General features: G+C 69.2%; 102 protein-coding genes and 2 pseudogenes (1 of these 104 cut by a window edge). 71 read left to right on the forward strand and 33 right to left on the reverse strand.

Annotated features, from left to right (window positions below; all coding sequences use genetic code 11):
- The 8 genes and pseudogenes from ACHAAJ_RS02190 to ACHAAJ_RS02225 all read right to left on the reverse strand — a co-directional run.
- A pseudogene (locus ACHAAJ_RS02190) lies at window positions 1-374 on the reverse strand (exo-alpha-sialidase); the annotation flags it as partial.
- Window positions 375-376: 2 nt separating this feature from the next.
- Complete coding sequence (locus ACHAAJ_RS02195; protein ID WP_435726228.1) at window positions 377-1,063, reverse strand: N-acetylmannosamine-6-phosphate 2-epimerase; 687 nt, start codon at window positions 1,061-1,063, stop codon at window positions 377-379.
- A complete protein-coding gene (locus ACHAAJ_RS02200; protein WP_435726229.1) occupies window positions 1,047-2,099 on the reverse strand; it encodes an ROK family protein in 1,053 nt (350 codons plus the stop codon). The genes ACHAAJ_RS02195 and ACHAAJ_RS02200 overlap by 17 nt, the downstream gene beginning before the upstream one ends.
- Window positions 2,100-2,102: 3 nt before the next feature.
- A complete protein-coding gene (locus ACHAAJ_RS02205) occupies window positions 2,103-3,032 on the reverse strand; it encodes a dihydrodipicolinate synthase family protein (RefSeq protein WP_435726230.1) in 930 nt (309 codons plus the stop codon).
- Window positions 3,029-3,961 carry an ABC transporter ATP-binding protein gene (locus ACHAAJ_RS02210; protein WP_435726231.1) on the reverse strand — a complete coding sequence of 311 codons (933 nt, stop codon included), beginning with the start codon at window positions 3,959-3,961 and terminating at the stop codon, window positions 3,029-3,031. Before ACHAAJ_RS02210 ends, ACHAAJ_RS02205 begins: the two co-directional genes overlap by 4 nt.
- Window positions 3,958-6,018, reverse strand: coding sequence for a dipeptide/oligopeptide/nickel ABC transporter permease/ATP-binding protein (locus ACHAAJ_RS02215; RefSeq protein ID WP_435726232.1), 2,061 nt, complete (start codon window positions 6,016-6,018; stop codon window positions 3,958-3,960). Before ACHAAJ_RS02215 ends, ACHAAJ_RS02210 begins: the two co-directional genes overlap by 4 nt.
- 2 nt (window positions 6,019-6,020) lie before the next feature.
- Complete coding sequence (locus tag ACHAAJ_RS02220) at window positions 6,021-6,974, reverse strand: ABC transporter permease (RefSeq protein WP_435726233.1); 954 nt, start codon at window positions 6,972-6,974, stop codon at window positions 6,021-6,023.
- 93 nt (window positions 6,975-7,067) lie between these two features.
- Entirely contained in the window at window positions 7,068-8,678 is a 1,611-nt protein-coding gene (locus tag ACHAAJ_RS02225; RefSeq protein ID WP_435726234.1) for an ABC transporter substrate-binding protein, read from the reverse strand.
- 136 nt (window positions 8,679-8,814) lie between these two features.
- Here ACHAAJ_RS02225 and ACHAAJ_RS02230 point away from each other — a divergent pair, with 136 nt between their 5' ends.
- The 6 genes from ACHAAJ_RS02230 to ACHAAJ_RS02255 all read left to right on the forward strand — a co-directional run bounded on the left by ACHAAJ_RS02230 (window position 8,815) and on the right by ACHAAJ_RS02255 (window position 14,131).
- A complete protein-coding gene (locus tag ACHAAJ_RS02230; protein WP_435726235.1) occupies window positions 8,815-9,546 on the forward strand; it encodes a FadR/GntR family transcriptional regulator in 732 nt (243 codons plus the stop codon).
- 2 nt (window positions 9,547-9,548) lie between these two features.
- A complete protein-coding gene (locus ACHAAJ_RS02235; protein WP_435726236.1) occupies window positions 9,549-10,328 on the forward strand; it encodes a glucosamine-6-phosphate deaminase in 780 nt (259 codons plus the stop codon).
- Between the two features lie 89 nt (window positions 10,329-10,417).
- Entirely contained in the window at window positions 10,418-10,540 is a 123-nt protein-coding gene (locus ACHAAJ_RS02240; protein ID WP_435726237.1) for a hypothetical protein, read from the forward strand.
- A gap of 45 nt (window positions 10,541-10,585) precedes the next feature.
- The gene (glmM, locus tag ACHAAJ_RS02245; RefSeq protein WP_435726238.1) at window positions 10,586-11,935 is read left to right on the forward strand and encodes a phosphoglucosamine mutase; all 1,350 of its coding nucleotides are present in this window, start codon (window positions 10,586-10,588) and stop codon (window positions 11,933-11,935) included.
- Between the two features lie 57 nt (window positions 11,936-11,992).
- A complete protein-coding gene (locus ACHAAJ_RS02250; protein WP_435726239.1) occupies window positions 11,993-13,651 on the forward strand; it encodes a sensor histidine kinase in 1,659 nt (552 codons plus the stop codon).
- A gap of 195 nt (window positions 13,652-13,846) precedes the next feature.
- Window positions 13,847-14,131 (forward strand): hypothetical protein, encoded by a 285-nt coding sequence (locus ACHAAJ_RS02255; protein ID WP_435726240.1) that lies wholly within the window; start codon window positions 13,847-13,849, stop codon window positions 14,129-14,131.
- Window positions 14,132-14,241: 110 nt separating this feature from the next.
- On the opposite strand, the gene mscL is transcribed toward ACHAAJ_RS02255, so the two are convergent.
- Entirely contained in the window at window positions 14,242-14,637 is a 396-nt protein-coding gene (gene mscL, locus ACHAAJ_RS02260; protein ID WP_435726241.1) for a large conductance mechanosensitive channel protein MscL, read from the reverse strand.
- Between the two features lie 19 nt (window positions 14,638-14,656).
- Window positions 14,657-15,616, reverse strand: coding sequence for a type I pantothenate kinase (coaA, locus tag ACHAAJ_RS02265; protein ID WP_435726242.1), 960 nt, complete (start codon window positions 15,614-15,616; stop codon window positions 14,657-14,659).
- 57 nt (window positions 15,617-15,673) lie between these two features.
- Between coaA and glmS the strand changes: the two genes are divergently transcribed.
- A complete protein-coding gene (glmS, locus tag ACHAAJ_RS02270) occupies window positions 15,674-17,548 on the forward strand; it encodes a glutamine--fructose-6-phosphate transaminase (isomerizing) (protein WP_435726243.1) in 1,875 nt (624 codons plus the stop codon).
- Here glmS and ACHAAJ_RS02275 read toward each other — a convergent pair whose 3' ends face one another.
- Entirely contained in the window at window positions 17,549-18,130 is a 582-nt protein-coding gene (locus ACHAAJ_RS02275) for a mycothiol transferase (RefSeq protein ID WP_435726244.1), read from the reverse strand.
- Between the two features lie 50 nt (window positions 18,131-18,180).
- The gene (locus tag ACHAAJ_RS02280; RefSeq protein ID WP_435726245.1) at window positions 18,181-18,930 is read right to left on the reverse strand and encodes a FadR/GntR family transcriptional regulator; all 750 of its coding nucleotides are present in this window, start codon (window positions 18,928-18,930) and stop codon (window positions 18,181-18,183) included.
- Between the two features lie 217 nt (window positions 18,931-19,147).
- On the opposite strand from ACHAAJ_RS02280, the gene ACHAAJ_RS02285 reads away from it, so the two are divergent.
- The 5 genes from ACHAAJ_RS02285 to ACHAAJ_RS02305 all read left to right on the forward strand — a co-directional run bounded on the left by ACHAAJ_RS02285 (window position 19,148) and on the right by ACHAAJ_RS02305 (window position 25,765).
- Complete coding sequence (locus ACHAAJ_RS02285) at window positions 19,148-20,677, forward strand: ABC transporter substrate-binding protein (protein ID WP_435726246.1); 1,530 nt, start codon at window positions 19,148-19,150, stop codon at window positions 20,675-20,677.
- 21 nt (window positions 20,678-20,698) lie between these two features.
- Window positions 20,699-21,646 (forward strand): ABC transporter permease, encoded by a 948-nt coding sequence (locus ACHAAJ_RS02290; RefSeq protein ID WP_435726247.1) that lies wholly within the window; start codon window positions 20,699-20,701, stop codon window positions 21,644-21,646.
- A 68-nt stretch (window positions 21,647-21,714) separates the two neighbouring features.
- Window positions 21,715-22,515, forward strand: coding sequence for an ABC transporter permease (locus ACHAAJ_RS02295; RefSeq protein ID WP_435726583.1), 801 nt, complete (start codon window positions 21,715-21,717; stop codon window positions 22,513-22,515).
- Window positions 22,512-24,284 carry a dipeptide ABC transporter ATP-binding protein gene (locus tag ACHAAJ_RS02300; RefSeq protein ID WP_435726248.1) on the forward strand — a complete coding sequence of 591 codons (1,773 nt, stop codon included), beginning with the start codon at window positions 22,512-22,514 and terminating at the stop codon, window positions 24,282-24,284. Before ACHAAJ_RS02295 ends, ACHAAJ_RS02300 begins: the two co-directional genes overlap by 4 nt.
- Window positions 24,285-24,319: 35 nt before the next feature.
- Window positions 24,320-25,765 carry an amidase gene (locus tag ACHAAJ_RS02305; RefSeq protein ID WP_435726249.1) on the forward strand — a complete coding sequence of 482 codons (1,446 nt, stop codon included), beginning with the start codon at window positions 24,320-24,322 and terminating at the stop codon, window positions 25,763-25,765.
- A 19-nt stretch (window positions 25,766-25,784) separates the two neighbouring features.
- Here ACHAAJ_RS02305 and ACHAAJ_RS02310 read toward each other — a convergent pair whose 3' ends face one another.
- Entirely contained in the window at window positions 25,785-26,513 is a 729-nt protein-coding gene (locus tag ACHAAJ_RS02310) for an SDR family NAD(P)-dependent oxidoreductase (protein WP_435726584.1), read from the reverse strand.
- 89 nt (window positions 26,514-26,602) lie between these two features.
- Complete coding sequence (locus tag ACHAAJ_RS02315) at window positions 26,603-28,093, reverse strand: aldehyde dehydrogenase family protein (RefSeq protein ID WP_435726250.1); 1,491 nt, start codon at window positions 28,091-28,093, stop codon at window positions 26,603-26,605.
- A 103-nt stretch (window positions 28,094-28,196) separates the two neighbouring features.
- Between ACHAAJ_RS02315 and ACHAAJ_RS02320 the strand changes: the two genes are divergently transcribed.
- Complete coding sequence (locus tag ACHAAJ_RS02320) at window positions 28,197-29,369, forward strand: 3-isopropylmalate dehydrogenase (RefSeq protein ID WP_435726251.1); 1,173 nt, start codon at window positions 28,197-28,199, stop codon at window positions 29,367-29,369.
- A 13-nt stretch (window positions 29,370-29,382) separates the two neighbouring features.
- Here the strand turns inward: ACHAAJ_RS02320 and ACHAAJ_RS02325 are convergent, their stop codons facing one another.
- Window positions 29,383-30,771, reverse strand: a complete 1,389-nt coding sequence (locus ACHAAJ_RS02325; protein ID WP_435726252.1) for an aspartate aminotransferase family protein — start codon at window positions 30,769-30,771, stop codon at window positions 29,383-29,385.
- Between the two features lie 28 nt (window positions 30,772-30,799).
- Window positions 30,800-32,365 carry a CoA-acylating methylmalonate-semialdehyde dehydrogenase gene (locus tag ACHAAJ_RS02330; RefSeq protein WP_435726253.1) on the reverse strand — a complete coding sequence of 522 codons (1,566 nt, stop codon included), beginning with the start codon at window positions 32,363-32,365 and terminating at the stop codon, window positions 30,800-30,802.
- A 122-nt stretch (window positions 32,366-32,487) separates the two neighbouring features.
- On the opposite strand from ACHAAJ_RS02330, the gene ACHAAJ_RS02335 reads away from it, so the two are divergent.
- The 21 genes and pseudogenes from ACHAAJ_RS02335 (at window position 32,488) to ACHAAJ_RS02435 (ending at window position 58,105) form a co-directional block, all read left to right on the forward strand.
- Window positions 32,488-34,104, forward strand: coding sequence for a PucR family transcriptional regulator (locus ACHAAJ_RS02335; RefSeq protein WP_435726254.1), 1,617 nt, complete (start codon window positions 32,488-32,490; stop codon window positions 34,102-34,104).
- 86 nt (window positions 34,105-34,190) lie between these two features.
- Entirely contained in the window at window positions 34,191-36,344 is a 2,154-nt protein-coding gene (locus ACHAAJ_RS02340; RefSeq protein WP_435726255.1) for an acyltransferase family protein, read from the forward strand.
- A gap of 26 nt (window positions 36,345-36,370) precedes the next feature.
- Window positions 36,371-37,285 (forward strand): LysR family transcriptional regulator, encoded by a 915-nt coding sequence (locus tag ACHAAJ_RS02345; RefSeq protein ID WP_435726256.1) that lies wholly within the window; start codon window positions 36,371-36,373, stop codon window positions 37,283-37,285.
- A gap of 101 nt (window positions 37,286-37,386) precedes the next feature.
- On the forward strand, window positions 37,387-38,745 hold the full coding sequence (locus ACHAAJ_RS02350; protein WP_435726257.1) for an MFS transporter: 1,359 nt from the start codon (window positions 37,387-37,389) through the stop codon (window positions 38,743-38,745).
- 66 nt (window positions 38,746-38,811) lie between these two features.
- A complete protein-coding gene (locus ACHAAJ_RS02355; protein ID WP_435726258.1) occupies window positions 38,812-40,086 on the forward strand; it encodes a M20 family metallo-hydrolase in 1,275 nt (424 codons plus the stop codon).
- 1 nt (window position 40,087) lies between these two features.
- Window positions 40,088-41,515: an amidase gene (locus tag ACHAAJ_RS02360; protein ID WP_435726259.1), complete on the forward strand. Its 1,428-nt coding sequence runs from the start codon at window positions 40,088-40,090 to the stop codon at window positions 41,513-41,515.
- 64 nt (window positions 41,516-41,579) lie between these two features.
- Entirely contained in the window at window positions 41,580-41,930 is a 351-nt protein-coding gene (locus ACHAAJ_RS02365) for a holo-ACP synthase (protein ID WP_435726260.1), read from the forward strand.
- A gap of 2 nt (window positions 41,931-41,932) precedes the next feature.
- Window positions 41,933-43,399, forward strand: a complete 1,467-nt coding sequence (locus ACHAAJ_RS02370) for an NAD(P)H-hydrate dehydratase (RefSeq protein WP_435726261.1) — start codon at window positions 41,933-41,935, stop codon at window positions 43,397-43,399.
- 120 nt (window positions 43,400-43,519) lie between these two features.
- Window positions 43,520-45,394, forward strand: coding sequence for a polysaccharide biosynthesis protein (locus ACHAAJ_RS02375; RefSeq protein ID WP_435726262.1), 1,875 nt, complete (start codon window positions 43,520-43,522; stop codon window positions 45,392-45,394).
- Entirely contained in the window at window positions 45,387-46,517 is a 1,131-nt protein-coding gene (locus ACHAAJ_RS02380; RefSeq protein ID WP_435726263.1) for a DegT/DnrJ/EryC1/StrS family aminotransferase, read from the forward strand. The genes ACHAAJ_RS02375 and ACHAAJ_RS02380 overlap by 8 nt, the downstream gene beginning before the upstream one ends.
- Window positions 46,514-47,161 (forward strand): sugar transferase, encoded by a 648-nt coding sequence (locus ACHAAJ_RS02385; RefSeq protein WP_435726264.1) that lies wholly within the window; start codon window positions 46,514-46,516, stop codon window positions 47,159-47,161. Before ACHAAJ_RS02380 ends, ACHAAJ_RS02385 begins: the two co-directional genes overlap by 4 nt.
- A complete protein-coding gene (locus tag ACHAAJ_RS02390; protein WP_435726265.1) occupies window positions 47,154-47,798 on the forward strand; it encodes an acetyltransferase in 645 nt (214 codons plus the stop codon). Before ACHAAJ_RS02385 ends, ACHAAJ_RS02390 begins: the two co-directional genes overlap by 8 nt.
- Before the next feature lie 59 nt (window positions 47,799-47,857).
- Window positions 47,858-48,796 (forward strand): NAD-dependent epimerase/dehydratase family protein, encoded by a 939-nt coding sequence (locus ACHAAJ_RS02395; RefSeq protein ID WP_435726266.1) that lies wholly within the window; start codon window positions 47,858-47,860, stop codon window positions 48,794-48,796.
- Window positions 48,783-49,295 (forward strand): annotated as a pseudogene (locus tag ACHAAJ_RS02400) (glycosyltransferase); the annotation flags it as partial. The gene ACHAAJ_RS02395 and the pseudogene ACHAAJ_RS02400, both read left to right, overlap by 14 nt.
- A gap of 60 nt (window positions 49,296-49,355) precedes the next feature.
- Window positions 49,356-49,937, forward strand: a complete 582-nt coding sequence (locus tag ACHAAJ_RS02405; protein ID WP_435726585.1) for a glycosyltransferase — start codon at window positions 49,356-49,358, stop codon at window positions 49,935-49,937.
- Window positions 49,938-50,087: 150 nt separating this feature from the next.
- A complete protein-coding gene (locus tag ACHAAJ_RS02410) occupies window positions 50,088-51,344 on the forward strand; it encodes a nucleotide sugar dehydrogenase (protein ID WP_435726267.1) in 1,257 nt (418 codons plus the stop codon).
- 804 nt (window positions 51,345-52,148) lie between these two features.
- The gene (locus tag ACHAAJ_RS02415) at window positions 52,149-52,694 is read left to right on the forward strand and encodes a hypothetical protein (RefSeq protein WP_435726268.1); all 546 of its coding nucleotides are present in this window, start codon (window positions 52,149-52,151) and stop codon (window positions 52,692-52,694) included.
- 100 nt (window positions 52,695-52,794) lie between these two features.
- Window positions 52,795-54,075, forward strand: coding sequence for a hypothetical protein (locus ACHAAJ_RS02420; RefSeq protein WP_435726269.1), 1,281 nt, complete (start codon window positions 52,795-52,797; stop codon window positions 54,073-54,075).
- A gap of 262 nt (window positions 54,076-54,337) precedes the next feature.
- Window positions 54,338-54,646: an acyltransferase gene (locus ACHAAJ_RS02425; RefSeq protein WP_435726586.1), complete on the forward strand. Its 309-nt coding sequence runs from the start codon at window positions 54,338-54,340 to the stop codon at window positions 54,644-54,646.
- 386 nt (window positions 54,647-55,032) lie between these two features.
- Window positions 55,033-56,028, forward strand: a complete 996-nt coding sequence (locus tag ACHAAJ_RS02430) for an LCP family protein (protein WP_435726270.1) — start codon at window positions 55,033-55,035, stop codon at window positions 56,026-56,028.
- Between the two features lie 31 nt (window positions 56,029-56,059).
- Window positions 56,060-58,105 (forward strand): sensor histidine kinase, encoded by a 2,046-nt coding sequence (locus tag ACHAAJ_RS02435; protein ID WP_435726271.1) that lies wholly within the window; start codon window positions 56,060-56,062, stop codon window positions 58,103-58,105.
- 6 nt (window positions 58,106-58,111) lie between these two features.
- Here ACHAAJ_RS02435 and ACHAAJ_RS02440 read toward each other — a convergent pair whose 3' ends face one another.
- The 5 genes from ACHAAJ_RS02440 to ACHAAJ_RS02460 all read right to left on the reverse strand — a co-directional run bounded on the left by ACHAAJ_RS02440 (window position 58,112) and on the right by ACHAAJ_RS02460 (window position 63,898).
- Window positions 58,112-59,656 (reverse strand): putative bifunctional diguanylate cyclase/phosphodiesterase, encoded by a 1,545-nt coding sequence (locus tag ACHAAJ_RS02440; RefSeq protein ID WP_435726272.1) that lies wholly within the window; start codon window positions 59,654-59,656, stop codon window positions 58,112-58,114.
- Window positions 59,649-60,080, reverse strand: coding sequence for a hypothetical protein (locus tag ACHAAJ_RS02445; RefSeq protein WP_435726273.1), 432 nt, complete (start codon window positions 60,078-60,080; stop codon window positions 59,649-59,651). Before ACHAAJ_RS02445 ends, ACHAAJ_RS02440 begins: the two co-directional genes overlap by 8 nt.
- A gap of 224 nt (window positions 60,081-60,304) precedes the next feature.
- A complete protein-coding gene (locus ACHAAJ_RS02450; RefSeq protein ID WP_435726274.1) occupies window positions 60,305-61,456 on the reverse strand; it encodes a DUF998 domain-containing protein in 1,152 nt (383 codons plus the stop codon).
- Between the two features lie 89 nt (window positions 61,457-61,545).
- Window positions 61,546-62,853 carry a DUF2254 domain-containing protein gene (locus tag ACHAAJ_RS02455; protein ID WP_435726275.1) on the reverse strand — a complete coding sequence of 436 codons (1,308 nt, stop codon included), beginning with the start codon at window positions 62,851-62,853 and terminating at the stop codon, window positions 61,546-61,548.
- A gap of 70 nt (window positions 62,854-62,923) precedes the next feature.
- Window positions 62,924-63,898 carry a hypothetical protein gene (locus tag ACHAAJ_RS02460; protein WP_435726276.1) on the reverse strand — a complete coding sequence of 325 codons (975 nt, stop codon included), beginning with the start codon at window positions 63,896-63,898 and terminating at the stop codon, window positions 62,924-62,926.
- Window positions 63,899-64,087: 189 nt separating this feature from the next.
- On the opposite strand from ACHAAJ_RS02460, the gene ACHAAJ_RS02465 reads away from it, so the two are divergent.
- From ACHAAJ_RS02465 to ACHAAJ_RS02485, 5 genes are all read left to right on the forward strand, one after another.
- The gene (locus ACHAAJ_RS02465; protein WP_435726277.1) at window positions 64,088-64,243 is read left to right on the forward strand and encodes a hypothetical protein; all 156 of its coding nucleotides are present in this window, start codon (window positions 64,088-64,090) and stop codon (window positions 64,241-64,243) included.
- Window positions 64,244-64,334: 91 nt separating this feature from the next.
- Window positions 64,335-65,534 (forward strand): alanine racemase, encoded by a 1,200-nt coding sequence (alr, locus tag ACHAAJ_RS02470; RefSeq protein WP_435726278.1) that lies wholly within the window; start codon window positions 64,335-64,337, stop codon window positions 65,532-65,534.
- Complete coding sequence (gene tsaE / locus ACHAAJ_RS02475; protein ID WP_435726279.1) at window positions 65,527-66,120, forward strand: tRNA (adenosine(37)-N6)-threonylcarbamoyltransferase complex ATPase subunit type 1 TsaE; 594 nt, start codon at window positions 65,527-65,529, stop codon at window positions 66,118-66,120. Before alr ends, tsaE begins: the two co-directional genes overlap by 8 nt.
- Before the next feature lie 153 nt (window positions 66,121-66,273).
- Complete coding sequence (locus ACHAAJ_RS02480; protein ID WP_435726280.1) at window positions 66,274-66,792, forward strand: cell wall-binding repeat-containing protein; 519 nt, start codon at window positions 66,274-66,276, stop codon at window positions 66,790-66,792.
- Between the two features lie 58 nt (window positions 66,793-66,850).
- Complete coding sequence (locus ACHAAJ_RS02485) at window positions 66,851-67,513, forward strand: SGNH/GDSL hydrolase family protein (RefSeq protein ID WP_435726281.1); 663 nt, start codon at window positions 66,851-66,853, stop codon at window positions 67,511-67,513.
- Window positions 67,514-67,534: 21 nt separating this feature from the next.
- Here the strand turns inward: ACHAAJ_RS02485 and ACHAAJ_RS02490 are convergent, their stop codons facing one another.
- Complete coding sequence (locus tag ACHAAJ_RS02490) at window positions 67,535-68,857, reverse strand: UDP-glucose dehydrogenase family protein (protein WP_435726282.1); 1,323 nt, start codon at window positions 68,855-68,857, stop codon at window positions 67,535-67,537.
- Window positions 68,858-69,071: 214 nt separating this feature from the next.
- Window positions 69,072-69,284, reverse strand: coding sequence for an IclR family transcriptional regulator domain-containing protein (locus ACHAAJ_RS02495; RefSeq protein ID WP_435726587.1), 213 nt, complete (start codon window positions 69,282-69,284; stop codon window positions 69,072-69,074).
- An 89-nt stretch (window positions 69,285-69,373) separates the two neighbouring features.
- On the opposite strand from ACHAAJ_RS02495, the gene ACHAAJ_RS02500 reads away from it, so the two are divergent.
- From ACHAAJ_RS02500 to ACHAAJ_RS02510, 3 genes are read left to right on the forward strand one after another with little or no spacing between them, the layout of a single operon-like run.
- Window positions 69,374-69,574, forward strand: a complete 201-nt coding sequence (locus ACHAAJ_RS02500) for a ribbon-helix-helix protein, CopG family (RefSeq protein WP_435726283.1) — start codon at window positions 69,374-69,376, stop codon at window positions 69,572-69,574.
- Window positions 69,571-69,939, forward strand: a complete 369-nt coding sequence (locus ACHAAJ_RS02505; protein ID WP_435726284.1) for a type II toxin-antitoxin system death-on-curing family toxin — start codon at window positions 69,571-69,573, stop codon at window positions 69,937-69,939. The genes ACHAAJ_RS02500 and ACHAAJ_RS02505 overlap by 4 nt, the downstream gene beginning before the upstream one ends.
- A 32-nt stretch (window positions 69,940-69,971) precedes the next feature.
- Window positions 69,972-71,231: an MFS transporter gene (locus ACHAAJ_RS02510; RefSeq protein WP_435726285.1), complete on the forward strand. Its 1,260-nt coding sequence runs from the start codon at window positions 69,972-69,974 to the stop codon at window positions 71,229-71,231.
- 16 nt (window positions 71,232-71,247) lie between these two features.
- On the opposite strand, the gene ACHAAJ_RS02515 is transcribed toward ACHAAJ_RS02510, so the two are convergent.
- From ACHAAJ_RS02515 to ACHAAJ_RS02530, 4 genes are all read right to left on the reverse strand, one after another.
- The gene (locus tag ACHAAJ_RS02515; protein ID WP_435726286.1) at window positions 71,248-72,144 is read right to left on the reverse strand and encodes an NAD(P)-dependent oxidoreductase; all 897 of its coding nucleotides are present in this window, start codon (window positions 72,142-72,144) and stop codon (window positions 71,248-71,250) included.
- A 12-nt stretch (window positions 72,145-72,156) separates the two neighbouring features.
- Window positions 72,157-73,590, reverse strand: coding sequence for a four-carbon acid sugar kinase family protein (locus tag ACHAAJ_RS02520; RefSeq protein ID WP_435726287.1), 1,434 nt, complete (start codon window positions 73,588-73,590; stop codon window positions 72,157-72,159).
- 65 nt (window positions 73,591-73,655) lie between these two features.
- Complete coding sequence (locus ACHAAJ_RS02525; protein ID WP_435726288.1) at window positions 73,656-74,357, reverse strand: FadR/GntR family transcriptional regulator; 702 nt, start codon at window positions 74,355-74,357, stop codon at window positions 73,656-73,658.
- A gap of 97 nt (window positions 74,358-74,454) precedes the next feature.
- The gene (locus ACHAAJ_RS02530; protein WP_435726289.1) at window positions 74,455-74,586 is read right to left on the reverse strand and encodes a hypothetical protein; all 132 of its coding nucleotides are present in this window, start codon (window positions 74,584-74,586) and stop codon (window positions 74,455-74,457) included.
- A 336-nt stretch (window positions 74,587-74,922) separates the two neighbouring features.
- Between ACHAAJ_RS02530 and ACHAAJ_RS02535 the strand changes: the two genes are divergently transcribed.
- From ACHAAJ_RS02535 to ACHAAJ_RS02555, 5 genes are all read left to right on the forward strand, one after another.
- On the forward strand, window positions 74,923-75,447 hold the full coding sequence (locus ACHAAJ_RS02535) for an alternate-type signal peptide domain-containing protein (RefSeq protein WP_435726290.1): 525 nt from the start codon (window positions 74,923-74,925) through the stop codon (window positions 75,445-75,447).
- Between the two features lie 31 nt (window positions 75,448-75,478).
- On the forward strand, window positions 75,479-76,030 hold the full coding sequence (locus ACHAAJ_RS02540; protein ID WP_435726291.1) for a hypothetical protein: 552 nt from the start codon (window positions 75,479-75,481) through the stop codon (window positions 76,028-76,030).
- Window positions 76,031-76,075: 45 nt separating this feature from the next.
- Window positions 76,076-76,651 (forward strand): signal peptidase I, encoded by a 576-nt coding sequence (locus ACHAAJ_RS02545; RefSeq protein WP_435726292.1) that lies wholly within the window; start codon window positions 76,076-76,078, stop codon window positions 76,649-76,651.
- A 2-nt stretch (window positions 76,652-76,653) separates the two neighbouring features.
- Window positions 76,654-77,127: a hypothetical protein gene (locus tag ACHAAJ_RS02550; protein WP_435726293.1), complete on the forward strand. Its 474-nt coding sequence runs from the start codon at window positions 76,654-76,656 to the stop codon at window positions 77,125-77,127.
- A 62-nt stretch (window positions 77,128-77,189) separates the two neighbouring features.
- Window positions 77,190-78,008, forward strand: a complete 819-nt coding sequence (locus tag ACHAAJ_RS02555; protein WP_435726294.1) for a response regulator transcription factor — start codon at window positions 77,190-77,192, stop codon at window positions 78,006-78,008.
- A 286-nt stretch (window positions 78,009-78,294) separates the two neighbouring features.
- Here ACHAAJ_RS02555 and ACHAAJ_RS02560 read toward each other — a convergent pair whose 3' ends face one another.
- Window positions 78,295-78,708 (reverse strand): Hpt domain-containing protein, encoded by a 414-nt coding sequence (locus tag ACHAAJ_RS02560; protein ID WP_435726295.1) that lies wholly within the window; start codon window positions 78,706-78,708, stop codon window positions 78,295-78,297.
- A 75-nt stretch (window positions 78,709-78,783) separates the two neighbouring features.
- Between ACHAAJ_RS02560 and tsaB the strand changes: the two genes are divergently transcribed.
- From tsaB to ACHAAJ_RS02575, 3 genes are read left to right on the forward strand one after another with little or no spacing between them, the layout of a single operon-like run.
- Entirely contained in the window at window positions 78,784-79,491 is a 708-nt protein-coding gene (gene tsaB, locus ACHAAJ_RS02565; protein ID WP_435726296.1) for a tRNA (adenosine(37)-N6)-threonylcarbamoyltransferase complex dimerization subunit type 1 TsaB, read from the forward strand.
- A 35-nt stretch (window positions 79,492-79,526) separates the two neighbouring features.
- Complete coding sequence (gene rimI, locus ACHAAJ_RS02570; RefSeq protein WP_435726588.1) at window positions 79,527-79,964, forward strand: ribosomal protein S18-alanine N-acetyltransferase; 438 nt, start codon at window positions 79,527-79,529, stop codon at window positions 79,962-79,964.
- A gap of 40 nt (window positions 79,965-80,004) precedes the next feature.
- Complete coding sequence (locus ACHAAJ_RS02575; protein WP_435726297.1) at window positions 80,005-80,892, forward strand: D-alanyl-D-alanine carboxypeptidase family protein; 888 nt, start codon at window positions 80,005-80,007, stop codon at window positions 80,890-80,892.
- On the opposite strand, the gene ACHAAJ_RS02580 is transcribed toward ACHAAJ_RS02575, so the two are convergent.
- Window positions 80,885-82,114 (reverse strand): PucR family transcriptional regulator, encoded by a 1,230-nt coding sequence (locus ACHAAJ_RS02580; RefSeq protein ID WP_435726299.1) that lies wholly within the window; start codon window positions 82,112-82,114, stop codon window positions 80,885-80,887. The genes ACHAAJ_RS02575 and ACHAAJ_RS02580 overlap by 8 nt on opposite strands.
- Before the next feature lie 99 nt (window positions 82,115-82,213).
- On the opposite strand from ACHAAJ_RS02580, the gene ACHAAJ_RS02585 reads away from it, so the two are divergent.
- The 4 genes from ACHAAJ_RS02585 to ACHAAJ_RS02600 all read left to right on the forward strand — a co-directional run bounded on the left by ACHAAJ_RS02585 (window position 82,214) and on the right by ACHAAJ_RS02600 (window position 86,104).
- Entirely contained in the window at window positions 82,214-83,281 is a 1,068-nt protein-coding gene (locus tag ACHAAJ_RS02585) for a ferredoxin reductase (protein WP_435726300.1), read from the forward strand.
- 28 nt (window positions 83,282-83,309) lie between these two features.
- The gene (locus ACHAAJ_RS02590) at window positions 83,310-84,491 is read left to right on the forward strand and encodes a fatty acid desaturase family protein (protein ID WP_435726302.1); all 1,182 of its coding nucleotides are present in this window, start codon (window positions 83,310-83,312) and stop codon (window positions 84,489-84,491) included.
- A 185-nt stretch (window positions 84,492-84,676) separates the two neighbouring features.
- Complete coding sequence (tsaD, locus tag ACHAAJ_RS02595; RefSeq protein WP_435726304.1) at window positions 84,677-85,747, forward strand: tRNA (adenosine(37)-N6)-threonylcarbamoyltransferase complex transferase subunit TsaD; 1,071 nt, start codon at window positions 84,677-84,679, stop codon at window positions 85,745-85,747.
- Between the two features lie 6 nt (window positions 85,748-85,753).
- A complete protein-coding gene (locus ACHAAJ_RS02600) occupies window positions 85,754-86,104 on the forward strand; it encodes a hypothetical protein (RefSeq protein ID WP_435726305.1) in 351 nt (116 codons plus the stop codon).
- Window positions 86,105-86,246: 142 nt separating this feature from the next.
- Here the strand turns inward: ACHAAJ_RS02600 and ACHAAJ_RS02605 are convergent, their stop codons facing one another.
- Window positions 86,247-87,389, reverse strand: a complete 1,143-nt coding sequence (locus ACHAAJ_RS02605; protein ID WP_435726306.1) for a glutamate--cysteine ligase — start codon at window positions 87,387-87,389, stop codon at window positions 86,247-86,249.
- 78 nt (window positions 87,390-87,467) lie between these two features.
- Here ACHAAJ_RS02605 and ACHAAJ_RS02610 point away from each other — a divergent pair, with 78 nt between their 5' ends.
- The 4 genes from ACHAAJ_RS02610 to ACHAAJ_RS02625 all read left to right on the forward strand — a co-directional run bounded on the left by ACHAAJ_RS02610 (window position 87,468) and on the right by ACHAAJ_RS02625 (window position 92,009).
- Window positions 87,468-89,192, forward strand: coding sequence for a glycoside hydrolase family 3 protein (locus ACHAAJ_RS02610; protein ID WP_435726308.1), 1,725 nt, complete (start codon window positions 87,468-87,470; stop codon window positions 89,190-89,192).
- Window positions 89,193-89,427: 235 nt separating this feature from the next.
- Window positions 89,428-90,378 (forward strand): putative endonuclease domain-containing protein, encoded by a 951-nt coding sequence (locus ACHAAJ_RS02615; RefSeq protein ID WP_435726310.1) that lies wholly within the window; start codon window positions 89,428-89,430, stop codon window positions 90,376-90,378.
- 146 nt (window positions 90,379-90,524) lie between these two features.
- On the forward strand, window positions 90,525-91,340 hold the full coding sequence (locus ACHAAJ_RS02620) for a shikimate 5-dehydrogenase (RefSeq protein WP_435726312.1): 816 nt from the start codon (window positions 90,525-90,527) through the stop codon (window positions 91,338-91,340).
- Between the two features lie 27 nt (window positions 91,341-91,367).
- The gene (locus ACHAAJ_RS02625) at window positions 91,368-92,009 is read left to right on the forward strand and encodes a dihydrofolate reductase family protein (RefSeq protein WP_435726313.1); all 642 of its coding nucleotides are present in this window, start codon (window positions 91,368-91,370) and stop codon (window positions 92,007-92,009) included.
- A 188-nt stretch (window positions 92,010-92,197) separates the two neighbouring features.
- Here the strand turns inward: ACHAAJ_RS02625 and ACHAAJ_RS02630 are convergent, their stop codons facing one another.
- Window positions 92,198-93,445 (reverse strand): class I SAM-dependent methyltransferase, encoded by a 1,248-nt coding sequence (locus ACHAAJ_RS02630; RefSeq protein WP_435726315.1) that lies wholly within the window; start codon window positions 93,443-93,445, stop codon window positions 92,198-92,200.
- Between the two features lie 56 nt (window positions 93,446-93,501).
- On the opposite strand from ACHAAJ_RS02630, the gene ACHAAJ_RS02635 reads away from it, so the two are divergent.
- The 5 genes from ACHAAJ_RS02635 (at window position 93,502) to guaB (ending at window position 100,150) form a co-directional block, all read left to right on the forward strand.
- Window positions 93,502-93,939, forward strand: a complete 438-nt coding sequence (locus tag ACHAAJ_RS02635; protein ID WP_435726316.1) for a hypothetical protein — start codon at window positions 93,502-93,504, stop codon at window positions 93,937-93,939.
- A 190-nt stretch (window positions 93,940-94,129) separates the two neighbouring features.
- Window positions 94,130-94,426 carry a co-chaperone GroES gene (groES, locus tag ACHAAJ_RS02640; RefSeq protein WP_435726318.1) on the forward strand — a complete coding sequence of 99 codons (297 nt, stop codon included), beginning with the start codon at window positions 94,130-94,132 and terminating at the stop codon, window positions 94,424-94,426.
- A gap of 60 nt (window positions 94,427-94,486) precedes the next feature.
- On the forward strand, window positions 94,487-96,097 hold the full coding sequence (gene groL / locus ACHAAJ_RS02645; RefSeq protein ID WP_435726319.1) for a chaperonin GroEL: 1,611 nt from the start codon (window positions 94,487-94,489) through the stop codon (window positions 96,095-96,097).
- A 289-nt stretch (window positions 96,098-96,386) separates the two neighbouring features.
- Window positions 96,387-98,534, forward strand: a complete 2,148-nt coding sequence (locus tag ACHAAJ_RS02650) for an acyltransferase family protein (RefSeq protein WP_435726321.1) — start codon at window positions 96,387-96,389, stop codon at window positions 98,532-98,534.
- A 110-nt stretch (window positions 98,535-98,644) separates the two neighbouring features.
- Window positions 98,645-100,150: an IMP dehydrogenase gene (gene guaB, locus ACHAAJ_RS02655; protein ID WP_435726323.1), complete on the forward strand. Its 1,506-nt coding sequence runs from the start codon at window positions 98,645-98,647 to the stop codon at window positions 100,148-100,150.
- A gap of 82 nt (window positions 100,151-100,232) precedes the next feature.
- Here guaB and ACHAAJ_RS02660 read toward each other — a convergent pair whose 3' ends face one another.
- Window positions 100,233-100,457: a helix-turn-helix domain-containing protein gene (locus tag ACHAAJ_RS02660; protein WP_435726324.1), complete on the reverse strand. Its 225-nt coding sequence runs from the start codon at window positions 100,455-100,457 to the stop codon at window positions 100,233-100,235.
- A 330-nt stretch (window positions 100,458-100,787) separates the two neighbouring features.
- Between ACHAAJ_RS02660 and ACHAAJ_RS02665 the strand changes: the two genes are divergently transcribed.
- From ACHAAJ_RS02665 to ACHAAJ_RS02700, 8 genes are all read left to right on the forward strand, one after another.
- On the forward strand, window positions 100,788-102,059 hold the full coding sequence (locus tag ACHAAJ_RS02665) for a BtrH N-terminal domain-containing protein (RefSeq protein WP_435726326.1): 1,272 nt from the start codon (window positions 100,788-100,790) through the stop codon (window positions 102,057-102,059).
- Window positions 102,060-102,175: 116 nt separating this feature from the next.
- Window positions 102,176-103,327 carry a GuaB3 family IMP dehydrogenase-related protein gene (locus ACHAAJ_RS02670; protein WP_435726328.1) on the forward strand — a complete coding sequence of 384 codons (1,152 nt, stop codon included), beginning with the start codon at window positions 102,176-102,178 and terminating at the stop codon, window positions 103,325-103,327.
- 2 nt (window positions 103,328-103,329) lie between these two features.
- Entirely contained in the window at window positions 103,330-105,102 is a 1,773-nt protein-coding gene (locus ACHAAJ_RS02675) for a glycerol-3-phosphate dehydrogenase/oxidase (RefSeq protein ID WP_435726329.1), read from the forward strand.
- Complete coding sequence (locus ACHAAJ_RS02680) at window positions 105,083-105,571, forward strand: PTS sugar transporter subunit IIA (protein ID WP_435726331.1); 489 nt, start codon at window positions 105,083-105,085, stop codon at window positions 105,569-105,571. Before ACHAAJ_RS02675 ends, ACHAAJ_RS02680 begins: the two co-directional genes overlap by 20 nt.
- 106 nt (window positions 105,572-105,677) lie before the next feature.
- Complete coding sequence (locus ACHAAJ_RS02685; protein ID WP_435726333.1) at window positions 105,678-106,583, forward strand: SURF1 family protein; 906 nt, start codon at window positions 105,678-105,680, stop codon at window positions 106,581-106,583.
- Window positions 106,580-107,050 (forward strand): DUF3817 domain-containing protein, encoded by a 471-nt coding sequence (locus tag ACHAAJ_RS02690; protein WP_435726334.1) that lies wholly within the window; start codon window positions 106,580-106,582, stop codon window positions 107,048-107,050. Before ACHAAJ_RS02685 ends, ACHAAJ_RS02690 begins: the two co-directional genes overlap by 4 nt.
- 41 nt (window positions 107,051-107,091) lie before the next feature.
- Window positions 107,092-108,681 (forward strand): glutamine-hydrolyzing GMP synthase, encoded by a 1,590-nt coding sequence (guaA, locus tag ACHAAJ_RS02695; RefSeq protein ID WP_435726336.1) that lies wholly within the window; start codon window positions 107,092-107,094, stop codon window positions 108,679-108,681.
- Window positions 108,682-108,938: 257 nt separating this feature from the next.
- Window positions 108,939-112,841: a DNA helicase gene (locus tag ACHAAJ_RS02700; protein WP_435726338.1), complete on the forward strand. Its 3,903-nt coding sequence runs from the start codon at window positions 108,939-108,941 to the stop codon at window positions 112,839-112,841.
- Between the two features lie 14 nt (window positions 112,842-112,855).
- Here the strand turns inward: ACHAAJ_RS02700 and cpaB are convergent, their stop codons facing one another.
- Window positions 112,856-113,308: the 3' portion of a Flp pilus assembly protein CpaB gene (cpaB, locus tag ACHAAJ_RS02705; protein WP_435726340.1), read on the reverse strand. Its footprint extends 252 nt past the window's final position; the window shows 453 of its 705 coding nt (coding positions 253-705); the start codon falls outside the window, past its right edge; its stop codon occupies window positions 112,856-112,858.

The raw sequence follows: 113,308 nt of genomic DNA on the forward strand, positions 1-113,308 counted from the left end.
TCGGACTCGAAGAAACCCCAACGCGTCGTCGCCGCGTGGAAGCAGAATACCCGGCCTGTGGTCCGGTCCACCAGCAGGGACGGGTCGCCGTAGCCCTGCATCCCGGTTCCTGTCCGGAACACGCGCTGCGTGTCCCACGTCCGGCCGCCGTCCACGCTGCGCCGGAGCACCAGATCCACGGGGGAGGGGAGATCGTCGAGGGTGGGGCGGGCGTCGTAGGCGGCCAGGAGCGCCCCGGCGGGGGTGACGGCCAGCGCGGGGATCCGGTACTGCTGGTAGCCGCCCTCCCCGCGCCGGGCCAGCACGGTGGACACGACGGAGGCGCCGGCGGACGTCGCCCGCCCTGGACGCGCGGGACGCGCTGGACCACCCACCGCTAACGCTCCAGGGCGTCCACGAACCACCCGGTCAGCGTCGCCGGATGCGTGATCGCCGTCCCCACCACCACCGCGAACGCGCCGGCGTCCAGAGCGGCCCGGGCCTGGGCGGGGGAGTGGATGCGCCCCTCGGCGACGATCGGGCGTCCGAGGTCCGCGGCGGCCAGCTCGGCGATCAGCTCCAGGTCCGGACCGTCGGTCTTGGGCCGCTCGCCCGTGTACCCGGCGAGTGTGGTGCCGATCAGGTCGGCACCGGCCTCGGCGGCCGCCAGCGCGTCGGCCAACGAACCGCAGTCGGCCATCACCCGGGCGGAGGACCCGCCACGGACGGCGGCGATCGTCGCGGCGAGCATTTCGCCGTCGGGCCGGGGGCGCCGCGTGCCGTCCAACGCCACCACGTGGGCGCCGGACTGGGCGACGGCGAGGGCGTGCCGGATGGTCGGGGTGATGAAGACGCCGTCGTGCCCATCCTTGAACAGGCCGATCACCGGCACCTCCACGGCGGACCGCGCGGACTGGATGTCCGCCAACCCCTGCACCCGCACGGCCGAGGCCCCGCCGATCACGGCGGACGCGGCGACCTGCGCCATGGTACGGGGATCGCGCATCGGCTCGCCGGGGTAGGCCTGCGCGGAGACGATCAGTTTTCCGCGCAGGGCCTCGAGTGCCTCATCGGTCAGCAACACGGGACGCTCCTTGGAATTGGACGGAGGGGGAGGGCTGGACGGGCGTGGCGGGTTGGGCGGATTGGCCCGCCGGCACGGACGCCGCGGGCGGCCGCAGCACCAGCGACGCCGCGCCGATCGTGGCCGCGTCGCCGCCCAGCAGCGCCGGAACGGGTTCCACGTGGCGCAGCGCGGGCACCAGTTCCTCGGCGAACGACTCGCGCACGGCGTCCCACCACAGCGGACCCGCGTCGGCGAGCCCGCCGGAGAGCACCAGCGCCTCCGGATCCAGGCTGTTCGCGAACCCGCCCAGCGCGCTGCCGGCCGCGCGGGCCGCACGCCGGATCGCTCCGACGGCGGGGGCCTCGCCGGCGCGGGCTCGTTCGAACACGGCGCGCGTGTCCGCCGCCCGCGGATCACCGCCGAGCCGCTGGTAGAACCGGTGCAGCGCGGGACCGGAAGCGATGGCCTCCAGATGGCCCATGGCTCCGCACGTGCACACCAGCCCGCCGGCCGCGGCCGAGGGCACGTGGCCGAAGTGCCCGGCCACGCTGCGCGCCCCGGACACCGGCCGTCCGTCCACCAGGAAGGAACCGCCGATCCCGGTCCCGAACGCCACCAGCAGCGCGGTCGACGTCCCGCGGGCGGCACCGAGCCACGCTTCGCCGAGGGCGTGCGCGTGGACGTCGTTCACGGCTTCCACGCGGCCGACGGCGCCGCCCGCGCCTCCCAGCCGCTCCAGCAGCCCGGCGCGCAGGTCCGTCCCCGCCCACCCGGTCAGGACGTCGGTCGCGGACACCACCTGGCACGTCGCCGGATCGATCACGCCGGCCGATCCCAGCCCCAACCCGGCCAGGGGCAAGTGGCGGCTCCGGGCCTCGGCGGCCAGCCGTTCGGCGAGGAACGCCACGGCGTCCAGGATGGCGGCGGGACCCTGCCGCGCGGGCGTCGACGTGGACAGCCGCCAAAGCACCGCGCCGTCCGCCCCGACCAGCGCGGCGGCGGTCTTCGTGCCGCCGAGGTCGACGCCGATCGCCGCGTCGTGGGTTGGAACCATGGCCTAGAGCAGCCCCGCGGTGTCGAGGATCCCGCGGATGGCGGACGCCTCGGCGTCGTTCAGCGACTCCATCGGCTCGCTCATGCGGTTGGAGGGGAAGACGCCGAGCTGCACCAGCGCGGTCTTGAACGCGCCGAGCCCGCCGGCGCCGCCGGAGACCCGTGCGGAGTCCGGGACATCGACGATCCGGAACAGCTCCGCGAGCCGGTCCTGTTCCTTGCGCGCGGTTTCCCAGTTGCCGGCGACGGCCGCGTCGTAGAGCCGCCGGTAGCCGGCCGGGTCCACGTTCGCCAGGCCCGGCACCAGGCCGGTGGCGCCGGACAGCATCGCCGCGTCGCACACCACCTCGTGCCCGCTGAACAGCGCGAACCCCTCGATGTCCTGCGTCAGCAGGCGCAGCTGCCGGAACGCGATGTCGTTCCCGGAGGAGTCCTTCACCCCGGCGATGGTGCCCTCGGCGGCCAGCTCGGCCAGCAGCGCCGGATCCAGCTTGAAGTGCGTGCGCACGGGGATGTCGTAGGCGAAGACCGGAAGGTCCACGGCGGCGCGAACGGCGCGGAAGTGCCGCACCACCTCGGCGCGGTCGAAGATCGCGTAGTACGGGGTGGTGATGACCACGGCGTCGGCGCCCCGCTCGGCCACCAGCTTCGCCTCCTCCACGGTGCGGGCGGTGGTCTGGTCGTTGGCGCCGACCAGCAGCGGCACGCGCCCGGCATTGGCGGACACGACGGCGGCCAGCACCTCGCGGCGCTCGCGGTTGGTCAGGTACGGCGTCTCGCCGGAGGAGCCCAGCGGGAACAGCCCGTGGACGCCGCCGGAGACGAGGTGTTCGACGACGGCCTCCACGCCGGGCAGATCGAGCGCCCCGTCCGCGTTGCGCGGCGTGACGACGGGCGGGATGACCCCGTGGAAGGGTGCGGTGGCGATGGTCATGAGTCCTCCGGTGTGGTGGTGTCGGTGGCCGGGTCGGCGGGCGCGGCCAGCAGGCTCGGCGCCGCGCCCAGCAGGGTGCGGGTGTAGTCGTTGGTGGGGTTGTCGAAGACCTGCGCGGCGTCGCCCTGTTCGACAATCTCGCCGTCGTTCATGACGCAGATCCGGTCCGAGACGTAGCGGACGGTCTGGATGTCGTGGGAGATGAAGACCATCCCCAGGTTCAGGCGGGCCTTCAGGTCGGTGAGCAGGTTCAGCACCTGCGCGCGGACGGAGACGTCGAGGGCCGACGTCGGCTCGTCCGCCACGATGATGTCCGGGTCCAGCGCCAGGGCCCGGGCGATCGCCACGCGCTGGCGCTGCCCGCCGGAGATCTGCGTGGGGGAGACCTCCGCCGCGGAGCGCGGCAGGCCCACGAGCTCGAGCAGCTCGTACACCTTCTTCGTGCGCGAGGCCGCGTTGCCGATCCCGTGGACCAGCAGCGGGTCCGTCAGGATGTCGTGCACCGTCATGCGCGGGTTCAGGGCCGTCGCCGGATCCTGGAACACGATCGAGACCGCGCGGCCGAACTCCTTGCGCTCCGCGGCCCGGCCGGTGAGCTTGCGCCCATTGAACAGCCGGGTGCCGTGGGTCGGTTCCTGCAGCCCCACCAGCACGGAGGCCAGCGTGGACTTCCCGCAGCCGGACTCACCGACGATCCCGACCGTCTCCCCGCGGCTGACCGCGAAGTCGATCCCATTGACCGCCCGGATGATGGTGGGGCGGAAGATGGTTCCGCTGCGCGCGCGGTGGTGCACGTGCAGCCCGCGCAGCTCAATGACCGGGACGTCCCCGGGAACCGGCGCGCCGGGGGTTCCGCGCTCGCCGGGCTCGCCGGTGGGACGCACCGCGCCGGTCGCGCCGGCGTCGTCGTGCCTGGTCGTGTCGATCATGCCTTGCCTCCTTCGGCGGTGGTGGCCCAGTGGTGGTCGGTGTCCCCGACGCGGACCAGCTCCAGCTCGCGGTCCGGATCCGCGGCCGGGTTCAGGGACCGCACGGCGAACCGGTCGCCGGCGGAGAAGTCGCGCGGGCTGGGCACGGTGCCTGGGATCTGGTGCAGGCGCTCGGCGCCGGATTCGATGGAGAGCACCGCCCCCAGCAGGCCGCGGGTGTATTCGTGGCGGGGATCGGCCAGCAGGGCGCTGGTGGAACCGGATTCCACCACCTGCCCGGCGTACATGACCGTGACGCGGTGGGCCAGCGAGGCCACCAGGGCCAGGTCGTGGCTGACGAACACCATCGCGAAACCCAGCTTGTGCCGGAGCTCGTTGAGGAGGTCCACCACCTGCTTCTGCACCGTCACGTCCAGGGCGGTGGTCGGCTCGTCCGCCACCACCAGCTTGGGCGAGCGGGAGAGCGCCATGGCGATCAGCACGCGCTGGCGCTGCCCGCCGGAGAGCTCGTGCGGGTAGGACTTGAGCGTCCGCTTCGGGTCCAGCTTCACCAGGCGCAGCAGCTCGTCCGGGGCCATCCGGCCGCCGCGGCGGGTCAGCTGCTCCATCTGGTCCTTGATCAGCATGGACGGGTTCAGCGAGCTGAGCGCGTCCTGGTAGACCATCGCGATCTGGTGGCCGCGCAGCCCCGCGTAGAGCTTCTCGCGGGTCGCGGGCCGGTTGTCGGCCGGGACCAGCTCGCGGCCGCCGAAGCGGATGGAGCCGGAGACCACGGCGTTGGGCGCCAGCAGGCCCATGATGGCCAGCGAGGTGATGGACTTGCCGCAGCCGGACTCGCCGACCAGGCCCATCGTCTCGCCCTCGCCGACGGAGAAGGAGACCCGGTCCACGATCGGCATGTCGCCGTAGCGGTCCGGGAAGCGGATGGACAGGTCGCGGACCTCGAGGATCGGTTCGGCTCCGGAGGAGCTGGAGAGCCGGTCCGTCCGCGTGGACTCCACGGCGCGCAGGCGCCGGAGCTGGGCGGCGAGCAGCGGCGGGGTCGTGGGGTCGGCGGGGTCGGCGCCGTCTTCGTCCACGGCGGAGGCGTCCGCGGGGGCGGCGTCGGACTCGGGGACGACGGCGGTGCCGACGCCGCCGATCGACGTGCGCTCGGAGGCCAGCACGGCCTCGGCCGTGTTGTCCTTCTCGACCAGGTTCACCTTGCGCAGGCGGGGGTTGACCATGGCGTCGGTGAGGCCCTCGGCCAGCACGTTCAGCGCCAGGACGGTGGCCAGGATGCAGATGCCGGCGAACGTGGTGGCCCACCAGGCGCCGTTCAGGACCAGCGTGCGGCCGTAGGAGATCACGTTGCCCCAGCTGGGCTCCGGGTCCTGGACGCCCGCGCCCAGGAAGGAGAGCGAGGCCTCGAAGATGATGGCGTCGGCCACCATGACGGTCGCGAAGACCAGCACCGGGGCGGCGGTGTTGCGCACGATGTGCCGTCCGAGGATGTGGAAACGGCCGGCCCCGAGCACGCGCTCGGCGCGGACGTAGTCCTCGCCCCATTGGGACAGCACGTTGGCGCGGACCACGCGGGCCAGCTGCGGGATGTAGATGATGGCGATCGCCACGATGATGACCGGGACGGTGTTGCCCAGCGTCGCCAGCAGCACGGCGGCCAGCGCGATGCCGGGGAAGGCCATGATGACGTCCATGACGCGCATGGTGCCCTCGTCCACCCACTTGCGGCTGGTGGCGGCGATGGCGCCGAGCAGCGCCCCGACGGCGATGGCCAGCGCCACGGCGCCGAGCCCGATCACCAGGGAGGTGCGTGCGCCGAAGAGCACGCGGGAGAGGATGTCCCGGCCCAGCCGGTCGGTGCCGAACGGGTGCTCGGCCCCCGGCGGCTGGGCGGGGATACCCGTGGCCAGGGGGTTGTGCGGGGCCAGCACCGGCGCGAAGAGCGCGGCGAGGGCCACCAGCGCCAGGAACGCGAGGGCGAGCTTGGATCCGAGGGGAAGCGACTTGAGGGCGAGCCCCGGGCGGCTGAGGCGGTCTGCGAGTCCGTACCGCATGGTCACACCGTCCTGATTCGTGGGTTGATGAGCAGGTAGAGGAGGTCTACGGCGATGTTCACCAGCACGAACGTGATGGCGATGGTCAGGGTGACGCCCTGGACCAGGTTGACGTCGTTGTTGGTGATGCCGTTGAGGATCAGTTGGCCCATGCCGGGCAGCGAGAAGATCATTTCGATCACGACGGCGCCGCCGAGCAGGTAGCCGATGCGCAGGCCCAGCACGGTCACCGGGGTGATCAGGGCGTTGCGCAGCACGTTGCGGCGGATGGCCTCGGCGCGCGGGACGCCGTTGCCGATCGCGGTGCGGACGTAGTCCTTGTCCATCTCCTCCACCATCGAGGTGCGCACCACGCGGATCAGCGAGGCGCAGACAGGGATGGCCAGGGCCAGGGCGGGCAGGGCGAGCGAACGGAAGTACCCGGCGGGGTCCTCGGAGAACGGGACGAACCCGCCGGAGGGGAACAGCGGGACGCCCAGGGCCAGCCACTGGATGAGCAGGATGCCCAGCCAGAACGACGGCGTCGCGACGGCGGCGATGGAGAAGACCCGGATCAGCTGGTCCGGCCAGCGGTCGCGGTAGAGGGCTCCGGCCACGCCGAGGACCAGCGACAGCGCGACGGCGATGAACACGCCCCAGAACGTGAGCTGCAGCGTCAGCGGGAAGGCGCCCGCGACGATGCCGGTGATCGGCTGCGCCGGAGGGGTGGTGGATCCGAGGTCCAGGACCAGCAGGCGGGCCAGGAAGGACAGGTATTGGATGGGCAGCGGGTCGTTGAGACCGCGCTCCTCGCGGTAGTTCTCCTTGGCGGTCTCGCTGGCGCCCTCGCCGAGGGCGGTGGTGGCCTGGTCGCCGGGGGAGAACTGGAGGACCAGGAAGACCAGGAGGGTGATCCCCAGGATCATGAACGGGAGGGCGGCCAGGCGTCGGCCCAGCAGCCTTAGGATGTTGGCCACGTCAGCGGTGCTCCCTTGCGGCGTCGTGGTGGATGGGTTGGAGGGGGCCGCCGGCCGCGCCCGGGGGCGGCCGGCGGCCGGCGGCGGGAGGCGCTACTTGCGCCCGGCGTCCAGGAAGGAGATGCCGGTGGTCGGCAGCGGCTGGAAGTTGTTCAGCTCGTCCGGGTTCCAGGCGGTCGGCAGCTGGCGGTGGAAGATCGGGTACAGCGCGGCCTCCTCGGCCACGATGTCCAGGATCTGGTTCCAGGCCGCGGTGGCGACCTTCGGGTCCGAGGCGCGGACGGCCTCGTCCAGCTTCGTCTGGACCGTCTTGTACTCGGGCGTCTCGTTCCAGCGGAAGCGGTCCTTCGGCCAGACGTCGCCGCGGTACCACCAGGACAGCAGCAGGTCCAGGTCGTTGCCGAACACGGACGGATCTCCGGGGGCCGCGACCACCTTGAACGTGCCGGTGTCCACGTTGTCCGCGTACAGCGCGCCGGACTGCAGGTTCTGCAGGGTGACCTTGACGCCCGGGAGCTTGTTCCAGGACTCCACCATGACCGGGGCGACGTCCTTGACCCACGAGGTGTCCGTGGTGAGCAGCTCGAAGCTCAGGGAGTCGACGCCGGCCTCCTTCAGGAGCGCCTCGGCCTTCTCCAGGTCCAGGCTGTAGACCGTGGAGGCCTCCTGGTAGTTCGGGTGCTCCTTGTGGACGAAGGACGTGGCGGCCGTGGCGTTGCCCAGCAGCGCGCGGTCGATCACGGCCTGGGTGTCCAGGGCGTAGTGCAGGGCCTGGCGGACGCGCTTGTCGTCGAACGGCGCCTCCTGGCAGTTGAACATCAGGAAGAGCAGCCCGAAGGACTGCACCGACTCCACCTCGACCGAGCCGGCGAGGCGGTCGACGTCGAGGTACGGAACGTCCTCGATCGCCTGGACGCGGCCGGACTCGACCGCGCTGACGCGGGCGGCGGCGTCGGAGAGCAGGAACCAGGTCATGCCCGGGGCCAGCGCCGGCATCGGGCCGTTGTATTCCTCGAACTTCTCGAAGACGATCTTGTCGTCCTTGACCGCGGAGACCAGCTTGTACGGGCCGGAGCCCACCGGTGCGGCGTCGAACGCGGCCTGGTCGGCGGCGAGCTTCTTCGGGACGATCTTCACGATGCTCAGGCGGTCCGCGAACAGCGCGAACGGGTACTTGAGCTTGAACGTGACGGTCTTCTCGTCCTTGGCCTCCACCGAGTCGATGAACGGGATGAACTGCGCGAACAGTGACGCGTTCTCCGTGTCCATGACGCGCTCGAAGGAGAACACCACGTCCTCCGCGGTGACCGGGTCGCCGTTGTGGAAGGTGGCGCCGTCGCGCAGCGTGATCTCGTAGGTGGTGTCGTCGACCTGCGTCGGCTCCGCCGCCGCCAGGGCCAGGTAGCGTTCCCGGGTGGCCGGGTGGAGCTCGGTGAGCCCCTCGAAGGTGTGGATGTTGGCGGCCATCGGCGTGGCGCCGGTGGACGTCATCGGGTCGAAACCGGTGGAGAGGGCGTAGGACATGCCCGCCTCGATGGTCTTGGTCCCGGCCGTGGCGCTTCCGGACGCGCCGCCGGTGGCGGCGCCCGTGGAGCCGCAGGCGGAAAGCGTGGCGGCGAAAGCGCCGGCGGCGCCCATGGCGCCGGCGATCCGCAGGAAGTTGCGGCGCGAGCTGGTGTGGTTCATGATCGCGGGAGATTTCATTGGTGTCACCTCAGGGTTGTCGATGCGGGCATTGTCGGATGTAGGATGTCCTATGCCTCGGGTTAGAATGTAGGCGACATCACACGGTGACGTCAACCACAGCCCCGAATACGGTCGACGGAGGGAATGGACGAACATGGAGACACAGGTGCCGCCGGCGCGCAGGGTGCGGGCGAACGCGTCCGCGCGGATGCATGCGCTGCAACACGACATCATGGAGCTCATCCTCGAGCGCGGCCTGGCCCCGGGGGATCCGCTCCCCACGGAACACGAACTCGTGGAGGTCCTCGGAGTCGGCCGGAACACCGTGCGGGAGGCGCTGAAGGTCCTCCAGGCCATGGGGATCGTCGACGTGCGGCACGGCTACGGCATGTTCGTGGCCATCAAGAACATGGACGCGCTCGCCGCGGCACTGGAGTTCCACGCCCGGCTTTCCCTCAGGAGCAGCGGGCACGAGGCCGTGGAACTCGTCGACGTGCGCCAGGCGCTGGAGTCCGGCCTGATCGGCTCCGCCATGGACGCGATGACGGAGGATGCGCTGGCCGCCGTCCGCACCGCCGTGGAGGACATGGAGCGCCTCGCCGAGGCCGGGCAGATGCTCACCGAGGCGGACGAGCGCTTCCACCGCAGCCTGTTCGAGCCCCTCGAGAACGGCATGCTCACCAACCTGCTCTCCGTGTTCTGGTCCGCCTACAGCCGGATGCACGAGCAGATGGACGGCAGCGGCGCGGAGCTGGCCGAGACCGCCCGCCTGCACCGCGAGATCTACGAGGCCGTCGCCGCCGGGGACAAGGCCGCCGCGACCGTGCTGGTCGGCGGGCACTTCGACGGCATCCGCCGGCTCATCGCGGACACCGTGGGGTCCTGAGCGTGGAGATCATCGTCCTGCCGGACGCCGCCGCCGTCGGCCGCCGCGCCGCCGCGATCCTCGCCTCCGCCATCGCGGGCAGCGGCGCCCCGGTCATCGGCGTGGCCACCGGTTCCAGCCCGTTGGCGACGTACGGCGAGCTCGCGGTCCTCGTGGCGGACGGCCTGGACGTCTCCGGGGCGACCTTGTTCGCCCTCGACGAGTACGTGGGCCTGGACCCGGCGCACCCGCAGAGCTACCGCAGCGTGATCGACCGCGAGGTGACCCGGCGGATCGGGCTGGACCCGGACCGCGTGCACGTCCCTGACGGTGCCGCGGAGGACCCGTCCGCGGCGGGCGAGGCGTACGAGGCCGCGATCGCCGACGCCGGGGGAGTGGACGTCCAGTTGCTGGGCATCGGCGCCAACGGTCACATCGGCTTCAACGAACCCGGGTCCTCCCTGGGCAGCTCCACGCGCGTGAAGACGCTGGCACCGCAGACGCGCCGGGACAACGCGCGCTTCTTCGGCGGCGACGCCGACGCCGTCCCGATCCACTGCCTGACCCAGGGCATCGGCACCATCCTGCGCGCGCGCAGGCTCCTGCTGGTGGCCACCGGCGCGGGCAAGGCGGACGCGGTCGCGGCCATGGCGGAGGGCCCGCTCGGCGCGCATTGCCCGGCGTCGGCGCTGCAACTCCACCCGGACGCCACCGTGCTGCTGGACGAGTCCGCGGCCGCGAAGCTGCGCCTGCGCGAGTACTACGACTTCGCCCGGGACAACGCCGCGCAACTGCCCGGCTGAAAAGCTGTCCAAAACGCCGCCCGGGGCTTATCTTTTGTGTATCCATTGGGGACGTGTTGGGGAACACGTGGAGCATCGAGGGGGATGCCATGCGCAAGGAAGAAGAGGGTAAGACTCCGGCCGCCGAAACGACCACGGTCTGCCTGTGCATTTGGGACGGCGGGCGCGAGCCCGTGGTCGTCGATCCGGAGTGCCGGCGCCACCCCGACTAGGGGGAACGCCGCAATCCGGCGACCTAGCCATATGATGGAGCGATTATGGCTAGGTTATTTGGCACGGACGGGGTCCGTGGAAAAGCGAATGTTCTGATCACACCGCAACTGGCCATGCGCCTGGCGGAGGCCGCAGCCGTCGTGCTGGGCTTCAACCAGGTGCCCGCCGGCAAGCGGCCCGTCGCCGTCGTGGCACGGGATCCGCGGATCAGCGGGGACTTCATTTCCGCGGCCATCGAGGCGGGGCTCGCCGCGTCCGGCGTCGACGTGTTCGACGCCGGCGTGCTCCCGACCCCGGCCGCCGCCTACCTGGTCGCGGACCTGGACGCCGACTTCGGCGTGATGATCTCCGCCTCGCACAACGCGGCCCCGGACAACGGCATCAAGTTCCTGGCCCGCGGCGGGCATAAGCTTGACGACGCGCTCGAGGACGCCATCGAGGCGGCCATGGAGACCGAGCCGCTGCGTCCGGTCGCCGGGGACGTCGGCCGCGTGCAGCGCTTCGCCGACGCCGAGGACCGCTACGTGGTCCACCTGCTGGGCACGCTGCCCAACCGCCTGGACGGACTCAAGGTGGTCCTGGACTGCGCCCACGGCGCCGCCAGCGGCTGCTCGCCCCAGGTCTTTTCCGACGCCGGCGCGGAGATCGTGGTCATCGGCGCGGACCCGGACGGCATCAACATCAACGACGGCTACGGCTCCACGCACCTGGGGAACCTGCAGGCCGCGGTCCTGGCGCACGGGGCGGACCTGGGGATCGCGCACGACGGCGACGCGGACCGCTGCCTCGCGGTGGACCACGAGGGCACGGTTGTCGACGGCGACCAGATCATGGCCGTCATGGCCACCGCGCTGAAGGACCAGGGCAAGCTGACGGACAACACGCTCGTGGCCACCGTGATGAGCAACCTGGGCCTGAAGATCGCCATGGGCGAGGCCGGCATCGAGATCCGCGAGACCGGGGTGGGGGACCGCTACGTCCTGGAGGCCATGCGCTCCGGCGGCCTGAACCTCGGCGGCGAGCAGTCCGGCCACGTGATCTTCGCCGACCACGCCACCACCGGCGACGGCGTCCTGACCGGCCTGCAGCTGGCGGCCCGGGTCGCGGCCACCGGCAAGACGCTCAAGGAACTCGCGTCCATGATGACCGTCCTGCCGCAGGTGCTGATCAACGTCAAGGGCGTGGACCGCGCCGCGGTCAAGCTGAACCCCGCCATCGCCGACGCCGTCCGCGACGCGGAGACCGAACTCGGCGACGCCGGCCGCGTCCTGCTCCGCCCCTCCGGAACGGAGCCGGTGGTCCGCGTCATGGTGGAGGCCACGGATCAGGCCACGGCCCAATCCGTCGCGCGGCGCCTCGCCGCCGTCGTGCAGGAAGCCGTCGCGCTGGTCTGAGGCGCGCGGCGCACAGCTTTCGGAACCACCCCTGCGACGCCCGGGAGGGACGCCCACGTGACATTCCTGTCCGACGCACGCCGGATCCTGGATCTCATCAACCTGCGCGGGGAGCCCGGGAACCTCCATCCGCGCACCGCGCTGGTGTTCAACCAGACACCGGCGGCCGTCGCCACGCTCGTGGTCCTGGCGCTGATCGCGCTGGTCCACCCGAACCCCACGCTGGGCAACCCGTTGCTGTGGGTCGGGGTCGCCGTGGTCGCCGCGGCGACGGCCGCCGCGTTCCTGCTGCCCGTGCGGGACACGGAGGACAGGCTCCAGCTCGCGGTCCCGCTGGCGGACATCGTGGGGCTCAGCCTGCTGGCGATCGCCGGGCATGACTCCCTGTCCGGCCTGTCCATCCTGTTGGGCCTGCCGTTCTTCTGGCTGGCGTGGACGCGTCTCCGGCCCGGCTGGGTGCGGCTGGCCTCCTTCGCGGTCCCCGCGGCCGTCGTCGTGTTCCGGGATTTGGGCGCGGGGGACAGCGCCGACCGCCTGTTGCGTGCACTGCTGATTCCCCTCATGATCCTGGCGTTCACCGTGTCCGTGTCCGTGGTTTCCGCGATCGTCGCGGACACGGAACGCCAGCTGGCCAGAGCGCTCCGGGAGTCGGAACGGCGTAGCCTGCTGCTGGACGAGGTGTTGAACGCCGCACACGTGGGCCTCGTCGTCGTGGACGAGGATGGACACGACGTCCTCAGGAACGCCCGCCAGGAGGACATCCACCGGATCGCTATGCCCGCGGACAACCCGGACCCCGACGAGGGCCAACTGCTGGTCTTCGGGGCGGACCGCGCTACGCCGCTCGCGCGCGACGATCGACCTGTCCGCCGCGCCGTATTCGGCGAGGAGTTCTCCGGGCAGCTGGTGTGGATCGGACAGGGCCCGCGCCAAGGCGCCTTCGCGGTGTCCTCCCGGAGGATGGTGGACGACGCCGGCGCGCACCGGGGAGCGGTGGTGGTGTTCCACGAGGTCACGGACCTGATGGACGCGCTGGCCGCCAAGGACCAGTTCCTCGCGCACGTGAACCACGAATTGCGCACCCCGTTGACCTCGATCATCGGCTACCTGGAACTGGCGCAGGACACCCCGGGCCTCCCCCCGGAAGTCGCAGGCTACGTGGGCGTCGCCCGCCGCAACGCCGAGCGGCTGCTGGGACTGGTGGCGGACCTGCTGGACGCGGCCACGGGGCAGTTGACCGTCGACGCGATGCCGATGGACCTGGCCGGGATCGTCGGCGCGCGGGTGCGGGCGCAGGCCGAACGCGCCCGGCGGGCCGGGATCGAGCTGGTCAGCGACATCCGGGGCCCGCTGTGGGTCGACGGGGACCGGTGCCGGATCGGGCAGATCGTCGACAACCTCCTCTCCAACGCGCTGAAGTACACGAAGGCCGGCGGCACGGTCACGGTCTCCGCCGTCCGGCGCGACGCCGAGGCGGTGCTCGAGGTCGCGGACACGGGCATCGGGATGGAGGCCGCGGAGGTAGACGGGCTCTTCACGCGTTTCTACCGGACCGCGGCCGTGCGCCAGTCGGCGGTCGCCGGCGCCGGACTCGGGCTCGCGATCAGCAAGGAACTGGTCGACGCCCACGGCGGGACGATCGAGGTGGACAGCGTCCCGGGCGGGGGCAGCACGTTCCGCGTGCGGTTGCCCGCCATACCGGAACCGGGAAGTTAGTCAGGCCGGATCCGGAATGGAGCCGCGAACCGCCTTCACCGCTTATGACAAATAATCGGGCATATATGTACATGCCCGTCAATCTTGTTTACCTTTGCAGTGCGATCCGGGTTTTCGCGTAGCTGCGGCCGGACCGCTCGAAAGCACCCCCACGGGACGCCTTATGGTGCTCCCCAGCAGAAAGGAACCGAAATCATGGGCAAATTCCTCGCAACGATCGCGATGACCGGACTACTGCTCGTCGGCTCGGCGGCTTCGGCCGGCGCGGCGCCCCTGCCGGACGACTGCACCAAGACGCAGGGCACCGTCACCTGCACAACCTTCGAAGGACCGGGCAACAACCAGGGTGGCGTGGGATCCACCACCACGGAAGAGACCCAGGGCAACACCTCGAACAAGAACCCGCGGCCCCAGGATCTCCAGGAGGATTGCGAGACCAACCCGGAGAACAGCCAGGGGGCACCGAACACCTGCGACTGACCCGATCACAGGCCTCCGGCCCGGAAAGCGCGCCGGAGGAATGCGAAGAGGGGCCCCGCCGATGGCGGGGCCCCTCTTCGCAATCGGCGGTGCGGTGGGGTGCTGCGTGGTTAGGCGCGGTTCCGGAGGGAGTCGCGGATTTCGGTGAGCAGGAGAACCTGCGCGTCGACTTCCTCTTCCGCCGGGACCCCGCCGGCGGCGAGGCGGGCGTTGCGGCGTTCGATCATCTTGTTCATCGGCATGACGACGACGAAGTAGATGGCGGCGGCCACGAGGAGGAAGTTCACGATCGCGGTAAGCAGCACGCCGATCTTGATGGCACCCTCCGGGCCGACGGCCAGGAAGTTGTCGAAGTTCGGGGTGCCGACCAGCACGGAGATCAGCGGCATGAGTACGCTTTCAACCAGTGCGGTGACGACCGCGCCGAAGGCGCCGGCCATGACAACTGCGACGGCAAGGTCGACGACGTTGCCCTTCATGATGAAGTCTTTGAATCCCTGGATCATGATCGGAAGCGTACAGCGGTCAGATCTTGCGGAGCAGCATCCGCCGGATCGAATGGTCCGCGTCCTTGCTCAGCACCAGTTGGGCGCGCCCGCGGGTGGGCAGGACGTTCTCGCGCAGGTTGGGTTCGTTGATGCTCCGCCAGATGCCCAGTGCGGTCTCGCGGGCCTCGATGTCGCTGAGCGCGGCGTACCGGTGGAAGTAGGAGGCGGGGTCCGCGAACGCCCCACCACGCAGGCGCATGAAGCGGTTGACGTACCACTCCTCGATGTCGCTGGTCCGGGCGTCGACGTAGATGGAGAAGTCGAAGAAGTCGCTCAGGGCCAGGCCGGCGGTCCCGTCCGAGCGCACGCGGGCCGGCGCCAGCACGTTCAGCCCCTCGACAATCAGGACGTCGGGGCTGCTCACCACCACCTCCTTTTCGGGCACGATGTCGTAGGTCAGGTGGGAGTACCAAGGGGCGCGGACCTCATCGGCTCCGGACTTCACCTCGGAGACGAACCGCAGGAGCCGGCGGCGGTCGTAGGACTCCGGGAATCCCTTGCGCTGCATCAGCCCGCGGCGGTGCAGGGACTCGTTCGGGTAGAGGAAACCGTCGGTGGTGATCAACTGCACGTTGGGGGTGTCCGGCCAGCGGCGCAGGAGCTCCTGCAGCACGCGGGCGGTGGTCGACTTGCCGACGGCCACGGAGCCGGCGACGCCGATGACGAACGGCGTGCGCTGCGTGGCCTCGCCCAGGAACGTGGTGGTGGCCTGGTGGATCTGCCAGGCGCCCTGCACGTAGAGGTTCAGCAGCCGGGACAGCGGGAGGTAGACCTCGCGGATCTCCTCGAGGTCCAGCTGCTCGCCGAGCCCGCGCAGGCGTTCGAGGTCCGCCTCGTCGAGGGGCTGTTCGATCTCGTCGGCGAGGCGGGCCCACGTCTGCCGTTCCAGTTCGACGTACGGGGAGACTCCGGCGTCGTGCACTCGCTGACCATTCACCCACCGCATTCTGCCAACAGTCCGGGTTGATTCCTAAAACACGGTAATCTGGTGCGCATGTGTGGAATTGTTGGCTACGTAGGCCTCGCAACGAAAACCTCCGGCACCCATGGCGCCCTGGACGTGGTCCTCGAGGGGCTGCGCCGCCTCGAATACCGCGGATACGACTCCGCCGGCGTGGCGGTACTGACGGACGGCGGCGTCGAATCGCGCAAGAAGTCCGGCAAGCTGACCAACCTGGTGGAGCTGCTCGAGACGGACCCGCTGCCGGAGTCCATGACCGGGATCGGCCACACCCGCTGGGCCACGCACGGCGGGCCGACGGACCGCAACGCGCACCCGCACCTGGCCGACGGCGGCAACCTCGCCGTGATCCACAACGGCATCATCGAGAACTTCTCCGAGATCAAGCGGGAGCTGCAGGCCAAGGGCCACACCTTCCTCTCCGAGACGGACACCGAGGTCGCCGCGGTTCTGCTGGGCGAGATCTACCACGGCACCGGCAAGGGCGACCTGACGCTGACCATGCAGGAGGCCTCGCGCCGGCTCGAGGGCGCTTTCACGCTCCTCGCCGTGCACAAGGACCAGCCCGGCGTCGTGGTGGCCGCCCGCCGGAACTCCCCGCTCGTCGTCGGACTCGGCGACGGCGAGAACTTCCTGGGCTCGGACGTCTCAGGCTTCATCGACTTCACGCGCCGCGCCGTGGAGCTGGGACAGGACCAGATCGTCACCATCACCCCCGAGTCCCACACCATCACCGACTTCTTCGGGAACCCGGCCGAGGGCAAGGAGTTCCACGTCGACTGGGACGCCGCCGCCGCGGAGAAGGGCGGATACCCGTCCTTCATGGAGAAGGAGATCCACGACCAGCCGGCCGCGGTCGCGGACACCCTGCTGGGCCGTTCGGATTCGCAGGGCCGGATGACGCTCGACGAGCTGCGCATCGACGCGGCGGACCTGAAGAACATCAGCAAGATCATCGTCCTGGCCTGCGGTACCTCGGCGTACGCCGGCTCCGTGGCGAAGTACGCGATCGAACACTGGTGCCGCATCCCCGTGGAGGTGGAGCTCTCCCACGAGTTCCGCTACCGCGACCCGATCGTGGACGCCAGCACGCTGATCGTGTCCATCTCCCAGTCCGGCGAGACCATGGACACGCTCATGGCCGTGCGCTACGCCAAGGAGCAGGGCGCCAAGACGCTCTCCATCTGCAACACCAACGGGTCCACCATCCCGCGTGAGTCCGACGCCGTGCTCTACACGCACGCCGGACCGGAGATCGCTGTGGCCTCCACCAAGGCGTTCCTGGCCCAGATCACCGCCACCTACCTGCTGGGCCTGTACCTGGCGCAGCTGCGCGGGAACCTGTTCACCGGCCAGATCAAGGACATCCTCGCGGACCTGCAGGCCATCCCGGCGAAGATCCAGGAGATCCTGGACCGGGCGGAGGACGTCAAGGCGCTGGCGCGCTCGATGTCCGACGCCGATTCGGTGCTGTTCCTGGGCCGCCACGTGGGCTTCCCGGTGGCGATGGAGGGCGCGCTGAAGCTCAAGGAGATCGCCTACATCCACGCCGAGGGCTTCGCGGCAGGGGAGCTGAAGCACGGCCCGATCGCGCTGATCGACGAGGGCAAGCCGGTGTTCGTGGTGGTCCCGTCCCCGCGCGGGCGGCACTCGCTGCACTCCAAGGTGGTCTCCAACATCCAGGAGGTCCGCGCCCGCGGCGCCAAGACCCTGGTGATTTCCGAAGAGGGCGACGACACGGTGGGCGAGTACGCGGAGTGGGTGTTCCCGGTCCCGCAGACCCCGACGCTGCTGATGCCGCTGCTGGCCACGGTGCCGCTGCAGCTGTTCGCGTGCGAGCTGGCCTCGGCCAAGGGCTTCGACGTCGACCAGCCGCGCAACCTCGCGAAGTCCGTCACCGTCGAGTAGTCACGGGCGCCCGGCGTTTGCCCGTTCGGCCAGGCCGCGTACGTACGCGGCCTGGCCGATGTGCTGCGTGGCGTCGTCCAGCACGCTCATCAGGCGCACCGCGGCGGTGACCGGAGGGTCCCAGCGCCGGTCGACGACGCTCGTGTACGCGCCGCTGTCCATGCCGCCGAGCAGGTCCAGCGTCCGCCGGTGCGCCTCCGCCTGGTATCCGCCGAGCACGGCGGGATCGGCAACGCCGAACCGCGCCACGTCGTCCGGTTCCTGGCCGTAGCCCGTGGCCTCGGGGCCGTAGGGGAGGGCGAAGCGTTCGGCCCAGCCGCCGTCGTGCCAGGCCTGCCCGCCCGGGGTGTGGCGGGAACCGCGTTCGGGCGGCCGCGCGCCGGCGAGGACCTCGGCGATCCCCGCGACGTGGTCATCCTGGATGCGCGCCAGGTGCCAAACGAGCCAGGCGATGGAGTTGGAGCCGGGGTCCGGGCGGTACAGCAGGTCGTCGCCGTCCAGTCCATCCAAGACCGCGGCGACGTTCCCCCGCACGCGTTCGAATCCGTCTGCGAGCAGTTCACGCGCCAGTTCGGTGTCCATGCGCACCAGTGTGGGCACGCAACGCCGCCCGGACAAGTCCGCGGAGGCGGCTAATCCAGCAGGGCGTCCAAACCCGGCGCATCGTCGGTGGGAAGCATCGAGGCGTAGCGGTCGTAGATGGCCCGCCGCGCGCGGCGCCCCGCTTCGCCGGAATCGCCGGACGCGATCGCGTCGAAGATCCCGCGGTCCAGTGCTGCCGACTCGGCCTCGGTGCGCTCGGGGGCGCCCGAATCCTGCAACTGCTGGGTGATCAACGCGAGGATTGCGCCGGCCACGGCACGTCCGCACATGGCCAGCAGCGCATTGCCGCTTGCCTCCCACACGGCGAGGTGAAAGTCGATGTCCGCACGCGCGAACTCGGCGGCGTCCTTGCCGACCTCCGCCTCCATGCGTTCGATGCAGGAACGCATCTGCTCCAGCTGCTCCGGCGTGTGCAGGGTGGAGGCCAGGCGGCACGCCGACGAGTCCAGCACCAGGCGGAACTGCACCAGTTCCGTCATGGAGAGCGAATCCAGCCGCACCATGGTCGCGAAGGAACGCGTGAGCGACGCGGGGGAGGGCTCCAGCACCACCGGTCCGCCGCGCCCCCCGGGCCGGGACTCCACCAACCCCATGGACTGCAGCACGCGCAGCGCCTCGCGGATGGTGGGGCGGGACACCGAGAACTGGACCATGAGCTCGCGCTCGGACGGCAGGTGCTCGCCCGGCCGGACGGCGCCGGAGGTGATGGCGGACTCTATCTGCTCCACGACCCTCTCGTAGGTGCGGACCGGGACGGCGGGGGTGAACCGGGTCGTCAAGTGGCTCCCTAGGCGTAGGCGGGGTCCGCGCGCGGGCGGCGATAATTCGTCCCAGCATACGCGGCCAGGACCACCGGGAGTGGTCTTACCATCGAACTGGGTAGAAATATGCGTGCAATTTTTTGTCGCATGGATCACAATGGGAGCCAAGGGGCCGGACCCGTCCGGAAACCTCGATCTTTCGTCACCTGGACGTCGCACTAGCAAAGGACCGGACATGCCCCTGGGAAGCCTACGCAAGAAGACCCTGACCGTTCCCGCGGTCGCCGCCGTCGCGGCCCTGGCCTTGACCGGCTGCAACGCCGGCGCCGGCGCGGAAGGCACCGCGGAGGGCGAAAAGCGGACGGACGTGGTGGTCGCGCTGACCGGAGAGCCGGTCAACCTGGACTTCACCACCACCGCGGGCGCGGCCATCCCGCAGGCGCTGATGTCCAACGTCTACGAGGGGCTCGTGGAGGTGGACCAGGACGGCGAGATCCAGCCGCTGCTGGCCGAGTCCTGGGAGCTCTCCGAGGACCGGAAGGACTACACCTTCACGCTCCAGGAGGGCGTCACGTTCTCCAACGGCGAGGCGTTCGACGCCGAGGACGTGAAGTTCTCCATCGAACGCGTGCAGTCGGACGCGTGGGTCTCCGGCATGAAGGCCAAGATGGACATCGTCGAGGAGGTCACGGTCGAATCGCCGACCTCCGTCACGGTCTCGCTCAAGCAGCCCTCCAACGCCTGGCTGTTCAACATGACCACGCTGGTCGGCGCCATGTTCGATCCCACCGGCGTGGAGGACCTCGCCAACGACGCCATCGGCACCGGGCCGTTCGCGCTCGAGGCGTGGAACCGCGGCGACTCGATCGAGCTCGCGGCCCGGGACGACTACTGGGGCACCGCCCCGAACGTCGAGAGGGCCACCCTGCGGTACTTCGGGGACGCGGTCGCCACCACCAACGCCCTGCGCTCCGGCGACGTCGACGTGGTCTACAACATGCAGGCGCCCGAGCTGGTCAACTCCTTCCAGACCGACGACGCGTACCAGGTCATCGAGGGCACCTCCAACGGCGAGATCGTCCTGTCGATGAACAACAAGGCCGAGCCGTTCGACGACGTCCGCGTCCGCCAGGCGGTCATGCACGCGATCGACCGGCAGGCAGTCGTCGACACCGCGTGGAACGGGCTGGGCACCGTCGTCGGCGGGCCGGTCCCGCCGACCGATCCGTACTACGAGGACCTGAACGACGTCTACCCGTACGATCCCGAGAAGGCCAAGGAGCTCCTCAAGGAGGCCGGCGCCGAGAACCTGGACATCGTCTTCACCGTCCCCACACGCCCCTACGCGTCGGCGATCTCCGAGATCGTCGTCTCGCAGCTGAAGGACGCCGGCATCAACGCCACCATCGAGACCGCCGAGTTCCCCGCCGTCTGGCTGGACAAGGTCTTCACCAAGAAGGACTACCAGATGTCCGTGGTGCTGGCCGTGGAGTCCCGCGACGTGCTGACCATGTTCAACAACCCGGACTACTACCTGGGCTACGACAACCAGGAGATCGCGCCGATCGCCGCCGAGGCGGACGCCGGGGACGAGGCCGCGTACGCGGAGGGCATGAAGGAGGTCGTGCGCACCATCGTGGACGACGCCGGCGCCAACACCCTGTTCATCTTCCCCAACGTCGTGGTCGCCAACGCGGACGTGACGGGCATCCCGGGGAACTCCGTCACCGAGGCGCTGGACCTGACCGACATCGGCTGGAAGTAAGCGGCGGGAAGGCCATCGACGATGATCCCCAGAATCCTCACCAACCTGTTGAGGTTCGTGGCGACGTTCGTCGCCGCCACCGTGATGGTCTTCCTGCTGTTGCGGGCCGTTCCCGGCGACCCCGCCGAGATCGCGCTCGGGCAGAATGCGACGCCGGAGCTGCTGGCGCAGATGCAGCGCGAGTTCGGCACCGACCGGCCGATGCTGGTGCAGTACTTCGACTGGGCGCTGGGTCTGCCGTTCGGTGACTTCGGCACGTCCTACGTCACGCGCAGCGACATCTCGCCGCTGATCGCCGACCGGGTCCAGGTGTCGCTGATCCTGGTGGTCCTGGCGATGCTGCTGGCCCTGATCGTCTCCATCCCGTTCGGGACGCTCGCGGCGGTGCGCCACCGCAAGGCCTCCGGCGCCATCATCAGCGCCGTCAGCCAGCTCGGGATCGCCATCCCCGGGTTCCTGGCCGGGATCATGCTGGTGGTCGTGTTCGCGCTGGGGCTCGGCTGGTTCCCGGCCAACGGGTGGACGCCCCCGGGGCGTGACTTCGGCGACTTCCTGTCCCGGGTCGCGCTCCCGGTCGTCGCGCTGGCCTCCGTGCAGGCCGCGATCCTGACGCGCTACATCCGTTCGGCGGTGTTGGAGGTGATGAGCGAGGATTACCTGCGCACCGCCCGCGCCAAGGGGCTTTCCCCCATGAAGGCGCTGGTCAAGCACGGACTGCGCAACGCGGCCATTCCCGTCATCACGGTCACGTCGGTCCAGCTCGCCGCGTTGATCATCGGCGCCGTCGTGATCGAGAAGGTCTTCGCGATCCCGGGCCTCGGCTCCATGCTGCTGGACTCCGTCGCCAACCGGGACATGCTGGCCGTCCAGTCGATCGTCATGGTCCTGGTGGGCATCACCCTGGTCATCAACCTGCTGGTCGACGTGCTGTACACGATCGTCGACCCGCGCATCCGCAAAGCGGCCTAGGAGCGAACGTGACAACCACTACGACGCCGGTGCCGCCGGCAAAGACGCGGCGCCCCTGGGGCTGGAACATGGTCGCGGGCGCGTGCCTGGTCGGGCTGGTGCTGCTCGCCGCCGTCGTCTCCGTGTTCTGGACGCCCTTCGATCCGGTCCAGGCCATGCCCGCGGACCGGCTCCAGGGATCCAGCGCCGAGCACCTGATGGGCACCGACAAGTTCGGCCGCGACACGTTCTCCGCGATCCTCGCCGGATCGCAGATCACGCTGCTCGTCGGGGTGGTCGCCGTGGCGATCGCGCTGCTGGTGGGTACGCCGCTGGGCATCCTCGCCGGCATCAAGCGCGGCGCCACCGAGGAGGCGACCATGCGCTTCGCGGACGTCCTGCTCGCCTTCCCGGCACTGTTGGTCGCCATCGTGTTCTCCGCCGTGTTCGGGGCCAGCACCATGACCGCCATGGTGGCCATCGGCATCGGGTCCATCCCCGGCTTCGCCCGCGTCGCGCGGTCCGGCACCCTCCAGGTGATGAGCACCGAGTACGTGCAGGCGGCCCGCGCCTCGTCGCAGCCCGCGCTGCGGATCGCGATGCGCCACGTGCTGCCCAACATCGTGGGCATGGTGGTGGTCCAGTGCTCGGTGACGTTCGGGTTGGCGGTGCTGGCCGAGGCCGCCCTCTCCTTCCTGGGTCTGGGCACGCCCCCGCCGATCCCCTCCTGGGGACGGATGCTGCAGACCTCGCAGGAGTTCTGGGGCACGCATCCCATGCTGGCCGTCTGGCCCGGCGCGGCCATCGCCGTCGCGGTGATGGGGTTCAACATGCTCGGCGACGGCCTGCGCGACCGCTTCGACCCGAAACTGAATGGAGAACGCCGATGAGCGGCCCGTCCGTCCCCCCGGCCGACGCCTTGCTGCGCGTCGAGGACCTGAGCATCGGCGTCCGCGGCTTCCCGCTGGTCGAGAACGTGAACTTCGCGATGGCCAAGGGCGAGCGGATCGGCCTGATCGGCGAATCGGGATCCGGCAAGTCGCTGACCAGCACGGCGGTGATGGGCCTGCTGCCCGAGGGGCTGGATGCCACCGGGTCCGTGCGCCTGGCCGGACACGACGCCAACTTCATCGGCGCCCCGGACTCGACCATGCGCCGGATCCGCGGCCAGGACATGGCCATGGTGTTCCAGGAGCCGCTGACCGCGCTGAACCCGCTGATGCGCGCCGGCGCCCAGGTCGCCGAGATCATGCTCCAGCACAGGACGGTGTCCTCGCGGCGCGAGGCCAACGCGAAGGCCGTCGCCATGCTCGCCTCGGTGAAGCTCCCGGACCCGGCGGAGGCGGCGCGGGCCTACCCGCACCAGCTCTCCGGCGGGCAGCGGCAGCGCGTCATGCTGGCCATGGCGCTGGCCAACGACCCCGCGCTGCTGTTGTGCGACGAGCCCACCACCGCCCTGGACGTCACGGTCCAACGGCAGGTCCTGGACCTGGTGCTCGAATCCGTGATCCTGCGCGGCACCGGCCTGCTGTTCATCACGCACGACCTCGCCGTCGTGGCGAACATGTGCACGCGGGTGCTCGTCATGAACCGGGGGCGGATCGTGGAGGAGGGGAACACCGAGGACATCTTCTCCCGGCCCGAACACCCCTACACCCGCGGCCTGCTGGCGGCCAGCGACCTGGAGGCGACGGACCGCGAGGGCCGGCTGTTCACGGTCGCGTCCTCCGCCGCCTACATTCCGCCGACGGTCGAGGAGGCCCGCGAACGCGCGGCGGCCGAGGCTTCCCCGGTGGCCGTGGAGCCGACGCCGGAGGAACTGGCCGCGCTCGCCGTCATCCGGGTCGCGAACCTGGACCGCACCTACACCCGCGGCCGTTCCACCCTGTTCGGCAAGCACACCGAGGTGCGCGCGCTGCGGGATGTGAACTTCGAGGTCCGCGCGGGCGAGCGCCTCGGCGTCGTGGGAGAGTCCGGCTCCGGCAAGACCACCCTGCTGCGCATCCTGGCGGGCCTGGACCGGCCGACGTCGGGCTCCGTCGTCGTCGCGGGGAACGAGGTCGCCGGCGCGAGGGAATCGGATCTGGTCCAACTGCGGCAGGAACTGCAGATCGTTTTCCAGGACCCGATGGGTTCGCTGGACCCGCGGATGAGGGTACTGGACATCGTGACGGAGCCGCTGCTGGTGCCCGGCCGGAGGGAGACCGCGGCGCAGCGCCGCCAGATGGCCGCGGAGATGCTGGACGCCGTCGGCCTCGGCGCCGAGACCCTGGAGCGCTATCCGCACCAGTTCTCCGGCGGTCAGCGCCAGCGCATCTCGATCGCCCGGGCCCTGATCTGCCGCCCGCGCGTCCTCGTCGCGGACGAACCGGTCTCCGCGCTGGACGTCTCCGTCCGTGCGCAGGTCCTCAACCTGCTCGCCGACCTGGTGGACCAATACCAGCTGACCCTGGTCTTCGTGTCCCACGACCTCGCGGTGGTGCGGCACCTGTGCGACCGCGTGGTGGTGATGCGCAGCGGCGAGATCGTGGAGGCGGGCGACACCGAGTCCGTCTACACCGACCCGCAGCACCCGTACACGCGGAAGCTCGTCGCCAGTTCGATGAACCTGCGCGCCGAGGTGCTCGCCCGGGAACTCGTCGTCGATCAGCCGGAATGACCCGCCCCACGGCGCACGAAGGAGCCCCACATCCGATGAACAGCCAAACGAGCCCCGCGAGCCAGACCGGCAACACCGGCCGAACCGACGCGTCCAGGCGAACGTATGATCTCTCCGCGGCGGACCTGGCCGCGCGCTACGCCGACGGGCTGGACCCGCGGGAGGCCGTCGAGTCCGTGCTGGCCCGGATCGCCGAGCGCGAACCCGTGCTCAACGCGTTCCACCACCACGATCCGGAGCGGGTAAGGAACGACGCCGAGGCCTCCGCCCGCCGCTGGGCGTCCGGCACGCAGCACTCGCCATTCGACGGCGTGCCGGTCACCATCAAGGAGAACATCCCGCGCGCCGGCGTCGCGGTTCCCTCCGGCACGGCGCTGCCGAACCCGCCCGTCGCGGCGGCCAACGCGCCCATCACGGACCGCCTCGAGGAGGCCGGCCTGGTGATCCTGGGGTCCACGACCATGCCGGACTGGGGGATGCTCTCCTCGGGCGTCTCCTCGCGCCACGGCATCACCCGCAACGCCTGGGATCCCACGCTCACCACGGGTGGTTCGAGCGCCGGCGCGGGCGCGGCGGCGGCGGCCGGATACGGGCCGCTACACGTCGGCACGGACATCGGCGGCTCCATCCGGCTCCCCGGGACGTGGGCCGGCCTGGCCACGCTCAAGCCGAGCGCCGGACTGGTCCCGCTGCACGCCCCGTACCTCGGGCGGGCCGCCGGACCCCTGGCGCGCACGGTCGGGGACGCGGCGCTGCTCATGTCCGTCATCGCCCGGCCGGACACCCGCGACCACGGATCCCGTCCCTACCCGGACATGGACTGGTTCGCCCCGCCGGCGGATCCGTCCGGACTGCGCGTGGGCCTGCAGCTCGACGCCGGATCCGGCGCCGCGGTGGATCCGGAGGTCGCCGCCGCCGTGGAGCGCGCCGCCGGGCTGTTCGCGGCCGCAGGAGCCACCGTCGCGCCCCTGGCCCCGTTCATGACCGCCGAGCAGCTGGCCGGGATCGACGCGTTCTGGCGAACCCGGTCGTGGGCGGACTACAGCGCGCTCAGCGAGGCGGACCGCGCCCGCATCCTGCCGTACATCGCCCGCTGGTGCGAGGGCGGCAAGGGGTACGACGGCGTCGCCACCATCCGCAACTACCACCGGTTCGCGGAGGTCGAGGCCGCGACGCGCGCCGCCACGGAGCCGTTCGACCTGGTGCTTTCCCCGGTCGCCCCCATGGCCGCGTTCCCGGCGGAGGATCCCATGCCGGTCAACGATCCGGACCGGCCGATGGCGCACATCTCCTTCACCGTCCCCTACAACATGTCCGGGCAGCCGGCCGCCACGGTGAACTGCGGTTTCACGGCGGACGGCCGGACCATCGGCCTGCAGCTGGCAGGCCGGGTCGGTGCGGACGACCGCGTCCTGGCGGCCGCCGCCTGGTACGAGTCCGTGCGCGGCGACGCCGCCCCGGACTGGTCCCGCGTCCAATAGCCGCCCGGCGCCCGGTTCGCTAGGCCGGGGGAGTGAACCTGCCGTCGATGGCGGTCCAGCCGCCGTCGACCGTCAGCGTGGAGCCGGTCACGAAACTGGCGGCGTCGGAGCACAGGTAGACGACGGCGCCGGCCAGCTCCTCGGGCCGTGACCAGCGGCCCAGCGCGCTTTTGGACGCGTACGCCTCGTACCACTCGGCGTTCGCCTTGATCTGGGCGGTCAGCGGTGTCTCCACCACGCCGGGCGCGATCGCGTTCACGCGCACTCCCTGTGGGCCGAACTCGGCCGCGGCCGTCTTCAGCAGCTGCACCAGCCCGGCCTTCGTGGCCGCGTAGACACCCTGGCCGGGTTCCACCACCGACGCGCGGATGGACGCGAACCCGGTGATGGAGCCGCCGCCGCGGGCGGCCATGGCCGGCGCGAACGCGCGGATCAGCGCGAAGGACGCGCGCAGATTCAGGTTCACGACGCGGTCGAACTCGTCCATGGAGTAGTCCGCGATCCGCTTGCGCACGTTGGTCGCGGCGGTGAACACCAGCGAGTCCAGATCCGTGTGCGCGGCGGCCGCGGCCGCCACCGCGTCGGTGTCCGTGACGTCGAGTCGGTACACGGCGGCCGCGTCGCCGACCAGCGCGGCCGTTTCCTCCGCGGCCTCCAGGTTGCGGTCGGCGCAGATTACGCGCGCTCCGTGCGCGGCGAGGGCCAGCGCGGACTCGCGGCCGATGCCGCTGCCGGCACCGACAACCATGATCTTGCGTCCGTCCAGGCGGAACAGTGTGCTGTAGTCGGTGCCGGCGTTCACGGCCGTCCTTTCGAGGGGGGTTGGAACCTGCGGGGTCAGGCGGGGCGGATCATGGCCATGCGGGAGACGGTGAATTCCTCGATCGCCCACCGGGGTCCCTCGCGGCCGGACCCGGAGTCCTTGACGCCGCCGTAGGGCATGATGTCGGAGCGGAACCCGGGGATCTCGTTGACGACGACGCCGCCGACGTCGAGCCGGTTGACCGCGGCGAACGCGTTGGCGAGCGACCGCGTGTACACGGCGGCCTGCAGCCCGTAGCGGGAGTCGTTGACCAGGTCGATCGCCGCGTCCATGGTGGCCACCGTTTCCAGGCAGACCACGGGGCCGAAGATCTCCTCGCACCAGAGCGGGGAGTCGTGGGGAACGCCGGCCAGCACGGTGGGGTGCACCAGCGCGTCCGCGCGTCCGCCGGTTTGCGCCGCGGAGCCGGCCGGGGCGCCGCCGGCCACCACGCGGGCGCCGGCCTCCAGCGCCTGCCCCACCCAGGAGTTGATCCGGGCCGCGGACGCGGCGTTGATGACCTGGGCCACGCGCGTCGCGGGATCGCGCGGGTCCCCGACCACCACCTCGGGCAGCCGGGCGGCCAGCCTGTCGGCGAAGTCCTGCGCAATGGACTCGACCAGCACCACGCGCTGCACGGAGATGCACGCCTGTCCGTTGGCGTAGAACCCGCCGCGGACCACGGCGTCGACCGCGGCGTCCAAGTCGGCGTCGTCGTCGACGATGAGGCCCGTGTTGGAGCCGAGTTCCAGCACCACCTTGCGCGGAGCTGCCGCGCGGGCGATGCGGTGCCCGACGGCGGCCGAGCCGGTGAAGGACACCACCGCCGCGCGCGGGTCCCCGACGAGTGCCTCGCCGACGTCGTTCCCGCCGTTGACGAGCTGCACGGCCGCGCGCGGCAGGCCGTGCGCGGCCAGGACGCCGCGGACGACGTCGACCATCCACAGCGTGGCCAGCGGCGTGTCGGGGGAGGGCTTGAGGATGATGGGGCAGCCGGCGGCCATGGCCGGGGCGATCTTGTGCGTGGCCAGCAGCACCGGGTAGTTGAAGCCGGCGATGCCCACCACGACGCCGGCCGGGCGGCGGGTGTAGTAGCCGAGCATTCCGGCGCCGAGCGGCTGCAGGTCCAGGGGGACGGTTTCCCCGGTAAGCCGCGTGACCTCGTCCGCCGCGGCCTGCCAGGTGGTCAGGGTCCGCGCCATCTCCACGGCGCAGTCCACGGACGGCTTCCCCGTTTCCAGGACCAGCAGCGACTGGAGTTCCGCGGAGCGGGCCGCGAGCTCGGTGTGGACGGCCGCCAGGACGGCCCGGCGGGTCCCGCTCGTGGCCGCGGCGACCGCCGGCGCGGCGGCCTCCGCCGCGTCGAGGGCGGCGGCGGCGGTGGCGGCGTCGGCGAGCGGAGCCCGTCCGACCACCGATCCGTCGTAGGGGAAGACGACGTCGGACTGCCCCACGCACGGGACGCCGGATTCGCCGACGGGCAGCGTGGTGGACAGCCGTTCCGGAAGGGTGTGGGCGGGGCCCATGGGCGTCTCCTGTTCCGGGCGCTGCCGTTGGGCCCTGTTGAACGAGTGGTCTTACCAGTAACATAAGCAGACTACTAGCGAACCATCCGTGGAGGCAATGACCATGACGAACCCCGACGGCTTCGCGGCCACGCCGGCCGCCCGCCCCCCGCGCACGCACTCCCTGGGCATCGTGCCCGGAGACGGGATCGGCCCCGAGGTCACCGGCTGCGCGATCGAGGTGCTGGACGCGGCGGAGCGGCTTTTCGGGTTCGCCACGGACCGCGAGACCATCCCGGCCGGCGCCGCGCACTACCTCGCCACCGGGGAACTCTTCGACGGGCCGGTGCGGGAGCGCCTCCAGGGCAAGGACGCGATCCTGTTCGGCTCCATGGGGGACCCCGCGGTGGCCCCCGGCATCCTGGAGCGCGGCTTCATCCTGGCCATGCGCCAGGCGTTCCAGCAGGCCGTGAACCTGCGGCCGGTCAGGCTGTATCCGGGGGTGCGGACGCCCATCGCGGGCCTGGAACCGGAGCGCTGCGACCTGGTGATCGTGCGGGAAAACACGGAGGGCGCGTACGTGGGGCGCGGCTCAACGGTCCACGCCGGCACGCCGAACGCGGTGGCCGTCCAGGAGTCGGTGAACACCCGCGCCGGGGTCGAACGCGTGGTCGACTACGCGTTCCGGCTCGCGTCGGCGCGCCGCAAGAAGCTCACGCTCTGCCACAAGACCAACATCCTGGTGGAGGCCGGAGCCCTGTGGCAGGGCACGGTCGACGACGTCGCGGCGCGCTACCCGGACGTCGAGACCGACTACGTGCACGTGGACGCGATGTGCTTCCACCTGCCGATCTCTCCCGAGCGTTTCGACGTGGTCGTGACGGACAACCTCTTCGGGGACATCATCACGGACCTCGGCGCGGTGATCCAGGGCGGGCTCGGGGTCGCGGCCAGCGCCAACCTGAACCTCGACGGCGCCGCGCCCAGCATGTTCGAGGCCATCCACGGGTCCGCGCCGGACATCGCCGGCAAGGGGCTGGCGAACCCGGCCGGGGCCGTGCTCTCGCTGGCCATGTGCCTGGCCCACCTGGGGGAGGCCGCCGCGGCGCGCGCGGTGGAGACCGCCGTCGTCGCCGTGCTGGGGGAGATGGACGGGCTCAGCGGCGCGGCGATGGGCGGCTCCACCGTCGAGGTGGGCCGCCGCATCGTTGCCGCGCTGGAATCGGCCGCCGGGGGGACGCTGCCGCCGTTGGAGGGGCCCTCGCTCATGGAGGCGATGGCCTCCGTCCAGCGCTGACCCCGCGCGGGGGCTACCGCCCGTCGACGAACCCGTCCGCCACGTCCAGTGCGCGGTCCAGGATCGCGAGGCCCTCGCGCAGGTCGTCCTCGCCGATGTTCAGCGGCGGGACCACGTGGATGCGGTTGAAGTTGGCGAAGGGCAGCAGCCCGTTGGCCTTGCAGAACGCCACGACGGCGTCCATCGTCGGGCTGGAGGAGCCGTACGGGGCCAGCGGTTCGCGCGTCCCGCGGTCCTTGACCAGCTCGATCGCCCAGAAGAGCCCGACGCCGCGCACCTCGCCCACGGACGGGTGCCGTTCCGCGAACCCGCGCAGGGCGGGCCCGACAACGCGCTCGCCGAGTTCGGCGGCGTTCTCCACCATGCCCTCCTCGCGCATCGCGTTGATGGTGGCGACGGCGGCGGCGCACGCGAGCGGGTGGCCCGAGTACGTGAGTCCGCCGGGGTAGGGGCGTTCGCGGAAGGTGTCGAAGATGGCGTCGGACATCGCGACGCCGCCGAGCGGCACGTAGCCGGAGTTGACGCCCTTGGCGAAGGCCAGCAGATCCGGTTCGACGTCCCAGTGGTCGATCGCGAACCAGCGGCCGGTGCGGCCGAACCCGGCCATCACCTCGTCCACTATGAACATGACCCCGTACTTGCGGGTCAGTTCCCGCACCCCGGCCAGGTACCCGGGCGGCGGGACCATGATCCCGGCGGTGCCCGGAACGGACTCCAGGATCAGGGCCGCGATGTTGGCCGCGCCCTCCAACTGGATGACGTCCTCCAGGTGCCGCAGCGCGCGCTGTGTCTCCTCCGCCTCCGTGGCGGCGTGGAAGGAGGAGCGGTAGAGGAACGGGGTGAAGAAGTGGACCGTCCCGGCGTCGCCGTAGTCGTTGGCGATGCGTCGCGGGTCGCCGGTCGCGTTGATCGCCAGCTGGGTGCCGCCGTGGTAGCTGCGGTAGGAGGACAGCACCTTCTTGCGTCCGGTGTGCAGGCGCGCCATGCGGATGGCGTGTTCCACGGCGTCGGCCCCGCCGTTGGTGAAGAACACGTGGTTCAGGTCCCCGGGGGTCAGCTCGGCGATGAGCCGGGCGGCCTCGGAGCGTGCGTCGTTCGCGTGCTGCGGCGCGATGGTGCACAGCTTCCCGGCCTGTTCCTGGATGGCGGCGACCACCTTGGGGTGCTGGTGCCCGATGTTCGTGTTCACCAGCTGGCTGGAGAAGTCCAGCAGCCGGTTGCCGTCCCCGTCCCAGAGGTGGCTTCTCTCGGCCTTGAGAACCGTCATCGGGTTGATCTTGTCCTGCGCGGACCAGGAGTGGAACACGTGGGCGCGGTCCAGCTCGTGGGCGCGGCGCCCGGCCTCCAGCTCCGGCTCGGTGGGTGCGGTGGCGGTCGGCGCCGGGTTCAGTGTCTCGGTCATGGCGTTCCTTCTGCGCTCGTGGTGGGTTCTAGTCGTTCTGCGGGAAGCCGAGGTTAAGGCCGCCGTGGCTCGGATCCTGCCAGCGCGTGGTGACCACCTTGCCGCGGGTGAAGAAGTGCACGCCCTCGGCGCCGTGGGCGTGGGTGTCGCCGAACAGCGAGTTCTTCCAGCCGCCGAACGAGTAGTAGGCCATCGGCACCGGGACGGGCACGTTGATGCCCACCATGCCCACCTGGATCTCGTTCTGGTAGCGGCGGGCGGCGCCGCCGTCGTTCGTGAAGATCGCGGTGCCGTTGCCGTACGGGCTGTCGTTGACCAGCCGCACGGCGTCGTCGTACGCGTCGACGCGGAGCACGGACAGGACCGGGCCGAAGATCTCGTCGGTGTAGATGGGCATGTCCGTGGTGACGTGGTCGAACAGGGTGGGGCCGAGGAAGAAGCCGGACGGGCCCTCGGGCGTGGACTCGGCGTCGAACTGGCCGGAATCGGTTGCGTCGACCCGGCCGTCGAGGACCACGGTGGCGCCGGCGGCCTCGCCGGCGTCGATGTAGCCGGCCACGCGGTCGCGGTGGGCGGCGGTGACCAGCGGTCCCATGTCGCAGCCGCGCAGGCCGTCCCCGGTGCGCAGCGTGCGGCCGCGCTCGGCGATCTTGGCGACCAGCTCGTCAGCGATCTCCCCCACGGCGACGAGCGCCGAGATGGCCATGCAGCGCTCGCCGGCGGAGCCGAAGCCCGCGTTGATGGCCGCGTCGGCGGCGAGGTCCAGGTCCGCGTCGGGCAGGACCACCATGTGGTTCTTCGCCCCGCCGAGGGCCTGGACGCGCTTGCCGTTGGCCGTGCCGCGGGAGTAGACGTACTGGGCGATCGGGGTGGATCCCACGAAGGAGACGGCCTTGATGGACGGGTTGTCCAGCAGCGCGTCGACGGCCTCCTTGTCGCCGTTGACCACGTTGAAGACGCCGTCCGGGAGCCCGGCCTCCTTCCACAGCTCGGCCATCCAGATGGTGGCGGTGGGGACCTTCTCGCTGGGCTTGACCACCACGGTGTTACCGGCGGCGATGGCGAGCGGGAAGAACCACATCGGCACCATGGCAGGGAAGTTGAAGGGGGAGATGATGGCGACCGGACCCAGGGCCTGCCGGATGGAGAGGACGTCCACCTTGGTGGAGGCGCCCTCGGTGAAGCCGCCCTTGAGCAGGTGCGGCATGCCGCAGGCGAACTCGACGACCTCCTGGCCGCGCGTCACCTCGCCGAGCGCGTCGTCGAGGACCTTGCCGTGCTCGGACGTGATGATCGCGGCGAGTTCGTGCTTGCGGGAGTTGAGCAGTTCCCGGAAGGCGAAGAGGACCTGGGTGCGGCGCGCCAGGGACGCGTCGCGCCAGGCGGGGAACGCCGCGGCGGCTGCGGTGACGGCCGTGTCCACGTCCTGCTTGCGGGCCAGGGCCACGTGGCCGGAGACGGCCCCCGTGGCGGGGTTGGTGATCGGCGCGGTGCGCCGGGAGCCCGCAGCGGTGGCGGCGCCGGCAATCCAGTGCAGGACGGTGGGCTCGGCGGAGGCCTCTGACGGGCGGTCGGTCTGCTGGGTGATGGTCATGCGTCGCTCCTGCGGTCAAGTGGGTGGGGCCGTGCGGCTCTGGATCCATCCTGCGGCCGGGCGCGGGATCGCGACAATTGGCACAGTGTCGGTTTTGTCCAACGATTCTTTACACTGTGTCCATGGAACTCACCGTGCGCTCCCTGCTGGCCCTGCCCGAGCTGCGCGCGGCCGATCCGGAGCTCCTCTCCGGCGCCGGCGGGCTGGACGCGCCCGTGCGCTGGGTCCACGTCTCCGAACAGCCCGGGGCCTCGGGTCTGCTGCAGGGTGGCGAGTTCGTGCTCAGCACCGGCCAGATGTTCGACGCCGGACGCCCCCTCGGCGCCAAGGCCATGGCCGCGCACCTCCTGGGTTTCAAGGCGGCGGGGGCCGCCGGCATCGCCTTCGAGATCCTCGGCGAGCGGGAGGCGACGGCGGAGCGCCTCCGCCGGGTGGCGGACTCCGCGGGACTGCCCGTGGTCCTGCTGCGCCGTCGCGTCCGGTTCGTCGCGGTGACGGAGACGGTCCACCGGATGATCGTGGCGGACCAGTTGCGCCAGCTCGAGGCCGCGCACCGGGTCCACGAGGCATTCACGGCGTTGAGTGTGGAGAACGCCGGGGTGGAACCGATCGTCGCGACAGCCGCGCGGCTCGCCGGCGTGCCGGTCGTGTTCGACGCGAGGGACGGTTCGCGGACGCGTTCCGGCCCGGGATCCGAGGCGCTGGCCGCCGCGTGGCGGAACCGGGCGGCGGACGGCGGCGACGCCGGGTTCCTCACGGCCCCGGTGGCGGGCGCCGGCCAGGACTGGGGCAGGCTCGCGGCCCCGGACGCGGCGCGGGACAGCCCGGAGGCGTCGATGGTGCTGGAGCGAGCGGCCCAGGCGCTGGCCATCCACCACATGGCCGAACGCGACCAGCGCGAGCTCGCCCGGAGGGCGGAGGCGGTGCTGGTCGGCGAGCTCCGCCAGCCAGGCGCGCTCACCGAGGAGCAGGCGCTGGACCGCGCCGCCGGGCTCGGCTTCGCGCCGGGGGTGGCCTACGTGCCGGTGGTCCTCAACATCGACGCCGGCCCCGGTGGTCCGGTAGCCACGCAGCGCCGGGGGAGGATCCTGCTCGACGCCGTCGCCCGCGCGCTTGCCGCGTCCCGTGCCTCCGCGCTTGTGGCCGGGATCCGCTCGGACCAGATCGGCCTGCTGCTGGCGCTGCCCGCCCGGCAGCTCGAGGATCCGCTGCTGGCGCGCCTGTGCTCGGGCCTCTCCCGCATCGCGGGCTCCGGCGGAGGCGGCGTCCCCGGAGCGGACGCGGACGGCGCCGGCGCTGACGGCGGCTGGTGGACCGTCGGCGCCGGCCGAACGCAGGGGTCGCTGATCGACGCTGCCCTGGCGCTGGAGGAGGCCGGCCACGTGGCCGAGGGCGCGGCGTCGCTCCCGGCGGCCGAGCGCGGGCGGCGGCCGTACCACCGATCCGCGGACGTGAGGCTGCGCGGACTGCTGTCCGTGCTGCGCGACGACCCGCGCGTGCGCGGATTCGCCGAGACCGAACTGGCCGGGTTGGCCGCGCCGGACCTGGAATTGCTGGGTCGGTTCCTTGGCGTGTCAGGCAACAGGGCGGCACTTGCACGGCAGCAGTTGGTCAGCCGTCCGGCGCTCTACGCCCGGCTCGACCGCCTGGAGCGCCGGCTCGGCGTCCCGCTGGACGAGGCCGAATCCCGCGCCTCCCTGCACGTGGCGCTCCTGATCACCCAGCTTGCGTCGGTCTGATCCGGGCGCACGGCCAGGTCAATCACCCTTTGCGGTACGTGCATTAGAATCAAACTACCTATTTCACGAGTTCTGGCGGGAGCTACATGTCCGTTGTGGTTCCTGGGCCCAGTCAGACGACGGTGAGGCACGGGGAGCCGAAAGCCGGATTTAGATCGGATATCCAAGGCTTGCGGGCAGTGGCCGTCGGTGTCGTCCTGCTCTATCACGCTGGATTTCCCTTGGTGCCCGGTGGCTATGTGGGCGTCGATGTCTTTTTCGTCATCTCGGGATTCCTCATCACCGGCATACTCCTCAAGGAAGTCGACGAGACGAACCGTATTTCCCTCGCGGGCTTCTACGCGAGAAGGGCGCGGCGCATCCTGCCGGCTGCACTCCTCGTCTTGACGGTCGTTGGCGCGCTGTCCTTCTTCCTGCTTCCGCGAATCCGTTGGGAGACCATCGGGCTAGAGATCGTTGGCAGCGCGTTCAACGTCGTGAATTGGATCTTCGCCGATGCCGCCGCGGACTACCTGCGAGCTGGAGTCGCTGCCAGTCCCGTCCAGCACTTCTGGTCACTGTCCGTCGAGGAGCAGTTCTACGTTGTCTGGCCGCTTCTACTGGTTGGCGCGGCATATGCTGCACGTCCGCGAAGCAAACGACACGCAGGCCGACGAAAAACGGAGCCAGTGGGCAGCCGTTTTCGCGTTTTCGTTGTCACCGCCGTCGTCGTCATCTCCGTACCTTCATTGGCCTATTCGATCCACCTCACGGCAACCGATCCCGGTCCGGCCTACTTCGTCACGACGACCCGTGTCTATGAATTCGGCGTGGGGGCCATCGTCGCCGTGTTCGCTCCGCAGCTTGCCGGAATCGGCCGACGGTTCGCTCTGATCCTTGGGTGGGGCGGGTTGGCCGGCATTCTCGTTTCGGCTCTGCTTTTCACGTCGGGTATTCCGTTCCCCGGCTATGCCGCACTGTTGCCCACGGTTGGCGGTGCCGCTGTGATTATCGCCGGGCTTGCCGGACGCGATCGGAGTGGGGCCGGAAGAGTCCTGTCTCTGAAACCGATGACGTGGCTCGGGGGCATCTCCTACTCGCTGTATCTGTGGCACTGGCCCCTTATCGTCATCGCCGCGCACGTGTTGGGCGGGCGGTACGTGGCAGTGAGCCTGCTTGTTGTCGCGTTCTCGCTGGTACCCGCGTATCTCAGCCACAAGTACGTCGAACAACCGATTATGAGATGGCGTTACGTTGAACCCAATACTGTGGCGTTGCAAATGGGTCTCCTGGGCATGCTGACGACGTCTCTTGCTGTTGTCCTGGTACTCGTGGCGACACCGGCACCAGCGGTCGTGGGACCAGTCGGAGGCGCATCGAAACCGACCGACGAAACCGGCGGCCTAGCCAGATTCGAAGTCTTCGGGGCCGAGGCCTTAGCCCTTGATCGCGCTGCTGGCAGCGTTCGCAATGCGCAGGGTGCTTTCAAACCGAATGCAGAGAGTGCAGCAGACGACAACCCCGCTGTGTACGGGGACGGGTGCCATCTAGCAAAACCGGAAACCAAAGCCACGGCCTGCATTTACGGTCATCGATCGGCGGAGTACACGGTTGCCGTCGTCGGCGATTCCCACGCGGCCCATTGGGTTCCCGGACTGACTAGATTGGCGAACGAAGAGGGATTCCGGCTTGTTTCCCACACCAAGTCCGGGTGCCCCCTCAGCAACGAAAGCATTCTCGATCCAAAATCCGGGGGTGCGGACAGGGCATGCTCCGAGTGGGGCAAGGACGTCATCAGAGAGCTCTCAGAGGAGAAACCCGATCTGGTCCTCGTCTCCAGCTTCGACTACCGCGTTGCCCCCGACCACCGGTTGTCAGACGGACTGGCGGGCGCATGGGCGAAACTACAAGATGCAGGCCTGAAGGTGGCCGTACTCATGGACACACCGAGCCCAGGAATCGACATACCGGAGTGCGTGTCTGTGAACGCAGACTCCCTCGAACGATGCGCCGTTGACCGGGTGGAAGCGCTCGCCAACGGAGGCCGTTCCGCCCAGGAACAAGCGCTCCAGGCCTCGAACGGCATTTCGGTTATAGACGTTACGAAGGCGATCTGTCCCGAGGCCAGATGTTCTCCTGTCATTGGAGGCGTGCTCGTTTACCGCGACACCGATCACCTGACCGCCACATATTCGGAGACACTCGCTCCGGCACTTCGGGAGGCTCTCGCGAAGGTGGACGGCTTCGATCCGCCGAAGTAGGTTGGCGAGCCGTGGACAATGGGGGAGTGCCCAAGCCCTTCACGCTGGTCCAGCTGCGCTACTTCGCGGTGGTGGCCGAGACCCAGAACATGACCGAGGCCGCCGTGCGGCTGAACGTCACGCAGTCCACGCTCTCCTCCGCGATCGCCCAGCTCGAATCCGAGGTGGGGGCCGCGCTGTTCCTGCGCGTTCCACGGCGCGGGCTCCAGCTCACGGAGTCGGGCCGCCGGCTCGCCAGGGAGCTCGGGGCTTTCCTGGAGGAGGCGGACCGGATCCAGGGCCTCGTGGCCGGGGAGGCGGAATCGCTGGACGGTGAACTGCGCGTGGGCGTCTTCGCCCCGCTGGCGCCGTTCCGCGCGCCGGTCATCCTCACCGAGTTCGGACGCAGCCACCCGCGGGTGCGCGTGTCCTTCCTCGAGGGCGACCAAGCCTTCATCCAGCGCGCGCTCGCCGAGGGGCGCTGCGATGTGGCGCTGATGTACCACATCGGCCTCGAGGAGGGCTTCACGACGCGGGTTGTCGAACGCATCCCGCCGCACGTGATCGTGCACGCGGGCCATCCCCTGGCAGGCGCGGACCGGGACGTCCGGCTGTCCGAATTCGCGGACGATCCGCTGATCCTGCTGGACCTCCCGCACACCCGCGAGTACTTCCTGAAGCTGTTCAACCTCGCTGGCGTGCGGCCGCGCATCCGGCACCGTGCCACCGGATACGAGACCGTCCGCGCCTTCGTGGGTCAGGGCCACGGCTATTCGGTGCTCAACCAGCGGCTGACCCACAACCAGACCTATGCCGGCGGTTGCGTGGTGCCACTGACGCTGGCGGACGACCTGCCGCCCATCGAGGTGCTGGTCGTGCGGCCCGACGGCGTGCGCCCCACCCGCAAGGCGCTCGCGTTCGAGGACGTCTGCCGCCGCCTCTACGGACCAACAGACGCTTAGCCGAGACCGGCCCGGCCGTCGAGTTGGCATCGAGAGCTTCGATGCCAACGTGCGAAAGAATCAATTAGACGCGTGTGATGCGGATCACCCACACTATTGCCATGACCACCACACCACAGTCGCTCGCAGCCGGGGACGGCGCCGGCACAGCTCCAACCGGGGCCACCGAATACAACAGCGGCCGGAAGACCACCGGCCTCCAGAAACGCGTCCTCGCCGGGGGAAGCGTCGGCCAGTTCATCGAGTTCTACGACTTCTCGCTCTACGGGCTCTCCGCCGTCGTGCTCTCCCAACTCTTCTTCCCGAGCCAAGACTCCGTCATCGGACTGTTGTCCGTGTTCGCCACGTTCGGCGTCGCGTTCTTCATCCGTCCCCTCGGTGGCCTGTTCTTCGGGGCGCTCGGAGACAAGGTGGGACGCCGCAAGGTCCTCTACACCACGCTGCTGACCATCGGCGCCGCCACGGCCGCCATCGGGCTGCTCCCCACGTTCGGCCAGGTCGGCGCGCTCGCCCCGGCCCTGCTGGTCCTCTGCCGCCTGCTGCAGGGGTTCTCGGCCGGTGGCGAGTCCGTCGGCGCCCCCGCCTTCGTGTTCGAGCACGCCCCCATCGAACGGCGCGGATTCTGGCTCAACATCACCCTCGCGGCCACGGCACTGCCCTCCGTGGTCGCCGGGTCGCTGATCCTGGTGCTGAGCCACTCCATGACGGACGAGGCCTTCATGAGCTGGGGATGGCGCGTGCCGTTCCTGCTGGCCTTGCCGCTGGCCGTCTTCGGGCTGTGGATCCGTTCCCGCACCGAGGAGTCGCCGGCCTTCAAGCAGGTCGCCGCCGCCGAGCGGGCCAAGGAGTACAGCCCCGTCCGCGAGGCCTTCCGCGAGAACCGCCTGCGCATGGTGCAGGTCGTCTTCGTGATGGGACTGACCGCCATGGGCTTCTACTTCCTGGTGGGCTACTTCGTCCCGTTCGTCCAGACCAGCGGCAACCTGACCCGCGAGCAGTCGCTGATGGCGAACGCCGCGGCCCTGCTGTTCTACGCGCTCCTGCTGCCGGTCGGCGGCATCATCGGCGACAAGGTCGGCCGGAAGCCGATGCTGATCGCCGGCGCCGCGGCCATCGCGGTCTTCGCGGTGCCGTGCTTCATGCTGGTCACCAGCGGCTCCCTGGTGCTGGCGATCCTCGGCCAGCTGCTGTTCGTGGTGCCGCTGTGCATCTACGGCGGCGGTTGCTACACCTTCTTCGTGGAGATCTTCACGACCCGGACGCGGTTCACCTCCGCCGCCATCAGCTACAACCTGGCCTACGCCATCTTCGGCGGCACCGCGCCGTTCATCGGGACGGCGCTCATCAGCTCCACCGGCAACAGCCTCGCGCCGGGCATCTACCTCACCGTCGCGGCCGTGATCGTCCTGCTGCTGCTGACGCTGACCAAGGTGCCCGAGACCCGCGGCAAGCTGCACTAGCGGTCCGCCCCCCGCAGCCGACCACCACCACCTCCGCACACCCCCTTCCGCATCAGGAGCTCCACCGTGAACGCCCAAGCCTTCCTGTCCGATTTCCACCACGTCGCCACCTTCGGCGCCACCGAGAACGACGGCGTCGACCGCCAGGCCGCGACGGCGAAGGACAAGCTCAGCCGCGACTGGTTCGCCGGGTTCGCCCGGGAACGCGGGTGGGAGGTGCGGGTGGACGGGATCGGCAACATGTTCGCGCTCGTGGAGCTCGCGCCCGGCGCCCCGTTCGTGATGGTCGGATCCCACCTGGACTCGCAGCCGCGGGGCGGCCGGTTCGACGGCGCCTACGGCGTGATCGCCGGCCTCCACGCGGCGGACCGGGTGCAGCGGCGGGTCCGCGAGGAGGGCGTGCGGCCGCGGTTCAACCTCTGCGTGGTGAACTGGTTCAACGAGGAGGGCGGCCGGTTCGCACCGTCGATCATGGGAAGTTCCGTGTTCGCCGGTCTGATGGACCAGGAGCGCATGCTGGCGGTGGAGGACCTCCAGGGCACCACCGTCCGGGAGGCGCTGGAGTCCATCGGCTACCTCGGCACGGACGAGCGCCCGGAGGTCGCCGGGTACGCGGAGATCCACATCGAGCAGGGCCGGATCCTGGAGCGCGAGGGCCACACCATCGGCGCCGTCGACTACTCCTGGCACACCCAGAAGCTGGACATCGAGGTGCTGGGGGAGCAGTCCCACACCGGGGCCACCGCCATGGCGGACCGGCACGACGCGCTCGTCGCGGCGTCCAAGATCGTGTTGATGGTCCACGACGTCACCGGCGACTTCGCGGAGGAGGCCCTGGTCTCCTCCGTGGGGCAGCTGACCTTGGAGCCCAACTCCCCGATCGTGGTCCCGCGCCGCGTCCGCCTGGTCGCGGACCTGCGCTCCGCCAGCCCGGAAACGGTCAACGCCGCGCGGGCCACGCTGATCGGGAAGATGGAGGCGCTCGCTATCGAGCACGACATCAAGATCAACGTCCGCGACTTCGACGTCCGCGGCATCCAACGCTACCCGGAGGAGGGGATCGAGCTGGCGGAGAAGGTCGCCGCGGACCTGGGCCTTGGCGCGCGCCGCATCCGCACCATGGCCGGGCACGATTCCGTGGCCCTGAACCGGATCGTGCCCACGGTCATGATGTTCGTCCCCTCGGTCGACGGCGTCTCCCACTGCGAGCGGGAGTTCACCACGGACCGGGACATGGCCGCCGGCGTCGACGCCCTGACCGGCGTCGCGTGGGAGATGGTGCGCGGAGCGTTGGCGCGGGACGCGGCGTCGCTCTCCGGCGCCGCGCCGGCCGGTGCCTAGCGTGGGCGAACTGCACTACCTGGACGCCGTCGCGGCCCTGCGGCTGTTCCGCAGCCGCGACCTCTCGCCCGTCGAGCTGATGACGGCCGTCATCGAGCGGACGGGGGAGGTCAACCACCACGTCAACGCGCTCACCGAGACCCTGTTCGACGACGCGCTGGCCGCCGCGCGGCTGGCGGAGGCGCGATACGCGCGGTCGGCGGACGACGCCGGGGAGCCCCTGGGGGCGCTGCTGGGGCTTCCGGTGGCGACGAAGGAGAAGCACGCGCTGGCCGGCCGCACGCTGGAGCAGGGACTCGGCGCGCACCGCGGCCGGATCGCCCCCGGCGACCATCCGGTGGTGGAGCGGATCCGCGCCGCGGGCGGGATCGTCCACGCCCGCACTACGTCGCCGGAGTTCAGTTGCGCGACCGTCACGCACAGCCCCCTGTGGGGCGTGACGCGGAACCCGTGGAACCTGGAGTGCTCGCCGGGCGGGTCCTCCGGCGGATCGGGCGCCGCGCTCGCCGCGGGGATGGCGCCGCTGGCGACGGCGAGCGACATCGCCGGTTCCACGCGCATCCCCGCGGGCTTCACCGGGACGGTCGGCTACAAGGCCCCCTACGGGCGGATCCCCGGCGCCGCGCCGCTCTCTGCGGACTGGTACCGCGGGGACGGTCCGATGGCGAGGACCGTGGCGGACGCGGCCCTCCTCGCCAACGTGATGTCCGGGCCGCACGCGGCCGACCACTTCACCATTCCGGCCGGGCCGCCCATCGACCTGGAGCACGCCCCGGTCGCCGGCCTGCGGATCGCGCTCAGCACCACGCTCGGCGACTACCCGGTGGACGCGGCCGTGGAGGCCAACACGCGCGCCGTCGCGGACGCGCTGCGCTCCGCAGGCGCCGAGGTGGTGGAGATCGGCCTCCCGTGGACCACGGAGCGGATCCGCGAGACCATCTTCACGCACTTTGGGCACCTTCTGGGTCCGGCGATGTCGGCCGAAACGGACGCCAGCGGCGAGCCGACCGCTGCCTACACGGCGCGTTTCATCGCCGATGCGGCCGCGGCCGCGTCGCGCAGCACCTTGGCGGAGGGGTTGGCCATGGACGCCCGGCTGCAGGCGGAGCTGGCCGCGGCGATGAACGGGTTCGACGCGTTGCTCTGCCCCACGTCGGCGGTGGCCTCGCTGGACGCGGACGGCGACTACCTGGACGGGATCGACGCCGGCGGCCGCCATCTGGGCCACTACTGGGAGGCGCACCTGACCAGCCCGTTCAACATCGCCAACCGCTGCCCCGTCCTGGCGGTACCCAGCGGCTTGGCCCCGAACGGCGTCCCCACCGGCGCGCAGGTGGTCGGCCACCCCTTCGCCGAGAACACGGTTTTCCGCATCGGTGCGGCCATCGAGGAACTGCTGCCGTGGTCGGACCGGCGTCCGATGCTCTAGCCCGGATGTTGAAGGCCCGCAACGCGGGTCGAACCTGCCTGCGACCTGCGGATAGACTCGCTTCATGATCGTCGGCATTGGTGTGGACGTAGTCCAGGTTTCCCGTTTCAAGGCGCAGCTCGAACGCACGCCTGCCCTCCGCGAACGGTTGTTCGTCCCGGCCGAACGGGAGCTGAACACACGCTCACTGGCCGCCCGCTTCGCCGCCAAGGAAGCCGTCGCCAAGGCCCTCGGCGCCCCCGTGGGAATGAACTGGCAACACTGCCAGGTGGTGGTCGACGCGGCGGGGGACCCGCACGTGATGGTGGACGGCACGGTGGCCAAGGCCGCCACAAACAAGGGCGTGCTCTATTGGCACCTGTCCCTCAGCCACGATGGCGACCTGGCCACGGCCATGGTCGTCGCGGAGAAGTAGACATGATTCCCGTATACACCGGCACGCAGATCCGTGCCGCGGAAGAGCCGCTGATCGAACGCGGCATGGGCCCGGAACTGATGCGCCGGGCGTCTTACGGACTGGCCCAGCACACCATGGAGCTCCTCCGGCGCGAGCGGGGACGGGTCTATGGGGCGCGCGCCGCCGCACTCGTGGGCACGGGGAACAACGGGGGAGACGCGCTCTTCGCCATGGCCATCCTGTTGCGCCGGGGGGTCGCCTGCACGGCGGTGCTTCTGGGCAAGAAGGCGCACGACGCCGGACTCGCCGCTTTCGTGAAGGCCGGCGGACGGGTCGTCGACGGACGGCGTAGGGGTGGCAAGGCATCGCGCGGCGACAGCAGGCGCTGGCGTGCCGCCGCCGAGGCGCTAGACGGGGTGGACCTGGTGATCGACGCCGTGCTGGGCACCGGAGCCAAAGGCGCCGTGGAACTGCCCGAGATTCCCGAGGGTGTGCTCGTCGTGGCCTGTGACCTTCCCTCCGGAGTGGACGCGACTACCGGCGACGGACCCGACTCGGCGATCGAGGCCGACCTCACAGTGACCTTTGGTGCCCTCAAGACCGGGCTCGCAGTCGGCCGGGGGCACCTGCTAGCCGGCCGGATCGAGGTGGTCGACATCGGACTGGGACAACATTTGGGCGACCCCGACCTGTATGTCATCGAGTCTGCGGACGCCGAACGGCTCCGTCCACGCCCACGTCCGGGAGACCACAAGTACACCCGCGGCGTGCTGGGGCTCGTCGCCGGATCGGCCCAATACCCAGGCGCGGCGGTGCTGTCGGCGACGGCAGCCGTGAACGCCGGCCTGGGTATGCTCCGCACCGTGGCGCCCGACGCTGTTCGACCGTTCCTGACGCAGGCCGTGCCCGAGTCCGTGCCGGCGGACGACGCCGGCGCGCACGTCCAGGCGTGGGCCGTCGGTCCGGGCATCGGCACGGACGAGGCCCAGCTCGCTGCGATCCGATCGGCAGTAGCGTCGGGCCTTCCATGCGTAGTGGACGCCAGCGCCCTGGATGCGCTGGAACCGAAGGACGGCCACGGCAAACTGGTGCTCACACCGCACGCGGGTGAGTTGCAGCGCCTCTTGGCTCGAGTAGGAATGCAGGTCGACCGTTCTACCATTGAACGCGACCCCGTCAGGTGGGCCCGCTGGGCTGCCGTCGGCTATTCTTCGGTGGTGGTGCTCAAGGGCCCCTCGACCGTATGCGCTTCCCCCGACGGCTACACGGTGGTGTGCAATTCCGTCGGACCGGAACTCGCGACGGCCGGCTCCGGCGACGTGCTGACCGGGATCCTCGGAGCATTGCTGGCCACCGGTAGCACGGCCGGCGGCGCACGGAACGGCGCATTTATGGGGGCGGTTGCCGCCTCAATCCACGGAGCGGTGGGGCGCGGGCTTGCCGCAAACGGCCCGTTTGCTGCTGGCGAACTGGCGCGATGCCTATGATGCCGCGGTTATCGAAGTTATTAACGGAACGGGAGTGGCGCTTGGTAGGCTGGAATGGCCATTCGTTCGAACGGGCTGACTTCATGGAGTGCGGGCCGTCATTGTCCCGGGGGATAAATAGTGAGTTCAGTTCATGTCGGTGAATCCGCCGACGTAGGTGGCCATCCGGCCAGGCATCGCCGACGGGGTCGGATCAACTTCGCCTGGGACGCGCTTGTGTGGGTGGCCGTCTTTCCCGTAGCGGCGCTGATTAGGTTTGAACTCCGGTTCGAGAGTCTAGCCATCTCGTCGCTGGTCGCGCTAGGCATCGCGACGGCGATCTTGCATCTTTTGGTCGGCTGGGGAGTGGCTCTTTACGGGGGCCGTTTCGCGTACGGGACCTTTGAGGAAATACGGGTTCTCCTCTACGCGGTTGCGCTCGTTGGCGCCAGCATTTCCGCCGTGCTGTTCGCCTTTGGCGACGATTGGGCCATTCCACGCAGCACGGCCCTGATCGCCACACCGATCGCCCTCATCGGCATGTGCGGCGTGCGGTACCTCCACCGGGTGGCGGTGGAGCGCAGGCGGCGCCCCGGCGCGGACGCACGGGCGACGCTCGTCTATGGGGCCGGCTACCTCGGCGAGACGGTCATCCGCCGCATGCTCGTCGACGGAGACTCGGTCTTTCGGCCGGTCGGTCTGATCGATGACGATCCGCACAAGGCTAAGCTTCAAATCCGCGGCGTCCGCGTGCTGGGCGGATTCGATGACCTCGCCACCGCGGCAGAGCAGACGGAAGCCACTGATCTGGTGATCTGTATCGGGCATGCCGACGCCGCCCTGGTGCGCCGCATTTCCGACGCCGCCAAGGACGCTGGCCTGAACGTGATGGTGCTTCCCCTGCTCGGCGAGGTTCTGGCCGGCAAGACCAGGCTGTCCGACCTGCGGGATCTTTCTATCGAGGACCTCATTGGCCGGCACCCGGTGGATACCGAGGTCGAGTCCATCGCGGGCTACTTGGCAGGTAAAAAAGTTCTGGTAACTGGTGCAGGCGGTTCGATCGGGTCAGAACTCTGCCGACAGATCACCAAGTATGCGCCGCTGGAACTCATCATGGTGGACCGCGATGAAACGGGGCTGCAGTCGGCACAGATCGGCACGATCGGTCACGGCCTCCTCCACACCAAGGACGTGGTTCTGGCTGACATCAGGGACACCGAGGCACTCGGGAAGATCTTCGAGGAGCGCCAGCCGGACGTCGTTTTCCATGCCGCCGCACTGAAGCACCTGCCCATGCTCGAGCAGTACCCGGACGAGGCTTGGAAAACCAACGTGCTGGGCACGTTGAACGTCCTCGAAGCCGCGAGGTCCGCCGGCGTGGGGACGTTCGTCAACATCTCCACGGACAAGGCCGCAAATCCGACCAGCGTCTTGGGTCACTCGAAGCGCGTGGCGGAGAAGTTGACGGCTTGGATGGCACAGGAGACGGGGCTGCCCTACATCTCAGTCCGGTTCGGAAACGTCATCGGCAGCCGGGGTTCGATGCTTCCCACGTTCCGGACGCTCATCGAGGCCGGCGGACCATTGACCGTGACCCATCCGGACGTCACGCGCTTCTTCATGACAATCCCCGAGGCGTGCCAACTCGTGGTTCAGGCCGGTGGCATCGGCGGTGCGGGCGAAGTCCTCATACTCGACATGGGAGGGCCGGTGCGCATCCTGGATGTGGCGCAGCGCATGATCGAGATGTCGGGGAAGGAAATCGACATCGTATTCACAGGCCTGCGTGAAGGCGAGAAACTTCACGAGGAATTGATCGGTGTTGGAGAAACCGATTCGCGCCTGTTCCACCCCAAAATCTCACACGCTGAGGTAGACCCCCTATCACCGGAGCGACTGGACAAATCAGGCTGGGAAATACGTATGTCTGACGCTAGATCAGACGGATCCATCGCAGCTCGAGCCAGCGTGTATAGCGATACCGCCGACAGCGTCGAAGAGGGCAGAGATGACTGATCGAATTTTTATGTCGTCCCCGGACGTTGGTGAACTCGAAGAGAACTACATTTTGGAAGCGGTGCGCTCCGGCTGGATTGCGCCGCTGGGACCAGATGTAGACGGGTTCGAGGCGGAGCTCAAAGAGCGCATCGGCGTCGAGCACGCGGTGGCCCTGAGCTCAGGGACTGCGGCCTTGCATTTGGGCCTTCTCGGTCTAGGGGTGGGAGTTGGACACGTGGTCGTCACTTCCACGATGACTTTCGCAGCGACCGCCAATGCGATTACTTATACGGGAGCCCAGCCGTACTTTGTTGATGCGGACGAGTCCGGCAACATGGATCCACTTCTATTGCGGAAGACTCTCGCAACACTTAGGGACGCAGACGAGAAAATTGGGGCCGTAGTTCCGGTCGATCTTCTTGGAAAAACCGCAAATTATACCGAAATTGAAGCAATTGCCGAAGAATTTGGCGTCCCGCTGCTGTGCGACGCTGCGGAGTCCTTGGGTGCTGCGCATGCGGGTCGTCCCGCTGGGTCTTTCGGCCAGGCATCAATTGTGTCGTTCAACGGAAACAAGATCATGACTACGTCGGGCGGCGGGATGCTGCTAACGAACGACGCCGACCTTGCATCGCAAGCGCGCTATCTGGCGACACAAGCTCGGCAACCGGTTGCCCACTACGAACACATCGATATTGGGTACAACTACCGACTGAGTAATCTCTTGGCGGCGTTAGGACGTGCACAGTTATCACGACTCGATGAGATGATCGGCCGTCGGCGAAAGCTGCGCGATCATTACCGTGCATTTTTCGCGCCGGTTAGTGGCGTAGAAATTTTCGGAGGTCTAGACGACGTCGAAGACAACTTTTGGTTGACTTCAATTTTGATTGATGAGCAGGTGGCAGGCTGGAGTATCGCGGAATTTGGTGCGGCAATGGCTGCTTCCAACATAGAAACGCGGCCACTATGGAAGCCCATGCACTTGCAGCCGGTATTCGCCGCCGCGCCGCGGACGGTGAATGGCACATCTGAACGACTATTTGCAAGGGGGCTCACACTCCCGAGCGGCTCTGTGTTGTCCGAAGAGCAAGTTGTTCGGATTACCGCCTCGATGTCGACTTTCTTAGAGTCGCGATGACGCGTCGAGAGGGGAAGAACGCCTACATCGTCTTGAAGCGGATTTTGGATGTTATATGCGCAGGAATGACACTCCTGGTTGCCTCTCCGGTCCTTGGAGCCATAGCCGTCGCCGTGGCCGTGAAGCACGGGAAACCCGTGATTTTCTCTCAGGATCGTCCTGGGAAAGACGGGGAGATCTTCAGGCTGTATAAATTTCGGTCAATGAGACCGGTTGATGCTGGCCGGAATTGGGTGACCGACGCGGAGCGACTTACGGAATTTGGCATATGGCTCAGGGCGACTAGTTTGGACGAACTTCCGTCATTTTATAATGTATTGCGCGGAGATATGAGTCTGGTAGGCCCACGACCGCTACTTGTCCAATATTTGGGCCGATATTCCACGCATCAGGCACGACGGCATCAGGTGCGACCTGGCATCACTGGTCTAGCCCAAATAAGCGGCCGTAACAATCTCGAATGGAACGCGAAGTTCGACTTGGATGTCCAATATGTAGATGGCATTTCGTTTGGAACAGATTTAAGTATTCTTTGGAGAACGCTTGCGGCCGTAGTCCGACGAGATGGGATTTCTGCCAGCACACACGTGACCATGCCAGAATTCCGCGGAAAGCAAACGCCGGAAGAGAGCATCGATGAGTGAACCTCTCGTGATCGTCGGTGTTGGAGGCTTCGGACGCGAAGCTCTGGACGTTGTGCGTTCAATTAATCGAAACGGAGCGAGTCCAGCTTTCAACTTTCTCGGCTTCGTTGACGACAGGCCGTCTGATGCGAATCTGAACCGAGTTCGGCAGATGGGCGAAACATACTTGGGAACCCAATCTGACTGGTTCGCCGGTGGACGCGCAGCCAAGTACGTCATAGGTATAGGGCACCCGGCGACTCGATGCACGGTAGACAAGGCCTTCAATAAACGATCTCTGGAACCTGCTACGTTGATTCATCCTTCTGCAGTAGTGGGGTCGAACAGTGAGATCGGGCTGGGATCGGTTATTTGCGCTGGTGTCCAAATATCGACTAATGCGATCTTAGGTCGGCACGTTCATGTAAACCCAAATGCCACGATTGGGCACGATGTCGTGATTGACGATTTCGTGTCTATCAACCCTGCATCGACAATTTCAGGAAACGTTTGTATCCGGCAGCTTTCACTGATCGGTGCCAACGCCGTAATACTCCAGGGCTTGGAAGTTGGGCCATCGTCCACCGTCGGGGCAGGCGCATGCGTTACCAAGATAGTGGACTCGGACACAGTGGTTAAAGGAATACCGGCACGATAGGTGCAATCTCGGCATTCAAAAGTGTCATCACGAAAAACCACGAAAGGGAACTAGCCCGCATGAAAATTCTAATTACCGGCGGAGCCGGCTTCATTGGTTCCAACTTCATACGATTCACCTTGGAACGTGATCCGAACCATGAGATTCGTGTTCTGGACGACCTCAGCACGGGACGAGGAGCCAACATCGCGAACTTCCCGGTCAAGTTCATCAAGGGGAGTTTGGCTGACTCCGAATTGGTTATGGCGGCAGCAGATGGCGTTGACGCCATAGTTCACTTGGGAGCGCTGGGAAGCGTTCCGCGGTCAGTCGCTGATCCGGTGTCAAGCCACGTGGCAAACTTGACTGGCACACTAAACGTCCTTGAAGCCGCTCGTCGGGCAGGGGCCTACGTTGTGTTCGCTTCCTCCAGCTCCGTTTACGGCGCGAACAGGAGCTTGCCTAAATCTGAGTTCGACTGGACCCGCCCTATGAGTCCATATGCTGTTACCAAGTTGGGGGCCGAAGGCTACGTCATCGCGTATCAATTCGCGTACGGGCTTAAGTCCCTAGCATTTCGGTTTTTCAATGTGTACGGCCCTAATCAGCCAGCAGATCATGACTATGCTGCCGTGATTCCGCGTTTCATGGCTGCGGCTTTAGCTGGTGAACCGTTGTTAGTTCATGGTGACGGTAGGCAATCTCGAGACTTTACTTATGTCGATTCTGTATGCGGAGCCCTTTATTCGGCGATTACTCGACAAGTCTCTTCAACCGATCCTGTAAATCTGGCCTTCGGCACTAACACGACGCTCCTAGAGCTTAAGGCCGCCATCCAGAGCGAGTTGGGACATGAAGTCATGATTGAACATACCAATGAGCGACTGGGTGACGTACGGGCATCTCAGTCGGACGGCCTCCGGATGCGAGAGCTATTTCCGGAAATTCAGCCTGTACCGCTATCCGTTGGCTTAGGACAAACGCTCACTTGGTTCCGGAGTATCAGTGCTTCGGCGTAGTTCCCAAACTCCAACCTTGCTTCTGGGCGTTACAACGCCGACGTCTTTTCTCCTGTTGGACGGTCTTCCCCAGTATCTTGCCGCTCAGGGATGGCAGGTGCATCTGGTTTCTTCTCATGGACAGGCGCCAGTTGAGATGACCGGCGTGCCTGGGGTAGAAAGACACGAGATTCCGATGAGAAGAGAGCCGGCCCCAGCATGGGATGTCCTAGCCTTGCTCCGCTGGGTGGTACTTGTGGCGCAGATTCGACCGAGTGTCTTGAGTTCTGGTACGCCAAAGGCCGGATTGTTGGGCCTTCTAGCTGGGTGGTTCTTGCGCGTGCCGCGTCGCATTTACCATCTTCGGGGGTTGCGTCTTGAAACCGAGACGGGTCTCCGTTTGCAGCTATTCAAGCAACTCGAAAAGCTTACTTGTTTCTGCGCTACTGATGTTCTAGCAGTCAGTCCAAGCCTCAGGGACAGAGTTATTAGTCTCGGGTTAGCACCCAGCGTTAAGGTCTCCGTTCTTGGGGACGGTAGTTCCAATGGCGTGGATACTTTACGATTCAGGCCAAATTCAATGTCAGACGGGCAGAAGATTGCGCTGGCTGCTGGCCTCGGACTTGCGCCAAACACCCCCACGATCGGGTATGTCGGGCGACTCAACGCTGATAAGGGCTTGAATGTTTTGGCCGAGTCAAGCGCGATTTTGCATCGAAGGGGATTTGACCATCAGCTTTTGATCGTTGGGGAGGTCGATGGTGGATTCAGCGATCCATGGGCTGCAACGGACCAGTTGAAAAAAGTTTCTCCAGTTGTAACCGGATTTGTGGGCGACACCGCTCCGTATTACCAACTAATGGATGTCTTCTGTCTTCCGACTTTCCGCGAGGGTTTTCCGAATGTCGTTTTGGAAGCGGGAGCTTCGGGATGTCCAACTGTTACGACTACGGCGACGGGTGCCAAGGACTCCGTCGTTGACGGCGTGACAGGCCGATTGGTGGCTGCGGGCGACGCAGCAGGCCTTGCAGATGCGCTCATGGAAACTCTTCGCGGCACGGGTTCTCTAATGGGATTGCGGGCTCGAGAGCATGTGGTGGCCCGATATGACCGACAGAGAATTTGGAACCTTACTTCGGCGTTCTACAAACGGAATAATTGAGCGCTGCTCGCGTCATCGCCAGTGGTCCTCGGCCGAGGCGACCGCTGTCGAGTACCGAAGAGCATTCGGTCCGCTATCTCAAGGTCCCAGAAATAACAAAAATCGTGCAGTAATTTCTAGAAGAAAACTGGAGGCACTTAAGCCATGTCCATGCCCCGTAAAACCGTCATTGTTGGACAAGGGTACGTTGGCCTTCCGGTGGCAATGCGCGCTGTCGAAGTCGGGCATAACGTAGTGGGAATCGATCTGGATGAGCGGCGAGTCGAGAGCCTGCGCTCCGGCATTTCTTTTGTCGATGATATTTCCAATGACAAATTGAAAAGTGCCATTTCCTCGGGTCGCTATGAAGTGACATCCGACTATGATGCCGCAGCATCATTCGGGTTTGCTGTCATTACGGTTCCAACGCCGTTGAGAGAAAGTATTCCCGACCTTTCGTTCATAGAGAGCGCTGCCCGTACGCTCGGTGAGCGACTGACTCAGGGAGCCACTGTCGTGCTCGAATCGACAACGTATCCGGGAACGACTCAAGAACTACTCGTTCCAATTTTAGAGAACGCTTCCGGCTTAGTTGCTGGGCGCGACTTCCATGTCGGATACAGCCCGGAAAGGATTGATCCAGGAAACAAGACTTGGGGTTTTGTGGAGACTCCGAAAGTGGTTTCAGGCATTGATCAGAACTCGCTTCGCGTGATTTCAACTTTCTACGCAGAGCTCGTAAACGAAGTCGTTCCGGTGAGCTCTCCGAAGGAAGCGGAATTGACGAAGCTGCTCGAAAACACATTCCGGCATGTCAATATCGCCTTGGTTAACGAATTGGCCCTATTCGCCAATCAACTAGGCGTTAACGTCTGGGAAGCAATTGATGCGGCTGCTACCAAGCCGTTCGGATTTATGAAATTCACACCCGGCCCTGGAGTGGGCGGACATTGTCTTCCTGTCGATCCGTCGTATCTTTCGTGGCAGGTACGTCGAAAACTGGGCCAGAATTTTCGTTTTGTCGAGTTGGCGAATGATATTAATGATCACATGCCGGACTATGTCGTCCAGCGACTTTCGAACCTGCTGAACAAGCGAAGGAAACCCCTGAATGGTTCAAACGTGTTGCTCATCGGGCTTGCATACAAAAAGAATACTGGCGACATACGGGAGTCGCCATCACTCCGTCTCATCGACCTGCTCAGGGATGCCGGCGCCAGATTGAGCGCTGTTGACAATCATGTTGAAGGCCACCGGTGGCCTTCGGGCGTGACTCGGATCAGTAGTGATGTAAACAGCGAGGCTTTTGACGTGGCCATTTTGCTGACGGACCACGATGACTTCGATCTAGAAAAGTTCTCTGGATCTACCGTGCCATTGCTGGATACACGCAATCGTCTACAGGGCGAGAATATCGAGCGGTTGTAATCTAATCTTCGTCGTTTTAGAGATACGTGTGAGCGGCAAGGACAATACCGACTCCACCTAAGAAGGGACACCACACACTTTGGTAGGAGAGGCGAGATCCGTCCGGTCGGTGGTATTCGCATTGTATTGGGATGCGGGGGAGCACTGTTCTATTCGCCGGGTAGCGTCAAAATGAGACGAATTACGGACAATATGGGACCACGGATTTCGACCGTTGCGGGCCTCCTGAGCAACATGTTGTTGCACAGCGGGATTCCACTCATAGCTATGCTCTTGCTCGCGCCTGGTGCCTTCGGTGCATTCTCCGTTTTGCTGTTGATGTTCGGCATTGGAAGTGCATTGACACTCTCCGTAGTGTCTGAGCCTTGGGCGCGCGGCGACGCCAGTGAGCGTGAGAAGCGCGAAGTGTCGAGGGCATATTACTCGCTACTTTGGCTTACGGCACTGACAGCAGCAGTCGTGGGCGCCCTATCGACTGTCATCACACCTGGGATGAGCGACCTTGGTGGATGGGCAGCACTTGGCTGTGGAGCCGCTACCTATCGGGTAGGTGCCAGGTACAAACTCGTGATGGAGCGTCACACTGCCAGAGCCCTCGTAGGGGATGTCACGGGAGTCGGCGCAGCAGCGATGGGACTCGTTCTCATGCTCTCCGACGGTGGTCAAGTTGCACTGAGCGACGTTGTCGTTGTTTGGGCTCTCGCGATGCTTGCGTCAACACTTTTGGATGCACGAATCCCGCGACTAACGACTGGATCCATAAGGCTATGGAGAGTCTCTTTTGGGAAGGATGTGCGAATACTGGTGATCGACTCCGCAATTACGGACCTCGGCGGGGTCGGAGCGCAACTGCTGCTCGCGCCCATACTTGGCATATCGGGATTCGGCATTTATCGAGCTATGTCTAACGCAGCGGCCCCGATTCGTCTGCTGATCGCGCCGCTGCGCCCACTTTTCGCGCGACGGGCAGCGGTAGATAGTTTAGTGGGCGTTTATGTTGGACTTGTTGTTGCGGTTTGCGTGGCGGTCGCCAGCCTGGTTTGGCTACTTCTAGGTATCGTCGCAAGTGAAGATTTGCGCGTTGGAACGCTCTCTGAGTTAGCGCAGTTCGCGCCGATCGTCGGCCTATTTGTGGGCGGTACATTGCTATTGCATGTTTATTCGGCGATCGGCCGAATCTCCCTTGAGGGGCATAGGATCCTCCGTGCTCGCGTGCTACAGACCGTCTCTATGGGCTTGTTACCTGTCCTCGCAGCGTTGAGCTTCGGTCTGTTTGCCGCGCTTTTGGCGGGTGCGGTTGCTATATGTGTTGCTGCCGTCATCTGGACGTTTGCTGTTCGAATGCGATGAAGACAACTACATGTGGGTGTGACGAAATTGATTGGAAGCGAGTTTTGAAATGATCCACTCAGAGAGACGTATGTGATGCATAGTGTCTAGCGATGTTCTAATGACACAAGGACTTTGGACGTTTCAGGGCGTTTGCACGGCACTTATCCTTATATTCCTTCAGATTCTGACGTGGTATTTTGCGTCAAATAAATTTGGGTCGAAGGTAGGCATTCCCATTGTCGTAGCGCTCATATCATCATGGGTTTGGATATTGGTAAAGGTCGCTAATGGGTTCCAGCTCGATGATGACGAACTCGTGTGGCACCTCCGCGGCGTTGAGGCTTTGTCATACCTCAATGGATCGTTGACGACTACGCTCGGCGATTTTGGCGGTAAGGACGGATATGTCTGGCTTCTTGGATGCCTCTACTACGTCGCAGGACCGACACCGCTGGTGCCAATACTTCTCAACGTATGGCTGTTCGCGTGGCTGCAAGTTCTTATTATGAAGCTATCGAAGCCAATGATTCCTGCAGTCGCTGTGGGAACCCACGCTCGCAGGGCGACCATAATGACGCTTGCCTTTATCTCTGCTTCACCGGTGGTTGTTTTCTGGGTTCCGACTGTGCTGCGCGAAGTTATTTGTTGGTTCCTGATTCTCGCTGCCGTCCACGGGGCGATGCGCGCCTGCCTCGAACACCGCCTACGACATCTGTGGATGACAGGACTGTCCGTAGCGTTGCTCTATTGGTTCAGGGACACAGTCGGGACTGGGGTAGGACTGGCACTTGTAGCAGGGGTACTTTTTGCTTGGCCGCGCTCGTCTTGGAGAAGGGCGTTCAGGTTTGTGTTTACTCTGGTGGCCGTAGGCGGCCTGATGCCCGTCTGGGCGTATATGAACGAGCGATTCGCCATCTCTGGGGACGAGATAACTGGTCAAAACGAGAGCCTGGCACGTGACGCGTCAACGGCTATAGCCTTGAATTCGACGAGTGGGACAAGTTTATATCTGGAACTACTTGCTAGGGCGATCGGTGGTCCGTTCCCGTGGGAATGGAATGCCAGCGGGGGCATGATTTTGTCCGTTCTTGGACTTGTAGTCTGGCTGGTAGTCCTAGTTCTGACGTTGCGATATCGTATTCCGCGATCGCGTGGGTCGCGCCGTAACGACGCGGTGCAGGTGGTGGCGATTCTTGGATTTGTTGCTTTGGTGCTTGTCATGATGGTCGCCATGACAGCGGGCAACTACGGCATTGTGACTCGCTTTAGGATGATGCCTACTATGGTTCTAGCGCCGCTGGCGATCGCAGGTTTGGCCTCATTGCTAACGGCGCGGAGTAATCGCAAGGGATCAGGCATCAAAGCCCCTAGGAGCAGTCATCAGATCCGAGACACCTAATAGCCGTGGACGTGACACCTTCAGAAAGGCAGAAAAACTAATCGGATTCGCAGAACGGTGCGTGGCGCATCTGCCTCAGCCGCTCGTGCGTCGCCTTCCCCATGTGGTGCGCTATTCGAACGGCCGACTCTCTCGCGTTGTGCGTTATTTGGGTCTACGACAGTGCGCAGTTTCTTGCGGACGCATAGTTGATATAAAAGGCGGCGTCCACCTTCATGGTGTAGAAAATATGAAGGTTGGGCACCGGGTGAGCATCCATCCGATGTGCTATATTGACGCGACTGGCGGCCTCGAGATAGGCAACGACGTTTCAATCGCGCATTCGACTTCGATCCTAACGACTAATCACAATTGGTCCTCAGTCGGCATACCGATTCGGGATCAGGCGGTGAGTTTAGCGCCAGTGTCCGTAGGCAACGATGTCTGGATAGGGGCTGGGGTGAGAATCTTAGCAGGCGTCTCAATCGGAACTGGTGCCATAATCGCTGCGGGCGCCGTGGTAACTAAAGATGTGGCACCGGGAACAATAGTTGCTGGTGTGCCTGCCTCGGTCGTAAAGGCGCGCTATTAGTTGCCAGTATTTGCAATTGGCTTACTTCAGTGGCTCATGGGGAGTCTGATGTGGCACGAAACTCTTGGTTGTTATTATGCGCCAGCCCACGGAGCACGGCTCGGCGAGTAAAGCGGACTGATGAGTATTAAGCCCCTAGTGAACTCGAAATCAGTTCTTCATGCTGGTGTTGTCTGAGCCCTGCTAAGCACAGGCAGACTTTGTGACAGGGTTCGGAGCCAGCGAATTGGACCGCATCCTAGCTACAGGAGAAACCAGCACTTACGAACCACCAAGGTTGACTATCCCGAAGAACAATGTCGAGTCGTTGGCCGAGGCTGCAGTTTTATGATGCGACCAATCCTTGCTGTGGATCGATCAATCTATAGCGGAGATCGGAGTTACAAATGGAGCCGCAAGACAAGCGCACAGTGCGGGCCACAATCCTGACCTTGGTCGTGCTCGTGCTCGTTGCGGGGATGATCGCGGGCACCTATGTGTTTTCACTCACCAGAAACTTCGACGCGAAGTCGGAGAAAATCACCGAGGCATTCCCCGCCGAGTCTGCGCGCCCCGAGGTGAAGAACAAGGCGGAGGACGCGGTCAACATCCTCCTGCTCGGCAGCGATTCGGGCGAGGGCTCCGGGGAGACTGAGAACCTGGCCGGCGTCCCCAACGCGGGGCGCTCGGACACCATGATGCTCGTTCACATCCCCGGTGACCGCGAGGGCGTCTACATTACGTCCATGATGCGGGATACCTGGGTGGACATCCCCGGCCGAGGGGAGCGCAAGCTCAACGCGGCCTATTCGTTCGGCGGGGTCCCGCTCACGGTGCAGACCATCGAAACGATGCTGGACACGCGCATCGACCATGTCGCGTCCGTGGACATGGAGGGCTTCAAGGGTCTGACGAACACGCTTGGCGGCGTCGACATCGACGTCCCCATCGCCTTCGAGCATAAGGGGATCAGTTTCACGGCCGGTCCGATGCACATGGACGGGGAAACGGCCCTGACATTCGTCCGCGAACGCTATGCCTTCGAGGACGGCGACTACCAGCGCGTTAAGAACCAGCAGCTGTTCCTCGACGCGGTCATGGGCAAGCTCCTGGCGCGGGACACCCTCACCAACCCCGGACGCGTCGCCTCCGTGGTCGACGAGCTCTCGCCCTACGTCGGCGTCGACGATTCCTTGAACGCCGTCACCCTGGGCCGGCTCGGGGTCGGCATGTCCAGCCTGCGCCAGGACGACGTGCACTTCTTCGCCCTCCCCACCGAGGGGGTCGGCCGCTCCGCCGACGGGCAGTCGATCGTCCTGCCGGACATCGCCGCGATCAACGACCTCGGGGAGGCGCTCTCTACGGACGAGGTCGCCGGATATGTGGAGTCCAACGGGCCGTAGCCGAGCGCGGGCGGGTAATGTTCACTTAGTGATGAGCACCACGGGGGGAACGGGGGCGGTCTGGCCGCACCTCGGCTTCGCCGTGGCGCTCGCGGCCAGCGTCCTGCTGGGGCGCTCCACCACGCTGGAGGGCACCGGGTTCGCCCTCATCTGGCCCGCAGCCGGGATCGGCGCCCTCTGGTACCTCTGGGCGGCCCGTGGCCGGGCCGGCCGCTACTGGGCCCTCGCCGGCATCGCCGCCGTCTCCGGGAGCCTCAACTACCTGACCGGCCTGCCGCCGCAGCGGGCCGCGCTGTTCGGCCTGGCGCTCGCCGTGCAGGCCGCCGTCGTCCACCTGCTCATGACGCGGGTCCAGGCCGGCCGGGACACCGGCGTCCGCTCGTTCTTCGTCACCCTGTCCGCCTCCGTGGCCGCGGCCGCCGTCGGCGCCGGGATGGTGACGGCCGCCCTCGTGCTGGTCGGCGGGGCCGACCCGCTGGTCGCGTTCTCCGCATGGCTGATCCGCAACGGCATCGGGATGTCCATGCTGGTCAGCTTCGGCCTGCTGCTGGCCCCGGGGAGCTTCCTGCCCGCGACCGAGGGCACGCCCGGGGACGCGCGGCGCGACTTCCTGCAATGGCACGCGCCGGTCCGCTCCCGGTCCTCGCGCGTCCTGGAGGCACTGGCGCTGACCCTTTCCACCGCCGTGGCCTGCCTGGTGGGGTACGTGCTCAACGCTGGGCTCCCGCTGTTCTTCATCACCCTCCCGTTCGGCTTCTGGGCCGCCATGCGCTTCCGGAGCCCGTGGGCGTACGCGCACGCCTTCACGGTCGGCGGCCTGCTCCTGACCGTCACCCTCTTCGGCGGGGGGCCGTTCAGCGGCCTGGCGCCCGCCACCGCCGCCTACGTGGCGCAGCTCTACGCCTTCGCCTCCTTCGTGGTCACCGCGCTGCTGGCGCTCCACCGCGACGAGACCACGCGCCTGCTCGCCGAACTCCAGCGCGCGGGGGAGGAGGCGCAGCAGTCCGCGCAGCTGCGCGACGTGGTCCTCTCAGGGATGAGCGAGGGGATCCTCGTGGCGGACGAATCCGGCGAATACATGCTGCAGAACGACGTGGCCCGGAAGATGCTGGCGGCCCTCGACACCGACCCGGACGACGGATCCGGGTACGCGCAGGTCTACGCCGCCACCGGGGAGCGGCTGACCCGCGAGCAGTTTCCCATGGCGCGCGCCCTGCGCGGGGAGACCGTGCTGGGCTACGAGGTCTCCCTGCACCTGGGGGGACGGGACCTGCGCCGCCTGCGCGTGGATGCGTTCCCCCTGGAGCTGCCCCGCGGGGACCGCCCCGGCGCGGTGGCCGTGGTCCGCGACGTCACCGACGACAACCGGCAGCGCGAACAGCTGAACCGCTTCGCGTCCGTGGTGGCCCACGACCTCAAGACGCCGCTGACCGTCTTCGATGGCTGGCTGGAGCTCCTGGAGGAGGAGGGCGGCAATGAGTCCGCGCGCACGCGGGCCGTGGCCAGCATGCAGAGCGCCAGCACCAAGATGAACCGGCTGATCAAGGACCTGCTCGCCTACAGTTCCGCCAAGGACGGCCAGCAGGACCCCACGGTGATCGACGTCGGGGCGCTGGCCTACGCGGTCGGGGAACCGCTCGTGGCGCTCGCCGAGCGGCGCGGCTCGGGAACCGTGGAGCTGGACATCACCGCGGAGGACCTGGTGTACGCGGACCGGAAGCGGCTGGAGCAGGTGCTCGCGAACCTGCTGGGCAACGCCGTGAAGTACGCCGACGCCGGGCGACCGCTGCGCATCACCGTGTCCTCGCGCCCGGACGACGACGGCGCGTGGGTGGTCGTCGAGGTCGCCGACAACGGCATCGGCATCCCGGAGGCCGAGCTGGGGGACATCTTCACCGAGTTCCGCCGCGCGTCCAACGGCTGGTCCCGCGCCGAGGGCAACGGACTGGGCCTGGCGATCTGCCGGCGGATCGTGGAGGCGCACGGCGGCACGATCTCCGCCCGCCGGGGCGACGGGCACGGGACGGTGTTCGCGTTCACGCTGCCCGCGGAGCCCGACGGCGACGACGCCGCCTGAGGCGCGCTACGCCGTCGGGCGCTGGTGTCCCTTGAGCGCGGGCTCGAGGTCGGTCGCCGGCACGGGGCGGCAGTAGTAGTACCCCTGGGCGCTCGCGAAGCCCATGCGCAGCAGCGCCTCGTGCTGCTCGGCGGTCTCGACGCCCTCCACGATGCACTCCAGCCCGCACGCGGTGATGAGCCCGGACACCGCGTTCACCAGGGCCACCTGACGGGCGTCCGCCGGGATGCCCTCGATGATCGAGCGGTCCAGCTTCACGCCGTCGACCGGGAGCTTGTTCAGGTAGCTGATGGAGGAGTACCCGGTGCCGAAGTCGTCGATGTTGGTGTGCACGCCCATGCGGGAGAGCGCCAGCAGGGAGTAGCGGTCCAGCGAGTCGCCGGAGAGCATGTTGTGTTCGGTGATCTCGATGCCCAGGCACGTGGCGGGCATCCGGTGGCGGCGCAGGGCGGCCCGGATCAGGTCCGGGAAGTCCAGCATGTGCAGCTCGGCCGGGGTGACGTTGATGTGGACCGTGAACGACTCGTCGACGAGCCCGCGCTCGCGCCACGCGGAGAGGTCCCCCAGAGCGGCCTCGAGGATCTGCGTGGTCAGGCGCGGCAGCAGGCGGCCCTCCTCCGCCAACTCCAGGAACTGGCCGGGCATGACCACCCCGCGCTCGGGGTGCCGCCAGCGGACCAGCGCCTCGGCGCCGATCCACGCGCCCGTGGGGATGTCCACGATCGGCTGGTACACCGGGTAGATCTGCTCGGTGCCCAGCGCGCCGCGGAGGTCCGTGAGCAGGACCGCGCGCTGCTGGCGCTCGTAGAGCATGAACGGCTCGAACTCCCGGACCTTGTCCCGGGTGAGCTGCTTGGCCACGTACATGGCCGTGTCCGCCTCCTGCAGCAGCATGTCGGCGTCGTGTGCCGTGGTGGCCTCCGCGATGCCCATGCTGGCGCCGGGGGAGACGGGGACGCCGGAGATGGTGGTCTCCGCGTTGATCAGCGCGATGAGCCGGCGGCCCAGCTCCAGCGGGCGCGGGGCCCCTTGGGGGAGGAGGACGGCGAACTCGTCGCCGCCGAGCCGGGCGATCAGGTCGCCGTCGCGCATGCCGGAGCGGAGGCGGTCCGCGACGAGGCAGAGCACGTCGTCTCCCGTGGAGTGCCCGTGGGTGTCGTTGATGTCCTTGAACGCGTCAAGGTCCAGCAGCATCAGGACCGGGGCGGGCTCGCCGCGGCGGTGCCGGTCCATGGCGTGCTCCAGCTGGCGCAGCAGCGCGGAGCGGTTGGCGAGGCCGGTGAGGGGATCGGAGAACGCGAGGACCTGCATCTTGTCCCGCGCCTCCTCCAGCAGCGTGGTGCGCTCGGCGACGCGCTGGTCCAGGTCCCGGTAGATGCGCGCGATCTCCGCGGCCATGGAGTTGATGCCCACGATGATGGCGTCGATCTCGTCCCGCCGGCCGCTGGGCTCCATGCCCGTCTCGAACTTGCCGTCGGCGATGCCGAGGATGGCCGCGACGATCCGTTCGATCCGGGAGTCGGCCTCCGGGGGCAGGGAAATGTCAGCCATGACCGCCGAGGTACTCGAACGCGGCCGCGCGCTCCTCGACGTACCGCATCTCGGCGGTGGCGCTCTCCGACGTCGCCGTCATGAAGAAACGCGCCAGCACGCGGTCCGCCGGGCCGAAGCCGAGGATCGCCACGCGGCCGAGGGAATCGAAGGTCCGGAAGGCCTCGGCGGCGAGCGGATCGACGCGCGTCAGCGAGGAGATGTCCACCAGGACGTGAACGGGCGCGTGCTCGAACAGGGTCGCCGCGCCGTGGGCCACCTGCTGGAGCAGGGCGGAGTTCAGGGCGCAGCCGGGCACGAAGGCCACCTCGAGGACGTTCTGCGGGTGTTTCCACAGGGTTGCGCATTTCGAGGCCCAGTCCGCGGCACCGCGCGGCGGTGCGGGGACCGCGTTGTGTGGATTGACGGTTTCGTTGTTCGTCACGGTTTCGCTCCCGCGGCCATCTGCTGGCGGGGCCAGTTCAGCAATGCCCATCGAAGTGCCTCCCAGCACGTTTCGTGCCGCCGGCCTGAGCGCCTGCCGACCCCTGGTGATCCATGGAATTCCCCCCGGAAAAGACGACCTCAACGCCTGTGTGGGCAATGAGCCTTAAGTGATTCGAGTCTAGACCAGAATCGTGAAACGCATGTGTTTGGGGTCACTGGAATTCAGGGTTCGGGCAGATCGCCGGGCACGTCGCCGGGCACGGCGTGTTCCATGCCGGCGGCCTCGACGACCGCGGAGGTGTTCCGGATGAAGACCACCAGCCAGGCGAAGACGATGCCGGCCGCGCCGAGCTCGAGCGCGGTGAGGTTGTAGTAGCGCAGCGGGTGCCAGAGCACGGCGGCGCCGGCGAGGGCGGCCACGGCGATGACGCTCAGCAGGTAGAACGCGCCCGGGAAGCCGGGGAGCCAGAGCGGAACCCCGAGCAGGAGGACCACCAGGATGAGCGCCAGCACGCGGACGAAGCCGGTGTGGATCGGCTCGAACGTGTTGACGGGAAAGAGCCCGATCCCGGCCATGCAGGCGCCGCTGGCGACGAGGCAGGCGCGGACCACGTTGGGCCGGGGGCGCAGGAACCGGCGCCGCGGGCGGCCGTTGCGTTCGTCGCGGACGTCCAGCAGCTCGGTCCACCGGCGCAGGTCGCGGGTGATGAAGGAGGACAGCGTCGTGAGGATGACGCCGGAGGTGGTGATGGTGGTGTTGAAGGTCCAGAAGGAGGTCACGCCCGCCTGGCCGGTGCCGAGCTCGCTGAACATGCTGTGCCACCAGAGCGGGTTCTCGGCGAGGAGCATGCTGATCAGCATGCCGGAGGCCATGAACACGGCGAGGAGGACCGACAGGGTGGCCGCGGTGATCCGCGCGCCCGAGGTGTAGGCGAAGTAGCCGGCCACCCCGGCGGAAACGGCCAGCATCGTGGAGCCCGCGACCGTGTCCACCGTGAGGCCGAAGAACGCCTGCTGGAAAAGCCGGAACAGCACAAGCGAGGTCATCACGGCGATCGAGGCGTGGACCACCAGGAGGGCCGCGACGTCCAGCATCTGCCGCGCCACGGGCCGGGCGCCCAGCCACAGGTGCACGGTGCGGACGTTCTGGACGTATCCGGCGACGAAGGAGAGTCCCGCCGCGGCGCCGCAGACCACGGACGCGTGGATGGCGACGGATCCGTCGCCGGCCAGCGGCGGCCGGTAGCCGTTGAAGGCGATCAGTCCCACGACCATGGCGGCCGAGCCCGTCAGGACGGCGGCCCATATGGAGCGCGATTCTATTTCGACGGCGTGGGACTGCGTCTCCGGCCGGTGCTCCGGGGGTCGCTGCACAATGCCTTCCTGTTCCGCGTTGACGTGGGGAGCCGGGCGGCGGCCCCGCCACGATTGTGCCACGGGGCCCCGGGGTGGTCGGTCAGCCTTTACGCGTCGGTGCAGAGGGAGCGGGCCCGTGCGATGCTTTCCAACGCGTTGGCCCGGTCGTGTTCGATGAGCGATGCCGCGTCGACGGAGCCCTCGAGGTTGCGGAGGAACTCCAGGAGCGTGGCGCCGTGCCGGTGGGCGGCGTCGTTGGCTGCGATGCCGCCCACCGCGGCGGCCAGTGCGCGGACGATCTCGGGGTCCTGTTGGCCGTAGGTGCGCACCGGGGTGAAGGTCTTGTCCAGGAGCTCGGCGAAGTCCGGGAGCGGCAGCGTGGCGCCGGTGCCGGACTCGGCGTCGATCCGGGAGACGGGGCCGCAGTCGCGGCGCAGCGCCCTGACCAGGACGGCCGAGGCGTGGCGGATGGCGTGGATCGCCGTGGTGGGATCGTTGGTGCCGGGGGACAGCGCCCGGGCGGCGACGTCCGCCAGCTGGGTGAGCGCGAGGGAGGTGTCCATCAGCTGGGTGCGTTCCGGGCCGAGCTGGACCGAGTCGTTGACCCGTGATGCGAGCCGGGCCGTCTCCTCCTCGGGCAGGTCGGGCCCGTCGGCGACCGCGAGGGTGGTTCCCTCCAGCACGTATTCCCCGGGCTGGGCCACGAAGTGGATGGTGCGGCCTAGTTCGGTTCCCACCGCCGCGACCTCGGCCAACTCGACCGAGGTGAGGAAGCCGCTGCCGTGCGAGCGGATGAGGACCTTGGGTTGGTCCGGCAGCTTCCGCGTGGCGCCGGAGCCGGCCGGCGGGTAGTGCCGTTCGATGGCGGCGATGCCGTTTTTCCGGAGCTGGTCGAGGATGTTTTCGGCGCGGATCTCGCGGGCGAGGTGGGCCAGGAACAGCACCAGGGCGGCGATGCTGCCGAGCCCCAGGACGAAGGCGAAGGTCACGGCGAGGTGTGGGACGAATTCGTCGCCCGTGTCCGGGGACCGCACGGTGCGCAGGACCACGATGGCGTATGTGAACGTGCCGAGGAAAGCGGCCAGCGTCCAGTGGACCACGCGGTCCGAGGAGAACGTCCGGAGCATGCGGGGCGTGTACTGGCTGCTGGCCAGCTGGAGCGTGACCACCGTCAGGGAGAAGGTCAGCGACGTGACGGTCATGATGCTGGTGGCGATCGTGGTCAGGAGGCTACGCGCGGCGTCGGCGCCTCCGCCGACGGTGAGCGTCGCCCATGGTTCCGCGGGGTCGCCCAGCATGCCGTCGAGCCACGGCAGGAGGACGCCCGCAACGATCCCGACGGCCACGGCAAGCAGGGGGAGTGGCCACAGTTCGTGCCGCAGGGCGTCGCGGATCCGCAGCCAGGAGCCCCTCACCGGTCTGCCCGGCCCGGCCGTGGTGCATGCATCTGGATCTCGCTTTCCTCAGGCGGCGGGTTCGTCCAAACTATCCGGTGAGCCGCTGGATACGGTTCGCCGTGGCACGTTTCGCCGGGGCGTCGTCGGGCCTTACGGTGTCGAGGACCTCGGCCCACAGGTGGTAAGCGGGAACCAAGTGCGCGGCGTTCGGGTCCGCCAACCCCGACAGCGCGTCCGCTAGGATCCGGTCCGCCTCCTCGGGGCGCTCCCGGGCGACGTTCCAGCGGGCATTCGTGACCGCCAGCCCCACGCGGTCCACTTCCGTCGCATCCATGACCTCGTGGGCCAGGCTGGCCCTCTCGATGCAGTCGCGCGTCTGTTCGATGGCGATTCCGGCGCGGAGCTGGAGGTCGGCGGACGCCTTGTTGAATCTCGCCCACAGGGGAATGTCGTTGGCAGGGGACAAGAGTTCCGCGGCCTGCGCGTGGTAGCTGAGCCCGTCCTGGACGCTTCCCACCATGAAGGCCACGTTGCCCAGGGTCCAGAAGCCCTTGCCGGCGGACTGGTTGTCCATGGATTCCAGAAGGCAGGCCAAGTCCATGTGGTGCCGCCAGGCCTCGTGTGCCCGGTCCGCCTCCACGAGCCCGGCGATGAGGGTCTGGAGCACCTCGGCGCGGAGCGCGTCGTGGCCCGGCAGCGCGCCGGTCAGCGCCAGCGCCTCGTCGGCCGTGGCGATGGCCGCCGATTCCTGGCCGAGGCACCGTTCGGCGATCGAACGCAATATCAGACTGCGAACCTGGAGCACGGCATCCTGACGGGCGGCGGGGAGGGAAAGCATCCCATCCGCCACCTCACGGAGTTCGGCATAGGCGTCCATCGCCAAATGGGCATCCGCGACCTCGAACGTGAATTGCCACAGCGCGCGCTCGTTGTCAGCCTTGCGAGCGGCCGCGACGCCCCCGCGGGCGAACTGGAGGGTAACCGACCGGTTCCCGGCGGCTTTTGCCCGGCGCACGGCGGATTCGTAGCCGTGGAGGTCGGGTGTGGACGCGTGCGGGAGCATACTGACAAGTATGCGGCACCGGCTTCCTCCACCCCACGAGCCACCCGCGTCAAAGCGCGCAGTATTATTTCCTCGTTCCACTTCCGCATCATTGGCAACAGGTGCCATACTCACATCGGGGCATCCTTCCGGGCCGGACCCCGCACCACATTGGCCCGGACCACCAACACCGTTTGCCCAGGGGGAACCATGAAGAAGTACATGATGAAGGCGGCCGCAGCGCTGGCCATCACCGCAGCAGCGACTCTGGCCATCGGTGGAGCTGTCGTTGCCGACAGCACCGACGCGACCGCCGCCGGAAACTGGCCGTACTCCAGCACGGACGCCGGCAACTGGCCGTACTAGACCACGGACCAGCCGACCATCGGCTAGAGGCGGCCGCCATCCCCACGGGATGGCGGCCGCTTGACTTAGCGCCGGGTGAAAGAATGGTGTGGTGACTTCACAGACCGAGCCAGCGAACGACGTCGGACTCCCCGTCGACCCACAGGCCGCACCGCGGTGGGAAAAGCGCGCGGAGATCGACCTCTCCGCGATCCGCCACAACGTCCGCCAAGTGGCCGAACTCGCCGCACCCGCCCGGGTCATGGCCGTGCTCAAGGCGGACGCCTACGGCCACGGTACGCTGCCCGTTGCCCGCGCCGCCCTCGAAGGCGGGGCCACGTGGCTCGGATTCGCCCACGTGAGCGAGGCGCTCGCCGTCCGCGACGCCGGCATCGAGGCGCCAGCACTCGCCTGGCTGCACACGCCGGACACCGACTTCGCCGCGGCCATCGCCCGCAACATCGATCTCGGCGTCTCCGGGTGGGAACTGGACATCGTCGCGGCGGCCGCCAAAAGCGCCGAGCGCCCCGCGCGCGTCCACCTCAAGATCGACACCGGCCTGGGCCGCAACGGCTGCACGCCGGAGAAGTGGGAGGACCTGCTCGACGCCGCCATGGCCCACCAGGAGGACGGGCTGCTGCGCATCGTCGGCGTGTTCACGCACCTGGCCGTCGCGGACGAGCCCGACCGCCCCGAGACAGACGAGCAGCTCGAGGCGTTCCGCTCCGCCGTCGCGCTGGCCGAAAACGCCGGGTTCGACCTCGAGGTCCGGCACGCCGCGAACACCCCCGCGATCCTGTCCCGACCCGACGCGCACTTCGACCTGGTGCGGCTTGGGCTGGGGATGTACGGGCTGAGCCCGTTCCGCGACCAGACGTCGGAGGACCTGAACCTGCGCCCGGCCATGCGGCTGATGGCCCGGGTGGCCAACGCCAAGCGCGTGCCCGCCGGGCAGGGAGTCTCCTACGGGCTGACGTACCGGACGCCGTCGGCCGGGGTGCTGGCCCTGGTCCCGCTCGGCTACGCGGATGGCGTCCCACGCTCCGCCGTGGACGCCCCCGTGGCGATCTCGGGGCACATCGCGCGGACCAGCGGCCGGGTGGCCATGGACCAGTTCGTCGTGGACCTGGGCCCGGACGCCGACGCCGACACGCTGGTCGGGACCGAGGCCGTGCTGTTCGGCGGCGACGGCCCGTCCGCGACGGACTGGGCCGAGGCCGCGGGGACCATCAACTACGAGATCGTCACCCGCGTCTCCCCGCGCGTGCCGCGGCACTACATCGAGGGCAGCTGGGGCCAGGCCGGTGAGTGAGGTCCCCGCGGCCGAGGCCCCGGTGTGGACGGCGGAACTGGCGGCCGTCGACGCCGAATCCACCCAAGCGCTGGCCGCACGGCTCGGCGCGGCGCTGCGGGCGGGCGACCTGCTGGTGCTCAGCGGCGAGCTCGGGGCCGGGAAGACGACGTTCACGCAGGGGCTGGGGATGGGACTGGGCGTGCGCCCGGGGATCATCTCCCCGACGTTCGTGCTGGTGCGCATCCACCCCTCGCTCGCCGACGGGCCGGAGCTGGTGCACGTGGACGCCTACCGGCTCGCGACCGCCGCCGAACTGGACGACATCGACCTGGAGTCCACGCTGGCCACGTCCGTCACGGTGGTGGAGTGGGGCCGCGGCAAGGTGGAGCACCTGGCCGAATCGCGCCTGGAGGTCTCGCTGGAGCGGGCCGTCGGGGCCGACGCCGGGGAAGAGCTGGTGTTCGACTTCGACGACACGGGCGCCGACGAGCCCCGGACGGTGCGGATCGCCGCGTTCGGACCGCGCTGGGTGGGCGCGGGGGCTTCTAGGACGGGACCGGATGGTTCCGGAAACTCTTCGCGAGGGGCTATTGGCTCCCACTAGGGGTTTCCCGGCGACGGGGCGTGGGGCGGACGGGTGGCCGGGGATTGCGTCCCGTGCGGCGTGTTTACGCGGGGATTTCGGGCCTATCCTTGATCTCAGCAGACACATCGGCACCCCAAGCCACGCTTTCCCCACCCCCAAGCAGGAGATATCATGCGCCGCATCGCCGCCGCCCTCGCACTACTCGCCGTTGCCCCGCTGACGCTGGCCGGAGCCGCGCAAGCCAACACCACCTGCGAGGTGTACTCCGGGGGCGGATGGCTGACCGCGCCTTGCCCCACGAGCACCTCCGCGCCGGCCTCGCCGACGTCCTCCGCCCCGACGTCGTCGGCGCCGACCTCCGCCGCGCCCACGTCGGAAGCGCCGGCCCGGCTCGCGGTGGAGCGCATCGCCGGAATCGACCGCTACGCGACCGCGGCGGCGATCAGCGCGGCGCACTTCGCGCCCGGCGTCGCCGCCGTGTATTTGGCCAACGGCAACGGGATCGACGCGCTGGCCGCGGGCCCCGCGGTGGACGGACCCATCCTGACCGTCCCCGCCAGCGGGACGCTCCCGGCGGCCGTCGCGGCAGAGCTTGCGCGCCTGGACCCGGGCAAGGTCGTTGTCCTCGGCGGCACCATGTCCGTCGGCGACGCCATGGTGGAGCAGGCGGTGGACGCGGCCGCGCGCTGACCCGGATTCCCGCCGTCCGGTAGCATGGCGGCCACGCAGGCGGACGGCTGGAGGCGCGATGGCGGGCAAGCGGGGATGGATGGCGGCCGGCGTCGTTGCCGTGTTGCTGCTCGCCGCCGTCGTCGTGGTGTGGGGCGGAACGCGCGCGGTCGGACCGGCGCCCGCCGGGCAGAACGTCACGTTCGCCGCCGTCGGTGACTCCCTGACCGAGGCCGACAGCCCGGACTTCGCCGCCGGCCGGATCGGCGAGCAGTCGTGGATCCTGCACGCGGAGGCCGCCGGCCTGGACTTCGCCGGCGGCTGGGCGCGCTGGGGAGCACCGACCTCGCTGATGGCCGCGAACGTCCGTCCCGTGGACGCCGACGTGCTGGTGGTGCTGGCCGGGACCAACGACGTGGCCCGCGGGGTGCCGTTCGCGAAGACCGCGGCCAACATCGCCTCGATCGTCGCCGCGGCCGGCCCGGAGCGGGTGGTCGTCTCGGCCGTTCCGCCGGTGGACGGCACCGCGGGACCCGGCGCGCCCGACGCCTACGCGGACTTCAACGCAAGGCTCGAGGACTTCGTGCGCGACCGCGGCTGGGAATGGACCGACGCCGCGGCCGGCCTGCGCGACGGCGGACGGTTCCGTCCCGGCATGTCCTACGACGGCGTCCACCCGACCGAGGCCGGGGCGAAGGTGTTGGGGGAGGCGTTGGCCGAGGCGATCCTGCGGCCCCGGTGAAACGCCCCCGGTGAGGCGCCGCTAGCGGAACTTCCGGCCGAGCGCGGCCACGGTCCAGCCGGCGTCTTCCCACTCGTCGTGGGGCAGCACGTTGCGCCCGTCGATGATTCGCCTTCCGGCCACACCAGCCAGATCGTCCGGCTGCAAGGCGCGGAACTCCTTCCACTCCGTCAGAAGCAGGACCAGCTCGGCACCCTCAGTCGCCGCCTGGGTGGAGCCGACGTAGAGCAGGCGGGGGAAGCGGCGCTTCGCGTTGGCGTTCGCCTCCGGGTCGTACACCACCACGTCCGCGCCCTGGTTGTAGAGCTGGCCGGCGATGTCCAGCGCGGGGGAGTCGCGGACGTCGTCGCTGTCCGGCTTGAAGGCCACGCCCAGCACGGCGATCCGCTTGTTGGCCACCGAGTTGTCCAGGATCTGGTGCGCCAGCGTGACCACGCGGCCGCGGCGGCGGAGGTTGATGTCGTCGATGTCGTCCAGGAAGCCCATGGTGCGGTGCAGGCCCAGCTCGCTGGTCCGCGCCTGCAGCGCCCGGATGTCCTTGGGCAGGCAGCCGCCGCCGAAGCCGACGCCCGCGTTGAGGAACTTGCGGCCGATGCGCTCGTCGTAGCCGATGGCGTCCGCCAGCGTGCGGATGTCGCCGCCGACCGTCTCGGTGATCTCCGAGAAGGCGTTGATGAAAGAGATCTTCGTGGCCAGGAACGCGTTGGCGGCCACCTTGACCAGCTCGGCGGTCTCGAAGTCGGTGACCACCAGCGGGGTGTCCCGCCCCATGGCCGAGGCGTAGACCTCGCGGAGCGTCGCCTCCGCGCGCTCGGATTCGACGCCAATCACGAGGCGGTCCGGGGTCAGCGTGTCCTTGACGGCGAAGCCCTCGCGCAGGAACTCCGGGTTCCACGCGAGTTCCAGGTCCACGCCCGGCTGCGCGTTTTCGGTCAGCAGATCCTTCAGCCGGCGGGCCGTGCCGACCGGAACCGTCGACTTCCCCACGACGAGGGCGTCCCTGGTGATGTGCCGGGCGAGGCTCGTGACGGCCGCGTCCACGTAGCGCAGGTCCGCGCCGCCGTCCTCCGAGCGCTGCGGTGTGCCGACGCCGATGAAGTGGACGTCCGCCCACGCGCCGACCTCCTCGTAGGAGGTGGTGAAGCGCAGTTTGCCGGATGCGACGTGCTTGACCAGAAGCTCCGGCAGGCCGGGTTCGTGGAACGGGAGCTTGCCCTCGGAAAGCCGGGCGATCTTGACGGGATCGACGTCCAGCCCCACGACGTCGAAACCCAATTCGGCCATGCAGGCCGCGTGCGTCGCGCCCAGGTAGCCGGTGCCGATCACTGAAATCTTCGGGGACATGCTGTTTCTGATCCTTTGGTTCTGTGGCTGGGCCGGCGGGGCCCCGGGAAACACTATCTGCGCCCGGTGATGGCCGGACGTGGGATGGGTGAACTCCCGGCGTCGATTCTATGCCGGTAGCACTGCCAGCTCTAAAGTACGGCGGCGGGAAAGGGTCATGATCCTGACACGTGTAGGAACACCCGCGCCCTGGCGCGGGCCGGGCGGCCGGCGCCTAGGCCGACTGCCGGTGCCCCATCGCGCGGCTGATGGCGTCCGCCGTGGCGCGCACGCGCTCGCCGAGGGACCCGATGGCTTCGCGGTCGAAGCGCGACGTCGGCGTGGAGAGGCTGAGGGCGGCGATCACGCGGCCGGTGTGGTCGAACACCGGTGCACCGACGCAGCAGATGCCGGGCTCGTTTTCCTCGAGATATACATCGGATCGAATGACAAGGCTTTTGGAAGCTTCGGGCCGTCACGTACTCAGTAGATACCTCGGCCACGCCTGGTACCAGGTTGGTACCATGGGATGTCGCCATGAATCTGCGTGTTCCCAGAGACCTTGATCGCCGCCTTGACGAGCTTGCCGCCGAGGAGCATGTCTCCAAGTCGGCATTGCTACTCCAAGGTGCCGAGATGGTTCTGCAGCGCCACGCGCGGCGCCGCGAGATCGGCGAGGGAATGGACTTCATCACTGGCCATGACGCCGCGCTACTCAAACGCCTTGAGGACGCGTGACCGCGTACCCGGACATTGCGGACGCCCTGCAGGTGATTGAGCGGTACGGGTTCGACCTCCGCGACGTCGGATTGCTCGTTTCGGCACTGGCCCGGCCGGCAACCAGCGTGCGCGGCGAGGAAGCCTACCCGGAACTGACAGTGAAGGCCGGTGCCCTGCTTGAGTCGATTCCCCGGTTCCATCCGCTCATCGACGGCAACAAGCGGACGGCATGGACGCTCATGGCTTTGATGCTGTGGATCAACGGCTGCCGCCACAACTTCACCACCGAAGAAGGTTTCGCTCTTGTCCTTGGTGTTGCCGCGGGCCACATTGAAGTGAAGGATGCCGCGACTTCGATCTCGCGGCACATGGTCCCACGGTAGGCGACGTCAAACGGGTGCTAGGTTCTGGAGACATGGACGGACGCACGACTGGAGGCAGGCCCGCCGGGCCGGGACTGCTGGCGGTGCTGCTCGGCGCCGTGGGGATCGGCCCGCTGCTGACCTACGGGCTGAGCGCCACCAGCGAACTCGTGATCCGGGACCTGGGCATCAGCGAGGTGGAGTTCGGGTTCCTGGCGACCGCGTGCTTCGCGGCCGGCGCGCTCGGCAACGCCGCGCTGGGCCGGTTCTCCGACGGGAGATCGGACCGCTTTCTGATGGTGGCGGTCTACGCGCTGGCCGCCCTGGCGCTGGCGGCCGCGGCCGTCCCCGGCGGTTACCTCCTGTTGCTGATCGCGGCGTCGTTGGCCGGGCTGGCCCAGTCCTTCCCCAACGGCGTGACCAACCGGATCCTGCTGCGGCGGGTGCCCGCGGCCAAGCGCATCGGCTGGACCGGGATCAAGCAGTCCGGCGTCCAGGCCAGCCAGCTCGCCGCCAGCCTGACGTTCCCCGCGCTGGCCCTGTGGATCGGCTGGCGCGGGGCGTCCGCCGCCGGCGCCGTCCTCGCCCTGGCGCTGCTGGTCGTGACGCTGCGGCAGCTCGCGACGGTGCGGCCGCTGGAACCGTATGCGCCGCCGGAACCGGCCGCCCCGGCGTCGTCCGGGGTTCCGAGCGTTGCGCCGGTCCCGGGGCCGGCGCGCGCCGCCCGCGCGCGGCAGCCGTTCCTGGTGTGGGCGCTGGCCGCGTTCGGGTTCCTGAACGGCCTCGGCGTCCAGGCCACCAACATCTACCTCCCGCTGTTCGCGGTGCGGGAGATGGGCTTCAGCCTGGTCCTCGGTGGGATCGTGGCCGCGACCGCCGGGGCGGTCGGCGTCGTCGCGCGCGTCGGCTGGGCCCGCGCCATGTCCCGCGGCGTCTCCGCCAGGGCGCTGCTCGTGGCGCTCGGCTCGATCGCGCTCGCCGGCGCCGGGGTGTTCCTCGCGGCCGGCGCGACCGGGCACGCCGCCCTGCTCTGGACCGCGGTGGCGCTCCACGGCATCTCCGCGCTGGGGGTCAGCGTGGTCATCATGGCCGCGCTGCTGCGGAACATCCCGGCCGCCTCCATGGGATCCGCGTCCGGCATCGTGACGGCCGGCCTCTTCGCGGGATTCGCGATCGGCCCGCTGCTGATGGGAGCGTCCATCGCCGCGACCGGCGGGTTCGCGGCCGGCTGGATGGTGGTCGCGGGGACCTACGCGTGCTGCGTGCTGCTCGCGGTGTACCTGGTGCGGCGCGCCCGGAAGGCCCGGGGCTAGATACGGCTCGTCGCGGCTAGTTGCGGCGCCGCGGGGCGACCACGCGAATGACGGCGGAATCGTCGGCGGCGCCCAGGCCCAGGGCCTGGCCCTGCAGGTAGAGCTGTTCGGCGGCGGCGGCCACCGGCGTCGGCAGGCCCACCTCGCGGGCGGCCGTGGTGACGATGCCCATGTCCTTGACGAAGATGTCCAGGCGGCTGAGGACCTCGGCGCCGGCGCCGTCGTACGCCTGCAGCGAGCGCGGGCCGCGGTTGCCGAGCATGAACGACGCCGCCGCGCCGGACTGCAGCGCCTCGAGCGTTCCGGCCGGGTCCAGGCCGAGGGCGTCGGCGAGGGCGAGCGCCTCGCCGGCGGCGGCGATGTGGATGCCGCAGAGCAGCTGGTTCACGGTCTTCAGCGCCTGGCCGTCCCCGGGCTTGTCGCCCACCACGGTCAGCGTGGAGGCCAGCAGGTCCAGCGCCGGGGCGGCCTTGGCGCGGGCGGCGGGGGTGGCGCCGACGACGATCAGCAGGTCGCCCTCGCCGGCGCGGACCGGGCCGCCGGAGAGCGGGGCGTCCACGAGTTCGACGCCGGATGCGCGCAGGCGGTCCGCGACGTCCGTGACGGCCGCGACGCCGACGGTGCTGGTCATGATGACCACGGCGCCGTCCTTGAGCGACGGGGCGATCCCGGCGTCGCCGAAGAGGACGTCCTCGAGCTGTTCGCCGTTGCGCACGGCCAGCAGCACGGCGTCGACGCCGTCGACTGCCTCCGCGGCGGACTTGAACGTCTCGATGCCGGCATCCGCGGCCAGCGCGATGCGCTCGGCGGCGATGTCGAAGCCGTGGACGGTCAGGCCGGAGGCCAGGCGCGTGGCCATGGGCAGGCCCATGGCGCCGAGGCCGAGGACGGCGATGCTGTAGTTGGAGCTCACTGTTGGCTCTCCTTAATCGGTTGCCGAGAGTTTGACGGCGACGTCCGTCAGGGAGGAATCCGCGCCCACGTTGCCGGCGAAGACGATGTAGGGGATGCCGCGGGCGGGCCCGTCCTGGGGCTCCCACAGGGAGACGATGCCCGGCAGCATGGGGCCGCGGACCATCGCGTGGCGGATTTCGAGGCCGTGCGCGGCGACATCGGAGGACGTGATGCCGCCCTTGGCGATGACGAAGCGCGGGGGAGTGTGCGCCAGGGTGCGCTGGACGACGTCGACGACGGCGGCGGACACGCGCCGCGAGATGTCCAAGGACTCGTCGCCGTCGTCCGTCTTAACCAGTTCGCGCGAGGTGTGGACCACCACGTTGCCGCGGGTCAGCGCCGCCGTGATGTCCCGGACAAGTTCGGTCAGGTGCGCCTCGGCGCGCGCGGGGTCGATGACGCGGGCGACGTCGATCTCCGCGGTGAGCGCCACCGGGAGGTTGGTGCCGAGGTGGTTGAGCTGGCGGGTGGTGACGCCGACGTGGGATCCGACGACGATCAGCCCGCCGCGCGTGGCCGGCTCGCCGGCGCCGAAGATCTCCGCGGCCTCCAGCGGCGGGTGCGGGTCCTGGCCGATGACGCCGCGGACGAACGGGGGACCGGCGCGGAAGAGGTAGGTTCCCCCGCGCGCCTCCGCCAGGGCCAGGCCGAGGGCAACCTGGCGCAGGTCCTCCTCCACGACGTGGTCGACCGCGATCGGCGCGGCGTCGCTGGCGCCCAGGAGGAGTTCCGCGATGGCCTCCGGGCCGCCGGAGCGGATGGTGTGCAGGTCCAGGACCAGGACGTCCGCGGCGGCGACGGCGCCTCCGGTCTTTTCCTCCACATACCCGGGCAGGTCCGAATGCGTGTAGCCGAAGGTGGCGTCGCGGGCGAACTCCGTGTCCGCGACCGGCACCGCCTCGCCGTCGAGCACGAAGTAGTGCACGCCGCCGATCGTGACGCGGCCGGCCTCGGGGAACGCGAACGCCAGCAGCACGCCGTCCACGGGACGGGAGGTGTGCGCGGTGAATTCGCGGCCCAGCACGTCCGTCTCCAGCGGGAAGTGCCCGCGCAGGGTGGAGTCGCTGCGGGAGACGAAGGAGACGGCGACGCCGACCTCCGCGGCGGCCGCGAGGGCGGCGCGGGCCACCTCGCGGTTGCGCTGTGCCGCCGCAGCGGGGTCCAGGCTGCGCGTGTTCGTCAGCACGTAGACGGCCGGGACGTCCTGTGACAGCCCCCAGGCCAGGTCGGCGGTTTCCCAATGGGTCAGGACCGGGAGGTTGGCGACGGACTGCGTCCCGGTGGGGTCGTCGTCCAGGACCACGAACACCCGGCGGGGGCCGGATGCCATGGCGGCGCGGACGGTCCCGGCGGAGACGTCCGGCGCGGGCGGGTAGATCGCGAGAAGTTCTGCAAGAGATGCCACGTTGAATCCTTGGGTTTAGATCAGATGTCAGACATCTTAAGCGCAAAGTTCGGGTAAGGGAAGGGCTAGTCGGTTGCCAGGACGAACTTGCGCAGGTCGTCCAGCGTCTGGTCCATGTGCTCGAGCATCGCCGTCCGCGCAGCCTCCGGGCTGCCGGACTCCAGCGCGGCGAGCACGTTGCGGTGCATCTGGATCGCGTGTTCCTGGATCGCGGGAACCGCCGAGGTCTCGCGGCGCCCGGCGCCGAGCATCCTGCCCAGCGGTTCGTACAGCGCGGGGACCATGAGGTTTCCCGAGGCGCGCAGGATGACGTCGTGGAAGGCAATGTCCTCCGTGACGAAGCGGTCGACGTCTGATCCTTGGGCCCGGACCATGCCGGCAAGGTGCTTGCGCAGCAGTTCGAGGTCGGCTTCGGTGCGCCGAGCGGCGGCGAGTTCGGCCGCGCCGACCTCGATCATGCGGCGGACCTCCAACAGTTGGACGGAGACCTGCGACGCGCTGCCGGCGGCGGACATCGAACGCAGTACGGCCTCGAGCGACGTCCACGCGGAGACCGAATTGACGTAGGTGCCGCGCCCGCGGACCGCGTTGAGCACGTTCTTGGCGCGCAGTTCCTTCAGGCCCTCGCGGACGGTGAGGCGGCTGACGTCCAGCTGCGCCCCGATCTCCGCCTCCGAGGGGAGGGCGGCACCCTCGGGGAGCTCTCCGTCGATGACCCTGCGGAGGATCTCGTCGGCCACCATGTCCACCAGTGTTGCGCGTGCCATGGTTCCTTCCGGGCGGGGCCAACGTTGTTGCCCTTACAGTAGCGTGCCCCGGGCATCCGCCCGGGGCCACCATGCCGCTGCCCGCGCCCCTCGGCGGCTATGCCGTCAACGTGTAGCCGACGGCCACGACCACCGCGAGGGCCAGCAGGACGACAGCCGCCGTCCCCAGTTTCCGCCGCAGCCGCAGGGCCGCCTCGCGTTGTGCGTATCGAGATTCATAGCGTGCCACGATGGCACCTCCCAGCTTTTTAGGGCACGTCGGGCATTGCTGCCCGACGTGCCATCCCCCAAACGTGCGGCCAAATCCCCGCACCCGAGATTAATAGTCGCATGAACAATCCGACATTTCGAGCGGCTGGGCCAACAGGTTTACAAAATGTCCACCTCGTCGGGCTTGTTACGCGCCGACCTCAATTTTTGCTCAAGATTTGCCCTCGGCTCTTGCGCAAATCTTTCGTTAAAGCTGTGCACGAGTTGCTGCCGTTCTTGATGTTGCCCCTGAACAGTGATTCCCATTGCCGGGACGCGCAACGTCCCGCACCGAAAACTCGTAGGGGACTCAACGATGAACAGTATGACCAAAGGTGCGCTCGCCACGGGACTAGGTGTGGCGATGTTGCTCGGCGGCGGGGGGACCCTGGCCGTCTGGAACGACGCCGCAGGCGCGAACGCCGGGACCATCGTGGCCGGGAACCTCGATCTGAAAGCCGGCACGGGATCCTGGACCAACGGGACGGGCACCGCCGTCACCGCGGACTACCGCGTGGTCCCGGGCGATGTCCTCACCTACACCCAGCCCGTGACCGTGACGCTGTCCGGCGATCTCATGAAAGCCACCCTCACCGTCACCGGCGCCACCGACAGCGGATTCAACGCGAATGACGTGGCCCTGGGCCCTGTGACGCTCACGGATGCCAACGGTGTTGCCGTATCGGACGCCCTCACCGAGTCCGGCACGTACACGGCGTCGACGACGTTCACGTTCAAGGAATCCACCGACGCGCAATCCAGCACCAACGCACAGATCGACTTCGGCGGAATCGGGTACAAGCTGGCGCAGGTCGCACCGCAGCCGCCGGCCGCGCCGTAGCGAGCCCGCAACCACGAAGAAAGCGCAGCACATGCTGGCCACTGCCACCCTGAAGTCCGCCGCGCTGTGCGGCACCGCCGTGGTCCTCGGGCTGCTGACGGTGCAGGGGTCGCTGGCACTCTGGACGCAGACGGCGGCGTCGGCGGCCGGCTCGGTGCGGGCCGCCGATTTCGCGGTGACGGTCATCGCGGACAACGGCCAGCAGCAGCGCCTCTCCGCCAGCGGGACGCCCCGGACGGTCACCGTCGCCGGCGTCCCGGCGCTGGAGCGCGACAAGCCGGTGGTGGTCCCGGTGACGGTCACCAACGCCACCAACGCCGGCAGCGGGACCTTCACCCTCCGCACGACGGCGGGCGCGCCGACCGTCACCGGGGCGCTCGCAGGATATGTCGACGCCGCCGTCGCCCTGGCGTCCGGCGGCACCTGCGCCACGCGAACCGCGGGCAACGCCCGAGACATCGCCCAGGGCGCGGCCGGCACGTTCTGCCTCACCCTCACCCTCAAAAGCACGACGCCGGCCACGCTCAGCGGCGCGGCAGCGACGGTCGACGTCGGGATCTCCGCGCTGCAGCTCGCCCCGTAGCTGCCCCACAGACCGGAGCCCGCCCAACAGAAAGGGACACGCGCCATGGGAATGTCCGCCGTTCGCGGCCGCCTCGGCGAGGCCTGGGGGTTCGTGGCCCTCGTGATCGCGTCGCTGGCCGCCGTCGTACTGATCGTTGTTCCGTTGTTGAGCGGGTCCACCCAGTATTCGGTGCTCACCAGTTCGATGAAGCCCGGCTACCCTCCGGGAACGCTGCTGGTCGTGAAGCCCGTCGACGTCGCCGAGGTGGCACCCGGGGACGTGGTGACGTACCAGATCGCATCCGGCGAGGCCGCCGTCGTGACGCACCGGGTGGTGTCCACCGGTGTGGACCGGCAGGGCGAACGCGTTCTCTTCACGCAGGGCGACAACAACGACGTCGCGGACCCGGACCCGGTCCGCGCGGTGCAAGTGCGCGGAAGAGTCTTCTACGCGGTGCCCTACGCGGGATTCGCGGCGAACTGGCTCGGCAACCGGGACCGCGGGCTCCTCGGCCAGGCCGCCGCGTTCGGCCTGATCGGCTACGGCCTCGTCAGCCTCGCCCGCGGAATCGGCGCCCGCGCCGTGCGCCGCCGGGAGGCCGAAGCCGCCGAGGCGGCGGCGGGCGTGACGGGGGAGTGACGGTGCCGGGGCTGCGCGCCGCCGTGGTGCTCTATGTGATGATCGTGGCCGGCCTGCTGGGAGGGGGCGCGGCGTTCGCGCTCTGGAGCCAGTCGGGAACCGCGGCCGTCAACGCGACGGCCGCGCCCATGACGCCGGCGACCATCGGACGGTCGATCAGCTGCTCGCGCCAGGACACGACGGCGGCGTACGTCACCATGGAATGGAGTGCGTCCGACGCCTCCGGCTACCAGGTGACCATCACCGACAAGAACGGCGTGGCCGTGGTGCCGGAGGCGATCGTCCGGGGCGGCGTGCCGGCGACGCACACGGCCGTCTTCGAGGGAAACCTGAACCGCCCGGTGGACTACACGCTGGGCATCCTGCCGTTCGTCGGCGACCCGGACGCGCCGTCCGCGTGGATCCGCGGCCAGTCCACCACGTGGACGCTCTCGCTGGCCAAAACCGCCCAGACGCCAACCGCGACCTGTGTCTGAGGCTAAAGTGTCCGCCCGCGCGGCTAGGATGTGGGAAACATTTCAGACACGAGGGGGAACGCGTGGACCAGCGCCGCGTAGCCGTGGTCATCGAGGACGACGACGATATCCGCGGGCTTCTGGAGGCCGTGCTGCAAAGCTCGGGATTCGTGGTGCACCCGGCGCGGACCGGCGTCGCGGGGGTTGAGCTGGCATTCAAGGTGGACGCGAACCTGGTGACGTTGGATCTCGGCCTGCCGGACATCGACGGCTTCGAGGTGGCGCACCGCATCCGGCGTTTTTCCGAGGCGCACATCATCATGCTCACCGCGAGGTCGGAGGAGATCGACGCCGTCATGGGCCTGGAATCCGGCGCCGACGACTATCTGACCAAGCCCTTCAGCCCGCGGGAACTACGCGCCCGCGTCGACGCCGTCATCCGCCGCCGCGTCCGCGAGAAACGGCAGGGTCCGGGGGTCGCGCACACCGGTGCGATCCAGACCGTTGCCCCCGGGCACGGGGGCGCGGCGGGGACGACGGGCCCCGTCCCGGCGCACACGGAGGCGCCGACCGTGCGCTGCCTGACACTCAACGGCCTGGTTCTGGAGCCGGCGACGCACGTGGTGCGGCTGGGGGAGAAGGAACCGGCGTTGACGCCCACGGAGTTCACGCTGCTGAAGTCGGTCATGGAAGGCGGCCGCAACGTCCGCACGAAGGCGGACCTGGTCCGCATCCTGCGCGAGGAGGACCTGGACTCGGGGACGTTCGTCTCCGCGGCCGACGAGCGCACCATCGAGGTCCACCTGGGCAACGTGCGCCGCAAGCTCGGCGAGGACGCCCGGGCGCCGCGCTGGGTGGAGACCGTCCGCGGCGTCGGATACCGGAGCGCGAAGGCGCAGTAGCGGCCCGTTAAACGCCTCCGCCGCCCGTGTGACGGAACCCCCAAGGTTCCCGTCGGCGAGCGGCGGTTCAGCTGACCGGCCTCCGGAAACCCCCAAGATCCCCCGTGGCTGGATGATGCTGCGGCATCGGGCCCTTCGTCGGCGGCCCCCCGGCCGCCCCGTCCTGCCCTTGCGGCAAGCATGCCGTCCGATGCTCAACGGGTGGTGCGGCAAAGTCAGAAGTTTCCCTCAAGGTTTGCTCAAGATTGGCCGTGCCCGTAACTTTTCGGGCTGGCTGGTCGGCTTTTCAGGCGGGCTGGTCGGCGCACAGCACCGCGACGAGCGCGGCGAGCGCCTCGACGGACAGCGCGCCGAGGCGTTCGAGGTCCGCCATCGCCTCCCGGGCGCGGGCGCACGCGTCCGGCGCGTCCGGATCGCTGGCAATCCGGTGGAGCCGGTCGCCAAGCGCCGCGAGGGCGGTGGCTCCCGCCATCGATGCCCCGGACTTGAGCGACAGCGAAGCGTCCCGGAACGTCTCGCAGTCGCCCTGGACCACCGCCTCCATGAGGCGCTCAAGACGCGAGGGCCACAACGAGACGAACCGGTTCACGAATTCGCGCGTGGCCTCGGCGCCGACATGGCGGACCATCGCCCGCAGCTCGCCGTCGTCGACCAGGGCGGGCGCACCGCCGGCGTTGGCCGTGGGCGCATCCGTTCTCATGCCCATCATCATCCGCTTCCCGACCGCGCAACCCGTGCAAGTTTGGCTCAAGATCCGCGCAATATACTGGGGCGCATGCTTGTCCTAGCCATCGACACCTCCGCCATCGCCTCCGCCGCCCTGCTGCGGGCCCACGGCGCCGCCGGCCCGGCCGAGGTCCTCGAGTCCTTCGCGTCCGAGGAGACGAACACGCACGCCGAGGTCCTCGCGCCCGCGATCGAGGGGATTCTGGCGCAGGCCGGCGTCGCGGGGAGGGACCTGGACCGGATCGTCGTCGGCGTCGGTCCCGGTCCGTTCACCGGGTTGCGCGTCGGCATCGCGACGGCGCGCACGCTCGGCTTCGCCTGGGGCGTGCCCGTGGACGGGGCGATGAGCCTGGACGCCGTTGCCTGGGACGTGCTGGCCGACACCGATTCCGCCGGGATTCCCGAGGGTGGCTTCACGGTAGCAATCGACGCGCGGCGGAAGGAACTGTACTGGGCGCGCTATCGGCCCGACGGCACGCTGGCGGAAGGGCCGCACGTCTCCGCCGCGGAGGAGCTGCCGGCCGGGCCCGTCTACGGGACGGGCGCCGGCCTCTACGCCGAACGTTTGGCGGCTGTCGGGGCGCACGGCGTTCCCGCGTTCGCCTCCCGGCACCCGAACGCGGCGTCGCTCGGCGCATTCGCCCTGGCCTCGCTGGCCCGCGGAAGGGAACCGCTCTCCACCGCGCCCCTGTACCTGCGCGAATCCGACGCGAAGGTCCCCGCCGCGATGAAACGCCCGTCCGGGTTCGGGAAGTGAGCGCCGATTCGGACAGCGGCTGGTGCATCCGGGAGATGACCGCCGAGGACGTCACCGCGGTCTACGCCCTGGAGGCGGCGCTGTTCCCGCGGGACGCCTGGCCCGAACGGATGTTCCGCGAGGAGCTGGCGCAGGCCGGCACCCGGCGCTACTGGGTGGTCGAGGACGGCGGGAGCATCGTCGCCTACTGCGGCATGATGTGCGTGCTGCCGCTGGCCGACGTGCAGACCATCGCCGTCGTTCCCGGGCACGAGGGTCGGGGCATCGGCTCCGCCCTGCTGACCGGCCTGATCGGGGAGGCGCGCGGGCGCGGGGCGCGGGACGTCATGTTGGAGGTGCGGGCCGACAACCCGCGCGCGCAGGCGCTGTACGTGCGGTTCGGGTTCGAGCCGATCCACGTGCGCAAGGGGTACTACCCCGGCGGAACCGACGCCGTGATCATGCGCCTGATGCTGCAGCCGGGCCCGCGCTAGGGTTGTCCACAAAACACCCAACGACAGAAACGACGTGCACATGTTGCGCAACCAACGACCGGCGGCGGTCCTCGCGGCACTCTCACTCGCGTTCGCCGCGGCACTGGGTGCGGCGCCCGCGGCAGTGGCCGCGCCCGCCGTCGTGCCCTATTCCGCCGCTACGGCCCCGCTGGCCGTGCCCGCCGCGAAGAAGGCGGCGCCGCGCAATCCCGCCCGGGCCGACGTGCTGGTCAACAAGTCCCACCCGCTGGTGCCCCGGACCTATGTCCCGCGCCTGGTCACGGTCAAGGGCGTGGCCGGCGTCCCCGTGAAACTGCAGCCCGGCGCGGCCGCCGCCTACGCGAAGATGGCCGCCGGAGCCCGGAAGGGCGGCGTGGTGCTGCGGGCGACCTCGAGCTACCGCTCGTACAAGACCCAGGCCACGCTGATGGCCAACTACACGCGCTGGTACGGCGCGGCGTACGCCAAACGCGTGGTCGCCCCGGCGGGCACCTCCGAACACCAGACCGGGCTCGCCGTCGACGTCTCCACCGCGGCGGGCGCGGGCGGCTGGATGGCCCGGAACGCCTACCGCTACGGGTACATCCTGCGCTACCCGCCGGGCCGGGGCGCGGTCACCGGGTACGGGTACGAGCCCTGGCACTACCGCTACGTCGGCACCGCGATCGCTTCCTCCATGCGCGGGAGCGGGACGCCGACGCTCGAGCACCACCTTGGCGCCGTGGCCCAGGCGTCCGCCGCGAGGGCGGGTACGAAGACCACCACCGCGAACCTCAACCTGCGCGCTGGCGCCGGGACCGGCCACCGCATACTGGCGACGGTGCCGAAGGGCAAGACGGTCGCCACCACGGGCAAGCGCAGCGGGTCCTGGCACCAGGTGAAGTACGGCGCCCGAACGGGATGGATGTCCGGGACGTACCTCAGGTAGCGGGGGCGCCGGGGGCGGCGAACGCGCGTGCGGCGCGCAGGACCAGTTCCAGCTCGAACCGCGCCCGCGGGTCCTCCAGGTCGTCGCCGAAGAGCTCGCGCAGCTGCGCCACCCGGTAGCCGACCGTCTGCGCGTGGATACCCAGCTCCGCGGCGACCGGCGCGCGCTGCCCCCAGTGCCGCAGCCAGCTCAGGAGGGTCTCCTCCAGCCGCTCGCGCTGGGCCGGGCGCAGCGACTCCAGCGGCGCCAGCCGGTGGGCGGCCAACTCGTCGACGGCGAGCGGCTCGGCGCCGAGGACGATCCGCGACAGGTGTTCGTCCGCCCACAGCGGGAGTTCGTCCGCGCGTTCGTCGGCGGGCAGAGCGGCGGCGGCCAGCACCGCCAATCGCAGCGACCCGCCGGCCCGCTCCCAGTCCCCGGCCGGCCCGACAACGGCATCCCGGCCGCTCAGCGTTCCGGCCAGCGCGTTCCGCTCGGTGGCGCCGGACGGCGCGGGCAGCACGACGACGGCGTCGGTCTCGCGTTCGACGACCAGGGCGCGCGACCCCAGCCGCAGCCGCAGCCCCGCGGTGTTGCCGAGCGGCAGCGTCACCACGCACAGGCGTTGGGGGAGCACCCAGTCGGCCATCGCCGCCGCCTGCCGCAGCGAGCCCTCGTCCGTCCGGCCGAGCAGCAGGAGCTGGACCAGGTCCGTGCGGCGCCGCTCCAGTTCCCCCGCGCGCTCGGACTGCTCGAACGCGTAGGCCTCCACGCTGACCGCCGAGAGCTCGTCGATGTACGCGAGGACCGATTCGCCCAGGTTCACCACCACCTCGGACCCCAGCCCCATGTCCATGGAGACCTTCGACAGCTCGCGGAACGTCACGCGCGCCCCGGAACGGTAGGCGCCCAGCAGTGCGTCCATGCTGCGGCCCTGGCGGAACTCGCCGCTGCCCAGGCCCGCCACCAGCTCGCGCGTCTCCACCGACAGCGCCGGTCCCGAGGTGCCGGGGAGGTCGAGGAACCGGTCCAGCGCGCCGGCGACGCCGCGGCGCAGGCCCCGGCCGAATCGACCCTCGATGGGGCGCGCGTAGGCGGGGACCAGCTGCGGCACGGCGTTGATGATCGCCTCGACGACGTGCGGGAGGTGCGGCCGCAGGGCCTCGCCGACCTCGCGGGGGACCGCGAGCCACGGCGGATCGGTGTGCTGCCCCGAAGGGCCGGTGGGAGCGACCTCTGACATGCGGGGACTCGCGTTCTTTAGTGCGTGGAGACAGTTTCCTGCCGCCAATCGTATGCCTTGCATGGAGAAATGTTGCCCTGGTCGCCATAGACTGGTGTCATGATTCGGCTCCGTTCGCTGGCACAGGCCGCATCCGTACTGACCCACCCGCTGACCGCGGAGGATGTCCTCTCGCTGTTCGATCCGGTGTTCTCCCACCGGCAGCTCCGGGGCGTGGTCACGTCCGTGGTGCGCGAGAACGCCAACTCCACCACCATCCATTTCCGCCCGGGACGCGGCTGGAAGGCGCACGCCGCGGGCCAGTGGGCGCGCATCGGCGTCGAACTGGACGGGGTGCGCCACTGGCGCTCCTACTCCCTCAGCGCGGCCGCCGGCCAGGACCCCGCGATCACCGTGACCGACGTCGGCTCCGTCTCCGGCACGCTGGTCCGCGAAACCAAGCCCGGGGACGTCCTGTTCCTCGCGCCTCCGCAGGGCGACTTCACGCTCCCCGAGCACCCGCGCCCGTTGCTGATGCTCACGGCCGGCAGCGGCATCACCCCGGTGATGTCCATGATCCGCACGCTGGTCCCGCGAAGGCCCGACGCCGACGTCGTGCTGGTGCACTCGGCCCGCAGCTCCGCGGACAGCCTGTTCCTCGAGGAGCTGCGCGAACTCGCCGACCAGTTCCCCAACCTGCGCGTCGTGGAGCACTTCACGTCCGAGTCCGGGCGGCTGAACCTCGCCGACGCCGCCGCGGTCGACGCCGTGTGCCCCGACTGGCGCGAGCGCGCCGCCTACGCCTGCGGCCCGACGGGGTTCCTGGACGACGCCGAGAAGCTCTGGTCCGAGTCCATGGGCGTCGAGGGCGGCGCCGAGGACCTGATCATCGAGCGCTTCACCACCGACCTCGCCGGCGGCGAGGGCGAGGAGGGCGGCCTCGTGACGTTCGAGACGTCCGACCGCGAGATCGAGGCGCCCGGCGACGAACCCCTGCTCGACGTCGGCGAGGACGCCGGGGTCCTCATGCCCAGCGGGTGCCGCATGGGCATCTGCCACAGCTGCCTCACCCCCCTGCGCGCCGGCAAGGTCCGCGACCTGCGCACCGGCGAAGTCCACGGCGAACCCGGCCAACTGATCCAAACGTGTGTCTCGGCTGCCGCCGGACCCGTCAACCTCGACCTCTAGTCAACCTCGACCTCTAAGGAGAGAACCGATGACGACAACGACCACCAGGCCCACCGAGGCGGACGACACCAAGTCGTACGCCCCGGAAACCACCGTCCGCAAGCGCAAGCCCGGAATCCTCCCCGAAACCGGCTCCCCGGCGGTCCGACCGCCGTCGGCCGCGCACCTCTCCGACGAGCAGGTGGCGGAGCTGTGCCGGGAGCTGGACGCGATCAAGGACGACGTGCTGGCCAAGCGCGGGTCCGCGGACGCCGCCTACATCCGACGCGTCATCAAGGTGCAGCGCACCCTGGAGATCGCCGGCCGCGCGGCCCTGATCGGCGCCGGGCGCAACAAGTACGCCTGGGTCGCCGGGACCGCGATGCTCTCCGCGTCGAAGATCATCGAGAACATGGAGATCGGGCACAACATCCTGCACGGCCAGTGGGACTGGATGCGCGACCCGGACATCCACTCCACCACCTGGCAGTGGGACTTCATGACGCCGGCCCGCTCGTGGCAGCACACCCACAACGACCAGCACCACCGGTGGACCAACGTCCTGGGCAAGGACAAAGACGTGGGCTACAACCTGCTGCGCATGGACCCGGACCAGCAGTGGAAGCCGGTCAACGTCCTGAACCCGGTGTTCAACGCGATCCTGGCGCCGGTGTTCGACTGGGGCATCGCCCTGTACGACCTGGAGATCACCGAGCTCAAGGCGGGGGAGAAGTCCAAGGAGGACTTCATCCGCGACCTGAAGGCGTTCGGCAAGTCCGCCATGAACCAGGTGACCAAGGACTTCCTGGCCACCCCGGCCCTCGGGATGCTCAGCGGATCGGGCAAGCAGGCGCTGATGGGTACGCTGGTGGCCACCGCCACCCGCAACATCTGGGCGCACGCCGTCATCTTCTGCGGGCACTTCCCCGAGGGGGCCGAGACGTTCTCCGAGGAGATGGTCGACGGCGAGACGCGCGGCGACTGGTACGTGCGGCAGATGATCGGGTCCTCCAACATCTCCGGGTCCAAGCTGATGCACTTCATGACCGGCAACCTGTCCCACCAGGTGGAGCACCACCTGTTCCCGGACCTGCCGTCCAACCGCTACGCCGAGGTGGCCCCGAAGGTCAGGGAGATCTGCCGCCGCTACGGCCTCCCGTACAACACGGGTCCGCTCTACAAGCAGGTCGGCTCGGCCTGGGCCAAGGTCTTCCGCCTGGCCCTGCCGTAGCCCCGTAGCCCCGTAATCTCGACGAACGCAGATGCCCACCCCCTGCGTTTCGACGAAGGTAGATGTCCGTTTTCCTCGGAATCCGGGCATCTACCTTTGTCGAAACGGGAGGGGCGGGCATCTGGCGTCGTCGAAACGAAGTCACCGCAAACCCGGCGCCTCGCCCAGACCCTAAACTGGACAGCATGACTCCCTCCGCCGCGCCGCTGGTCCTCGGCATCGAATCCTCCTGCGACGAGACCGGCGTCGGAATCGTCCGCGGCACGGAGCTGCTGGCCAACGCCGTCAGCTCCTCGATGGACGAACATGTCCGCTTCGGCGGGGTCATCCCCGAAATCGCCTCGCGGGCGCACCTGGACGCCATGGTCCCCACGCTCCGCGCCGCGCTGGACGCCGCGGGGGTCACCCTGGACGAGCTCGACGCGCTCGCCGTCACCTCCGGCCCGGGGCTCTCCGGCGCCCTCATGGTCGGCGTCGCCGCCGCGAAGGCGCTTTGCCTCGCCACCGGCAAGCCGCTCTACGCGATCAACCACCTGGTGGCCCACGTCGGCGTCGGGGTGCTCGACGGCGGCGCGCTGCCGTCCAGCCTCGGAGCGCTGCTGGTCTCCGGCGGCCACACGGAGATCCTCAAGGTCGATTCGCTGGCCACCGACGTCGTCCTGCTCGGGGCGACGATCGACGACGCCGCCGGCGAGGCGTACGACAAGGTGGCCCGGCTGCTCGGCCTCGGCTACCCTGGCGGGCCGGCCATCGACGCGATCGCCAGGCAGGGCGACCCGAAGGCGATCCGTTTCCCGCGCGGGCTGACGCTGCCCAAGTTCACCGGCACCGCGGAGATCCCCGGCAGGCACCGCTACGACTTCTCCTTCTCCGGGCTCAAGACCGCGGTCGCCCGCTGCGTGGAGCAGTACGAGGCGCGCGGCGAGCAGCCCCCGGTGGCGGACATCGCGGCGTCGTTCCAGGAGGCCGTCGTCGACGTCGTCACGTCCAAGGCCGTGCTGGCCTGCCGCGAGCACGGGCTGGAGAACCTGCTGCTCGGCGGGGGGGTGGCGGCCAACACCCGGCTGCGCGAACTGCTCGCGGCCCGGTGCGCGTCCGCCGGCATCTCGCTGCGCATCCCGAAGCCGAGCCTCTGCACGGACAACGGCGCCATGGTCGCGGCGCTGGCCGCGCAGCTGGTGGTGGCCGGCGTCGCCCCGTCAGGGATCGCGTTCGGCACCGACTCCGGTCAGCCCGTCGGCGCGATTTCGCTGTAGGCCGCCATGGAATCCACCCTGTTGATGAGCGCGCTGCTGGGCCTCGGCATGGCCGGGCTGTACTTCGGCATCTGGGCGTACGACGGCATCTGGCGCTCGTGGGCCGGATCCGCCTGGGGGCGCCACTGCCCGCACCTCGGCATCGGGATCCTCTGGGCCGGGGCGGGCCTGACGATGGCGTCCTTCGCGTTCGCGATGGACGAGCTGTTCGAGTCGCCCGGAACCGCGCGCGCGGCCTTCGCCGTCTGCGCGGTCGGGGGCACCGGCGTCGTGCTGGTTTCCGTGGTCCTCGGGTTGACCCGGTTCCCGCGCTTCATGGTCCCGGCGTGGCTGCGGGCGTACCTGGACGGGAAGTGACATCCGGCGCCGTTTCGCCGAAGCCAACCACCGCTCCCTCCCGTTTCGACGAAGGCAGATGTCCCTTTTCGGGCCGAAACGAGCATCTGCCTTCGTCGAAACGAGGGGGGAGAGCATCTGGCTTGGGCGAAAGCGGGGCGGGTCAGGCGATGTGCATCCGCGCGACGTTGTCCGCGACGACGGCGCGCAGGTCGCCGTCGTGCGCCTTCGCCACCCGCCGCTGCCACTGGTAGCCGGCGCCGCCGCGGATGATCCGCTCGACGTCCACCAGCTCGTCGGAGCAGCCCAGCTTCTTCGCGACCGGCTCCAGCCGGTTGAGCTCCCGCTCCAGGTGCTCGGTCACCAGCATCTCGTCCCCCGCGGCGTTGAGGATGATGATGGCGTCCAGCCCGTAGCGGGCCGCGCGCCACTTGTTCTCCACTCGGTACCACGGGGGCATGACCGGGATGGTCCCGCCGTTGTCCAAGGTGGTGGACATGTCATCCACTAGACATTGCGTCAGGGCGGCGATCGCGCCGATGTCCTGCAGCGAGGACAGGCCGTCGGCGATGCGCATCTCCACGGTCCCGAACCGCGGCACCGGGCGGATGTCCCAGCGGATCTCGGTGATGTCGTCGATGACGCCGGTGTGGACCATGTCCCGCACGTACCCCTCGAAGCCCTCCCACGTCTCGAAGTGGTAGGGGAGCCCGGCGGTCGGCAGCTGCTGGAACATGAGGGCGCGCTGCGAGGCGTACCCGGTGTCCTCGCCGCCCCAGAACGGGCTCGACGCCGACAACGCCTGGAAGTGCGGCTGGTAGTTGACCAGGCCGTCGACGATCGGCAGCGCCTTGTCCCGGCGGTCCAGCCCCACGTGGACGTGCACCCCGTAGATGACCATCTGCTGGCCCCACCACTGCGTGCGGTCGATCAGCTTCGCGTAGCGCTCCTTGTTGGTCACCGGCTGCAGCTTCGGCGGCGCGAAAGGGTGCGACCCGGCGCAGTACAGGTCCACGCCCATGGGGTCGGTGACGTCGCGGATGGCCTTGATGTTCGTGTGGAGCTGCCTCTTCGCCTCGTCGACCGTGTCGCAGACCCCGGTGACGATCTCCACCGTGTTCAGCAGGAGCTCCTGCTTGATGTGCGGATGCTCCTCGTCCTCGTCGAGTTCGCCGTGGAGGGTGTGGACCCCGAGCAGCACCTCCTGCGCGACCGAACGCAGGTCGCCGGTCTCGCTGTCCACGAGCGCGATCTCCCATTCGACGCCGAGGGTGGACTGCCGGGACTCGGCGAAATCGATCTGCATCCAGGCTCCTGAAAATCGTGCGGGTGGGACGGCTGACAGTCTATCGGCACCGGTACCCTTGGACCCGTGGCCTTGCGCATGAGAACCCTGACCGTGACGGTACTCACCGCCACCCTCGCCCTGGCGGCGTGCACCCCGACGCCGGCGCCGCCCTCGGGCACGACGCCGGGTGCGCCGGGCGCGGGCGGCGACGCACCGGCGTCGTCCTCCAGTGCGCCGGACCCCGAACGCACGTCCTGGGGGCCGCTGGCGTCCGACGTCGAGGCGGCCGCCGACGCCGTCGCAGCCATGGGCACCGCGGAGAAGGCGGGGCAGGTGCTCGTCGACCACTACACCGGGACCGATCCCGCCGCCGAGCTGGCCAAGGTCGACGAGCTGCACCTGGGCGGCGTGATCGTGATGGGCGACAACGTGCCGCTGGCCGCGGGCGGAAACGCGGGCGGCGCCGCGGCCGGCGAGGGCGCCGCCGGCGGAGCGAGCGGAGTCGACACCGAGGCCCTGGCGGCGACGACCGCGAGGTTCCAAGAGACGCTCGGCTCCGGCCGCGACTGGCCCGGCATCGTCGCCGTCGACCAGGAGGGCGGGGCCGTGGCGCGCGTCAAGGCGCCGCTGACCGAATGGCCCGCGCCGATGGCGTACGGCGCGGCGGACGACGCCGGACTGACCGCCCGGGCGCACGAGGCCATGGCCACCGAACTCGCCGCGCTGGGATTCACGATGGACTTCGCGCCCGACGCCGACGTGACGCTCGGCCCCGCCGACCCGGTGATCGGGGCGCGATCGTTCTCCTCGGATCCGGAGTTCGTCGGCGAGCACGCCGCGGCGGGGATCGAGGGCATGCTCGACGCCGGGGTGCTGCCGTCCGCGAAACACTTCCCCGGGCACGGCTCGGTGACCACGGATTCCCACGTGGGGCTGCCCGTGCAGGACGCCTCCCTGGAGGAGCTGCGGACGCGGGACTGGGCGCCGTTCTCCCGGACGATCGAGGCGGGGGCGCCGATGGTGATGGTGGGGCACATCGCCGTCGAGGCGCTGGAGCCCGGCGTCCCGTCGTCGCTCTCCTCCGCGACGTACGACGCGCTGCGGGACCTCGGATTCGAGGGCGTGGCCGTGACCGACGCGCTGAACATGGGCGCGGTGGAGCAGTCCGCGCCGGGCGGCGGGGCGGCGGTGGACGCGCTGGCGGCCGGGGCCGACCTGCTGCTGATGCCGACGTCTGTCGAAGAGGCCCACGCGGCGGTGGTCGCGGCGGTGGACTCCGGAGAGGTGCCCGCGGAGCGGCTGGACGAGGCGGCGACGCGGGTCGTGGCGATGATGATGTGGCAGGGGCGGCTGGCGTCCGAGCTGGACGACGGCGGACGGTCGCTGTCCGCGGCGGACCCGGCGTCCTCCGGGGAGGGCGCGGGGGTCGAGCTGGGTGCGGAGCTGGCCCGGGCGTCCGTGACCGTGGTGGACGGGGAGTGTTCCGGGGCGCTGGTCGGGGCCGGAATCCGGATCGCCGGCGGGACCGCGGAGGACCGCGCGCGGCTTGCGGAGGCCGCGGGGAAGGCCGGGTTGGCCGTGGGATCGGGGGAACTCGTGACGCTGCTGGGCGGATCCCACGGGGCCGGCGCGGGCGACGTGGTGGTGTCCCTGGATGCGCCGTGGGGGCTGGCGGGGTCCGCCGCGGGGACGAAGATCGCGCTCTACGGGCGGACGGTGGAATCCTTTGGGGCCCTGGTGGCGGTGCTGAAGGGCGAGTCCGAGGCCCCGGGGCGGCTCCCGGTCGCGGTAGGGGAGTACCCGGCCGGAACGGGCTGCTAAGGCCCCCTCTCCCTCCCTCTCGTTTCGACGGAGGTAGATGTCGGTTTCGGGGCCGAAACCGACATCTACCTCCGTCGAAACGGAGGGGTGCGACATCTGGCTTCGTCGAAAATGGGGAGGGCGGCGGCGGTGTCCGAGGGCGCCCCCCGTGGGTGCGACGGCGGGTGGCGCGGCCCCGGCGTCGTGCCTGTGGATATCGCCTGCGGCGATTCGCCCTTTTAGGCACCATGGGGTCATGGAGAATCCGGACCCCGCGAAACCCCCGCCCGAGCCGCCGGGCATATTCGTGTTCGCGGACGGCCTCGCGCGGGGGATGACGCCGGGGAAGCTGCGCTCGTCCCGGTTCGAAGCGCCGACGCGAGGGCTGCGGCAGGTGCCCGACAACGGGGAGCCGCGGCTCGACGTCCTACGCGCATACATGCGGCTGGACCGCGGGACGTACCTCAGCCACCGGAGCGCCGCGCAGGCCTGGGGCATGTGGGCGCCGGACCGGGACGGCGTGTTTCCGATCCACGTCACGCGCGTCAGGGGCAGGGGTGGGCACGCGCGGCGGCCGAACGTCGTCGGACACGTGGCGCCGCTGCTGGAACGCGACCGGCGCGTGGTGGAGCGGATCGCGCTGACGTCGCCCGCCTGGACGTGGGCGGATCTGGCCGGGACGGGGCTGAGCCTGGGTGACCTGGTGGCCGCCGGCGACTCGCTGCTCCAACCCGAGGACGGGCCGCCGCGGCCGGACGATGTCCTCGGAACGCACCCGCTCGCCACGCTGGCCGAGATCGACGACGTCCTCGACCGCCGTTGCTCCGTCCCCGGCGTGCGGCTGGCGCGCGAGGCCCGCGAGCTGCTGCGGCCCGGTTTCTATTCGCCGATGGAGTCGCGGCTGCGGGGGATGCTGGTCGCGGAGGGCATCGGGGACCTGGAGGTCAACGTCCGGCTCGAGTTCCCGGACGGGTGGTCCGTGGTGCCGGATCTGGTGATCCGGTGGGCGCGCATCGCGATCGAGTATGACGGCGAGCACCACCGCCTGGACCGGAAGCAGTACGAGCACGACATCGACCGCGACGCCGGGCTGCGCGATCGCGGATGGAAGGTGCTGAAGGTGACGAAGACCGTGTTCACGCCCGCGGGCAGGGACAAGTTCCTCGGCCGGCTGCGACGCGAACTGCTGCTGGCCGAGGACGCCTGACGCGGGCCAGCACGGATTTCGACGGAGGTAGATGCCCCGTTCATCCGTTTCGACGAGGGCAGATGTCGGATTCGCGCCCGAAACCGACATCTGCCTTCGTCGAAACGGGGGAGGGAGGGCGCGCCGGTCCGGACTACGCTGGAGCCATGCCCATCTTGAACAAGGACATGACCCTCTGCATCTCGCTGTCCGCGCGCCCGAGCAACAACGGCACCCGGTTCCACAACCACCTCTACGGGCAGCTCGACCTCAACTGGATCTACAAGTCCTTCGCCCCGACCGACCTCGCCCAGGCCATCGCCGGCGTGCGCGGCCTCGGCATCCGCGGCTGCGCCGTCTCCATGCCCTACAAGGAGGAGGTCATCGCGCTCGTCGACAAGGTGGCCCCGTCTGCCGCCGCGATCGACTCGGTCAACACCATCGTGAACGACGACGGCGTCCTCACCGCCCACAACACCGACTACTCCGCCGTCGCGGCGCTCCTGGCGAGCCACGCCGTCGACCCGTCCTCGACCGTCGCGCTGCGCGGCGCGGGCGGCATGGCCAAGGCAACCGCCGCCGCCCTGCGCGACGCCGGATTCACACGCGTCACGATCGTCGCCCGCAACGAGGAAGCGGGCCGCGCGCTCGCCGGCCTGTACGGATTCGAGTGGACCGCCAAGCACGACGGCGCCACGGACGTCCTCGTCAACGTCACCCCGATCGGCATGGCCGGAGGGGACGAGGAGACGCAGCTTTCGTTCACCGAGGAGCAGGTGGAGGCGGCCCACACGGTGTTCGACGTCGTCGCGGTCCCCGCCGAGACGCCCCTGATCCAGGCGGCGCGCCTCCTGGGCAAGAACGTCATCACCGGCGCCGAGGTCATGACGCTGCAGGCGCTGGAGCAGTTTGTCCTCTACACGGGCATCACCCCGACGCCCGAGCAGGTCGCCGCCGCCGAGGAGTTCATGCGCGCCGGGTAGTCCGGCCGCCGAGGAAGGAAACGCACCATGAGGCTGACGCTGATGCAGTTCGTGACGCTGGACGGCGTCTCGCAGGGGCCCGGCGCCCCCGACGAGGACACCAGCGGCGGCTTCGGGCGGGGCGGATGGTTCGTGCCGTTCCTCGACGAGCGCTTCATCCAGTTGGCCGCGGCGTGGCTCGGGGAGGCCGACGGGCTCCTCTTCGGGCGCCGCACCTACGAGAACTTCGCGCGCGACTGGCCGCAGATGGACGATCCGGACGACCCCTTCGGACCGAGGATTAACAGCCTGCCGAAGTACGTCGCGTCGCACACCCTGAAATCCGCCGACTGGAACCCGTCCACCCTTCTGGACGGCGACGTCGTCGCGCAGGTCGCCGCGCTCAAGAGGCAGCACGGGCGGGAACTGCAGATCCACGGCAGCGCGACGCTGGCCCAGTCGCTGCTCGCCGCCGGTCTGATCGACCTGGTCCGGCTGGTGGTCGCCCCGGTGGTCGTCGGCACGGGCCGGAGGCTGTTCCCGGAGGGCGGCGCGCCCGCGGGGTTCCAACTGGTCGGGTCCGAGTCCACACCGGCCGGACTCTCCATCCACACCCTCGAGGCCGCCGGCACGCCCACGTTCGGCACCTACGACGGGCCGCACCCCCCGGCGAACGACGCCGCAGCCTAACCCCGCCGGCCGGAGCCTGCCCCCGCCTGCCCTCGCCGCCCCGCCCATTCTCGCCGCCCCGCCCAATTTCGACGAAGCCAGATGCTCCCGCCTCCCGTTTCGGCGAAGGTAGATGCTCGGATTCGGCCCAAAAGCAGCATCTACCTTCGTCGAAACGCAAGGGGGGCGAAACGGGGGAGGCGAGGGGGTTAGGCCGGGGCTACCTCTATGGCCACTCGGGTGTCGCCGATCCGGGTCAGGACCAGCGTCGCCTTCTTCTTCGCCGACTTGCCCGCGCCCGCCAGCAGCACCTTGCGGAGCTCCTCCGGGGTCACGTCCAGCCCGCGCTTCTTGATGTCCAGCACGCCGACCCCCTCCGCCTTCGCCCACGTCCGCAGGGCCTTGACGTTGTAGGGCCGCACGTTCAGCACCCGGTAGGGCCGCGCGAACGGCGTCCGAACCAGCGTCGGCGCGCAGAAGTACGCGATGTGCGGGTCCACCAGATGCCCGCCCACGGTCGCCAGTGCCTCCGCCACCAACCCGGCGCGGATGACCGCCCCGTCCGGCTCGTACAGGAACCCCGCCACGTCCCCGACTGGGACCTCGCCGCGGAGGGAGGCGCCGGCGTCGTACTCCACGGCGCTAGTCAGTTCGTCGGAGGTGCCGTCCGGGCCGACCACCAGGGCCGCGCGCCGCACGCCGGGCCGGGCCAGCGGGCCGAACCACAGCGCGGCCTCGGTGACGTCGCCGTCGACGGACACCCACTGCGCCTCGCACCCGGCGGGCAGCGACTCGTGCGGGATGCCCGGCCCGAGCTTCACGCCGACGGCCAGCCCGCGAGCCGCCAGCGTTTCGACGAAGGACAACGGCGGGCTGAACGCCTCCGGGTCGAAGATCCGCGAGGTCCCGGAGCTCGACGTCGTGCGGCGCGCGGGGTCGAGCCAGACGCCGTCGAACCCGTCGAGGGCGAACCCGGTCGCGTCCGCGTTGACCACGCGCGCGTTCCGCCAGGGCATGAGGTTCACCATCGCCGCGGCCGCGGTGGTCTCGTCCAGCTCGACGGCGGTGACCTCCAGGTCCAGCGCGGCCATCGCCATCGCGTCCGACCCCAGCCCGCACCCCAAATCCGCCACCCGGGCGACGCCGGCGCGCACGTAGCGGCGGGCGTGCATCGCGGCGACGTTCAGGCGCGTCGCCTGCTCCAGTCCGGCGCGGGTGAAGATCATGTGCGCGGCGAACGGCCCGAGCTTGGCCGCGGCGCGGGCGCGCATCCGGGCCTGGTGCACGACGGCGGCGACCAACTCCGCGGGGTGCCCGTCCTTGCGCAGGCGCAGGTTGAGCTCCAGCGCTGCGCGGTCCGTGGCCGCGGCGTCCGGGCTAAGCGAATTGAGCAGGCCGAAGCCCTCCGGGGACAGCACGGGCGCGAGGTTTTCCACGGCGGGGGAGGGGGAAGCCATGGGACAACCCTAGTTGCCCGCGCCCAGTGGACCGGGCCGCGCGGTACCGTGGAACCGTGCCGAAGAACGAGGAACCCAACCCCGCACCCCCCGCCCCCGCCGCACCCCCCGCGCCCGAAGCCGGCTTCCTGTCCCGCTTTCCCGAGGCGGTCGACGCGGCCCGCGAGACGGACGACGCCGGTGCGCCGCCGCTTGGCCGCGCGGGGCTGGCCTACCGGATCCTGCTGTACGCGGGAATGGCGGTCGGCGTGGTCGCCGCGCTCGCCCTGATCGCGTCCGTGGTGCTGCAGGCCCTGCTCGCCGGCAGCTACATCCAGGCGGGCGGGGACTACTTCGGGTCCGGGATCGACGGCCGCGCCGCCCGCGAGCTGCTCGGTGTTCCGCTGGGTGGCTTCATCGCCGCCGTCGTGCTGTCCCTGGCCGCCATCTGCATCGGCGCGCTCGGTGTCTTCCGCGCCAATGCCCAGCGCGGTGAGCGCGACCAGACCGCGTAGGGCGACCTCCGGCGTCGTACGTTTTGGCACTCGCCTTGACCGAGTGCCAGCCACCTCATAGAGTCTTCATTAGCACTCGACACCGTCGGGTGCTAAAGCCCGAGGTACTTGCCAGCTGGCACCGCGACGACGGTTGGCGCATGTCCAACGGCCCTTCAACCATTGGCACTTACGCAAAGGAGAGATCCGCATGTCGGTCTCCATCAAGCCTCTCGAGGATCGCATCGTTGTTCAGCCGCTCGAGGCCGAACAGACCACGGCTTCCGGCCTGGTCATCCCTGACACCGCGAAGGAAAAGCCCCAGGAGGGCAAGGTTGTCGCAGTGGGCCCCGGCCGCGTCGACGACAACGGCAACCGCGTTCCCGTCGACGTCGCCGAGGGCGACATCGTCATCTACTCGAAGTACGGCGGCACCGAGGTCAAGTTCGGCGGCCAGGAGTACCTGGTGCTCTCGGCACGCGACGTGCTGGCCATCGTCGTCAAGTAGTTTTCCCGTGTGAAGCCCCGGCCCAGGCCGGGGCTTTACGCAATCCCAAGGAGCAGCAGCATGGCTAAACAACTTATTTTCAACGACGACGCACGCAAGGCGCTCGAGGCCGGCATCGACAAGCTCGCCAACACCGTCCGCGTCACGCTCGGCCCGCGCGGCCGCAACGTGGTCCTGGCCAAGGCCTGGGGCGCGCCGACCATCACGAACGACGGCGTCACGATCGCCCGCGAGGTCGAACTCGAGGACGCGTACGAGAACCTCGGCGCACAGCTCGCCAAGGAGGTCGCGACCAAGACCAACGACGTCGCCGGCGACGGAACCACCACCGCCACCGTGCTCGCGCAGGCCCTCGTCAAGGAAGGCCTGCGCAACGTCGCGGCCGGCGCCGCGCCGGGCGAGATCAAGCGCGGCATCGAGACCGCCGTCGAGGCCGTGGCCACGCGCCTGGCCGAGATCGCCCGCCCGGTCGAGGGCCAGGACGTCGCCAACGTCGCCGCCATCTCCGCGCAGAGCGACGAGATCGGCGACCTGCTCGCCGAGGCGTTCGGCAAGGTCGGCGCCGAGGGCGTCATCACCATCGAGGAATCCAACACGACGACGACCGAGCTGGTCCTCACCGAGGGCATGCAGTTCGACAAGGGATACCTGTCCCCGCACTTCGTCACCGACCCGGAGCGCCAGGAGGCCGTCCTCGAGGACGCGCTGATCCTGGTCAACTCCGGCAAGATCTCCACCGTGGCCGAGTTCCTGCCGCTGCTGGAGAAGGCGCTGCAGGCCGGCAAGCCGCTGTTCGTCATCGCCGAGGACATCGAGGGCGAGGCCCTGTCCACGCTGGTCGTCAACAAGCTGCGCGGCACGCTCAGCGTCGTCGCCGTCAAGGCGCCGGGCTTCGGCGACCGCCGCAAGGCCATGCTGCAGGACATCGCGATCCTCACCGGCGCGCAGGTCGTGTCCCCGGACCTGGGCCTGAAGCTGGACCAGGTCGGCCTGGAGGTCCTGGGTTCCGCCCGCCGGATCACCATCACCAAGGACCTGACCACCATCGTGGACGGCTCCGGCTCCCACGAGGACGTCGCGGACCGCGTCTCCCAGCTGAAGGCCGAGCTCACCCGCACGGACTCCGACTGGGACAAGGAGAAGCTGCAGGAGCGCCTCGCGAAGCTCTCCGGCGGCATCGGCGTCATCAAGGTCGGCGCGGCCACCGAGGTCGAGCTCAAGGAGCGCAAGCACCGCATCGAGGACGCCGTCTCCGCGACGCGCGCCGCGATGGAGGAGGGCATTGTCGCCGGCGGCGGCTCCGCCCTCGTCGACGCGCTCTCCGTGCTGGACACCGACCCCGCGGTGGTGGCGCTCGAGGGCGACGCCGCGGCGGCCGTCGGCATCGTCCGCCGCGCCCTGGTCCAGCCGCTGCGCTGGATCGCCCAGAACGCCGGGCACGACGGCTACGTGGTGGCCTCCAAGGTCGCCGCCTCGCCGGTCAACCACGGCTTCAACGCCAAGACCGGCGTCTACGAGGACCTGCTCGCCGCGGGCATCATCGACCCGGTCAAGGTCACGCGCTCCGCGCTGCGCAACGCGGCGTCGATCGCTGCCCTGGTCCTGACCACGGAGACCCTGGTCGCCGAGAAGCAGGCCGACGAGGACGAGCACGCGGGCCACGGACACTAGTCCAAAGCACCAACCGCCCCCTGTCAGGGGGCCGGGCCGCCCACGGCGGCCGCACGACGGCGCCGGATCCCTTCGGGGGTCCGGCGCCGTCGTCGTTTGCCCGCCCGAACGCCATCCGCCGCGCCCGCCGGAACGCCGTCCCCGCTCCCGCCAGATCACCGTGCGGTAACGCTGCTGGTAGGATGGAGGGTTGAGGGTGGCTGACCGCGCCACCCCGCACGACGCCAGAGGCGTCCGCGCGACCTCACCGCGACCGTCCACACAGTCCACCGAAGGGACGCCGCCAGCGATGGCCCTAGACCTGAACACCCGCCAGGGGAGGCCCGGCGCCGCCAGCAAGCCCGCCTACCGCCCCGAGGTGCAGGGACTGCGCGCCTTCGCCGTCCTCATGGTGGTCGTCTACCACGTGTGGCTGGGCCGCGTCTCCGGCGGCGTGGACGTTTTCCTGCTGATCTCCGCGTTCCTGCTCACGGCCTCGTTCACCCACAAGGTGGAATCCGGGAAGCCGCTGAAACTGGTGTCCTACTGGCTCCAGCGCTTCCGCGGGCTGCTGCCGGCCGCCGTCGTGGTGTTGCTGGCGATCCTCGCCGCGACCGCCTCGCTGCTGCCGCGCACCCGCTGGCACGACGTCTTCACGCAGACCTGGTCCAGCCTGTTCTACACGCAGAACTGGACGCTCGCCCGCGAGTCGGTGGACTACTACGCCGCGAACCACGCGACGGCCAGCCCGCTGCAGCACTTCTGGTCGCTGTCCATCCAGGGCCAGGTGTTCATCCTCTGGCCGCTGATCCTCGCCGCCTGCGCGCTGGCCTGGCGTGCCCTGCGCGGACGCTTCCCGCGCCTGGGGTACCGCGCTCTGGTGGGCGCCGCGTTCGGCGTCGTGTTCGCCGTGTCCCTGGCGTACTCCGTCCACGCGACCGCCACCAACCAGGCGTACGCCTACTTCGACACCCGCGCCCGCCTGTGGGAGTTCGCGCTCGGCTCGCTGCTGGTGCTGGCCGTCCCGTACGCCGCGAAGCTCTCCGTCCGGATCCGCGTGGTGCTGGGCTGGGTGGGCCTGGCCGCCATGCTCTCCTGCGGCCTGATCCTGCAGGTGCAGGCGCAGTTCCCCGGCTACGTCGCCCTGTGGCCCACGCTGGCCGCGGCCGCGATCATCGCCGCCGGCGACACCCGGACCCCGGCGTCCGACGGCGGGGCGCCGGCCGATGCCGACCGTCGCCGCGGCGTCGACCGCCTCCTGGCCGCCAAGCCGCTGGTGGCCCTCGGCGGCATCTCCTACGCGCTGTACCTGTGGCACTGGCCGATCCTGGTGATCTTCCTGACCGTGCGGGAACTGCACAACCCGGGGATCCTCGGCGGCCTGGCCGTGATCGGGCTCTCCCTCGCCCTGGCGTGGGCCACCACCCGCGTCGTCGAGACCCCGTTCCACGCCTGGCACTGGCCCACCCAGCGCCGCCGCCGCCTGAGCCTGGTGCTGGCCGTGATGGTCGGCATCGTCGCCATGCCGCTGAGCGGCTGGGAGTCGCGGGTCGCCGCGTTCGAGACGGCCGTGAAGCAGCAGGCCCCCGCGGACAACCCGGGCGCCCAGGCGCTGGCGCCGGACTTCGAGTACGACGGCGACCCGGCCGCCGTCGTGCGCCCCCTCGCCAGCGACGCCGGCGCCGAATGGGCCAACTACGGTGGCGACTGCACGGGCGACTACCAGCTCACGGACCCGCGCACGGAGTTCTGCCAGCTCGGCGGGGACCCGGCCACCGCGGAGAAGACCGTGATGGTGGTCGGCGATTCGCACGCGCAGCACTGGACGTCCGCGCTGTCCGTCGCCGCGGAGAAGAACGACTGGGCCTGGGTGCTGGTCACCCAGCCCGGCTGCCGCTTCGGCGGCCCGACCGACGAGCGCTCGGCCGAGTGCAACGGGTTCAGCGAGGCGGCCACGCAGTACGCCGTGGACCACCGGCCCGACGCCGTCGTGACCCTCGGGACGCTGACCGCCTTCACCGAGGGCGAGGACACCGAGACCCGCGGCGACGAGGAGCGGATCGTCCCCGCCTACGAGGAGGGGATCCGCCCGTTCCTGGAGGCCGGAATCGACGTCGTCGCCCTGCGCGACACCCCGCGCTACCCCTTCAACGTGCCCGAATGCGTGGACCGCAAGGGCGCCGATTCCCCGGAGTGCTCCGCGCCGACCGAGGAGATCGTTGCACCGGTCTCGCCGCTGGAGGAGTTGGAGCGCCGGATGGCCCCGGAGACCGCGCGGCCGGGCTCGGGGAAGCTGGGGTTCATGGACATGACCGACCAGCTCTGCGTCGACGGGACGTGCCGCCCGGTGATCGGCAACGTCCTGGCGTACATGGACGGCTCCCACCTCACCCGGACGTACGTGGAGACGACCGCGCCGGTGTTCGAGCGGCGCCTGAAGGATTCGCTCGGCTGGTAGGGCCGTTGCCGGCCCTGTTCCCTTGGACACATCCCGCGTGAGGAATGGGGAACGGCACGCTCGCGTTCTAGGATGTAGGAAATCCCCCGCCGGCTCGCGAAAGGCTCCCCATGTCCGAGTTCAATCCCTTCGCCCTCGAAGGACTCACCTACGACGACGTCCTGCTGCTCCCCGGCCCGACGGACGTCATCCCCTCCGAGGCGGACACCGCGACCCGCTTCACGAAGCGCATCACGCTGAACATCCCCCTGGCCTCCGCCGCCATGGACACCGTCACCGAGGCCTCGATGGCGATCGCGTTGGCCCGGCAGGGTGGAATCGGGATCATCCACCGCAACCTCTCGATCGACGACCAGGCCAAGCAGGTGGACCAGGTCAAGCGCAGCGAGTCCGGCATGATCACCGACCCGGTGACCGTGGGCCCCGACGCCACGCTGCAGGAACTCGACGACCTCTGCTTCCACTACCGCGTCTCCGGCCTGCCCGTGGTCGACGGCGGGAAGAAGCTGCTGGGCATCATCACCAACCGCGACACCCGCTTCATCCCGCGCGAGCGGTTCATGACCACCAAGGTCTACGAGGCGATGACGGCGATGCCGTTGGTCACCGCGCGCGTCGGCGTGCCGCGCGAGGAGGTCATCGCGCTGCTGAGCAAGCACCGCATCGAAAAGCTCCCGCTGGTCGACGACCACGACATCCTGCAGGGCCTGATTACGGTCAAGGACTTCGATAAGGCCGAGCAGTACCCGATCGCCACCAAGGACGACGAGGGCCGCCTGCGCGTCGGCGCCGCCGTCGGCTTCTTCGGCGAGGGCTACGACCGCGCGATGGCGCTCATCGACGCGGGCGTGGACGTGCTGGTCGTCGACACGGCCAACGGCCACAGCCAAGGCGTGTTGGACATGATCGCGCGCCTGAAGAAGGACCCCGCGGCCGCGCACGTCGACGTCGTCGGCGGCCAGGCCGCGACCCGCGAGGGCGCGCAGGCGCTGATCGACGCCGGTGCCGACGCCATCAAGGTCGGCGTGGGACCGGGTTCCATCTGCACCACCCGCATCGTCGCCGGCGTGGGCGTGCCGCAGGTCACCGCCATCTACGAATCCGCCAAGGCCGCCATCCCGGCCGGCGTGCCGCTGATCGCCGACGGCGGCCTGCAGCACTCGGGCGACATCGGCAAGGCGCTGGTCGCCGGCGCCGACTCCGTGATGCTGGGCTCGCTGCTGGCGGGAACGGCGGAGTCCCCGGGCGACCTGGTGTTCATGAACGGCAAGCAGTTCAAGGCCTACCGCGGCATGGGCTCCCTCGGCGCCATGCAGACGCGTGGCAAGAACACGTCCTACTCCAAGGACCGCTACTTCCAGGCCGACGTCCCCACCGACGAGAAGCTGATCCCCGAGGGCATCGAGGGCCAGGTCCCGTACCGCGGACCCCTCTCCGCGGTGGCCCACCAGCTGGTCGGCGGGCTGCGCCAGACCATGTTCTACGTCGGCGGGCACACCATCGGCGAGCTCAAGGCGAAGGGCAAGTTCGTGCGCATCACGGCGGCCGGGCTCAAGGAGTCCCACCCGCACGACATCATGATGACGGTCGAGGCCCCCAACTACCGCTCCCGCTAGCCCCGCCCCGCCCCGCGAAGTGGACATTACCTCGGTTAACAAACCCGGGTAATGTCCACTTCGCGGGGTTTTTGGGGCGGGGCTACCGGTCCTTATCCGGGTGGTGCGGAGCGGCGGCGTGCTGCTCGGCGAGGAGGTACTCCTCGACGGCGCGCTCCGGCACCCGGTATGACCTCCCGAAGCGCACCGCAGGCAGCTCGCCCGCGTGCACCAGGCGGTACACGGTCATCTTCGACACGCGCATCGCGTCCGCGACTTCCGCCACGGTCAGGTAATGGGCATTCTCGAACTTCTGCAACTCGACCATTTGGTCCCCAATCAAAGATTCCAATCGTCCCCACGATGGAGCGAGAACCACGCCAGCAACCTCTGGCTACTGCAGCACCGCTAATCGCAAGGTAACCACAAACGGTAGCCGGGGGCCATAGTTGTTTCCGCGCGGCCCCGCACGTGTCGCGGTCACGGATCGGCCACAAGTCCATCGAATGGATATGCTCAACGGATGCTTCACGACGGCGGCGCCCGCCGGCCCGTTTACGGGCCGCGACGTAGACTGTTTCCCGTGCCCGGCGACGCCCCGCCGCCCGCCCCGCGGCAGCCGCTCCGGCCCGCCCACCCCGCGACAGAAAAGACCCCGATGTCCCAGCCAAAACAGCTGAAGAAACTCGCCCGCGACCGCATGGAACGCACGGGGGAGACCTATACGCTGGCGCGCAAGAACATCCTGGCGGGCAAGTCGGAGCGCGGGGGCGGACCGGACGCCGCGCCCGGCGCCGGAAGCGCCGCAGACGCCGCCAACCGCACCGCCAACGGGTTGGACGAGGCGGAACTGCCCGAATACCCGGCCCCCGCCGGAGTCGTGCAGTACGACGCCGGCCTCTGGCACCGCGTGCTGACCCAGGCCGGCGTGACGCATCCGCTGACCGGCATGCCGCTGAGCGAGGCGCTGCTGGCCGGGCTCGCCGGCGGCATCGGCTTCATGGTCTTCACGTTCGAGTACGAGGAGACGACGACGGCGACCGTCGTCACCCGCTCCCACCCCGAGCCCTACGTGGCCGGCCTGCTGGCGCGCTGCGGCGCGCGCGTCCGCGAACAGACCACCAGCAGCGCCAAGGTGGCCCAGGCGAACCTGGACGCCGCGCTGGACGAGGGCCGCGCCGCCGTCGTGCGCGTGTCCGAGTCCCTACTGCCGTTCGCCCTCGTCGCCGGCGCCGAGGAGGACGAGTCGGTCGACGTCGTGGTGGTCGGCGAGCACGACGACGGCAGCTACCTGATTGACGACGGCGACGGCGAGCTCCAGCTCATCTCGCCCTCCGACCTGGCCGCCGCGCGCGGCCGCCGGAAGAAGGACCGGCGCTGGCAGGCGTGGGTTCCCGAGCCCGCCGTTCCGGACGCGGCGGTGCTGGGCGCGAACGCCGCCGAGGCCATCGCGGCGACCGCCGCGCGGCTCCTCGGAGAGTCCGAACTGGTCGGGATCCCCGTCCACTTCGCCAAGAACTTCGGCGTCGCCGGCATGCGCACGTGGGTCGAGAAGCTGCGGGACACCCGGACGCGGAAGGGCTGGACGGCCCTGTTCGCGGATCCGGACCGCCTCTACTCCGGCCTCGCGCAGGTGAAGGACTTCCTGGAATCCCCGCGTTACGGGGGTGCCGGGGGACTGCGCGCGCAGTACGCCGACTTCCTGGACGAGGCCGCCCGGTTGCCCGTGGCGTCCGAGATCGCCGGACTCGCCGCGGCAGCCGAGGCCTACCGCGCGCTCGCCCCGCGATGGACGGAACTGGCCGACGCCGTGGACCCGGAGGTGGACCCCGAGGGGCGCGCCGCGCACTTCGCCGGGCTCGCGGACCTGCTGGAGGCCATCGCCGACGCCGAGGAGGCGGCCGCCCGGTTGCTCCGCCCGGCGGAGTAGCCGGGCGGCCGGCGGCCCCACAGCCCGTCCCCGGGCAGGGCCGCCGGCCGTCCCGGGGCAGGGCCGCCAGCCGTCCCGGCGCCAAGCCGTCGGGGGTGCGCTGATAGGCTTGCCCGGTGACTTACGAGATTGAAATCGGCCGCGGCAAGCGCGGGGCGCGTGCCTATTCGCTGGACGACGTGGCCATTGCCCCCAACCGCCGCACCCGGGACCCGCAGGACGTTTCCGTGGGCTGGCAGATCGACGCCTACCAGTTCGCGACCCCGATCCTCGGGGCGCCGATGGACTCGGTGATGAGTCCGGAGACGGCCATCGCCCTGGGGCGGCTCGGCGGCCTCGGGGTGCTGAACCTCGAGGGTCTCTGGACCCGTTACGAGGACCCGGCCCCGGTGCTCGCGGAGATCATCGACATCAAGGACGACACCCCGCTGGGCAAGAACGTCAGCCCGGCCGTCACGAAGCGCCTGCAGGAGCTTTACGAGGCGCCCATCCAGCCCGAGCTCATCACGTCCCGGCTCGCGGAGATCCGCGACGCCGGCGTCACCGTGGCCGGCGCCCTGACGCCGCAGCGTACGCAGGAGCACTACAAGACGGTGGTCGCCGCCGGCGTCGACATCTTCGTCATCCGCGGCACCACGGTCTCCGCCGAGCACGTCTCGCAGAACCAGGAGCCGCTGAACCTCAAACAGTTCATCTACGAGCTCGACGTCCCCGTGATCGTCGGCGGAGCCGCCGGCTACACCCCGGCGCTGCACCTGATGCGCACCGGAGCGGCCGGCGTCCTCGTGGGCTTCGGCGGGGGAGCCAGCGGCACCACCCGCCGCGCGCTGGGCATCCACGCGCCGATGGCCACCGCCATCTCCGACGTCGCTGCGGCCCGCCGCGACTACCTCGACGAGTCCGGCGGACGCTACGTCCACGTCATCGCCGACGGCGGCCTGGGCAGCAGCGGCGATATCGTCAAGGCGATCGCCATGGGCGCGGACGCCGTCATGCTCGGCAGTGCGCTGGCCCGCGCGGCCGAGTCGCCGGGCAACGGCTGGCACTGGGGCGGGGAGGCGCACCACCCCACGGACCCGCGCGGGGACCGCGTCCACGTGGGCACCGTCGGGCCGATGGAACAGGTCCTCTTCGGTCCGTCGCACCACACCAACGGCACCTCGAACCTGATTGGCGCCCTGCGCCGCTCGATGGCGACCACGGGGTACTCCGACCTCAAGGAATTCCAGCGCGTCGACGTCGTCATCTCGCCCTACCAGGTGGGTTGAGGATGCGGGCGGACGCTTCGGAGGACCGTGGACACGGCCTCGCCACGACCGGCGGGGCGCTGAGCCCCGGGTTCCGCGAGGAGTCGCTTGACGCGATGCGAGCCACCGCGTCCCCGGGCGAGCCGGAGTTGGACCTGCTGATCGTCGGCGGCGGAATCGTCGGCACCGGCGCGGCGCTCGACGCCGCCACGCGCGGGCTGCGCGTCGGGATCGTCGAGGCGCGCGACTGGGCGGCCGGCACGTCCTCGCGCTCGTCCAAGCTGATCCACGGCGGCCTGCGCTACCTGGAGATGCTGGACTTCGCCCTGGTCCGCGAGGCGCTGCAGGAGCGCGGGCTGCTGATCGACAGGATCGCCCCGCACCTGGTCCGGCCCGTGCCGTTCCTCTACCCGCTGACCAAGCGTTTCGTCGAGCGCCCGTACGTCGGCGCCGGCATCGCGATGTACGACGCCATGTCCCTCGCCTCCGGGCACAGCCGCGGTGTCCCCTTCCACAAGCACCTCTCGCGCCGGGGCACGCTCCGCAGCGCGCCCAGCCTTCGGGACGACGCGTTCGTCGGTTCCATCCGCTACTACGACGCGCAGGTCGACGACGCGAGGCTGGTGGTCGACGTCGTCCGCACCGCCGCGAAGTACGGGGCGCTGGCCGCCAACCGGGTGAAGGTCGTGGACTTCGTCCGCGCCGGCGAGCGGGTGGTCGGGGCCCGCATGGAGGACCAGGAGACCGGCGAGGTGTTCGAGGTCCGCGCCAAGCAGGTGGTCAACGCCACCGGCGTCTGGACCGACGAGACGCAGGCCATGGTCACGGACCGTGGGCAGCTGAAGGTGCGCGCGTCCAAGGGCATCCACTTGGTGGTCCCGCGGGACCGGTTCCAGTCGACGGTCGGGATGATCCTGCGCACGGAGAAGTCCGTGCTGTTCGTGATTCCGTGGGGCCGGCACTGGATCATCGGGACCACGGACACGGAGTGGACCCTGGACAAGGCCCACCCGGCGGCGTCCAGCAGGGACATCGACTACATCCTCGAGCACGTGAACAAGGTGCTCAAGCGCCCTCTGACGCGCGAGGACGTCGAGGGCGTTTACGCCGGCCTGCGTCCGCTGCTCGCGGGGGAAAACGACTCGACGGCGAAGCTCAGCCGCGAACACGTCGTGGCGCACCCGGTCCCGGGGCTCGTCGTGGTGGCCGGCGGAAAGTACACCACCTACCGCGTGATGGCACGCGATGCGGTCGACGAGGCCGTGCGCGCCATGGACGAGGGTGTTCCGGCGTCGTGCACCGAGACCATCCCGCTGCTCGGCGCCGAGGGCTACCAGGCCTCGTGGAACGCGCGGCACCGGATGGCGCGGGCCGCCGGCGTGCACGTGGCCCGCGTGGAGCACCTGCTGGGCCGCTACGGATCGCTCACCCGGGACATCCTGGCGCTGATCAGCGAGCGTCCCGAGCTGGCCGAGCCGCTGCCCGACGCCGACGACTACGTGGCCGCCGAGGTGGTCTACGCGACCACGCACGAGGGCGCCCGGCACATCCACGACGTCCTGACCCGGCGCACCCGCATCTCCATCGAGGCGTGGGACCGCGGCGTTTCGGCGGCCCCGGAGGTGGCGCGGCTGATGGCGCCGCTGCTGGGATGGAGCGACGCGCAGGTCGAGCGCGAGGTGCGGCACTACGTCGCGCGTGTCGAGGCCGAGCGCGCAAGCCAGGAGGAGCCGGACGACGTTTCGGCAGACAAGACACGAATGAATGTGGAAGACATTGTCCCAGTCAGAGATTAGCCACCTCGGGGAGCTGACGACGCCGGAACTGGTCGTCCTGGACCTCGACGTCCCGGACCGCCGGGCCGCCGTCGACGTGCTCGCCCGCAAGATGTACGACGCCGGCCGGATCGGCGACCTCGACGGTTTCCTGAGTCAGGTCGGGAGCCGCGAGCACCAGTTGGCCACGGGCCTGCCCGGCGGGATCGGGATGCCGCATGCCCGCACGGAGCACACGGACCGCGTGAGCATCGCAGTGGGCGTGACGGCCTTCGGACACTCGCTGGACTTCGGAGCGTCCGACGGCCCGGCGACCGTGGTGCTGTTGCTCGCGACCCCGGCGACGAGCTATTCGCTGCACCTCGGGGTCCTCGCGACGCTGGCGCGGAGCCTGTCCAGGCAGGCGTTCCGCGAGTCGCTCCGCCGGGCCTACGACCCGGAGGTCATCGCGGAGCTCATCAACTCGACGGTCGACTTCTCCGATCTCTGAGCCGGCGGGCCGCGGGGGCGTTGCCGGGATCGGGATCGGCGGAACGAACCGAAGGCCGAAATGGTTCCATTCGTTGTTCTACAAGCAATCGAAGTAGTGTTAAACGGTGCTGAAAACCGCCCTTAAACCACAGTGGATCCTCGCGTTGGCGGGGGCGATCCTTGTGGCGTCGGGGTTCGTCTGGCTGAGCCAGTGGCAATTCGACCGCTCCCGGGAGGCCGCCCCGCCGCCGGCGAGCCAGACCGAAACGGCCGTGCCGCTGACCGAACACTTCCGCCCCGGCGTCGACATGCTCGCGGCCGACGCCGACCAGATCGTCACCGCCTCCGGGGAGTTCCTGCCCGGGAAACAGGTGCTGGTCGCGGACCGTATCCACGCGGGGGAAACGGGCTACTGGGTGGTCGCCGCGTTCGCAGTCGACGGCGCCGAAGACGATGCCACCATCCCCGTCGTGCGGGGGTGGCAGCCCGACGCAACCGAAGCCCCGGCCGTGCCCGAGGGAGAGGTCGAACTCGCCGGACGCCTGCTGCCCACCGAATCGCCCATCGACGGGCCGACGCAGGGACCCGGCCTGGGCTCGCTCTCGGTGGCCCAGCTGATCAACCTTTGGGACGTTCCGTCCTACAGCGGTTTCGTCGTGGCCTTCGAGGCGCTCGACGGCGCCGGGGACGACGTCGGCGCCGCGGCCTCCGGTCTCGCGGAGGTGGAGATTGGGCCGCAGCCGCAGGAGCGGGAAATCAACTGGCTCAACATCTTCTACGGCATCGAATGGGTGGTCTTCGCCGGTTTCGCCGTGTTCCTCTGGTGGAGGCTGGTCGCCGACGATTACCGCCGCGAACAGGAGGACCTGGCCGACGCGGCGGAAGCCGAAGCGGAGGCAGAGGTACAAGCCGCCGCCGCGCAAGCCCCCGCCGATCACGAGAGCAGCCCGCAAGCCCCCGGTGCGAACTCCACCGGCACCCAACCCACCGGCACCCAACCCGCCGACACCGAGAGCAAGGACCAGAAGTGAGCAACGAGCCCGCATCCGCCCGAGCGTCGAAGCGCCGATTCGCCGGCACGCCGTCGCAAATCCGCAGCGCGGCCTCCTTCTACAAGGTCCTGGCGTACGCAACCGGCGTGATGCTGCTCTTCGTCGTAGTGGAGATGGTGGCCAAGTACGGCTTCGGCGCGGAGATCGTCGCCGGCGGCACGCTCGCCGACGGGACGGACAACACCCTGGGGCTGTTGCCCGACGGTTCCTTCGAGGGCGGCGTCAACCTGTCCAAGGTGGTGCTGATCGTCCACGGCTGGATGTATGTGGTGTATCTCATTGCGGACTTCCGCCTCTGGTCCCTGATGCGCTGGCCGTTCACCCGCTTCATCACCATTGCGCTGGGCGGAGTGGTGCCGCTGCTGTCCTTCTTCATGGAAAAGCGCGTGCACGGCGAGGTGGAGCGCGAACTCGCGAACCACCCGGAGGCCGCCAGGCGCTACTGAGGCGCACGGCCCGGCGCCCGCCGTCGACTAAGCTGGACTCCGTGACCAACGCAGCCCCCACCCCAGAGCACAAGCCGGTTCTGGTCGTCGACTACGGTGCCCAGTACGCGCAGCTGATTGCCCGCCGCGTACGCGAGGCCAACGTGTATTCGGAGATCGTCCCGCACACCTTCACCACCGAGCAGATCATGGCCAAGAACCCGGCGGCCATCATCCTCTCCGGCGGCCCGGCCAGCGTCTACGCGGAGAACGCGCCGTTCGTCGGACCCGACCTGTTCGAGGCCGGCGTCCCCGTCCTGGGGATCTGCTACGGATTCCAGGCGATGGCGAACGCCCTCGGCGGCAAGGTCGCGCAGACCGGCCTGCGCGAATACGGCGCGACCGAGGCCACCGCCGTGCTGGAGAAGCCCGAATCGATCCTCAAGGGCCTGCCCGGCATCCAGAACGTGTGGATGAGCCACGGGGACTCCGTGCAGGAGGCCCCGGAGGGCTTCGAGGTCCTCGCGACCACGGCCGGAGCGCCCGTCGCGGCGTTCGCCAACGAGGACAAGCGCCTCTACGGCGTCCAGTGGCACCCCGAGGTTAAGCATTCCGTGTACGGCCAGCGCGTGCTGGAGAACTTCCTGTTCAACGGCGCCGGCCTGGAGCCGGACTGGACCACGGGCAACATCCTCGAAGAGCAGGTCGACCGGATCCGCGAGCAGGTCGGCACCGGCCGCGCCATCTGCGGCCTGTCCGGTGGGGTCGACTCCGCCGTCGCGGCCGCGCTGGTCCAGCGCGCCATCGGCGACCAGCTCACCTGCGTTTTCGTCAACCACGGGTTGCTGCGCGAGGGCGAGGCCGAGCAGGTGGAACGAGACTTCGTCGCCGCGACCGGCGCCAAGCTCTACATCGCCGACGAGCGCGAGCGCTTCCTGACCGCCCTGGCGGACGTCACCGACCCGGAGACGAAGCGCAAGATCATCGGACGCGAGTTCATCCGCGCTTTCGAGGCCGCCGAGGCCGCGATCATGGCCGAGGCCGCCGACTCCGGAGAGCCCGTGCGCTTCCTGGTGCAGGGAACGCTGTACCCGGACGTCGTGGAATCCGGCGGCGGAGAGGGTGCCGCGAACATCAAGAGCCACCACAACGTGGGCGGACTGCCGGAGGACCTGCAGTTCGAGCTCGTCGAGCCGTTGCGCGCGCTGTTCAAGGACGAGGTCCGGTCGGTGGGGGCGCAGCTCGGCCTGCCGGCGGAGATCGTCCAGCGCCAGCCGTTCCCCGGACCCGGTCTGGGCATCCGCATCATCGGCGCCGTCAACGAGGAGCGCCTCGAGCTGCTCCGCAAGGCCGACGCCATCGCCCGCGCTGAGCTGACCGCGGCGGGACTGGACCAGGAGGTCTGGCAGATGCCGGTCGTGCTCCTGGCCGACGTCCGCTCCGTGGGCGTCCAGGGAGACGGCCGCACCTACGGCCACCCGATCGTGCTGCGGCCGGTCTCTTCCGAGGACGCGATGACGGCCGACTGGTCGCGGCTGCCGTACGACCTGCTGGCGCGGATTTCCAACCGCATCACCAACGAGGTGGACGGCGTGAACCGCGTGGTCCTGGACGTGACCAGCAAGCCGCCGGGCACCATCGAATGGGAGTAGGCGACGCGCGCGGACTGCCGCGGCGACGCTGAACGGGAGGGAGGGGCCTTGGTGCCCCTCCTTTCCGCATTCCCCGACGTTTGACAGTGTTTCGGTCAACGAACGGCACGGGCGAGTCAAGTAGTTTAGAGGGAGCCCCGCGTGCCCGACCGCGCGCGGGAGTGTCACGGCCCTGCGCCGACGGACAGCGGCACGGCGCGACGGCGCCGAACGGACCGCACGACGGCGGCGCAACAGCAAGGAAGGCGGGTGTTCCGGTGGTAGGGACTCAGGAGAGCGGGGCGGCGTTGGCCGGCTGGCTGGAGAAGCTGGGCCCCGGTGCCGGGACGGATACCCTGCTGCGCTTCGCCGGTTCCGGGTCCAACAGCATCGACCTCACCCACGCGCACCCCTCCGGCCTCGCGCAGTTCCTGGCCGGCCGCCGCACGCGCCTGTCCATGCTGCTGCGCGACGCGGACACCTACACTTCGGGGCGCCGCACCGCCCGTGCCCTGCGCGCCAAGATCCAGGAACTCTCCGAGGACCGCGGCATCGACGTCGGCTACCTCGCCTCGGGCATCGCCACCTGGCGGGCCACGCAGGACGGCCGCAGCGAACAGTTTAGCGCGCCGATCATGCTGGGGCGCGTGGCGCTGACGCTCCGCGAGGGCCAAGACGACCACGAGGTCCAGCTCTTGGGCCGCGCGCAGGTCAACCCGGCGCTGGTCCGCTACTTCTCCGAGACCCACGGGCTGGAGATCGACGCGGCGGCTCTCAGCGGCGCCGCGTACATGACCGCCCGCTTCGACCCGCGCCAGGCCATGGACACGCTCCGCGAGCAGGTGGCGGACATTCCCGGCGCAGTGATCGAACACCGGTTGCTCGTCTCCACGTTCGCGGACCTGGCCGACCCCGCGGACCCGGCGCGGCTCGATCCGGAACACCCTGTGATCGCCCGTCTGCTGGCCGCCGACGCGGGGGAGGACGTCGTCGTTCCCGAGCCCCAGGTCACGGTGCTCAGCAGCGACGAACGCGACCCGGCCGACGAGATCCTCGTGTTGGATGCCGACGCCAGCCAGCAGGAGGCCCTCGACCTCGTGGAGGCGGGGGAGTCCGTGGTGGTGTCCAGCCCTCCCGGAACCGGACAGACGCAGACCGCCATCAACGCGGCCGCCATCCTCGCCGGGCAGGGCAAGCGCATCCTCGTCGTGGCCGAGCGCCAGGCCACGGCGCTGGGATTCGCCGAGCGCCTCGAGGAGCTGGAGCTGGGCAGCCTGGCCCTGCGCATGTCGCCGGAGACCGGCCCCGAGGAGCTGCGCGTGCAGATCACCCGCGCCATCCTGCGCAACGAGCGGGCCACCCAGCCGCAGCTCGAAAAGCTGCACAAGACGCTGACCAGCCACCGCCACGCGCTGCTGGACCACGTCCGTTCGCTGCACAACGTGCGCAGCCGGTGGGGATGCTCGCCCTACCAGGCCATGCAGGAGCTCGCGCGGCTCACCTCGCTCGAGCCGGCCCCGGCCACAACGGTCCGGCTCAAGCGCAGCGTCTTGGACAGCATCACCAGCCGGCACGAGACGGCGGCCAAGCTGCGCCGCGCGGCCGAGGTCGGCAGCTTCAGCCGGGCCGTCACCGATAGCCCCTGGTACGGGGCGCGGCTGCGCAACCGCAAGGAGACGGCCCAGGCCCTCGAACTCGCGACCAGCCTCGCGTCCGACCTTCCCCGGCTGCGCGAGAACATGCTCAAGGTCGCGGCCCACTCGGAAATCAAGCTCGGCACCACGTTCGTCGAATGGGGAGAGCAGCTCGAGCTCCTGGTCGCCGTCCGCGGTAGCCTCGACAAGTTCGAGGCCGACATCTTCGACCGGTCGGTCGAGGACCTTATCAGCGCCACCGCGCCGTCGTCGTGGCGCCGCGAGCGGGGCATCGAGATGAGTTCGATGACGCGTTCCAGGCTCCGTCGCGTCGCCAAGGAGTACGTCCGGCCCGGCGTCCACATCGCGGACCTCCACGAATCGCTCGTGGACGTCCAGCGCCAGCGCGGCATGTGGACCCGCTACGCCACCAGCCAGCGCCATCCGCTGGTTCCCACGGGCCTGCTCGAGCTGAACGCCGCCTACCGCGACGCGGACGCCAGGCTTGGCAAGCTCGTGGACGCGCTCGCCCGCACGGACCACAAGGACGCGCTGCAGCGGCTGCCCGTCGACACGCTCGTGGGACGGCTGGCCCGGCTCGTCGAGGACCGCGGCGCGCTCGAGGTCCTTCCCGAGCGCACGCTTCTCCAGGAGCAGCTGCGGGAGCAGGGACTCGCGGACCTGCTGGCCGACCTGGCCGAGCGCGAGGTCGCGGCCGAGGACGTCGCGGCCGAATTGGACCTGGCGTGGTGGCAGTCCGCACTGGAGGCCATGATCAGCGGGGACGAATACCTCGCGATGGCCGACGGCGCCAAGCTGCGCCGGCTCGAGGCGGAGTACCGGCTGGCCGACAACACTCACATCGGCTCCGGCGCCGGCCGTTTGCGGTGGCTGATGACCCAGCGCTGGAAGGCGGCTCTCGCGGACCACCGCGCGGCGTCCCGCGAGCTGCGGGCCATCCTCAAGGACGGGGAGCCGACCATGGAGGCGCTCTCCCGCCTCGGCGTCCCGCTCGTCAATTCGCTGGTGCCCATCTGGATCGGCTCGCCGCTGCTGATCCCCGCGGCGGTGCCGTCCGACGTCGAATTCGACGCCGTCATCCTGCTCGACTCCGATTCGCTGTCGCTGCGCGGGGCGATCGGATCCATCAGCCGCTCCAGGCAGGTGGTCGCGTTCGGCGACGCCATGCTCGGTTCGCCGCGGAGCTTCCACGTCTCCGTCGATCCGACCGCGTCCAACCGCGAGCCCGCCGAGCCCGTGAGCACCTTCGGCGCCCTGTCCACGGTGTTGCCCGTGCGCCGGCTCGACACCGTCTACCGCGGGGTCGACGAGGGCCTCACCGAGGCGCTCGGGCAGGCGTACTACGACGGGAACCTGCGTCGGCTTCCCGCGGCACGCGCCATGGCCGGCGGCACTCCGTCGCTGTCCGTCGACTACGTCGAGGACGGCATGGGCATGCCCGGCCCGTCGGGCGAAGCGGTGGAGACGACCGTCGCCGAGGTCAACCGCGTCGTGGACCTCGTCTTCGGGCACATCCGCCGCCGGCCGAACCGTTCGCTGGCCGTGATCGCCGCCAACCAGCGGCACGCCGCGCGGATCGCCGAGGCGATCGCGCTGCAGCTGCCCAACTACCCTTGGGCGGCCGACTTCTTCAAGCGGTCCACCGAGCGCTTCCAGGTCTCGTCCGTGGAGCGCGCACACGGACTGGTCCGCGATGCGGTCATCTTCGCCCTCGGGTTCGGACGCACCCCGCACGGCAAGGCGGTACACGACTTCGGCGCGCTGTCCGGGGAGCGGGGAGACGAGTTCTTCGTCACCGGCGTCACCCGGTCCCGCGACCTGCTCCACCTGGTCACTTCCGTGCGGCCGGAGGACCTGGACGAAACCCGCCTCAACGGCGGCGCGAAGCGCTTCGTGGAACTCGTGGGCAGGGTCCTGTCCGGGCATTCCGGCGTTCGGAACGAGGGGGGAGAGCTCGAGGATCCGCTGGTGGCGGACCTCATGTCCCGCCTGGCCGAGCGCGGGGGCATCGTCAAGCCGCGCTACCGGGGCGTGCTGGACCTCGCCGTTCAGTCGCCGGATGCCGACGGCAAGGGGGAGCCGCCGCTCGCGGTGATTTCCGACGGAACCGAGGACTACCGCCGGATGACGGTGCGGGCCCGCAGCCGTTTGCGGCCGCAGCTGCTCGAATCCATGGGATGGCGTTACGTGCCGTTGTGGACGATAGACGTCTTCAGCGACCCGGCGTCGATCGCCGACACGCTGGCGGATCACGTCGGTTTGGGGCAGGCGGACCACCACACCGAGGCGGGGGAGAACCACGTGTCCGACGACGAAAGCCGGCCTTCCCAGGCGGCCGACCAGGATCCGACCGACGACGCCCCGACCGAGGACGCCCCGACCGAGGACGCCCCGACGAGGGGACGCCGTTCCGGCGACAGCGTGATACCGCGGTTGGCAGCTGAGGACGACCCCCGTTCCTGGGGCGACAGCGTGGAGGACCGGGACAGCTGGCTGCGCGAACAGCGGCCGCCGCACTGGAACTAGCTCCCGGCACCGGTTCACGGCGACCCCACCATCAGGAGGAAGATCCGGCCGCGGCTGGCCGCGCCGGCGAGCTCGGCGGAGTCCTCCTGGGGTGCGGCGACGACGACCATGCCCCGCGACGCGCCGGATCCGGGCCAGGCTCCGGAGTCGTCCCCGGTGGGGACCCACAGCACGGGGACGGAGCGGGCGATCACCCGCGACTCGACGGGTTGTTCGTACCCGTTTCCCTCACTGAGGACCACGTCGACGAGCTGGCCCGGACGCAGTAGCCCCACGGTGTCCGGATCCGCCGGGCGGATCGGGACCGCCACGGTCCCTGGCGCGGTCCCCGTCAGCAGCCCCGGCCCCACCAGCGACGCCGCCGGGACCGGCGATCCGGCGGCCAGCGGCACGGCCAATTGGCTCCCGGACACCTCCGCGATGCTGGTGCCGGCGTCCGGCGGCACGGCTCCGGACGCCAGCTCACG

Source organism: Arthrobacter arnarulunnguaqae (assembly GCF_051262515.1).
Taxonomy (GTDB): domain Bacteria; phylum Actinomycetota; class Actinomycetes; order Actinomycetales; family Micrococcaceae; genus Arthrobacter_N.

What these genes read in the sequence shown, in the direction of transcription:
- ACHAAJ_RS02460 (WP_435726276.1), bottom strand. Translation starts at nt 63,898, where the DNA reads ATGCTCCCGCACGCGTCCACACCCGACCTCCACGGCTACGAATCCGCC.
- ACHAAJ_RS02575 (WP_435726297.1), top strand. Translation starts at nt 80,005, where the DNA reads ATGTTGCGCAACCAACGACCGGCGGCGGTCCTCGCGGCACTCTCACTC.
- ACHAAJ_RS02325 (WP_435726252.1), bottom strand. Translation starts at nt 30,771, where the DNA reads ATGACCGAGACACTGAACCCGGCGCCGACCGCCACCGCACCCACCGAG.
- ACHAAJ_RS02300 (WP_435726248.1), top strand. Translation starts at nt 22,512, where the DNA reads ATGAGCGGCCCGTCCGTCCCCCCGGCCGACGCCTTGCTGCGCGTCGAG.
- ACHAAJ_RS02500 (WP_435726283.1), top strand. Translation starts at nt 69,374, where the DNA reads ATGAATCTGCGTGTTCCCAGAGACCTTGATCGCCGCCTTGACGAGCTT.
- ACHAAJ_RS02295 (WP_435726583.1), top strand. Translation starts at nt 21,715, where the DNA reads ATGGTCGCGGGCGCGTGCCTGGTCGGGCTGGTGCTGCTCGCCGCCGTC.
- ACHAAJ_RS02430 (WP_435726270.1), top strand. Translation starts at nt 55,033, where the DNA reads ATGGAGCCGCAAGACAAGCGCACAGTGCGGGCCACAATCCTGACCTTG.
- ACHAAJ_RS02310 (WP_435726584.1), bottom strand. Translation starts at nt 26,513, where the DNA reads ATGGTTGTCGGTGCCGGCAGCGGCATCGGCCGCGAGTCCGCGCTGGCC.
- groL (WP_435726319.1), top strand. Translation starts at nt 94,487, where the DNA reads ATGGCTAAACAACTTATTTTCAACGACGACGCACGCAAGGCGCTCGAG.
- ACHAAJ_RS02665 (WP_435726326.1), top strand. Translation starts at nt 100,788, where the DNA reads ATGTCCCAGCCAAAACAGCTGAAGAAACTCGCCCGCGACCGCATGGAA.
- ACHAAJ_RS02610 (WP_435726308.1), top strand. Translation starts at nt 87,468, where the DNA reads ATGAGAACCCTGACCGTGACGGTACTCACCGCCACCCTCGCCCTGGCG.
- ACHAAJ_RS02490 (WP_435726282.1), bottom strand. Translation starts at nt 68,857, where the DNA reads ATGTCCCCGAAGATTTCAGTGATCGGCACCGGCTACCTGGGCGCGACG.
- ACHAAJ_RS02630 (WP_435726315.1), bottom strand. Translation starts at nt 93,445, where the DNA reads ATGGCTTCCCCCTCCCCCGCCGTGGAAAACCTCGCGCCCGTGCTGTCC.
- ACHAAJ_RS02410 (WP_435726267.1), top strand. Translation starts at nt 50,088, where the DNA reads ATGCCCCGTAAAACCGTCATTGTTGGACAAGGGTACGTTGGCCTTCCG.
- ACHAAJ_RS02390 (WP_435726265.1), top strand. Translation starts at nt 47,154, where the DNA reads ATGAGTGAACCTCTCGTGATCGTCGGTGTTGGAGGCTTCGGACGCGAA.
- ACHAAJ_RS02625 (WP_435726313.1), top strand. Translation starts at nt 91,368, where the DNA reads ATGAGGCTGACGCTGATGCAGTTCGTGACGCTGGACGGCGTCTCGCAG.
- ACHAAJ_RS02405 (WP_435726585.1), top strand. Translation starts at nt 49,356, where the DNA reads ATGTCAGACGGGCAGAAGATTGCGCTGGCTGCTGGCCTCGGACTTGCG.
- ACHAAJ_RS02215 (WP_435726232.1), bottom strand. Translation starts at nt 6,018, where the DNA reads ATGCGGTACGGACTCGCAGACCGCCTCAGCCGCCCGGGGCTCGCCCTC.
- ACHAAJ_RS02590 (WP_435726302.1), top strand. Translation starts at nt 83,310, where the DNA reads ATGACGACAACGACCACCAGGCCCACCGAGGCGGACGACACCAAGTCG.
- ACHAAJ_RS02330 (WP_435726253.1), bottom strand. Translation starts at nt 32,365, where the DNA reads ATGACCATCACCCAGCAGACCGACCGCCCGTCAGAGGCCTCCGCCGAG.
- ACHAAJ_RS02675 (WP_435726329.1), top strand. Translation starts at nt 103,330, where the DNA reads ATGCGGGCGGACGCTTCGGAGGACCGTGGACACGGCCTCGCCACGACC.
- glmM (WP_435726238.1), top strand. Translation starts at nt 10,586, where the DNA reads ATGGCTAGGTTATTTGGCACGGACGGGGTCCGTGGAAAAGCGAATGTT.
- ACHAAJ_RS02315 (WP_435726250.1), bottom strand. Translation starts at nt 28,093, where the DNA reads ATGGGCCCCGCCCACACCCTTCCGGAACGGCTGTCCACCACGCTGCCC.
- ACHAAJ_RS02380 (WP_435726263.1), top strand. Translation starts at nt 45,387, where the DNA reads ATGACTGATCGAATTTTTATGTCGTCCCCGGACGTTGGTGAACTCGAA.
- ACHAAJ_RS02605 (WP_435726306.1), bottom strand. Translation starts at nt 87,389, where the DNA reads ATGCAGATCGATTTCGCCGAGTCCCGGCAGTCCACCCTCGGCGTCGAA.
- ACHAAJ_RS02465 (WP_435726277.1), top strand. Translation starts at nt 64,088, where the DNA reads ATGAAGAAGTACATGATGAAGGCGGCCGCAGCGCTGGCCATCACCGCA.
- ACHAAJ_RS02580 (WP_435726299.1), bottom strand. Translation starts at nt 82,114, where the DNA reads ATGTCAGAGGTCGCTCCCACCGGCCCTTCGGGGCAGCACACCGATCCG.
- ACHAAJ_RS02420 (WP_435726269.1), top strand. Translation starts at nt 52,795, where the DNA reads ATGACACAAGGACTTTGGACGTTTCAGGGCGTTTGCACGGCACTTATC.
- ACHAAJ_RS02435 (WP_435726271.1), top strand. Translation starts at nt 56,060, where the DNA reads ATGAGCACCACGGGGGGAACGGGGGCGGTCTGGCCGCACCTCGGCTTC.
- ACHAAJ_RS02615 (WP_435726310.1), top strand. Translation starts at nt 89,428, where the DNA reads ATGGAGAATCCGGACCCCGCGAAACCCCCGCCCGAGCCGCCGGGCATA.
- ACHAAJ_RS02660 (WP_435726324.1), bottom strand. Translation starts at nt 100,457, where the DNA reads ATGGTCGAGTTGCAGAAGTTCGAGAATGCCCATTACCTGACCGTGGCG.
- ACHAAJ_RS02210 (WP_435726231.1), bottom strand. Translation starts at nt 3,961, where the DNA reads ATGATCGACACGACCAGGCACGACGACGCCGGCGCGACCGGCGCGGTG.
- ACHAAJ_RS02370 (WP_435726261.1), top strand. Translation starts at nt 41,933, where the DNA reads ATGATTCCCGTATACACCGGCACGCAGATCCGTGCCGCGGAAGAGCCG.
- ACHAAJ_RS02255 (WP_435726240.1), top strand. Translation starts at nt 13,847, where the DNA reads ATGGGCAAATTCCTCGCAACGATCGCGATGACCGGACTACTGCTCGTC.
- ACHAAJ_RS02340 (WP_435726255.1), top strand. Translation starts at nt 34,191, where the DNA reads ATGTCCGTTGTGGTTCCTGGGCCCAGTCAGACGACGGTGAGGCACGGG.
- ACHAAJ_RS02205 (WP_435726230.1), bottom strand. Translation starts at nt 3,032, where the DNA reads ATGACCATCGCCACCGCACCCTTCCACGGGGTCATCCCGCCCGTCGTC.
- ACHAAJ_RS02395 (WP_435726266.1), top strand. Translation starts at nt 47,858, where the DNA reads ATGAAAATTCTAATTACCGGCGGAGCCGGCTTCATTGGTTCCAACTTC.
- ACHAAJ_RS02350 (WP_435726257.1), top strand. Translation starts at nt 37,387, where the DNA reads ATGACCACCACACCACAGTCGCTCGCAGCCGGGGACGGCGCCGGCACA.
- ACHAAJ_RS02305 (WP_435726249.1), top strand. Translation starts at nt 24,320, where the DNA reads ATGAACAGCCAAACGAGCCCCGCGAGCCAGACCGGCAACACCGGCCGA.
- ACHAAJ_RS02480 (WP_435726280.1), top strand. Translation starts at nt 66,274, where the DNA reads ATGCGCCGCATCGCCGCCGCCCTCGCACTACTCGCCGTTGCCCCGCTG.
- ACHAAJ_RS02425 (WP_435726586.1), top strand. Translation starts at nt 54,338, where the DNA reads ATGTGCTATATTGACGCGACTGGCGGCCTCGAGATAGGCAACGACGTT.
- groES (WP_435726318.1), top strand. Translation starts at nt 94,130, where the DNA reads ATGTCGGTCTCCATCAAGCCTCTCGAGGATCGCATCGTTGTTCAGCCG.
- glmS (WP_435726243.1), top strand. Translation starts at nt 15,674, where the DNA reads ATGTGTGGAATTGTTGGCTACGTAGGCCTCGCAACGAAAACCTCCGGC.
- tsaD (WP_435726304.1), top strand. Translation starts at nt 84,677, where the DNA reads ATGACTCCCTCCGCCGCGCCGCTGGTCCTCGGCATCGAATCCTCCTGC.
- ACHAAJ_RS02200 (WP_435726229.1), bottom strand. Translation starts at nt 2,099, where the DNA reads ATGGTTCCAACCCACGACGCGGCGATCGGCGTCGACCTCGGCGGCACG.
- rimI (WP_435726588.1), top strand. Translation starts at nt 79,527, where the DNA reads ATGACCGCCGAGGACGTCACCGCGGTCTACGCCCTGGAGGCGGCGCTG.
- ACHAAJ_RS02535 (WP_435726290.1), top strand. Translation starts at nt 74,923, where the DNA reads ATGAACAGTATGACCAAAGGTGCGCTCGCCACGGGACTAGGTGTGGCG.
- ACHAAJ_RS02620 (WP_435726312.1), top strand. Translation starts at nt 90,525, where the DNA reads ATGCCCATCTTGAACAAGGACATGACCCTCTGCATCTCGCTGTCCGCG.
- ACHAAJ_RS02230 (WP_435726235.1), top strand. Translation starts at nt 8,815, where the DNA reads ATGGAGACACAGGTGCCGCCGGCGCGCAGGGTGCGGGCGAACGCGTCC.
- ACHAAJ_RS02545 (WP_435726292.1), top strand. Translation starts at nt 76,076, where the DNA reads ATGGGAATGTCCGCCGTTCGCGGCCGCCTCGGCGAGGCCTGGGGGTTC.
- ACHAAJ_RS02320 (WP_435726251.1), top strand. Translation starts at nt 28,197, where the DNA reads ATGACGAACCCCGACGGCTTCGCGGCCACGCCGGCCGCCCGCCCCCCG.
- ACHAAJ_RS02240 (WP_435726237.1), top strand. Translation starts at nt 10,418, where the DNA reads ATGCGCAAGGAAGAAGAGGGTAAGACTCCGGCCGCCGAAACGACCACG.
- guaB (WP_435726323.1), top strand. Translation starts at nt 98,645, where the DNA reads ATGTCCGAGTTCAATCCCTTCGCCCTCGAAGGACTCACCTACGACGAC.
- ACHAAJ_RS02225 (WP_435726234.1), bottom strand. Translation starts at nt 8,678, where the DNA reads ATGAAATCTCCCGCGATCATGAACCACACCAGCTCGCGCCGCAACTTC.
- ACHAAJ_RS02510 (WP_435726285.1), top strand. Translation starts at nt 69,972, where the DNA reads ATGGACGGACGCACGACTGGAGGCAGGCCCGCCGGGCCGGGACTGCTG.
- ACHAAJ_RS02275 (WP_435726244.1), bottom strand. Translation starts at nt 18,130, where the DNA reads ATGGACACCGAACTGGCGCGTGAACTGCTCGCAGACGGATTCGAACGC.
- ACHAAJ_RS02365 (WP_435726260.1), top strand. Translation starts at nt 41,580, where the DNA reads ATGATCGTCGGCATTGGTGTGGACGTAGTCCAGGTTTCCCGTTTCAAG.
- ACHAAJ_RS02440 (WP_435726272.1), bottom strand. Translation starts at nt 59,656, where the DNA reads ATGGCTGACATTTCCCTGCCCCCGGAGGCCGACTCCCGGATCGAACGG.
- ACHAAJ_RS02285 (WP_435726246.1), top strand. Translation starts at nt 19,148, where the DNA reads ATGCCCCTGGGAAGCCTACGCAAGAAGACCCTGACCGTTCCCGCGGTC.
- ACHAAJ_RS02560 (WP_435726295.1), bottom strand. Translation starts at nt 78,708, where the DNA reads ATGAGAACGGATGCGCCCACGGCCAACGCCGGCGGTGCGCCCGCCCTG.
- ACHAAJ_RS02335 (WP_435726254.1), top strand. Translation starts at nt 32,488, where the DNA reads ATGGAACTCACCGTGCGCTCCCTGCTGGCCCTGCCCGAGCTGCGCGCG.
- tsaB (WP_435726296.1), top strand. Translation starts at nt 78,784, where the DNA reads ATGCTTGTCCTAGCCATCGACACCTCCGCCATCGCCTCCGCCGCCCTG.
- mscL (WP_435726241.1), bottom strand. Translation starts at nt 14,637, where the DNA reads ATGATCCAGGGATTCAAAGACTTCATCATGAAGGGCAACGTCGTCGAC.
- ACHAAJ_RS02385 (WP_435726264.1), top strand. Translation starts at nt 46,514, where the DNA reads ATGACGCGTCGAGAGGGGAAGAACGCCTACATCGTCTTGAAGCGGATT.
- ACHAAJ_RS02525 (WP_435726288.1), bottom strand. Translation starts at nt 74,357, where the DNA reads ATGGCACGCGCAACACTGGTGGACATGGTGGCCGACGAGATCCTCCGC.
- ACHAAJ_RS02485 (WP_435726281.1), top strand. Translation starts at nt 66,851, where the DNA reads ATGGCGGGCAAGCGGGGATGGATGGCGGCCGGCGTCGTTGCCGTGTTG.
- ACHAAJ_RS02540 (WP_435726291.1), top strand. Translation starts at nt 75,479, where the DNA reads ATGCTGGCCACTGCCACCCTGAAGTCCGCCGCGCTGTGCGGCACCGCC.
- ACHAAJ_RS02290 (WP_435726247.1), top strand. Translation starts at nt 20,699, where the DNA reads ATGATCCCCAGAATCCTCACCAACCTGTTGAGGTTCGTGGCGACGTTC.
- ACHAAJ_RS02585 (WP_435726300.1), top strand. Translation starts at nt 82,214, where the DNA reads ATGATTCGGCTCCGTTCGCTGGCACAGGCCGCATCCGTACTGACCCAC.
- ACHAAJ_RS02650 (WP_435726321.1), top strand. Translation starts at nt 96,387, where the DNA reads ATGGCCCTAGACCTGAACACCCGCCAGGGGAGGCCCGGCGCCGCCAGC.
- ACHAAJ_RS02600 (WP_435726305.1), top strand. Translation starts at nt 85,754, where the DNA reads ATGGAATCCACCCTGTTGATGAGCGCGCTGCTGGGCCTCGGCATGGCC.